Consider the following 115,343-nt stretch of genomic DNA (forward strand, 5'->3'; position numbering starts at 1 on the left):
ATGGTCGCGCGCAACCGCGTCTGGCTGGCCCGCCGCAACCTGCCCGCGCCGCTGGTCCCGGTCTACCTCGGCGTCTGGCTGCTGCTCACGCTGGCGCGCCGCCCTTCGGGCCCGGCGCTGCGGGCCTGGCTGGGCGGCTTCAAGGAGGGCTGGACCTCGGCCTGCGGGCCCAGGCGCCCCATGAAGTGGCGTACGGTGTGGCGCCTGACCCGACTGGGCCGACCTCCCGTCATCTGACAAGCTCGCATCTGAGAGCATGCGGACGAACCCCCGGCCCCAGGCTCCCGCCTTCGCCGATCAGGCTGCACTTTTGAAGACGAAAGTTCCTCTTGTGAGTGAGACAACGCATGACGGGCCGGTCGCGGTGACCGCGGCGCCGTCGCCCGACGACGGGCTCTCGCGGGCCGAGCTGGCCGCCAAGTACGGCCTGTCCGTCAGCGGAGCCCGCCCCGGCCTGTTCGAGTACGTCCGGCAGCTGTGGAGCCGGCGGCACTTCATCCTCGCCTTCTCCCAGGCGAAGCTCACCGCCCAGTACAGCCAGGCCAAGCTCGGCCAGGTCTGGCAGGTGGCGACGCCGCTGCTGAACGCGCTCGTCTACTACTTGATCTTCGGCCTCATCCTCGGCGCCAACCGGGGCATGGACCGGGAGGTCTACGTCCCCTTCCTGGTGACGGGTGTCTTCGTCTTCACCTTCACGCAGTCCTCCGTGATGGCGGGCGTCCGGGCCATCTCGGGCAACCTCGGCCTGGTGCGCGCCCTGCACTTCCCGCGCGCCTCGCTGCCGGTCTCCTTCGCGCTCCAGCAGCTCCAGCAGCTGCTGTTCTCGATGATCGTGCTCTTCATCGTGGCGTGCGCCTTCGGCAGCTACCCCGGCATGCGCTGGCTGCTGATCGTCCCGGCCCTCGTGCTCCAGTTCCTCTTCAACGTGGGCCTGGCGCTGATCATGGCGCGGGCCGGCTCGAAGACCCCCGACCTCGCCCAGCTCATGCCGTTCGTGATGCGTACGTGGATGTACGCGTCCGGCGTCATGTTCGCCATCCCGATCATGCTCAAGGACAAGCCGCAGTGGATCGCGGACGTCCTGCAGTGGAACCCCGCCGCCATCTACATGGACCTCATGCGCTTCGCGCTGATCGACGGCTACCCCAGCGGGTGGCTGCCGCCGCACGTCTGGGCGGTGGCCCTCGGCTGGGCCGTCCTCGTGGCGATCGGCGGCTTCATCTACTTCTGGAAGTCCGAGGAGCGCTACGGCCGTGGCTGATCTCGACAAGAAGACCGACGCGCGCGTCCCGACGGTCATCGCCGACGAATTGCACATCGTGTACCGCGTCAACGGCGCCAAGACCGGCAAGGGCAGCGCCACCTCCGCGCTGAGCCGCATACTCAAGCGCGGCGACGAGCGCGGGGTCCGCAAGGTGCACGCCGTGCGCGGCGTCTCCTTCACCTCCTACCGCGGCGAGGCGATCGGGCTGATCGGCTCGAACGGCTCCGGCAAGTCGACGCTGCTGCGGGCGATCGCCGGCCTGCTGCCCGCGGAGAAGGGCAAGGTCTACACCGACGGCCAGCCCTCGCTGCTGGGCGTGAACGCGGCCCTGATGAACGACCTGACGGGCGAGCGCAACGTCATCCTCGGCGGTCTCGCCATGGGCATGTCCCGTGAGGAGATCAAGGAGCGCTACCAGGACATCGTCGACTTCTCGGGCATCAACGAGAAGGGTGACTTCATCACCCTGCCGATGCGCACGTACTCGTCCGGCATGGCGGCGCGCCTGCGCTTCTCCATCGCGGCCGCCAAGGACCACGACGTCCTGATGATCGACGAGGCGCTGGCGACGGGTGACCGGTCGTTCCAGAAGCGCTCCGAGGCCCGCATCCGCGAGCTGCGCAAGGAGGCCGGCACGGTCTTCCTGGTCAGCCACAACAACAAGTCGATCCGGGACACCTGCGACCGCGTCCTGTGGCTGGAGCGCGGTGAACTGCGTATGGACGGTCCGACGGCCGAGGTACTGAAGGAGTACGAGAAGTTCACGGGCAAGTAACCGCCCGCCTTCCCTGCCGCGTCATAGGAGGCCCCACCGGAATCCACCGGTGGGGCCTCCGATATGCCTGTATCGGCCAACTATGCGGCCCCGGCCTCGGCGATCACGGTCAAGGGCGGGTCAACTTCCGTGCCCTTAAGGAATCTTGGCGGCGATCGGTGTGTTCTTGTGATGCGCAGAACACCCCGCCGCGGCGGCCATCGTTGTACAACGTAAGCTGTACCGGTGCTTATTCGCGGCAAGTAGGGCGATAATGCGCGATGTCCCGGCCCGATGGGGGAGGGCCGGTGGTGCGGACGGCCGGGCGGCGTGTCCGAAATAGGATGTATTGGGTCCGCAGTGTAGAACGGGAGATGTGACGGCAATGGCTACGGAAACTCTCCAGATCCACGAGGCTCTCGCCGTCGTCCCGGACGCGGACCGCGCCCGGTGAGCGCAGCTTCCCGTGAGCGCCCGGACTCCCCGCAGAGCCCGGCGAGCGCCACCCTCGACAAGGCAGCCGACGAGAACTTCCCGGTCGCCCCCTTCTTCCTGCCGCGCGCCTGGCGCGACGACCTGATGGCCGTCTACGGCTTCGCCCGCCTGGTCGACGACATCGGCGACGGCGACCTCGCCCCCGGTGGCGCCGACGCCCGGCTCCTGGGCGTGTCGCCCGAACGGGCCGACGACCGCCTCGCGCTGCTCGACGCCTTCGAGGCGGACCTGCGCCGGGTCTTCGACGCGACGCCCCACCACCCCCTGCTGCGCGCCCTGCAGCCCACCGTCCGGCGCCGCTCGCTCACCCCCGAACCGTTCCTCGGCCTGATCGAGGCCAACCGCCAGGACCAGCTCGTCACGCGCTACGAGACCTTCGACGACCTGCTCGCCTACTGCGAGCTGTCCGCCAACCCGGTCGGCCGCCTCGTCCTCGCCCTCACCGGCACCGCCACCCCCGAGCGCATCCGGCGCTCGGACGCGGTCTGCACGGGGCTCCAGATCGTCGAGCACCTGCAGGACGTCGCCGAGGACCTCGGACGGGACCGCGTGTACCTGCCCGCCGAAGACATGAAACAGTTCCACGTCCAGGAGTCGGATCTCGCCGCACCGTCCGCAGGCGCATCGGTGCGCGCCCTGGTCGCGTTCGAAGCGGAACGCGCCCTCCGGCTCCTGAATGAAGGCACCCCCCTGGTGGGTAGCGTCCACGGCAGGCTGAAGCTGTTGCTGGCCGGGTTCGTGGCCGGGGGGAAGGCGGCGGTGCACGCGATCACCGCCGCTTCGTACGACGTCCTTCCTGGACCGCCCAGACCCACCAAGCTCCAACTGCTGCGCGAGGTGGGAGCGACTCTGCGAGGAGAGGGGTGAGCAGAACCGTGGAGTCTGACCAGCAGACACCGGCACCGGTGCTCGCCGCATACAGCTACTGCGAGACCGTCACCGGCCACCAGGCCCGCAACTTCGCCTACGGCATCCGACTGCTGCCGACCGCGAAGCGGCGCGCCATGTCGGCGGTGTACGCGTTCTCGCGCCGCGTCGACGACATCGGCGACGGCACGCTGGCACCGGAGGTGAAGGCGCAGCGGCTCGACGAGACCCGGGCGCTGCTCGGCCGGGTCCGCGACGGCGAGGTCGACGAGGACGACACCGACCCGGTGGCCGTCGCGCTCGCGCACGCCGCGAACAGGTTCCCGATCCCGCTCGGCGGGCTCGACGAGCTGATCGATGGCGTCCTGATGGACCTGCGCGGTGAGACCTACGAGACCTGGGACGACCTGAAGGTGTACTGCCGGTGCGTCGCCGGCGCCATCGGGCGGGTCTCCCTGGGCGTGTTCGGCACCGAACCGGGGGCGCGCGGCGCCGAGCGCGCGCCCGAGTACGCCGACACGCTCGGGCTCGCGCTCCAGCTGACCAACATCCTGCGCGACGTCCGCGAGGACGCCGCCGACGGGCGCACCTACCTGCCCGCCGACGACCTGGCCAAGTTCGGCTGCTCGGACGGGTTCAACAGCTCCGTGCTGCCGGTCGGCTCCGACTTCGAGGGGCTCGTCCACTACGAAGTGCGTCGCGCCCGCGCCCTGTTCGCCGAGGGCTACCGGCTGCTGCCGCTGCTCGACCGGCGCTCCGGCGCCTGCGTCGCCGCGATGGCCGGAATCTACCGGCGGCTGCTCGACCGCATCGAGCGCGAACCGCAGGCGGTGCTCCGCGGCCGCGTCTCGCTGCCCGGCCACGAGAAGGCGTACGTCGCCGTGCGGGGCCTGTCCGGGCTCGACACCCGGACCGTCTCCCGGGCCGCGCTCAGGAGGCGCGCCTGATGGACAGTCCGGTGCTCGGTGTCGGCTCCGCCGCACAGGGGCGCGCAACCCTGCGGGGTGGCACGGCGTCCCTGCATGCGACGGCCTGCCGCGCGTCCGTCCCGTCCGGCACCGCTGCGGAACCCCGCCGCACGCCGGCCGAACGCCCCGGGGGCGGCACCGAGGGAGAGGGCGCATGAACACCGGCACCACGGCACCGCGGACGCGCGACGCGGACGACGGCGAAGCGCCGGCACCGCCCACCGCGGTGGTGGTCGGCGGCGGGCTGGCCGGCGTGACCGCGGCCCTCGCGCTCGCCGACGGCGGCATGGACGTGACGCTCCTCGAAGGGCGGCCCCGCCTGGGCGGCCTCGCCTTCTCCTTCAAGCGCGGCGACCTCACCGTCGACAACGGCCAGCACGTGTACCTGCGCTGCTGCGCCGCCTACCGCTGGTTCCTCGACCGCATCGACGCCACCGCGCTCGCACCCGTGCAGGAACGTCTCGACGTGCCGGTGCTCGACGCGGACCGCGACCGGCTCGGCCGGTTGCGGCGCAGCGCGCTGCCCGTGCCGCTGCATCTGGCCAGGAGCCTCGCCACCTACCCGCACCTCTCCCTCGCCGAGCGCGCGAGCGTCGGCCGGGCCGCCCTCGCCCTCAAAGGCCTCGACCTCGACGATCCCGCCCTCGACGAGCAGGACTTCGGCTCCTGGCTCGCGGCGCACGGCCAGTCGCCACGGGCCGTCGAGGCGCTGTGGGACCTGGTCGGCGTCGCGACCCTGAACGCGGTGGCGGGAGACTCCTCGCTGGCCCTCGCCGCCATGGTGTTCAAGACCGGACTCCTCTCCGACCCCGGCGCCGCCGACATCGGCTGGGCCCGGGTGCCCCTCGGTGAACTCCACGACACCCTCGCCCGCAAGGCGCTCGACGGCGCGGGCGTGCGCATCGGGCTCCGTACTCGCGTCACCTCCATCTCCCGTATGGAGAACGGCCGTTGGGGCGTCGAAGTTCCCGAAGGACCGGACACTTCGGGCCAGATCCTCGCCGCGGACACCGTGGTGCTCGCGGTCCCGCAGCGCGAGGCGCACGACCTGCTGCCCGAGGGCGCGCTCGACGACCCGGACCGGCTGCTGGCCATCGACACCGCGCCGATCCTGAACCTGCACGTCGTCTACGACCGCAAGGTCCTCAAGCGCCCCTTCTTCGCCGCGCTCGGCTCCCCGGTCCAGTGGGTCTTCGACCGCACCGACGCCTCCGGGCTGACCGAGGGCCAGTACCTGGCGGTGTCCCAGTCGGCCGCGCAGGACGAGATCGACGAGCCCGTCGCCGCCCTGCGCGCGCGCTACCTCCCGGAACTGGAGCGGCTGCTGCCCGCCGCGCGCGGCGCCACCGTGCACGACTTCTTCGTCACCCGGGAGCGGACGGCGACCTTCGCCCCCGCCCCGGGCGTCGGCGCGCTGCGGCCCACGAACCGCACCCGCGCCCCCGGCCTCTACCTGGCCGGCGCGTGGACCGCCACCGGGTGGCCCGCGACCATGGAAGGCGCCGTCCGCAGCGGAACCGGCGCCGCGGACGCGGCGCTCACCGCACTCGGCCGCCCGCGCGGCCACCTTTTCCGGGAGGCGACGTGAGTACCGCCCGCACCCCGGCAGCAACGCCGACATCGGTCAAACAAGGAGAGACTGTGCCACCTGTGCCCTCGGCCGGAACGGCCGCCGACGCGGTGGACGTGACCGCGCTTCTGGAGCGCGGCCGAACCCTGGCCACGCCCGTGCTCAAGGAGGCCGTGGGCCGCCTCGCGGCTCCCATGGACACCGTCGCCGCCTACCACTTCGGCTGGATCGACGCGCACGGCAACCCCGCCGACGGCGACGGCGGCAAGGCCGTGCGCCCGGCCCTCGCCGTGCTCTCCGCGCAGGCCGCGGGCGCCGCCCCCGAGGTCGGGGTGCCCGGCGCCGTCGCGGTCGAGCTCGTCCACAACTTCTCGCTGCTCCACGACGACCTGATGGACGGCGACGAGCAGCGCCGCCACCGCGACACCGTGTGGAAGGTGCACGGACCCGCGCAGGCCATCCTGGTCGGCGACGCGCTGTTCGCGCTGGCCAACGAGGTGCTCCTGGAGATCGCCTCGGTCGACGCGGGCCGCGCCACGCGCCGCCTGACCACCGCCAGCCGCGCCCTGATCGACGGTCAGGCGCAGGACATCTCCTACGAGCACCGCGAGCGCGTCAGCGTCGAGGAGTGCCTGGAGATGGAGGGCAACAAGACCGGCGCGCTGCTCGCCGTCGCCTCCTCCGTCGGCGCGGTCCTCGGCGGCGCCGACGACGCCACCGCCGACGCCCTGGAGACGTACGGCTACCACCTCGGCCTCGCCTTCCAGGCCGTCGACGACCTGCTGGGCATCTGGGGCGACCCCGAGTCCACCGGCAAGCAGACCTGGAGCGACCTGCGCCAGCGCAAGAAGTCCCTGCCGGTCGTCGCCGCGCTCGCCGCGGGCGGCCCGGCCTCCGAGCAACTCGGCGAACTGCTCGCCGCCGACGCGAAGAACAACGACTTCGACACCTTCTCCGAAGCGGAGTTCGCCGCCCGCGCCGCCCTCATCGAGGAGGCCGGCGGGCGCGCGTGGACCAGCGAGGAGGCGCGGCGCCAGCACACCGTCGCCCTCGAAGCCCTGGACTCCGTCCAGATGCCCGACCAGGTGCGCGCCCAGTTCGCGGCGCTCGCCGACTTTGTCGTCGTACGAAAGAGATGATCACTATCGGCCGCATATGACGCGCGTCGCCGGCCGGTGTCCCGCCAGGGCATCGGCCGACGGTTACCCAGCAGAGAAGAACCACTGCACGAAGGGATAGCCATGACAGCGACGACCGACGGAAGCACCGGAGCCGTGACTCCCGAGGCGACCTCGGCCACCACTGCCCCCCTGACCGACACGACCCCCGAGGCGGCCGGAACACCCAGCGCCGCCGGCCGAGCCATACAGCGCGCCACGGACTTCCTGCTCGCCCGGCAGGACGCCCAGGGCTGGTGGAAGGGCGATCTCGACACGAACGTGACGATGGACGCCGAGGACCTGCTGCTCCGCCAGTTCCTGGGCATCCGCGACCGGGCCACCACCGACGCCGCCGCCCTGTTCATCCGCGGGGAGCAGCGTGAGGACGGCACCTGGGCCACCTTCTACGGCGGCCCCGGCGACCTCTCCGCCACCATCGAGGCCTACGTCGCCCTGCGCCTCGCCGGGGACGCCCCCGACGCCCCGCACATGGCCCGCGCCTCCGCATGGGTCCGCGAGCGCGGCGGCATCGCCGCGAGCCGCGTCTTCACCCGGATCTGGCTGGCCCTGTTCGGCTGGTGGAAGTGGGACGACCTCCCCGAACTGCCTCCGGAACTCATCTACTTCCCGAAGTGGATGCCGCTCAACATCTACGACTTCGGCTGCTGGGCGCGGCAGACCATCGTGCCGCTCACCATCGTGTCCGCGAAGCGCCCGGTGCGCCCGGCACCGTTCCCGCTGGACGAGCTGCACACCGACCCGGGCGATCCCAACCCGGCCAGACCCCTGGCACCGGTGGCCAGTTGGGACGGCGCCTTCCAGCGGCTCGACAAGATCATGCACGGCTACCGCAAGGTCGCCCTCAAGCGGCTGCGGAAGTCCGCGATCAACACGGCCGCCCGCTGGATCATCGAGCGCCAGGAGAACGACGGCTGCTGGGGCGGGATCCAGCCGCCCGCCGTCTACTCCGTCATCGCCCTGCACCTGCTCGGGTACGACCTCCAGCACCCGGTGCTCAAGGCCGGGCTCGCCTCCCTGGACCGGTTCACCGTGTGGCGCGAGGACGGCGCCCGGATGATCGAGGCCTGCCAGTCCCCGGTCTGGGACACCTGCCTCGCGACCATCGCGCTGGCCGACGCCGGGGTCCCCGCCGACCACCCGAGCCTGCTCAAGGCCGCCACGTGGATGATGGACGAACAGATCGACCGGCCCGGCGACTGGTCCGTGCGCCGACCGCAACTGGCCTCCGGCGGCTGGGCGTTCGAGTTCGAGAACGACAACTACCCCGACATCGACGACACCGCCGAGGTCGTGCTCGCGCTGCGCCGGGTGGCCCACCCGGACCGGGCGCGGCTGGAGCGGGCCATCGAGCGCGGGGTGAGCTGGAGCGTCGGGATGCAGTCGAAGGACGGCGCGTGGGCCGCCTTCGACGTCGACAACACCAGCCCGTTCCCCAACCGGCTGCCGTTCTGCGACTTCGGCGAGGTCATCGACCCGCCCTCGGCCGACGTCACCGGGCACGTCGTGGAGATGCTCGCCGTCGAGGGCCGGGCGCACGACCCGCGGACCCGGCGCGGCATCGACTGGCTCCTCGCCGAACAGGAGGAGAGCGGCGCCTGGTTCGGCCGCTGGGGCGTCAACTACGTCTACGGCACCGGCTCGGTGGTGCCCGCGCTGACCGCGGCCGGGCTGCCCGTCTCGCATCCGGCGATCCGGCGCGCGGCCGACTGGCTCGCCTCCGTCCAGAACGAGGACGGCGGCTGGGGCGAGGACCTGCGTTCCTACCGCTACGAGGACTGGAAGGGCCACGGCGTCTCCACCGCCTCCCAGACCGCCTGGGCGCTGATGGCGCTGCTCGCGGCCGGCGAGCGGGACACCAAGGCCGTCGAGCGGGGGATCGAGTTCCTCGTCGGCACCCAGACCGAGGACGGCACCTGGGACGAGCCGTACTTCACCGGGACCGGCTTCCCCTGGGACTTCTCGATCAACTACCACCTGTACCGGCACGTCTTCCCGCTGACGGCGCTCGGCCGGTACGTCCACGGCGAGCCGTTCGCCGACCGGGCCGCCCTCGCGGCCGAGGGACGCTGATGACCCGGGACCCGGCGGCCGGGCCGCCGGCCACCGCACCGCTGCTCGTCGCCTGCGCGCTGGGCATCGAGCAGTTCGCCCTGCGCACCGGGAGCCGCGCCGGAGCCACCGCGCCGGTGACCGTGGTGCGTACGGGCATGGGCCCCAGAGCCGCCGAACGGGCCATGGCCCGCGCCCTCGCAGGCGGAGCGCTCGGCGACGCCGCCGTGGTCGCCACCGGCTTCTGTGCCGGGCTCGCGCCCGGCATGCACCCCGGCGACCTGGTCGTGGCCGAGGAGACCCGCGACGCGCACGGCCACACCCCCTGCGCGGGCACGGAGCTGTTGGTGAAAGAGCTGGTCAGGACGGTGCCGGGGCGGACCGTGCACACCGGCCCGCTCATCGGCTCCGACCATGTGATCCGCGGTCACGAGCGCGGCGACCTGCTCGCGACCGGGGCGATCGCCGTCGACATGGAGTCGGCGGCCACCCTGCGCGCCGCCACGGCGGCGGGCGGGTCCGGCGGCCGTCCGGTTGCGGCTGTCCGGGTGGTCGTCGACGCTCCAGAACATGAACTCGTCCGGATCGGCACGCTGCGCGGTGGAGTATCTGCTTTCCGCGTCCTGCGCGCCGTCCTGCCCGCATTTTTCGAATGGCACCGTTCTTTGCTGCTCCCTCGGAGGTGAGCCAAATGGTCATGCCGCTTCGTCAGTCCATCAAGGTTGCGACGTATCTCGCTGAACAGAAGATCCGCAGGCGGGACAAGTTCCCGCTCATTGTCGAACTGGAACCGCTTTTCGCCTGCAACCTGAAATGCGAGGGCTGCGGAAAGATCCAGCACCCGGCCGGCGTGCTCAAACAGCGCATGCCCGTCGCCCAGGCCGTGGGCGCCGTGCTGGAGTCGGGGGCGCCGATGGTGTCGATCGCCGGCGGTGAGCCGCTGATGCACCCTCAGATCGACGAGATCGTGCGGCAGTTGGTCGCGAAGAAGAAGTACGTCTTCCTGTGCACCAACGCGATGCTGCTGCGCAAGAAGATGGACAAGTTCACGCCGTCGCCGTTCTTCGCGTTCACCGTCCACATCGACGGCATGCGCGAGCGGCACGACGAGTCCGTCGCCAAGGAAGGCGTCTTCGACGAGGCCGTCGAGGCGATCAAGGAAGCCAAGAAGCGCGGCTTCCGGGTCACCACGAACTCGACCTTCTTCAACAACGACACCCCGCAGAACATCATCGAGGTGATGAACTACCTCAACGACGACCTCGCCGTCGACGAGATGATGATCTCGCCCGCGTACGCTTACGAGAAGGCCCCCGACCAGGAGCACTTCCTCGGCGTCACCCAGACCCGCGAGCTGTTCAAGAAGGCCTTCGCGGGCGGCAACCGGCGGCGCTGGCGGCTCAATCACTCGCCCCTGTTCCTCGACTTCCTGGAGGGCAAGGTCGACTTCCCGTGCACCGCGTGGGCCATCCCGAACTACTCCCTCTTCGGCTGGCAGAAGCCCTGCTACCTGATGAGCGACGGCTACGTGCCGACGTACCGGGAGCTGATCGAGAAGACCGACTGGGAGGCGTACGGCCGTGGCAAGGACCCGCGGTGCGCCAACTGCATGGCGCACTGCGGCTACGAGCCGACCGCGGTCCTCGCGACCATGGGCTCCCTCAAGGAGTCCCTGCGCGCGATGACCGAGACCGTCGCCGGGAACCGTGGGTGACGGTGCCATGAGTTCCGGAGAGCCCGTCTCACTGGGCCTCCCCGAGGTACCGGTCCGGCCCCTGGCCGCACGGCGCGAGAGCCGTCGCATCCAGGTCGGACCGGTGGCCGTGGGGGGCGGAGCACCGGTGTCCGTGCAGTCGATGACGACGACACGGACCGCCGACATCGGGGCCACGCTGCAGCAGATCGCCGAACTGACCGCCTCCGGCTGCCAGATCGTGCGGGTGGCGTGCCCCACGCAGGACGACGCGGACGCCCTGGCGACCATCGCCGAGAAGTCGCAGATCCCGGTGATCGCGGACATCCACTTCCAGCCGAAGTACGTGTTCGCGGCGATCGACGCCGGCTGTGCGGCGGTCCGCGTCAATCCGGGCAACATCAAGCAGTTCGACGACAAGGTCAAGGAGATCGCCGAGGCGGCCCGGGACCGCGGCACCCCGATCCGCATCGGGGTCAACGCCGGCTCGCTCGACCCCCGCCTGCTCCAGAAGTACGGCAGGGCGACCCCGGAGGCGCTCGTCGAGTCGGCCCTGTGGGAGGCGTCGCTCTTCGAGGAGCACGGGTTCCGCGACATCAAGATCTCGGTCAAGCACAACGACCCGGTCGTGATGGTCAACGCCTACCGGCAGCTCGCCGCCGCGTGCGACTACCCGCTGCACCTGGGCGTGACGGAGGCGGGCCCCGCCTTCCAGGGCACCATCAAGTCCGCGGTGGCCTTCGGCGCGCTGCTCTCCGAGGGCATCGGCGACACGATCCGCGTCTCCCTGTCCGCGCCGCCCGCCGAGGAGGTCAAGGTCGGCATCCAGATCCTGGAGTCGCTCGGCCTGCGGCAGCGGCGCCTGGAGATCGTCTCCTGCCCCTCCTGCGGCCGCGCCCAGGTCGACGTCTACAAGCTCGCCGACGAGGTGAGCGCGGGACTCGACGGCATGGAGGTGCCGCTGCGGGTGGCCGTCATGGGCTGTGTCGTGAACGGTCCGGGGGAGGCCCGCGAGGCCGACCTCGGTGTTGCCTCCGGCAACGGCAAGGGGCAGATCTTCGTCAAGGGCGAGGTCGTCAGGACGGTGCCCGAGTCGAAGATCGTGGAGACGCTGATCGACGAGGCGATGAAGATCGCCGAGCAGATGGAGAAGGACGGCGTCGCGTCGGGTGCGCCCGGCGTCACCGTGAGCTGAGTTTCTGAGGTTCGGACGGGAAGGGGGCTCGAGCGTGACGATTCTGGAGACCATCCGGGGGCCGCGCGACCTGAAGGCGCTGAGCGAGGAGGAGCTCGGCGAACTGGCCGGTGAGATCAGAGAGTTCCTGATCCACGCGGTCGCCAGGACCGGCGGACACCTCGGACCCAACCTGGGCGTGGTGGAACTCACCATCGCACTGCACCGGGTCTTCGAGTCACCCGTCGACCGGCTGGTCTGGGACACCGGCCACCAGAGCTACGTGCACAAGCTGCTGACAGGACGTCAGGACTTCTCCAAGCTGCGCGGCAAGGGCGGGCTCTCCGGCTACCCCTCGCGCGAGGAGTCCGAGCACGACATCGTGGAGAACAGCCACGCCTCCACGGCACTCGGCTGGGCCGACGGGCTCGCCAAGGCCCGGCAGGTGCAGGGGGAGCGCGGGCACGTGGTCGCCGTCATCGGGGACGGGGCGCTCACCGGCGGCATGGCCTGGGAGGCGCTGAACAACATCGCGGCCGCCGGGGACCAGCCGCTGATCATCGTCGTCAACGACAACGAGCGCTCCTACGCGCCGACCATCGGCGGCCTCGCCAACCACCTCGCCACCCTGCGCACGACCGACGGCTACGAGAAGGTGCTCGCCTGGGGCAAGGACGTCCTGCTGCGCACCCCTGTCGTCGGGCACACCGTCTACGAGTCCCTGCACGGCGCCAAGAAGGGCTTCAAGGACGCGTTCGCACCGCAGGGCATGTTCGAGGACCTCGGCCTGAAGTACGTCGGCCCGATCGACGGCCACGACGTAGGAGCGATGGAGTCCGCGCTGCGCCGGGCCAAGCGCTTCCACGGGCCCGTCCTCGTGCACTGCCTCACCGAGAAGGGACGCGGCTACGAACCCGCCCTCGCGGACGAGGCCGACCGCTTCCACACCGTGGGCGTGATGGACCCGCTGACCTGCGAGCCGCTCGCCCCCGCCGGCGCCCCCTCCTGGACCTCCGTCTTCGGGGACGAGATCGTCGCCGTCGCACGGGAACGCGAGGACGTCGTCGCCATCACCGCGGCCATGCTCCACCCGGTGGGCCTGACGAAGTTCGCCCAGGAGTTCCCGGACCGCGTCTGGGACGTCGGCATCGCCGAGCAGCACGCCGCCGTCTGCGCGGCGGGCCTCGCGACCGGCGGCCTGCACCCCGTCGTCGCCGTCTACGCGACCTTCCTCAACCGCGCCTTCGACCAGCTCCTGATGGACGTCGCACTGCACCGCTGCGGGGTGACGTTTGTGCTCGACCGGGCCGGCGTCACCGGCGTCGACGGCGCCTCGCACAACGGCATGTGGGACATGTCCGTCCTCCAGGTCGTGCCCGGCCTGCGGATCGCCGCGCCGCGCGACGCCGACCAGCTCCGGGCACAGCTCAGGGAGGCCGTCGCGGTGGACGACGCGCCGACCCTGCTGCGCTTCCCCAAGGAGTCCGTCGGCGCGCCGCTGCCGGCCCTCGACCGGATCGGCGGCATCGACGTCCTGCACCGCGCGGACGCGGCCCGGGTCCTGCTCGTCTCCGTCGGCGTGATGGCGCCCGTCTGCCTCCGGACCGCCGAACTCCTGGAGGCGCGGGGCGTCGCCTGCACGGTGGTCGACCCGCGGTGGGTGAAGCCGGTCGACCCGGACCTCGCGCCGCTGGCCGCCCGGCACGAACTCGTCGCCGTCGTCGAGGACAACAGCCGTGCCGCGGGCGTCGGTTCCGCGGTCGCGCTGGCCCTCGGCGAGGCCGAGGTCGACGTCCCCGTACGGCGGTTCGGGATCCCCGAGCAGTTCCTGGGGCACGCCAAACGGGCCGAGGTGCTCGCCGACATCGGCCTGACCCCGGTGGAGATCGCGGGCCGCATCAGCACGAGCCTCAACCTGAAAGCCAGCACATCCGAGAAGGCCGGCAAGGAGAACGACGTATGAGCAAGGAGTTCGACCTCGGCAGGCTGCTGGCCGAGCGCGGTGGCGAACGGTACGAGCTGCACACCAAGTACCTCAACCACCAGCTGCCGAAGATGCTCCACACCATCGGCTTCGACCGGGTGTACGAGCGGGCCGAGGGCGCGCACTTCTGGGACGCGGACGGCAACGACTACCTGGACATGCTCGCGGGCTTCGGCGTCATGGGCCTGGGGCGCCACCACCCCGTCGTCCGCAAGGCGCTGCACGACGTCCTGGACGCCTCGCTCGCCGACCTGACCCGGTTCGACTGCCAGCCGCTGCCGGGCCTGCTCGCCGAGAAGCTGCTCACGCACAGCCCGCACCTGGACCGGGTGTTCTTCGGCAACAGCGGGACGGAGGCGGTCGAGACCGCGCTGAAGTTCGCCCGCTACGCCACCGGCAGACCCCGCGTCCTCTACTGCGACCACGCCTTCCACGGCCTGACCACCGGCTCCCTGTCGGTCAACGGCGAGGACGGCTTCCGCGACGGGTTCGCGCCGCTGCTGCCCGACACGGCCGTGCCCCTCGGCGATCTCGACGCGCTGGCACGGGAGGTGAAGAAGGGCGACGTCGCGGGGCTCATCGTCGAGCCGATCCAGGGCAAGGGCGTGCACGAGGCACCGCCCGGCTATCTGCGTGCCGCGCAGGAACTCCTGCACCGGCACAAGGCGCTGCTGATCGCCGACGAGGTGCAGACCGGCCTCGGCCGCACCGGCGACTTCTACGCCTACCAGCACGAGGACGGCGTCGAACCCGACCTGGTCTGCGTGGCCAAGGCGCTCTCCGGCGGGTACGTGCCGGTCGGCGCGACGCTCGGCAAGGACTGGATCTTCAAGAAGGTCTACTCGTCCATGGACCGCGTCCTCGTCCACTCGGCGAGCTTCGGGGCCAACGCGCAGGCCATGGCGGCGGGCCTCGCGGTCCTCACGGTGATGGAGGACGAGGAGACCGTCGCGCACGCCCGGGTCATGGGCGAGCTCCTCGCGAGCCGCCTCACCGCGCTCGTCGACCGCTACGAGCTGCTGAGCGACGTCCGCGGGCGCGGCCTGATGATCGGCATCGAGTTCGGCCGGCCCAAGTCCCTGAAGCTGCGCAGCCGCTGGGCCATGCTGCAGGCCGCGCGCAAGGGCCTGTTCGCGCAGATGGTCGTGGTGCCGCTGCTCCAGAAGCACCGTATCCTCACCCAGGTCTCCGGCGACCACCTCGAAGTGATCAAGCTGATCCCGCCGCTCGTGGTGGACGAGGCCGACGTCGAGCGGTTCGTGGAGGCGTTCACGGCCGTGATGGACGAGGCGCACAGCGGGGGCGGGCTGATGTGGGACTTCGGCAGGACGCTGATCAAGCAGGCGGTCGCCAACCGCTGACCGGGCACGCCCGCTTTGCCTCTGAGGCAAGAAAATTGCCTGACAGGCAGGGCTCTGGTCTGATCGGGACCATGAGCCCTGCCCTCCCGGAGGAGACTCCGGTCCCCCCGGAGCTGCCCACCGTCGCCCCGCAGCTGCGCGCCCTGCGCCGCCGCGCGGCCCTCACCCTGGAGGCCGCGGCCCGCGCCGCGGGCCTGTCACCGGCCCACCTGTCCCGGCTGGAGACCGGGCAGCGCCAGCCGTCGCTGCCGATGCTGCTCGCGCTCGCCCGCATCTACGGTACGACCGTCTCCGAACTGCTGGGCGAGACCCCCGCCGACCGGGACGCCGTGGTGCGCTCCCGCGCCATGGAGGCGACCGAGGCCGGCGGCTGGACCTACTTCCAGGCGGGCTCCCCGGGCCGCGGCATGCAGGCGCTGCGCGTCCACGTGCCGTACGGGTCGCAGGGCGACATCGTCCGCGTCCACCCCGGCGAGGAGTGGCTCTACGTCCTCGAAGGACGGCTGCGCCTGCGCCTGGGGGACACGTCCTACCAGCTCGACCCCGGGGACAGCGCGCACTTCGACTCGCTCACCCCGCACCGGATCGCCGCCGCGGACCGGGCCGGGGCCGAGCTGCTTTTCGTCCACACCTTGTTGCAGACTCCGACGGCCGCGCTGTGTCTCGGCCCGGCGGCCGGCCCGGTCCGGGAGGTATGACCATGAGCGACGCCACCGAGCCCACCGCGGGGGAGCGGCCCGCCCGGCGGGACATCGAGGACAAGCTGCCGCGCGGCATCTGGGTGCGGGTCCTGGTGTACGTCTTCGCGGGACACGCCCTCGCGGCCTTCCTCTACATGCTCTTCGCGCTGGGCGGCGGGCAGTAGCCCGCCCTCAGACCAGGAGACGCTCGCGCAGCCGGTCCCGGTCGGCCGCGCCGAACCGCAGGCCGTCCTCGAAGTAGCGGTCCACGCTGCCCCAGGTCTGCTCGATGGTCTCGAAGGCCGCGTGCAGATAGGCGGCGCGGGCGTCGAAGAGGGGGCTGAGCAGCTCCATGATCTCGGGGGAGTAGGCGTCGCCCGCGGTGGCGCTGCGGCGCACCTTGTAGCGCCGGTGCGTGGCGTTGGACTCCAGGTAGTCCGCCTCGATGGCGTCGCGCTCCACGCCGACGGCGAGCAGCGTCACCGCGATCGACAGGCCCGCGCGGTCCTTGCCCGCCGCGCAGTGCATCAGGGCGGGCGTGCTGTCCTCGGCGAGGGCGTGCAGGACGCGGCTGTGCTCGGCGGTGCGCTGCGCGATGATCGAGCGGTACGACGTGATCATGCGGTTCGCCGCGCGGCCCTCGGCGAGCAGGGCACGCAGCTGGTCTATGTCGCCGTCGCGGACCATCTGCCAGAACTCGGCTCCGTCCGCCGGGTCGGACAGCGGCAGGTTCACGTTGCGCGTCCCGGGCAGCTCGACGTCGGCGCCCTCCAGGCGCTGGTCGGCGGCGTTGCGGAAGTCGAAGACGGTGTGTAGGCCGAGACCGGCGAGGAACGCGGCGTCCTCGGCGGTGGCGTGGGCGAGGTGACCGCTGCGGAAGAGCACACCCGCGCGCACGCGCCGGCCGTCCACGGTCGGCAGACCGCCCACGTCACGGAAGTTGCGCACTCCGGACAGCTCGGGCTCGGTGGACGGGGCGTGCTGGGTCACGGGGGCTCCTCCCGGTCGGGTCACCGGCGTCCCTCGCCGGCGAACGCGCTCCTGACGATACGACATGGATTCCCGGGGCAACCTTCTGTCCGTTTCAACCCTTTTATTACTAACTATCCATAAATCAAAGGGGATTAAGCGGTTCGCGTGAGCAGACTCATATCCGTGACCGTCCGTGGCGGCGGCCCTGAATTCCGGCGGCGGGAATTCCCAGAAGGTAAGGGCCTGGCAAAGCAGGGTTATCCACACAGCGTGACACGGGGAACTCCCAGACGATCAAGAAAGCGCCCCTGCCGGTGAATTCGACGGTTGTCGCCGTCCGATTCCTCTGCCTACTGTCGCCCTTCCATCCGGACGGAACGCCTAATCCTGCCGCCGCCCGGATTCCGGACCACGACCCGTGACGGCAGGAGCGGGGGACCCACAGGCAGTACGCCGCCGGAATTCCCCAAGCGGCTCGGGGTGAAGCCGGATCCCTCAGCGGAACCGGCCGGGCAGCTCCAGCCCGAACCCGACAGCTCACCTCGCAGGCGACGGAGAGGAAAAGCGCCATGCCCGCCAAGGGACAGCACCGCCGTTCGAAGACCCAGCGCATCGCCCGCGCCGCCGCCGTCGTCTCGGCCGGCGGGGCCGCGCTCGCCCTGCCGCTCATGGGCGCCACCGGCGCCCACGCGGCCACCGGCGACGCCGCCGCCAAGCCCACGACGTACACCGTCAAGGCCGGTGACACGCTCGTGAAGATCGCCGAGGCGCAGGACGTCGACGGTGGCTGGCAGAAGCTGTACGAGACCAACAAGAAGGTCGTCGGCTCCGACGCCGGTCTCATCAAGCCCGGCCAGAAGCTCACGCTGGAGGGCGCGGCCCCGGCCGCGGCTCCGGCCACCACGACGGACTCCACCGCCGCCACCGGGTCCGCCACGTCCGCCACGGGCTACGTGAAGCCCGTGGACGGCTCCATCGGCACGGCCTACCACGCCTCCGGCTCCTCGTGGTCGAGCGGCTACCACACCGGCACCGACTTCGTGGTCTCCACCGGCACCGCCGTCAAGGCCGTCGGCCCCGGCACCGTCGTCTCCGCCGGCTGGGACGGCAGCTACGGCAATGAGGTCGTCATCAAGCACGCCGACGGCGACTACTCGCAGTACGCCCACCTGTCCTCGCTCGGCGTCTCGGCCGGGCAGACCGTCACCGCCGGCCAGCAGATCGGCCTCTCCGGCGCCACCGGCAACGTCACGGGACCGCACCTGCACTTCGAGATCCGCACGACCCCCGACTACGGCTCCGACATCGACCCGGTGACGTACCTGCGCGACCACGGCGTCAGCATCTGAACCATGTGAGCCACCCGCACCACCCGCACCACCTGCATCACCCGCGCCCGTCCACGCACCGCGTGCGGCACGCGCGATCGACTCGGCGCCCGGGGTTATTCCCCGGGCGCCGAGTGCGTTTTCTCACCCCACGTCAACCCCTGGTTACGTTGGCGTAGGTCACACGCCGAGGTGAAAGATGTGTGGTCGTGGCAAACGAATCGAGATCATTCGGCAGCGGCACGATTCGGTCCTACGCGGCGGTGGGGGACAGCTTCACCGAAGGCGTCGGGGACCCCGGACCCGACGGCAGTTTCGTGGGGTGGGCGGACCGGCTCGCCGTCCTCCTGGACGACCGCGTCGCCGAGGACACCTTCCAGTACGCGAACCTCGCCGTGCGCGGCAAGCTCCTCGACCAGATCGTCGCGGACCAGGTCCCGCGGGCCGTCGAGCTCGCCCCCGACCTGGTGACCCTGGTCGCCGGCGGCAACGACATCATCCGGCCCGGCACCGACCCCGACGACGTGGCCGAACGCTTCGAGAAGGCCGTCGCGCGGCTCGCCGGGGCGTGCGGCACCGTCATGGTCGCCACCGGCTTCGACACCCGGGACGTCGCCGTGCTCAAGCATCTGCGCGGCAAGATCGCCACGTACAACATGCACGTGCGCGCGATCGCCGACCGCCACGGCTGCCCCGTGCTCGACCTGTGGTCCCTGCGCTCCGTGCAGGACCGCCGCGCCTGGGACGAGGACCGGCTCCACCTGTCCGCCGAGGGGCACACCCGGGTCGCGCTGCGCGCCGCGCAGGCGCTCGGCATCGAGGTGCCCGCCGACCCGGAGCAGGCCTGGCCGCTGCTGCCGCCGCGCGGCACGTTCGCGGTGCGGCGCGACGACATCCACTGGGCGCGGGAGTTCCTGGTGCCGTGGATCGGGCGCCGGCTGCGCGGGGAGTCCTCCGGGGACCGGGTGACGGCCAAGGGGTTCGTGGACCCGCACCTCATCAAGATGCACCTGGAGTCGGCGTCCTGATCCGCCCGTCCCCTCCTTCTCTGCCTCTTCTCGCCTCTCTCGCCCCTCTCCTCCCTCCCCTCCTTTGCTCCGACGGGTGTGCACACAGGTGCTAACGCGCTCATCGAGGTGACCGGGCGGAGTGGCGGCCGCCGTCGGCCGGGCGCGGGTGCTGGGATGTCGGCTGCCCGCCGCGTCGGCGGGCAGCCGACCGGGAAGGACCTCGATCCCATGTCTGTACGTCCCCGCCGCCGCGCCGCACTCGTCGGCGCCCTGTTCGCCCTCGTCCTGCCGGCGGTGCCGGCCGCCGCCGCCCAGGGGGCGCCGCACGTGGCCACCGCCACCACCGCGCCCCGGCCCGCGACCCTGACCGTGACCGGCGAGGGCCGGGCCAGTACCGCCCCCGACATGGCGACCGTGACCGCGGGCGTCGAGGCGAACGGGCCCACCGCGAAGGCCGCCCTCGCCACCCAGAACCGGACCGCGGACGCGCTGCTCGCCGCCGTGCGCAAGGCGGGCGTCGCCGACCGGGACGTCCGCACCGAGAACCTGTCGGCCTCCGCGGTCTACGAGAGCGGTCCCGAGCCGGGCGCGGCCACGCGGGTCGCCGGGTACCGGGCCACGCAGTCGTTCTCCGTGAAGGTCCGCGACCTGGAGCGGACGGGCGCCGTCATCCAGGCGATGGCCGACGCGGCGGGCGACGACATCCGCATCGACTCCGTCGTCTTCGACGTCGCCGACCCGAGCCGGCTGCGGTCCGCGGCCCGGGCGGCCGCGCACGCCGACGCCCACGCGAAGGCCGTCCAGTACGCCAAGGTGAGCGGGCACAAGCTCGGCCGCCTCGTCTCGCTCGAAGAGGCCCCGAGCGGACGGCCGCGCCCGGTGGCCGTTCCCGCGGCGGCCTTCGCGGCGACCGCGCAGAAGGTGCCGGTGGCGGCCGGGGAGATCGAGGACGAGGTCAGCGTGACGGCGGTGTACGAGCTGAACTGAGGCCCCGGCCGGGCCCGGTGCCGCGGCGCCGGGCCCGCACGGGCTCAGGGGCGGTGCGGCGCGCGGTCGAGGGGGCGGCACATAATGGAGCCCTGATCGATCAACGGGAGGCGCTGTGCCACGTTCCTTCAGTCCCGGTCTGCGCGCGTTGCAGCCTGCCGCGTTCGGCGCCGCGGCCACCGGCGCGCGGCTGGAGCGGATCCGACGGTCGCCGAACTTCGCCGACGGGCAGTTCCAGAACCCGGTCGGGGCCCGCACCCGGCCCGAGGGTTCCATGCTCGACTTCGCGAAGGTCTACTTCCGCAAGGAGGAGCGGGCCAGGCGCGCGCCCACGGGTACCGTCCCCGTCCACGCCACCACCCTCGCCGACCTGTCGAAGCCGTCCGCGAGCGGTCTGCGCATCACCTGGATGGGGCACTCCAGCGTGCTCGCGGAGATCGACGGGGTCCGGGTGCTCTTCGACCCGGTGTGGGGGGAGCGCTGCTCGCCGTTCGCCTTCGCGGGGCCCAAGCGGCTGCACCCCGCGCCGCTGCCCGTCGCGGCGCTCGGCCCGGTCGACGTGGTCGTCATCTCGCACGACCACTACGACCACCTCGACCTGCCCACGATCAAGGCGCTCGCCCGGACGGACACCGTCTTCGCCGTGCCGCTCGGCGTCGGCGCGCACCTGGAGCACTGGGGGGTGCCGGCCGACCGGCTGCGCGAGCTGGACTGGCACGAGTCGGCCGAGGTCGGCGGGGTGACGCTCACCGCGACGCCCGCCCGCCACTTCTGCGGCCGCGGCCTGCGCAACCCGCAGCACACCCTCTGGGCGTCCTGGGCCGTCACCGGCCCGGCGCACCGGATCTACCACAGCGGGGACACCGGCTACTTCCAGGGCTTCCAGGACATCGGCACGCAGTACGGCCCGTTCGACGTGACCATGATCCAGGTCGGGGCGTACGCGGAGTTCTGGCCCGACATCCACATGACCCCCGAGGAGGGTCTGCGCGCCCACCTCGACCTCCAGGGCGGGCAGCCGCACGGGGTCCTCATGCCGATCCACTGGGGCACGTTCAACCTGGCCCCGCACGCGTGGGCGGAGCCGGGGGAGTGGATGCGGGACGCGGCGGCCGCGGCGGACCAGCCGGCCGCCTTCCCCCGCCCCGGCGAGCCCTTCGAGCCGACGGCCCCCCTGCCGGACGAGCCGTGGTGGCGCCCGGTCTCCCACCCCCTCACCCACCCCTGGCGCCGCCCGCGCACCATCGAGGACGGCGCGGGGACGAGCAAGGGGGAGCTGGACCTGGCCGGGGAGCGGTGACACCGGCCGCGTCCTCGCACTGAAGACACCAGCGGGCGTCCTCGCGCTGACGACACCAGCGGCGGGGGCTCCGGCGCTGACAACACCCGCGGCGGGGCCGCGCCACTGACTGGGCGCGCGGCGCCCCGGACCGAGGTCGAGGCCGGGACGGTCGTCTCCTCCGGCGTGTCCGCGGCCTGCCCGGCGCCGCCGGCCGCCTGGCGTCGTCGCGTCGTACGGGCCTGGCCGTGGCCGTGGCCGTTGCCGTCCTCGTCACCGCCACCGGGGTCCGTGGTTCCGCCGCGGTTGCGCTGCTCGCTCCGTACTCGGCGTTGCCCGCGCCGTCGCCGCGACGGCGTTGGCCCCGCCGCCGCCGCGCAATCAGTCAACCGTTCGACGGCTCATACCAGAGCGGGACCTCGGCCGCCGGAGTTCGGCAACTGCCCGGCTCACTTACAAAGTTGCCGACTACGGTGAGTGCTCGCTGTGCGACGCCCGGTCGATCCCTTCGAGTCGCCCGGCCCCTTTCCGCACCCCGAGAGAACCGAGGACGAGGACGCCGTATGTCTCAGCTCCGCCAGCCGGCCGCCCGCGCAGACCGTCGCGAAGGCGGTCGGCACGGCAGGCCGACCGGGCGGGCCGCGCCGCGTCCGGCCGAGACCCACATACGGCCGCAGCTGCTGCGCCTGGCCGTGCTGCCGCCCACCGCGGTGGCGCTCAGCGCGTCCGCGGCCGTCCTGTTCGCCGTGCGCTCCACCGGTGCCCGGCCCGGCCTCGCCCTGTGGGGCGTGCTCGCCGGGGCCTGCTTCGTCACCGTCGCCGGCATCGTCATCGCGGCCGTCGCCGCCGACCGCGCCGCCGCCACGGTCCGCGACCGCGTCCTCGGCCTGCGCCGCACCACCGCCCGCGGCCAGGCCGAACTGCGCGGCCTCGTCGAGCAGTTGCGCAAGGGCGAGGGCCCGCCCCCGCGCCGCGCCCCGAAGCCGCCCGCGCCCGGCGCCGACGAACTCGACCGGCTCGCCGCCGATCTGACGCGGGCCCAGGACGTCGCCGTCACCGCCGTCGTCCAGGCCACCCAGCTCTCCGGCCAGGCAGGCAGCCGGCAGAAGGTCGAGGTCTTCGTGAACCTCGCCCGCCGCCTGCAGTCCCTGGTCCACCGCGAGATCTCCATCCTCGACGACCTGGAGAACGACGTCGAGGACCCCGACCTCCTCAAGGGCCTCTTCCACGTCGACCACCTCGCCACCCGCATCCGGCGGCACGCCGAGAACCTCGCGGTGCTCGGCGGCGCCGTCTCGCGGCGCCAGTGGAGCCACCCCGTCTCCATGACCGAGGTGATGCGCTCCGCCATCGCCGAGGTCGAGCAGTACGCGCGGGTCAAGCTCGTCCCGCCGATCGACGGAACCCTGCGCGGGCACGCCGTCGCCGACTGCATCCACCTGCTCGCCGAACTCGTCGAGAACGCCACCGTGTTCTCCGCCCCGCACACCCAGGTCCTGCTCCGCGCCGGCCTGGTGACCTCCGGCCTCGCCATCGAGGTCGAGGACCGCGGCCTCGGCATGCCGGTGGCCGAGCAGAACCGGATGAACGCGCTGCTCGCCGACCCCGACCAGGTCAACGTGGACAGCCTGTTGCAGGACGGCCGCATCGGCCTGTTCGTCGTGTCGCAGCTCGCCCGGCGGCACGGCATCACCGTACGGCTGCAGACCAACATCTACGGGGGCGTCCAGGCCGTCCTCGTACTGCCGCAGGAGCTGCTCGGCGCCGACCAGGCGCAGCGGGTTCCGCGGGTGCGCAGGGCCGCCGCCGCGGCCACCGCCGACAGCCTGCTCCCGCCGGGCGCGGCCGCCGCGAACGGGCGCAGCGCCCTCCCGCACCCGGTCGACGCGGGCGCCGGCGCGCCCTCCGCGGTCCTGCCCGCCCCGGCCTCCGCGACCCACCTCGCCGCCTCCGCATCCGCGCCGGCCCCATCCGCCCCCGACTCCGCGCCCGCCCCTGCCGCCCCCGCGACGGCCCCGGCGCCACCCCTCGCCTCCGCCCCGCTCAACGGCGGCATCACCGCGGTCCCGCGCCCGCGCGCCGAACCGGCCTCGCCGCAGCCACCCCAGCCCGCACCCGGGACGGACGCGGCCGAGCCGCGTCTCCAGCACCCGGCCGGTCCCGCGCCGCTCCCGCAGCGCCATGCGGGCGGCCCGCGCGCCACCCCCGCCGACGCCGTGCCCGGCATCCGCCCCGAGGACCGGCACAGCGCGGCCGAGCACCTGGCGGCCCCACCCGCCGCGGCGCACCCCACAGCCCCGTACGGCACGCTGCACGGCGCCGTGCGCGGCACGATGGAGCGCCCCCGGCTGCCCCGGCGCAGAGCCCAGGAACACCTCGCCCCGCAGCTGCGCGGCGGCCCCGCTCCGCGCCAGGACGACGAGCCGCCGGCCGGCCACGACCCCGGGCTCATGGCCGCGTTCCAGCGCGGCATCACACTCGCCGAAGCGGCCGAACCGCGCGAGCTGCCCGGGGCGCCGGACCCCGGGGGCGGCGCGAGCGGCAGCGCAGGATGACCGCTGCCCGGGCGGCCCCGTACCGCGCGGCGATAGCGGGCGGGCCCCGCCCCGCCCGCGCCCGTCCCCCCGACCAGCACCACACCGAGCAGACCGAGCAGTTGACAAGGAGTCGATCCCCCATGGCGAGCGATGTGCCGACGGGTCACGTGTCCGATCTCGACTGGCTGATGAGCGGCCTGGTCCAGCGCGTCCCCCACACGAACAGCGCCGTGCTGCTCTCCTGCGACGGTCTCGTCAAGTCCGTGCACGGACTCGACGCCGACAGCGCCGACCACATGGCGGCCCTCGCCTCCGGCCTCTACTCGCTCGGCCGCAGCGCCGGCGTGCGCTTCGGCGACGGCGGCGACGTACGGCAGGTGGTGGTGGAGCTGGACTCCACGCTGCTGTTCGTCTCCACCGCGGGTTCCGGCACCTGTCTCGCCGTCCTCGCCGGACGCGAGGCCGACGCCGCCGTGCTCGGCTACGAGATGGCGATGCTCGTCAAGAGCGTGCGTCCCTACCTGATGACCGCGCCCCGCCAGCCGTCGGCCGAGCCCACGGCGATGAGGAATTGAGGGTGTCGGCGCCGCAGGACGGGCCCTGGCTCGACGGTGCGGCGGGCCGGCTCGTGCGCCCGTACACGATCAGCGACGGGCGCACCCGCCCCAGCACGTCGCTGGACCTGCTCTCCCTGGTGATGGCCACGGGGGCGACCCCCCTCGGCTACCTGGGCCCCGAGCACGACCAGGCGCTCGACCTGTGCGCGCACCCCACGTCGGTCGCGGAGGTCGCCGGCCACCTCGGCCTCCCCGCGGCCGTCACCAAGGTCCTCCTCTCCGACCTCGTCGACTGCGGGGCCCTCACCACCAAGCCGCCCACGTTCCACGACAACCCCACTGACCGGTCCCTACTGGAGGCAGTGCTCGATGGACTACGACGACAGCTCTGAGGCCTTTCCCACCGCACTGAAGATCCTGGTGGCGGGCGGGTTCGGGGTCGGCAAGACGACGTTCGTCGGCGCGGTCAGCGAGATCGCCCCGCTCAGCACCGAAGAGCTGCTCACCACCGTCAGCGCCGCGACCGACAACCTCGACGGCATCGAGAACAAGGTCGAGACGACCGTCGCCATGGACTTCGGCCGCATCACCCTCGACCCCGACCACGTGCTGTACCTCTTCGGCACCCCGGGCCAGGAGCGGTTCTGGTTCATGTGGGACGAACTGTCCGAGGGCGCGCTCGGCGCGGTGATCCTCGCCGACACCCGCCGCCTGGAGGACTGCTTCGCCGCCGTCGACTTCTTCGAGGAGCGCGGCATGGGATTCATCGTGGCCGTCAACGAGTTCGACGGCGGCTACCGCTACGAACCCGAGGAGGTGCGCGCCGCCATCGACCTCGACCCCCAGGTGCCCGTGGTCCGCTGCGACGCGCGCATCTCCAGCTCCGGCATCCAGACCCTGCTGACGCTCGTCCGGCACCTGCTGGCCCACGCCGCCCCCGCGGCCTCCGGGTTCGGGGCGCACACGTGAGCGACGCCCGCCGGGGAACGGACGGATGACCTACGACGCGTCAGGGCGGCTGCTGCTCACCCCGGTCGACCGGGAGGCGTCCGAGCGGGGCCGCCGGCTGCGCGCCCTCGGTCTGGGACTGCGGCCGGAGCGGGTCTTCGACCTGTTCGCCGACCGGCTGGCCGGCGTCACCGGAGCGCCGTACGCCATGGTCAACTTCATCGACGAGAACCGGCAGTTCTTCGCCGGGCTGCACACGCCCGACGGCCGCCATCGCGGCGGCGACCTCGGCACGGCGGCGGCGGGCGCCGCCACGGGTGCGGGTGCGCGCTACCTGGCGCGCGACCACGGGTACTGCCCCCATGTCGTGGTGCGCCGCAAGGCACTCGTCCTGGAAGACGTGTGCGACTACCCGCGGTTCGCGGGCAACCCTGTCGTCGACGCCATAGGAATCCGCTCCTATCTGGGCGCGCCCCTGCTCGACGACCGCACGGGCCTCGCTCTCGGCACCGTATGCGTGGTGGACACGGCACCGCGCCCGTGGGGCAGAGCCGGGCTCGCCACGATCAAGGCGTCGGCCGGTGAGCTGATGGACGTGGTGCGCGCCCGCGGGCACCCCCCGGTGTGACCGAGGGCGCGGCCGTCCGCCGGGAGCCGTCAGGACCGTACGCGCGCCGCGCCTGTAGGAAAGCTGCGACGCCGCTTAAGAAATCCTCGATGGACCCGGGGCGCGGTCGTAGGGAAGAGTCCGGGGTGGCGGCCGATCCGCCGCCTCACCCTTCCACCCTTCCCGTGCCCGGGCGGCTTCGCCCTGTCCGGGTGCGCGACGACAGGAGCCGAGCCGTTGAAGGCGCTGGTCAAGGAGAAGACCGAACCGGGACTGTGGCTGACGGACGTGCCGGAGCCGGCCGTCGGCCCCGGTGACGTACTGATCAAGGTGCTGCGGACCGGGATCTGCGGCACCGACCTGCACATCCGGGCCTGGGACGGCTGGGCGCAGTCCGCCGTGAGCGCGCCGCTGGTCGTCGGCCACGAGTTCGTCGGCGAGGTCGTCGGCACCGGCCGGGACGTCACCGACATCCCCGTCGGCGCCACGGTCAGCGGCGAGGGCCACCTCGTCTGCGGCAAGTGCCGCAACTGCCTCGCCGGGCGGCGCCACCTGTGCCGGGCGACGGTCGGCCTCGGCGTGGGCCGCGACGGCGCGTTCGCCGAGTACGTCGCCCTGCCGGCGGCGAACGTGTGGGTGCACCGCGTCCCCGTGGACCTCGACGTCGCGGCGATCTTCGACCCGTTCGGCAACGCCGTGCACACCGCGCTGTCCTTCCCGCTCGTCGGCGAGGACGTCCTGATCACCGGCGCGGGCCCGATCGGCCTGATGGCGGCCGCCGTCGCCAAGCACGCGGGCGCCCGCAACGTGGTGATCACGGACGTCAGCGAGGAGCGGCTCGACCTCGCCCGCAAGATCGGCGTCAGCCTCGCCCTGAACGTCGCCGACGCGCCCATCGCCGAGGGCCAGCGCGTGCTCGGCCTGCGCGAGGGCTTCGACGTCGGCCTGGAGATGTCCGGCAACCCGGCCGCGATGCGCGACATGCTCGCCAACATGACGCACGGCGGGAAGATCGCCATGCTCGGCCTGCCGGCGCAGGAGTTCGCCGTCGACTGGGCCCGCATCGTCACCTCGATGATCACCGTCAAGGGCATCTACGGCCGCGAGATGTTCGAGACCTGGTACGCGATGTCGGTCCTCCTGGAAGGCGGGCTCGACCTCGCCCCGGTGATCACCGGCCGCTACGCGTACACCGACTTCGACGCCGCCTTCGACGACGCGGCGAGCGGCCACGGCGGCAAGGTCATCCTCGACTGGACCGCCTGACCTCTCCCACCCCTCAAGCCCCAAGGACTTCCGGCATGTTCGACAACGTACGCGACGAGTTCCAGGCCACCCTCGACGAGATCGTCGCCGCGGGCCTGCACAAGCCCGAGCGGGTCATCGGCACCCCGCAGTCCGCCACCGTGGACGTGACGGCGGGAGGCCGCCCCGGCGAGGTGCTGAACTTCTGCGCCAACAACTACCTCGGCCTCGCCGACCACCCCGAGGTCGTCGCGGCGGGCCACGCCGCCCTCGACCGCTGGGGCTACGGCATGGCCTCCGTCCGCTTCATCTGCGGTACGCAGGAGGTGCACAAGGAGCTGGAGGCGCGCCTCTCCGCGTTCCTCGGCCAGGAGGACACGATCCTCTACTCCTCCTGCTTCGACGCCAACGGCGGTGTCTTCGAGACCCTCCTCGGCCCCGAGGACGCGGTGATCTCCGACGCCCTCAACCACGCCTCGATCATCGACGGCATCCGGCTGAGCAAGGCCAGGCGCCTGCGGTACGCCAACCGCGACATGGCCGACCTCGAGGCCCAGCTCAAGGCGGCCGGCGACGCCCGGCGCAAGCTGATCGTCACCGACGGCGTCTTCTCCATGGACGGCTACGTGGCCCCGCTCGCCGACATCTGCGACCTGGCCGAGCGGTACGGCGCCATGGTCATGGTCGACGACTCGCACGCGGTCGGTTTCGTCGGCCCCGGCGGCCGCGGCACCCCGGAGCTGCACGGCGTCATGGACCGCGTCGACATCATCACCGGCACCCTCGGCAAGGCGCTCGGCGGTGCCTCCGGCGGCTACGTCGCGGCGCGCGCCGAGATCGTCGCGCTGCTGCGCCAGCGCTCGCGCCCCTACCTGTTCTCCAACAGCCTCGCCCCGGTCATCGCCGCCGCCTCCCTGAAGGTCCTCGACCTCCTGGAGTCCGCCGGTGAGCTGCGGGAGCGGCTGGCGGCCAACACGAAGCTGTTCCGCACGCGGATGACGGACGAGGGCTTCGACGTCCTGCCCGGCGACCACGCGATCGCGCCCGTCATGATCGGCGACGCGTCGGTGGCGGCCCGGATGGCCGAGCTGCTCCTGGAGCGCGGCGTCTACGTGATCGGGTTCTCCTACCCGGTCGTGCCGCAGGGCCAGGCCCGCATCCGCGTCCAGCTCTCCGCCGCGCACTCCACCGAGGACGTGGACCGCGCCGTCGACGCCTTCGTCGCGGCCCGCGCGGAGCTGGGCTGACGCGACCGCGGGGCCATGGCCGGTGACGGGTGGTCGGTCCCCGACCGCCGGCTGCCGGTAAGGACGGGTTCGGCGGCATTCGCACCCGGGGTGGGTGCCAATCCGGCCGGTGCGGGAGAATCGGCGGCATGATCGAAGCGCGGCGGCTGCACATCCTCCGTGCGGTGGCCGACCACCGCACGGTCACGGCGGCTGCCGCCGCGCTCTACCTCACCCCGTCCGCGGTCTCGCAGCAGCTGACCGCGCTGGAGCAGGAGACCGGCCACAAGCTGGTCGAGCGCGGCGCCCGCGGCGTCCGGCTCACCCCCGCGGGCGAGATCCTGCTCACCCACACGAACGCCGTCCTCGCCCGTCTGGAGCAGGCCGAGGCGGAGCTGGCCGCGTACAGCACGGGCGAGGCCGGCACGGTGACGCTCGCCTCGTTCGCCACCGGCATCGGCCTCGTCGTCGGACCGGCCCTGGCCCGCCTCGCCCGCACCGCGCCCGGCATCCGGGTCCGGGTCCAGGACGCGGAGGGCGACGCCAGCCTGCCGATGCTCCTGGACCGGCGCATCGACGTCGCGGTCGCCGTCGAGTACCGGGGCGCCCCCGGCGCCGACGACGACCGGATCACCCGGGTGCCTCTCTACGCGGAGCCCTTCGACGCGGTGCTGCCCGTCGCCCACCGGCTCGCCGCGGCCGAGCGGGTGCCGGTGGCCGACCTGGCGAAGGACACCTGGATGGGCCCCTACCCGGGCAACCCCTGCCACGACGTGGTCGTGCTGGCCTGCGAACACGCCGGATTCTCCCCGCAGTTCGAGCACTCGTCGGACGACTTCCGCGCGGTCGTCGCCCTCGCCTCGGCGGGCGCGGGGGTGGCGCTCGTGCCGCGTTCGGCCCTGGTCGGCATGGACCTCTCCGAGGTCGTCGTGCGGCCGATCGAAGGCGTCGCGCCCACCCGCAAGGTCTTCGCGGCCGTCCGGCACGGGGCCGAGGCCCATCCGCTGATCCGGCCGGTCCTGGACGCGCTCGGCGACGCGGCCCGAGACTGAGGGCGGGCGGACATCCGGCTCCTTGACCCAAACGTTTCATATCTGGGTTACCGTGCCGGATATGAGACGCGAGAGTGATGTGCCACCAAGAGAGCCCAGCACCACCGTCCAGACCGGACCCGACCCGGTCGACACCCGGCTCGGCGCCCGCCTCGCCGAACTCCGCGCCGAACAGGGCTGGTCCCTGGGCGACCTGGCGGACCGCAGCGGGGTGAGCCGGTCCACCCTCTCCCGCGCCGAACGCGCCGAGATCAGCCCGACCGCGGCCCTCCTCAACCGGCTCTGCGCCGTCTACGGGCACACCATGTCCCAGCTCCTGAGCGAGGTCGAGTCCGCCCCCGCCCAGGTGGTCCGCGCCCCGGAACAGACCGTGTGGCGCGACGACGCCAGCGGCTTCGTCCGGCGCTCGGTGTCGCCACCCCTGCCGGGCCTGCGCGCCGAAGTGGTCGAGGGGCGGCTCGAACCGTACGCCGACATCGCCTACGACCGGCCGCCCGTCCCCGGCCTGGAACAGCACATCTGGGTGCTCGACGGCCGCCTCGCGCTCACCGTGCAGGGCGTCCGGCACACCCTCACCACCGGTGACTGCCTGCGCTTCCGCGTCTGGGGCCCGACCCACTTCCACTGCCCGGGCCCCGAGGCCGTGCGCTACGCGCTGGTGGCGGTCCGCCCATGACGCCGCTCCCGGTCCGGCGCCTGACGGCCGACCAGTTCCCGGACCACGTCGACAAGTTGGGGGAACTGCTCGCCGACACCGTGCGCGGCGGCAACTCGCTCGGCTTCCTGCACGGGCTGACCGCGCGCGCCGCCGCCGACTGGTGGCACGCCCGCACCCCCGACGTGCGCCGCGGCACCCTCACCGTCTGGGCAGCCCTCGACGAGGCCTCGGGCCGCTGCGCGGGCACGGTCTCCCTCGCCCTCGGCGACCGGGACAACGGCCGGCACCGGGCCGAGGTGGTCAAGCTGATGGTGCACGGTTCCGCCCGCGGCCGGGGGCTCGGTCGCGCTCTGCTCGCCGCCGCGGAAGCGGGCGCCGCCGCCGCGGGACGCACCCTGCTCGTCCTCGACACCGAGACCGGCAGCCCCGCCGAGCGCCTCTACGCCGGCGCGGGCTGGACCCGGGCCGGGATCATCCCCGACTACGCGGCCGACCCGACCGGGACCCCACGGCCCACCACGCTGTTCTACAAGCGGCTCGGTCCGACCCGTCCGACCCGTCCGGCCGGTCGGCAGGTATGAGCGCGGACGGGGCAGGGGAAGTGCACAGGACCCGCACACCGCACCCGCGATCAGGAGCCGCACCATGACCGACCCCGCCTACACGACCAGCGCCCTCAGCACCGGCGACGGCGCGGCCGTGGCCACGTACACCTGGCTGCCCGACGGCGGCAGGCCCCGCGCCTTCGTCCAGATCGCCCACGGCGCCGCCGAGCACGCGCTGCGCTACGACCGCTTCGCCCGCCACCTCACCGCGCACGGCTACGGCGTCCTCGCCTCCGACCACCGCGGCCACGGCGCCACCGCGGTGACCACCGGCGGCTACGGCGTCACCGACGACGCGGAACCCGGCACCGTGGACGCCTGGCTCGCCGTCGTCGAGGACCTCAAGGCCATCGGCGACCAGGCGCGGGCGCTGTACCCGGACGTCCCGTTCGTACTGTTCGGCCACAGCCTCGGCTCACTGCTCGCGCGCGACTACGCCCAGCGGCACGCGGACGACCTGGTCGGCCTCATCCTGTCGGGCACCTTCCGCTCCCTGCCGGGCGCCGACAACGAAGGGTCCGTCGCCGCCCTGGAGGCGGAGATCGCCCGCTCCGGCCGGGCCGCGCCCTCCTCCTACGTCCCCGACCTCTTCGCCTCCTTCAACGACCCGTACCCGCACCGCACCGGCTTCGAATGGCTCTCCCGGGACGAGGCCGAGGTCGACGCGTACGTGGCCGACGAACGCTGCGGCTTCCCGTTCTCCGCGGGCCTCGCCCTGGACTGGGTCCGGGCCGTCCGCCGCATCAACGATCCCGCGAACCTCGCCCGCATCCCCGCCGACCTCCCCATCCACGTGGCGTCCGGCACGGAGGACCCCTGCAACCAGCGCATGACCCTGGTCCACGAACTCCTGGAGGACTTCCGCTACGCCGGTGTCACCGACCTGACCTGGCGCGGCTACGAGGGCGCGCGCCACGAGATCCTCAACGAGACCAACCGCGACGAGGTCCAGGCCGACCTCCTGGCCTGGCTGGACAAGCGCGTGCCGTGAACCGGCCCCGGGCGCGGTTGTCAGTGCCCTTGGCTACGGTTTCTGCCATGCCGGACGCCGAGGAAGTACGCGCCATCGCCCTGTCCCTGCCGGAGACGACGGAGAAGACCGCCTGGTCCATGCCGACCTTCCGGGTCGCGGGGAAGATGTTCGCCACGCTGCCCGAGGAGGAGACCTCGATCGCCGTGCGCTGCCCCAAGGAGGAGCGCGACGAACTGGTCCTCGCCGAGCCGCAGAAGTTCTGGATCGCCGCCCACGAGGCGTCCTTCGCGTGGGTCCGCGCCCGGCTCGCCGCGCTCGACGACACGGACGAACTGCGCGCGGTCCTCACCGACTCCTGGCGCCAGGCCGCCCCGCCCCGGCTGCTCGACGCCCACCCGGAGCTGGCGCAGGGGCCCACGGACTGAAAACTCCGTGGGCCCGCCGCGGCGCGCGTGGCATGATCCGTGCCCGTAGAGGCGGACGGGGCGGGCGGGGCGGGACGGAGTCGGGGCGGATGAGGCGGGGCGATGGTGCGGGGGCGCGCCTGGGCGGAGCGAAGCGGGGCGGTGGTGCGGGGGCACGCCTGGGCGGATCGCAGCAGGGCGATGGCGCGGGGCCGCGCCGAGGCCGGACGGAGCGGGGCAGGGGCAGCGATGCGGGGTCACGCCCAGGGCGGACGGAGCGGGGCAGGGGCAGCGATGCCGGGCCGCGCCCAGGGCGGACGGAGCGGGGCAGGGGCAGTGATGCCGGGTCACGCCCAGGGCGGACGGAGCGGGGCGGTGGTGCGGGATCGCGCCCAGGCCGGACCGGGCGGGGTGGCGGTGCCGGGCCGCGCCGGGGGAGCGTCTGGTCGCGGGAGTTCGGGCTGTTCTTCACGGCGCGGGCCGTCGCCAAGCTCGGCGACACCATGCTGCCCGTCGCGCTCGCCGCGGGCCTGCTCCAGTACGGGTACGGCGCGGGCGCCGTCGGCCTCGCGATGGCCGCGTCCGTCGGCTGCTTCGCCGGGCTCGTCATCTTCGGCGGCGTCGTCGCGGACCGCTGCGACACCCGGTGGCTGATGATCGGCGCCGACGCCGCCCGCCTGCTGACCCAGTCCCTCGCCGCCGTCATGTTCTTCTCCGGGCACGTCGTGCTCTGGCAGATCTGCGTCATCGGCGCCGTCAACGGCGCGGCCTCCGCTCTCTTCCAGCCCGGCGTCGCCAGCACCGTGCCCCGCCTCGCCGAGGACGTCCAGGCCGCCAACGGCGCGATCCGCGTCGCCGAGTCCGGCTCCCAGCTCGCGGGCCCCGCCGTGGCGGGCCTGCTCGTCGCGTTCGCCTCGCCGGGCCTCGTCTTCGCCGCACACGCCGGGACGTACGCGCTGAGCGCCCTGTGCCTGCTCCTCCTGCGCCTGCCCCCGCTGCCGCCGACGCCACCGGGCAGCGGCCCCTCCCACCAGCGCTTCCGCGCGGACCTCGTCCAGGGCTGGCGGGAGTTCCGCTCCCGGACCTGGCTCTGGGGCGTGATCGCCGTCTGGAGCGTCCTGATGATCGGCGCGACCGGCCCCGCCCTGCCCCTCATCGCGACGCAGGTCACCCAGGAGTACGGCCCGCGCGCCTACGGCCTGGTCAACTCGGCGCTCGGCGCGGGCACCGTCATCGGCGGCGTGATCGCCCTGCGGCTGCGCCCGCGCCACATGCTCCGGGCCGGCTCCCTGGCCCTGTTCGCCTACGCCCTGTTCCCGGCCGTGGTCGGTGCGGGGCTCGGCGTGCCCGGCATGATGGCGGGCTGCGCGGTCGCCGGGGCGGGCATGTCGTTCTGGGGCGTGATGTGGGCGACGAGCGTCCAGACCCAGGTCCCGCGCGACGTCCTCAACCGCATCCACGCCTACGACGTCGCGGGCTCCCTCGCCATGGCCCCGGTCGGCCAGGCGCTGGCGGGTCCCGCGGCCGACGCGTTCGGCACCCGCCACGTCCTGCTCGCCGGGGGAGTCGTGGCGGTCGCGTGCGCGGGGGCGCTGCTTGCCGTCCCGGCGATCCGCGGCCTCGTGCGGGCGGATCTGCCGCCGGTACGGGGCGTGTCCCTGGCGCTGCCGGAGCCGGGTGTGCCCGCGGTGCGCGGGGAGGGAGACGGCCCCGCGAGCCCTTAACCAGCGGCGCCCACGTTCAGGAAGCCGCTGATCCGCCGGCGTAGCGACGCGGGGTCGAGCCCGTGTGCGGCGACGTGCTCCTCGGGGTCGCCATAGCGCCGCAGCTCGCGGCGGCCCACGCCGAGTCCGAGCACGCGGTGCGGGAGATCGCAGAGCGCGTCGTTCGCGGCCGCCGCGGAAGTGCCCGCGAGATACGGCTCCACGAGCACGACATCGGCGGCGTCACCCGCGCCCACGGCACGGCGCAGGGCCACGGAGTCGAAGGGCCGCACCGTGGCGGCGTACAGCACGGTGACGTCGAGGCCGGCGGTCGCGGCCAGCACGTCGCCGAGCAGCGGCCCGACGGCGACGACCACCCCCCGCCGCCCCTCGCGCAGGGTCAGCAGCCGCTCACCGTCCACGGCGAACGGCTCCGGGTTTGCCTGCGTGGACAGCCGCACGTACACGCGCTCGTCACCGTCCCGCACGGCGTGCCGCAGCAGCGTCTCGGCCTCGTCGGGGTGCCCGGGCACGTGCACGGTCCAGCCGTCGAGCGTGTCGAGCAGGGCCACGTCGCCGGGCGCCATGTGCGTGAACCCGCCCGCCGACACGTCGTAGGACCCACCGGCGCTCACCAGGACCCCGCCCACGTCCTGATGCCCGAGATCCAGCTTGACCTGCTCGAAGGGCCGCTCCACGAGGAAGCTGGCGAAGGTGTGCATGACGGGGCGCATCCCGGCGAGCGCGAGCCCCGCACCCGCCCCGATGAGCAGTTGCTCCCGGATCCCGACGTTGATCACGCGGTGCGGATGGCGGCGCGCGGCGCCGGTGAAGGCGTCGCGCCCGATCTCGGCGAGAACGACCGCCACGCGGGAGTCCTCGTCCAGCAGCTGGGAGAGGACGGGGGCGAAACGGTCACGCATGGTGTCCATGGATCCTCCTACTTTTCTTGGGGCGAGATGACGGGCACGAACCGGCGACGACGTACGACGGGGGGCCTACGCCGTCGCCGCGGCGCGGGGACAACTTCAGCTGAGCCGCGGCTCGACGCGGGCGACGACGACGTGCGGTCGGCCCGGGTGCGGCGCGGTGAAGGCCTCGTACAGGGCGTCGTGGTCCCGGCCGTCCACGCTCAGGGTCGACCAGCCGGCGGCGTCGAAGCGGGCCGCGATGCCGCCCGCGCGGCCGTACGTGGCGGACAGGTTGTCGACCACGACGGTGTGCAGCCGGTCCAGGCCGACGGCTCCGGCGAACGCGACGGCCTCGTGGTTGCTGCCCTCGTCGAGTTCGGCGTCGCCGACCAGCACCCAGACGGCGGGCTCAGGCCGGCCCTGGGCACGCAGCCCCAGTGCCGTGCCCACCGCGATCGGCAGCCCGTGCCCCAACGACCCGCTGCCGATCTCCGCCCCCGGCACGAGCACCCGGTCCGGATGGAGCCCGAGCCGCGAGGCGAACGTCCCGAAGCCGTCCAGCCACTCGACCGGCACGAACCCCTTCGCGGCGAGCACCGCGTAGTACGCCATCGGCCCGTGCCCCTTCGACAGCAGGAACCGGTCCCGCCCCGGATCGTCGACCGTCTCGGGGCCGACCCGCAGCACCCTGTCGTAGAGCACCCACAGCACGTCGAGGGTGGAGGTGGCGGCGGGCCCGTGCTTCTCGTCGCCGGTCATGAGGCTCATCAGGCGGGGGAGGTCTTCGTAGCGGCGGGTGAGTCCGGGCCGGGGTCCTTGCGCTGTCGTCGTCATAGGGGCAGCGTGCGACCTCAAGCAAGCTTGAGGTCAAGCGCGCCCCGCGACCTCCCTCGGCCCCGGCCGCCCCCGCCACCCCGTAAGGGGTGCGCGACCACCGCCCCGAATGCGGTATGGTTTCGGTGCGCGTTCGGCCAGGGGAAAGCCCAGGTCAGCGGGTACCGGGACGTGGCGCAGCTTGGTAGCGCACTTGACTGGGGGTCAAGGGGTCGCAGGTTCAAATCCTGTCGTCCCGACAAGTTCGAACATCGAACGTCGCAGGTGAAGGGCCGTTTTCGAACGGCCCTTTTTCTGTTGCTCCCGTGCTCCCGTGCTCCCGTGCTCCCGTGCTCCCAGTGGGAGCACGGAGAGGGGGAGCGGGCTCTCGCTGTCCCCTTGTCCGTTTGCTCCCACTCGGGCCGATGCGCACATATTCGGTTTCTTGCACGCACGTTCACTTCGGTGTCCGTTTTGTTACCTGCGGCTCCTTGTCGATCGGGTGGCTTCTGGGGGTATGTGATTGCGCTCATGCCGCTGGTCACCCGTGCCTCCAGTGGGAGTGGGGTCGGGAGCGGCGGCCTCATATCCGCGAGCCGGGATATGGGGGCATGCGCATTCTTGACCCCATGTCCGATTCCGGTTGGGTGGTAGGCCGGTTTCTGGTGATGGCGGTTGCTGGATGCATGGAGATGTTGAGCGCAAGAGGCGAGAGGCTCGACGGTCCTCAGGGACGCGGTCCGTTGCGGGAGCGGGTTGACGTCTGGGCGCTGCCGCTGGGAGCTTCGCGCTGTCAGATGCGGAATGCCGACTGGAGCCGGGGGTAGGAGTGCTCGCCCGGTTGCGTCCGGGGGCGTCAGTTAAGACCTTGCGAGCTAAGGCGGCGTGACGGTCAGAGGCCGGAGTCGGCTGACGCACTCTTCACAATCTGCGATTCCCTCTTTACATTCAGTGAAAGTGACATGACATGTCCGGGATGGGACTCGGGCGTAGTCGAGAGTGGGGTGCGGTCCGGGGGTCCGTTCGAGTGCCGTCGGCCGCTTTTTTGTCCCAAGGGGGCGGCATGGCGGACCGAGCAGTTCGACGCGGCACGTATGAAGAAGCGGTGCGCGTGGCGGTCTCTGGTTTCGGGGCCGAAGTGACGCCCAAGCTCAGAGGCGGGGGGTGGAAGGAGGATCAGCTCCGTGGCCCGCTGGAGACTTTGATCAGGGGGGTTGGGCGACGGCTGGGGTTCACTGTCACGCTGGTCGGTGAAGTCCCACTCGTGGACCTGCGAGCCAGACCCGACTACGCGGTGCTGGTCGACGGAGCGCTCGTCGGTTACATAGAGTTGAAGGGGCCGGGACGAGGGGCAGATCCCTCCGCCTTCACCGGGGACAGCGCCGCCCAGTGGGAGAAGCTGCGGCTGCTTCCCAACGTCCTGTATTGCGACGGGGACGAGTTCGCGTTGTACCGCGGCGGTCAACTCTTCGGCAAACGTGCCGGAATGAAAGGCTCCGTCCTCAAGTCCGGCGCTCGGCTGGCGCCGGACGGAGCGGCTCTGTCCAGGGTGCTTCGTGACTTTCTCCTCTGGCAGCCCAAACCGCCGCGTAGCACCGCGCAGCTGGTTCGCTCTGTCGCTGGCCTGTGCCGTCTGCTCTGTGACGAGGTGGCCGAGTCGATGGTTCGGGAGAAGGCCGGCAGGCGCCGCCGGGTCTTCACTGAGATCGCCGAGGAATGGCGGCGCCTGCTCTTCCCTGAGACAACCGATGCTGAGTTCGTAGAGCAGTTCGGTCAGACCGTCGTGTTCGCCCTGCTGTTGGCAAGGGTCGAGGGCATCGCGTTCGAGGGCGAGTCGGTGCATGCGATTGCCACTAAGTTGGGCAAGCGGCACTCGTTGATGGGGAAGGCCCTGGATGTCCTCACCGAGGAGTCGGCGACCAGTGAGCTGTCGACGACGCTGGACACGCTGCTGCGGGTGGTGGGTGCAGTCGAGTGGAGCCGGCTTGATGACGGTTCCGGAGACTCCTATCTGCTGCTCTACGAAGACTTCCTGCAGATCTATGACCGTGAGCTGCGCGTCCGCACGGGCTCCTACTACACACCGCACGGTGTGGTCGAAGCTATGGTGCGCCTGACCGAGGCGATCCTGCAGCGGTCTTTCGGCATCGAGAGCGGGTTTGCGTCGCCGGAAGTAGTCGTGGTCGACCCCGCGATGGGGACGGGCACGTTTCTGTTGTCGATCCTCAGGCGGGCGGCCGCCACCATCACCGAGGAGGAAGGGCCTGGAGCGCTGGGTCCTCGACTTCGGCAACTGGTGGGTCAGCGACTCGTCGGCTTCGAGAGGCAAATCGGCCCGTACGCCGTGGCGGATCTGCGCATGCATGCGCTGTTGAAGGACCACGGTTCCGCGGCTCCGAGGCAAGGGCTGCGCCTCCTGGTGGCCGACACCCTCGACAACCCCAGGGGCGAGTTCAACTGGATCCCCCACACCTATCGCCCGCTCGCAGAATCGCGTCGTCAGGCCAACAAGGTCAAGCGGGACGAACGCGTCATGGTGGTCATCGGCAATCCGCCCCACGACGCCGTGACGCGCGGTGCCGGCAAATGGATTGAGGCAGGTGATCCGAACGTTGGTGAAAAACCACCGTTGGATGCCTTCCGGCTCGCGGGCAACGGAAGATACGAATCGAAGCTGACCAACCTCCATGTCTTTTTTTGGCGCTGGGGGACCTGGAAGGTTTTCGACGCGCATGATGACGCGCCGTTCGGTGTGGTCGCCTACATTACGCCCAAGGCCTGGCTGAAGGGCCGCGCATTCGCGGGAATGCGCCGCTACCTGAGGAGATCGGCCGATGAAGGATGGATCATCGATCTATCTCCCGAAGGCCAACGATCAGTCGTGGCGAACCGTCTCTTTCCCTCAGTGGCGCAGGAGTTGTGCATCGCGGTTTTCGTACGTCTGCGTGAAGGACACCGGGAGGACGGCGCTCGCGTGCACCACCTAAAGGTGCAGGGGCGCCGAGACGACAAGGCGGAGCGCCTACTCAACCTGACCCTCGATGATCCTGAGTGGCGCGACTGCGCACGGGGAGACACAGACCCCTTCCTTCCGGAAGGCGACGACCTATGGATGAGTGCGCCGCCGCTGACGGACCTCATGCCGTGGTCCTCGCGCGGAGTAACGCCGGGCCGGGTGTGGGTCTATGCGCCGGATGAGGCGACCCTCCGCAAGCGGTGGCGGATCTTCCTCAGCGCTCAACCTGCCGAGCGCAGGAGACTTCTCGGAGAGGCCAGGGACCGTACGATCGACAGCCGAGTCACACCGCTCGCCGGAACAACGGGTTACGACACCACTCCATTAAGACAGGAACAGCGGCCTCAGCCCCCTGCTGCCCGGATCGGTTATCGCTCCTTCGACCGGCAATGGGTCCTGCCGGATCACCGGCTCATGGTGGTCGCGCGCCCAGACCTCTGGCGGGTCCAGGGAGAACACCAGGTGTTCACCGTGGAGCAGAACGCGCACCCCGTCGTGGACGGGCCGGCTCTCGTGTTCAGCGCGCTGATCCCCGACATGCATTACTTCAACGGACGCAGTGGCTGCGTCCGTCCGCTCTATCGAGATGGATGGGCAGAGTGCCCCAACCTTGCTCCCGAGCTGCTTGACGCGGTTTCCCGACGGCTCGCCGTCCCGGTCACACCCGAAGACTTTCTGGCTTACATAGCCGGGGTGGTTTCCCACCCGGCCTACACGGATCGCTTTCGGGAGAACCTCGAAGACCCAGGCGTTAGGGTGCCGCTGACGGGAGATACCGCCCTGTGGGAACGTGCCGTTCGCCTCGGCCGCCGTGTGCTGTGGCTGCACACATACGGGGATCGCTTTTCCGATCAGGCAGAGGGTCGTACGCGTGAGGGGCTGAGGCTTTCGTCTGGCCGCCCTCGCTGTGTTGTTGAGATACCCGACACGGAGGCGGGCATGCCGCAGGCTCTCCGGTACGAGCCAGAAAATCAGCGCCTGTGGATCGGTTCTGGGTGTATCGAACCGGTACCGCCTTCGACCAGGGAATATCAAGTCTCCGGGATGAACGTCCTCGACAAGTGGTTCGGCTATCGCCGGAGAGAGCCAGCGGGAAAGCGCCGACTGGACCTCGATTTTGAGGTGGCTCGTCGGTGGTCTCCCGACTGGACAACTGAGTTGCTCACCTTGCTGAACATCCTTGGTCTGCTGGTGCAGCAAGAGCCGGCGCAGCGGGAACTGCTGGAGGCGGTCTGTTCCGGCCCTCTTATCTCCGTATCGGAACTGACGCAGGAGGGCGTTCTCCCAGTGCCACCGCGTGCACGAAAGCCCGTCAGGCCTGTCGGCTTGTGACTGTTCGCCCGCCGATGCGGGCGAACTTGGCTTCCGCCTGCTGCGGTTAGCCGCTAACGCGGTGAAGCCGTCACAACGCGACGGCCCGTACCCTGGCCCTGAGGTCCGACTTGTATAGCGGTAGTGGAACGGCGTCGAGTTGGCCGCTCATAGCGTTTCCGTAGGACGCCGGGCCGGGTGGCTCGTGAGGTTCCTGCCGCCGTTCCTGGTGGCTCATCGGGGGTGCCGCGGTTCCGGCGTCCGTCTACGCCCTGACTCAACAGAGGCCTGCCCCGGCCCGGTTGCTTCCCCGCTGTCCGAGGGGCCTTGACCCTTGATGTTGGACACACGAGACACTGGATCTAGAGGATCTGAGAACGGACATCGCGTTCGCGGGATCGATCATGCACACCGACCACGGAGCCCAGTACTTGAGCAGGGATTTTGCTGCAGCCTGCAGGTCAGCAGGGGGCCGACAGAGTATGAGCGCGGTCGGGTCCAGCGCGGACAACGCACTCGCCGAGTCCTTCAACGCGACCTTCAAACGCGAGACCCCGCAGGGCCGAAAGAGCCGGCCGACCGAGCGTGAGGCCCGACTCGAGGCGTTCAGATGGCTCCACCGCTACAACACCCGGCGTCGACACTCCCGCCTCGGACAGCAATCGCCCGACGCCTTCGAGAACACCTTCCACCCCACAGCTACTACGCTGTCACCAGCCGCATAACCCGTGTTCAGGATTCGGGGTCAAGGCCCCGGGGCGGTGCATGCGGCGTTGCCGGTGGCCCAGCCGACTGCCCCGACTGAGATGCGGAACCACTGGTTTCCTCGGCCAACTGACGCCTCCCCGCCCCGGCACTGAAGCTCCCTGCGACGCAGATCATTTCATTCGTGGCCGGGGTCATCCCGACCTCCGTCGGGATATTGCGAGCACCACCCCACCACAGGTCTGAACATCGAGCGTTGCATTGGCACGACCGGCGCCCTGACCGCTTTTACCGGAGCCGAATCTTCGGCACTCGCAACAGGTGCCGTTACGCCGCGGTGAACGTAGTAGCGTCTGTTGCCGTCGGCACGGGAACGACCTCCACGTACACCCCGCGTGCGGCGAGATCCCGTACCGTCTGGTGGAGCGTGATCTGCGAGAAGGCGAAGAGGGAGTCGGGGGTGACAGTCCTCCCCGACTTGTGCCGGACGGCGAGGACCAGCCGGCGGGGTGTGAAGTCGTCCGGCAGCTTGATTCTCCCGCCGCTGTCCTGGGTAACCCGGCGGATGAACTGGGCTCTGGCCTCGAACGAGTTGAGCAGGAGGTCGACGGCTACCTGGGCCTGCCCGAGGAGATGGCTGAAGGAGGCCGAGGACTCCGCTTGTTTGACGAGAATCAGAGTGCCGTCCGGCGTCAGCAGGTCGCAGATCTCGACGCGGTCGGTGCGTTTGAGGGGGTTGTTGATGAACTCGCCGTCCAGGAACAGCCAATCCGGCTGAGCCTTCACGACCGCCCGGTTGTAGGTCCGCTCGTTCGCGGCACCGGGCCAGGGCGGCAGGCCGTACACCGCGGCGTCGATGAAGATGCGCCGCAGGCCCTCGCGCACGGACTCGAGGTAGCCGACGCCCAGCTCGTACCACTCGCCGTCCAGAAGGCAGTACTTTCGTGAGCCGAGCGAGATGTCGGCCTGGATCCAGTCCAGGGCGTAAGTGGTCGCCAGAGGGGTGGAGTATCTGGGTGACGGGTCACGGTGAAGGGTCACCGTGCCGTCGCGCATGGCGGCGAGACGCGTGCCGGATCGGCGGATCCGGGCTCGGGTGAGGACGTAGCTCAGGTCGAAGGCGTCGGAAACGAAGGCGTCGGTGCTGCCGATGCGGGTCCGGTACGCGGTGGCTTCGGCGTACGCGCCGTGCAGGTCGAGGGGGACGGAGAACGAAATTCGTCCGTCAGGAGGAGCCCCGAGGAGACGGTCGAGGGCTGTATCGAGCGCGGCCCGGGTAAGGGCGTCGGTGACCGGGACGATGTGGTCGACGAATTCCAGTTCGGGATGCGGGCTGTCTCCTTGGCAGACCCGGGTGATGGTACGGAGATCCTCGACCAGGTCCGCCGGCTCGACGCCGAGGGGGAGTCGCAGGCCGACACCGCCCTGGGCGGTGCAGGCGCGGCCGTTCGCGTGGCGACTGCGGGTGAGCGGGACGTCGTCGAGGTGGCCGCCGAGGTGGCGGACCACTCGCGCCTGGTCACGGATGCCGAGTGCCGGAACTGAGGCGCCGGTGGGTACCAGGGAGATGTCGGTGCGAGGGCGGCCGAGTGCTTTGGTGACGGCGCCGCTGATGTGCCGGGGGTCGATCATCCGGATGGCGAATCGGAGGCCGAACCGTTTGTCCTTGAGAGCGTCGGGAACCAAGCGGTAACCGTTGCCGCAGGTCACGGCGTATACCTGGCCGTCGACGGCGAGAAGTAGCAGAGCGCCGGTACGGCGGACCGGCTCGAACACCGGGATTCCGGTGGTGCGGGCGTTCGGCGCGCACCAGGTGTCGGCCGGTTCCTCTTTGCCGTAGGTGAGGTAGACCGCCGGCACACCGAGGACCTCCGGCTGATGCAGCTCTGCTCCCAGTCGGTCGAGCTGTTCGTGGTCGAGGGCCTCGAACATGGCCTCCGGGGTGGGGGAGACCGTGCCGAGGCGGTAGATGGTGCGCACTGCGGTGTGGGCGGTCATGGGGATGTCTCCGAGCGGTGAGCGTTGAGCGCTGGCAGGGACACGGCGCGACTAGGCCGGACGACAGCTCGTCCGTACACGTTTACTTTGGCAATCCCCTGTGTACGTTGTCAACGCGAAACACGTGTTCTGTTTGCTGCGGCTCTGCGTGTACGGTGGGCTCATGACGGACCATGCCGTACCTGCCACCGGCCCCCTCGTCACTGGATCGGAGATCGCCAGGATCGCTGGGGTCACTCGCGCCGCCGTGTCCAACTGGCGTCGTCGCTACGAGGACTTCCCTGCCCCCTCGGGTGGCGCGGCGAGCAGCCCGCTCTTCGCACTGGCCGAAGTCCAGGCCTGGCTGGAGAAGCAGCGGAAGGGGCAGGACGTCTCGGTCGAGGTCCAGGTGTGGCAGGAGCTGCGGGCCGCCTACGGAGAAGACATGGTCGCGGGCCTCGCGGATGTGGCCGAACTGTTGTCGAAGGGGCATGGGCGACGGCCGTCGGGACTGCGCCTGCCGCGAGAGGTGGCGGAACGGGTTCGTACGCTCGCTGAAACCGATCGGCCTGTTGACGTCGTGAACGCACTGACCGAGCGCTTTGTCGACGCCGCCCGGCGTGCCGGATCGGATCAGTTGACATCGACCCGCCTTGCCCGCGCCGTACGCCACTTCGCCCCACCGCTTACGTCCGGAGCCACTGTCTTCGACCCTGCCTGCGGCATCGGACTGCTGCTCTTCTCCGTCGCGGACCAGGCTGACGTGCTCTGCCGTGGACAAGAAGCCGATGCCGACTGCGCGCGGCTTGCCAGACTGCGCGCCGCCCTGTCCTCGCTGCCTGACGCCCGGATCGAGGCGGGTGACTCGCTCCGGGACGACCGGTGGCCCGACCTCCGGGCCGAACTGGTGGTCTGCGATCCACCGGTGGGCGTCACCGGATGGGGCCGGGAGGAGCTCCTGCTCGATCCGCGCTGGGAACTCGGTACACCGTCCAAGGCAGAGGGCGAACTCGCCTGGCTGCAGCACGCCTACGCACACACTGCGCCGGGCGGGCACGTAGTGATCGTGCTGCCCGCCTCCGTCGCCTACCGCAAGGCCGGGCGAAGGATCAGGGCCGAACTGGTCCGCAGAGGCATTCTCACCCAGGTCGTCGCCCTGCCCCCGGGCACGGCGTCCTCACATGCTCTCCCCATCCACCTGTGGACTCTCCGACGCCCTGGGCAGGCCGACAGCCCCCGGACGACGGTGCGCCTGGTGGACCTCACCGCCAACGATCCCGACGCCGCCCTGGATCCGCGCGCCGAGCAGACCGTGGACGTCCCCTCGATCAGCCTCCTCGACGACGCGGTCGACCTCACCCCTGGCAGTCATCTCCAGGCCGGGCACCGCGACTACCCCGGCGAGTTCACGGCTCTCCGCGGCGATCTGGAGCAACAACTGCGCCGGCTGACCGCACTGCTGCCACAGCTCCGGCCCGGTGCCGGGGCGGGCTCGCTCGACGGCGCCACGGCAAGCGTCGCCGAACTCCTCCGTGCGGGCCTCGTGAGCTACGAAGGCCCGGAGCCCGTCTCGGCCAGCGACCAACTCGACACCGATTACCTGCGGGGCTTCCTGCGCAGCCCGGTCAACACCCGCCGTGCCACCAGCGCCTCCGGCACCTACCGGATGGAGGCCAAGGGCGCCAGGATTCCGCAGATGGCCGTTGAGGAACAGCGCCGCTACGGTGCCGCCTTCCGCGGCCTCGCCGAATTCGAGGAGACGATGCGGGCCGTGTCAGCGCTCAGCCGCCGGCTCGCCGACCTGGCCCGCGACGGGCTCTCCTCCGGCGCCCTGGCCCCGGAGGAGTGAGAGCAACCGGCGGCTCGGGAGCGCCGGAGCCGCCGGTTCACTCCTGAACCGGCAGGAACTCGCTCGCCTTCCCGCTCCAGCTCACGCTCAGCCCCTCGCGAGCCCTCGTACAGGCGACGAACAGCAGGCAACGCTCGCGCAGCAGATCGGCTTCGTGCTGCGGTGCGTCCGCCTCCAGCGGGGTGATCTCCCGGGCGAAGGGCACCGTTCCCGTCGTGACCCCGAGCACGGAGACCGCCCTGAACTCCAGCCCCTTCATGGCGTGCATGGTGGCCAGCCGGACCCCCGGCGTCTGCGCGGCGATCTGCCCCTTGACCCGCACCACCGGGATCCCGGCGTCCTTCAGCTTGGCCTCGGCCGCGTCCAGTGCCAAGTTGAACCGGGCGCACACCCCGATCTCGTGCGGTGCGAGCCCTTCACCGAGCCATGTCCGCACCCGGTCCACGAGCGCCGCGTACTCCTCCGCCTGTGTGGCGTACCCGCCGACCTCGGGGCGCCGGCCGCGCAGCAGCGAGCGGTAGCCGGCCAGGGAGTCGGTCCCCTCGCCTTCAAGCGCGTCCACGCTGACCGGGGCGAGCAACCGCGCCGACCAGACCAGGATCTCCTCGGTGGAGCGGTAGTTGAGGCGCAGGCGGAAGCTGCGTCCTGCGGTGGCGATGCCGAGCGATCCGAGCGTCACCCGGGAGTCGTAGATCCGCTGGTGCGGGTCGCCGGTGAGGAACAGATCGTCGGGGCCGGGCGCGACGGCGGCCCGGAGCACCCGCCACTGTGCGGGGTGCAGGTCCTGCGCCTCGTCCACCACCACATGGTCGTAAGGCGCCGGTCCTGCGGCGAGCAGGTCGGCCGCGCGGGCACAGACCCGCAGGTGCGTGGTGGCGCCGCGTTCCCGCAGCAGCTTCTCGAAACGCTCGACACCGCTCCATACGAGCCCGCGCCGTGCCGCTCCGAGGCCGGTGCCGCGTCCACGCCGGCTGGCCGCGAGGTAGCCGTCCAGATCGCGGATGTTCTGGCCGAGCACCACGTGACGGTACTCCTGAGCCAGGAAACGCGCCTGGAACGGCAGGTCCAGCTGTTTGACCACCTTTTCCCACAGCTGCCGCTGGTCACGGTCGCCCACCGGTTTCGGCGTGGAGCCGGTGTGCTGTCGCACCACGCCGTTGGCGTAGGCGTCGACGGTCGTGACATCGACCCGAGCGTGAAGGCGCTCGTCCTCTTCGAGAAGAAGCCCGAGCATGTCGCGCAGTCCGGCGGCCAGCGCGTTGGTGTACGTCGTCAGCAGGATGCGGCTCTCCGGTGACCGCCCGAGCAGGTGCTTCACACGGTGCAGCGCGGCCACCGTCTTCCCCGTCCCGGGGCCGCCGGTGACCTGTACCGGTCCGCCGTACGACGTGCGAAGGGCGACCCGCCGCTGGGACGGGTGCAGGAACACTCGCCAGGCAGCGAACGGCTTCGCCAGGACCTCCTCCAGCTCCTGCGGACCGGTGACGAGGCGGATCCGGGCCGTGGTGTTGCTGATGACCGTGGCGAGGTCCTCGACCGGCTCGGACGGTGCGTCCACCGGGCGGCGCACGGCCACCACATCCCGGTAGACCTCCTCCGGCGAGAAGCCCTCCGCAAGGTACTGCAGCACCTCCAGCTGGTCCTCGGGCAGCAGTGTCGCGAAGGCCTCCAGCTGTGCCTTGTCCGCCATCGAACGTGCGGCACGCAGCACCTGGGCGTCGATGCCCAGTTCGCGCAGGGTTCCGTCGGAGACGCCTGAGAAGAGCAGTTTCTGCGCCTTGCGGGACGCCGTTTCGTACAGCGGCGTCAGTTCGTCGAGTGCGACGGCGTCGCGTACCTCCAGGCCGCGGGTGGCGGTGTTCGCGCTGTACAGGCGCTTCGCCGCCCAGGTGTACGCGTCGTCGTGCGGCAGCACATGGACGAGGAGGAACAGATCACTGCCGTCGTCCGGAGCGAGGACCACACCGCGCCAGAAGTCGGTGATCCGGATGGTGCGCATCCGCCGGTCGCGGGCGTTCTCCACGGATTCCAGGTGCAGGCCCTTGTCGGCGTTGAGTTCGGCGACGGTGAGGGTCTGGAACTTGGCCATGGCCTTGCGCACGCCGGCTCTGACCGGCTTCTCCAGGGTGTCGTACCCGTCCCAGAAGCTCTGGGCGAAGGCGAGTCGGGGCATGGGCCGAGGGCCCCCTTTCGGTCGGTGTCAGTCGGTGAGCCCGGCAAGACGAGCGGCGAGTCTCCGGAACGTCCGCAGGAGCACCGCGGGTTCCGAGGTGAGGTCGAGGCTGTGCTGGAACAGCCGCAAGCTACCGGCACCGCGCACCTCGGTCGTCCGTTCGGGCAGGTGGCCCGCCGCGTACACCAGGTGCGCCTCGCGCAGGCCGAGCACGGTGGCGTAGGCGAGCGCCTGGTACAGGTCGGCATTCGGGTAGCCGTGGGACCGGTGGGACTTCTCGGTCTTGTACTTGGCGTCGACGACGGCGACGGGGGTGCGGCCGTCCGCGCCGTACACCACCAGGTCCGGTTTCATACGGACCTGGCCGCCAAGATCGAGAGTGTGTACATCCTGTAGCCGCGCCGTCAGGCCGTGTTCTCTCAGGGCCTCGCGCAGGGCGACCGTCACGAAGTCCTCGAAGAGCTGGTTCATGTCGAGGAGGAAACCGTCCAGGGCGAGCGGGCCGGTCCGGTGCTCCGGTGAGGTGCCACGCAGTACGGCCTCGGTGAGCCGCAGGGCGGGCTGGTAACGGGAGTTGAGACGGGACGGCTGCCAGAGTGGCAGTTTCTGGCCGCGGACGAGAAAAGCGGCGTCCGCGAGCCGGACCCTCTGATGGGCGAGACGGCGCCGCACCGGCCCCGGCACGGACGGCAGCCGCAGCAGCCGCTCCACTGCGGCGCGCAGGATGCGGTTCTCGGCGGTGTCGGCGGTGTACGCGTCATAGACGATCTCGACGGGCGGGGTGCGGCCGAAGTGCCGCCGGATCTGCTCGGCCTCCCGCAGCCGGCCCCGTACGACGAGGGCGGTCTCCGCCGTCTCCCGGTAGCCCTGGAGCACCCCCTGCCGCAGTGCGCCGTCGATCTGCCTCTCCACCGCGTACGCGAGAGCGGGCACCACGTCCTCGTGTGCACCGGTGCTGACCGTGCCCTCGCGGCTGTCGCGCCAGGCGCGGTCCGGGTCGAGGCTGTAGCCCAGCAGGAAGAACAGCCGTCTCACCGGCGTTTTCGGCGCGATCCGCAGGACCGTCCCACCCGGCAGCCGTACCGCACCGACCTGGCTGCCCGCACGCAGCCTCCAATGTCCGGGCTGCTCAGGATCCGGCGCGGCACTGTCGAGGAATCCCGACGCGACGAGGAACCGCCCGACGGCCGTGTCGAGCGGTACGGACAAGGCGGCGCCGTACTCCCGCAGCGCAATCTCGTCCGGGGTGCCCCCGTGCGCCGGGACCGTGCCTTGGGCGGCTTCGCCGCTCATGCCCGCCGGGTCCGCTCGCGCAGCGCTTCCAGACCGTATCGGGCGGCGATGTCGGTGCCCTCGCCGTAGTGGTGTTCCTCCAGCAGGGGAAGAATCTTGGTGCGCCAGGTCCGGTCGAGACCGCCCTCACGAAAGACACCGGGCTTCATCAGGTAGGACGGGCCGATGGCGAAGTCGGGGTCGTCTATCGCGGCGTTGAGGGCGTCGAGCAGGCGGGCGGGCTCGGGGTCCTTGCTCTCGCGCTGCAGCCAGCGGGCGAGCAGGCCGGCGGTGGGCTCCACCCGCGGGGAGAGCTCCACGAACGCGAAACGACGCCGCATCGCCGCGTCGACCAGCGCGATCGACCGGTCCGCGGTGTTCATGGTGCCGATCACGTACAGGTTCGGCGGCAGCCCGAAGTCGTCCCCGGAGTACGTCAGGCGCACCGAGCGCTCGCGGTACTCCAGGAGGAAGTACAGCTCGCCGAAGACCTTCGCCAGATTGGCCCGGTTGATCTCGTCGATGATGAGGAAGTGCGGTACGTGCCGATTGCCCTTGAGCGAGGCGGTGTCGGCCAGCTCCCGCAGCGGTCCCGCCGTCAGCCGGAAGGCGACCTCCCGCGTCTCGGGATCCTCGACCGGCCGGAAGCCCTCGAAGAAGTCCTCGTACGCGTACGACGGATGGAACTGGACGATCTTGACCTGCTCCGGGCCGCCGCCGAAGTACTCGGCCAGTTGCAGTGCCAGGTACGTCTTTCCGGTGCCGGGCGGTCCGTAGAGGACCATCTGCCGCTCATCGAGCAGCAGCTCACGCAGTTCATCGAGGAAGGACCGGTCGTGGACGAGCAGCTTCCGGGCGAACTCGTCGGTGACCTCGGGGAACGCCAGAACGCGCTGCTCGAAGGAGTCCAGGACCTGCCCCGCCTCCTCCGGCGCGGTCCCCGGGTCGCCGGTGAGCGCGGTGAGCTGTTCCAGGACGGAGGTCAGGTCGACCACGTCGTGCTGGGCGGACAGCTTCTGCTGCACCTCCTCCGGCAGTTCCTCGTACGGATGTGCCGTCTCCTGCCAAGCCACCGCGCGCCGCAGATTGGAGAGCCCGCCGGGGGAGTCCGACTGCATCAGATCTCCGGTGACCCGCCCGAGGTGGAGCAGGCCGTCGCTGAGGGTGGCGACGATGTCCCCGACCCGCATCTGGGTGAAGAAGGCGTGCAGTTCGTCGACGAGGCCGCGCTTTTGGTGGTACGTCGCCGAGCCCTCGTAGCCCTCCTCGACGAAGCGGCGCAGCACGCTCTTGGTCGGGTCGGGCTCGTCCACCCGCGGCAGGTGCGCGGCGTCGAGCGAGACGACACCCTCCTTCAGCCAGAGCTGACGGACCAGGTTGTGGCCGGAGACGTTGTTCCCGCGCACCAGCCAGGCCTTCTGCGGGGCGCGCCAGCTCTGCGGCAGGTAGTCGCCGAGGCGGTGCCCGTCCTCGGTGCCGCGCCAGGTGCCGGGGCCGGTGGCTCCGTAGCCGAGCACCAGGGTGGCCGCGGCGGACGGTGAGTTGCACTCGATGTCACGGGCCGCGGTCCAGGTGCCGGGGCGCGGCCCGTCGGCCAGCGTCCCGTTCTCCCGCAGTTCTGCGCGGCGTCGGCGTGCGTAGTCGCTCAGCCCAGGCCAGTCCTCCGCCGACACCGCCGACCCGGCGGTCACCAGGAACTTGTGCGATCCGTTGTCACCGAGCTCGGCGAGCAGGAAGCCACGGGCCTCCCCGGCGCCCTTGGGCAAGGTGATCCGGAAGTCCGGGAAGCCGGGGAGACGGTCAGGGAGCTGCGGCATGGGACCTTCCGGGCGTGTGCGGTCGGGTAGGCGTTCATGGAGTGCGTTCAGCCTACGAGTTGACGCTGTCAATCGGTGTGTGCGGTGAGCGTCGTGCTCACCGCACTTTCTACGGCTACCGGCGTTCGGGGAACACCTGGGCGCTGTCCCGGTGCTTGCGTGCCGTCGGGGCGGGCGCCTGTGAGTGGCCGGCGAGGTCGTTCAGCTTCACGTGCAGGGCGTCCTGGGCGGCGTAGTCCCCGTGCGAGGCTGCGGCGCGCAGCTCGTCCCACGCGGTCAGGACGGATTGGCGTACGGACTCCGGGAACCGGCCGTGTTCGGCGTCGTGGGCCGCGAGCATGGACCGCCAGGTGGCGGTGTCGATCTGCCGCCACAGGCCGCGGGCGTTCTCCGTCGTGGTCCGCATCGCGGGCAGATCCATCCGCTCCCGTGCGGCGTCCAGGGCACGCCGTGCGTCGGCCAGGTCTCCGGCCAGCGGAACCATTCCCAGCTCCCGGCCGCGGGACGCGCCGATGGCCGCCATCGCCGTCAAGCTGCGGGCGTTCCGGCACGTCTCCACCGTGTCGCGGGCCTCGTCCAGGAACCCGTCGAGGGACCGGCCGAAGGGTTCACCGCGCACGGCCGAGGTGAGCTGCTCGGTCAGTTCCGTGAAGGTGTCGCGCTCCGCGGCCTTGAGCTCGCCGCCGAAATGGGCGACGTGGGTACGGACTTCGTCGAGCAGCTGCGCCGCATCGCGGCCGATCCCGTCGGCGACGGCGCTGCGGCGCAGCCGTGCTCCCTCTTCCTTGCCCTCGCCGACGCGGTAGGCGAGGTGCACTGTGCGGTTCTCGTCCATCCGTGCCCGGAGGACGAGCCGCTCCGCGCCGCCGGAGCCGCTGTCGAGGGGCTGCGTGTGCTGTCCGCAGAACTCGTTGCGGGCGTGGGACTTGACGTGCGGCCCTTCGACGAACCGGAAGGTGAGCGCGGTCGCGCCGTCCCGCCGGACCTGGAGGTCCTCGATGTTCCGCCAGTCGGTCGGGTACGGCGTTCCGGCGGGGAAGACGACCGCGACGGTGCCGTCGTCGAGAGCGAGGCCCAGGTGCTGGGCGGTGACCTGTTCCGGCTGGTCGGTGTGGAACAGCGCGTCGCAGGCCGAACAAGCCGTAAGACCGGTGGCGTTGACCATCCCGCATTGCGGGCACTTCAGGCCGCCCGCGTCCAGCGGGTGGTCGCAGTCCTGGCACACGGTGGACGAGGTGGAGTTCTCCCGGGAGCCGCAGTGCGGGCATTCCGCGCGCGCCGCGACGGGAGCGGAGGCCCGCACCCCGGAGAGGTCACCGGCACAGACCGGGCAGCTCGTTGTCCCCTCGGCGGCGGGCACATGGCAGTCGGGGCAGTCGATCGTCGCTGTGCCGAGCAGTGAGGTGCCGCAGTCCGGGCAGGCGCTCTCGGGCAGCGGAATTTCGGTGGTCAGGCACGACTCGGAGGGGCAGGCGAGGTGGGAGACGAGCCCGGCCTCGATGCCCGCGCCCAGCGCGACGGCGGCCATGGGGTCGGTTCCGCTGCTCACCTTCTCCTCGCCGAACAGTTCGCAGAGGAGGCGGCGGACCAGAGGGATACGGGTCGAGCCGCCGACGAGCAGGACCTTGTCGATGTCCTCCGGCGTCCTTGACGTCTCGCGCAGCACCCCACGGGTGAGCTCCAGGGTGCGGTCGATGTCCGCCTTGATCAGTTCCTCGAAGTCGGCGCGCGTGATTTTGCCCGTCCACGAGCCGCCGTTCTTGCCCAGCGGAGCGAGGATGACCTCCGACACGGGGACGTCCGAGAGTTCTATCTTGGTGCGTTCGGCTGCGGCGCGGATGCGTGCCGCGTCGCCGGTCCCGGAGAGGTCGCGGTCGCCGAGCCGCTCCTCGGTGAGCATCCGGTAGAGCGCGGAGTCGAAGTCCGCCCCGCCGAGCGTCTTGTCCCCGCCAAGGCGGAACACCTCGAAGTACCCGGGCCCGGTGATCAGCAAGGACACGTCGAAGGTGCCGCCACCGAGGTCGTAGACGAGTACCGAGCACATGTCGTCGTCGTCCTGGACGAGGCGCTGCACACCGAAGGCGTGGGCCGCCGCGGTCGGCTCGGGCAGAATCCGTACGACGGTGAAGCCCGCCAGTTCCCCGGCCTCCCGCACCGCCGCGTACTGCGGTTCGGCGAAATACGCCGGGACGGTGATCACGGCCCGCCGGAAAGGTTCGCCGGCGGTGTTCTCGGCGTCCGTGCGCAGGCGGCGCAGCAAAATCGCCGAGATTTGCACGGGCGACAGCCAGTGTGCGCCGAGCCGGATCTCGACTCCGCCGTCCGCGGATTCCCGTACAGACGGCGCGTCGGCGGGCCGCTCGTCGAGGAGCCGCTGTACGTCGTCGTCCGCGTGGCGGCGCCCGATCAACCGCTTCACCTCGGTGATCACGGAGCCGGGCAGCGCGTCGCGCACGCCGAGCGCCTCGCTGCCCACCAGGAGGGACCCGTCGGCGTCGACGCCGACGGCGGAGGGCGTGGCCTGCTCGCCGTGGCGGTTCGGGAGGAGGACCGGCATGCCGCCGTCCATCCAGACGGTGACGGAGTTGGTGGTGCCGAGATCGATTCCGAGCGTGCGGTACGGCATGGCGTGCCCTTCGGGCTGTGTGGACGGTCAGGGGTGTGCGGCGCGTGCTCAGCGGCGGCGCTTGGAGGACTTACGGGACAGCGGCTTCCGGCGCCGGGCGCGGTTCGTGCGGCGCGGCTGCTTTCGGCTCGCGCGTGTGGTTCCGCCGTCGTCCGGTTGTCCGTCGGGCGAGGGCTGTGCTGCCGGTTCGGGGGCGGGCGCTGGTCCGTGCACGGCGAGGACGACGTCGGCGGGGCGCAGGCAGTCGGTTCCGCGGCGGAAGCCGGTGACGGTTTCCCTTAGGACCGTGCCCTCGGGAGCGGACGGGTGCGGTTCGGCGCTCATCGCCCGAGTTTCCACCGGGTCCGGAATCTTTCCCACCAGGTCCATGGGATGGACATCGTGACGGGCGAGTTCGGCGCGGAGCATCTGGTGGGCAGCGACCGTCTGCTCGTGCACGGCGGAGGCCGCGAGCGCTCCGGTACGGCCTGCCCCGGATCGTCCGAGCGGTGCGGAGCGGCGCACCGTGTCGGCGAGAAGATCGTCGAGTGACAGCAGCGCGCCGAGCAGGCCGGTCAGCCGGGCTTCGGCGTCGTCGCGTTTGCGGGCGAGGGCCGCTACACGGACGCGCAGCTTGCTCAGCTCGTCGGCGCCGGGCGGAGGAGTGGTCACTTCGGTGCGGGACCTTTCGACGAGGCGGTGGTCGACGGGGTGAGGGGCGGGGTGAGCAGTTCGCTGAGGAGCGCGTCGTCCGGGGTGCGTGCCGCGTTCTGGGCGGCCTTGAGCGCGCGTTCGCGGTCGGTGTCCCGGTCGCGGCGGGCTCGGGAGATCGCCCCGCTCGCCGCCCTCGCGAGGTTGCCCTGGCTGATGCCCGGCCGGGCATCCGGGAGGAGCTCGAACACGGTGGGGCCGAAGAAGGGCATTGCTGTGCGGGAGTGTGCGCTCACAAGGTCTCCTGGGTGTACGGCTCGTCGTCCTGGTCCGGCGGCGGGACGGAACGGGCGAAGAGCCCGGGAAACGGGTCTGCTGCGAAGGGCAGGGCGATCTGTTGCTCGCTCTCCATCCGCAGCGCGGCCGCGGTGCGTTCATCGCGTACGGCACCGGCAGGATCGCCCTTGGCACGGCGGTCGCGGGCGCGCCGGTGATGCGCGACGGCGACGAGTTGGTCGTACTCCGGGCAGCGGCCAGGGGTGATCAGCAGCCCGGCCTGCAAGGTGATGAGGTCGGACAGGTGGCCGGTGTCGACCAGTTCGGCGGCGAACGGCAGGACGGTGTCCAGTGCCTGCCGCTCGGCCTCCGCTCCGGTGAGCCGGGCGAAGGTCGCGGCGGCGGCGAGCAGCATGGGCACCTGCCGGGCGTAGTCGCGGGGCCGGGCTTTGAGAAGCCGGACGGCCCTGTCGCACAGGACGTGGGCGACGTCACCGTCGTGGGCGCGTCTTCCCCACTCCTCCCAGGAGGGATGCACCTCCTCCAGCTGCCGCATGGCCCGGCGGGCCTCACCCTTGTTTTCGGCGAGCGCCTTCTCCACGACCCGTTCCGTCATCCGGTCGCGGTACCACGGGTACACGTCGCGCAGTTCGTCGGCCGGTTTCTTCGCGCGGAACATGCGGTGCAGAAGTTCTCCGACCCGCCGCAGGCCGGGCTGCCTGCCCGGCACGGTTCCGGTGATGACTGCGGCGATCTCGGTGAGCTCAAGGGCGTCCAGTGCGTCCCGTGCCGCCCGGTCGCCGGGAAGGACGCACAGGGCCCGCTGGAAACGTGCACGGCCCTCATCTCTGTTCTTTCGCCGCAGCGCCTCCGTGCCCTGCCGGACCAGGACGGCAGCCAACTCCGTGGCGAGGGCTCTGTCTTCGGGAGCGAGCGCGTGCGCGGTCGTCAGCCAGTGGATGCGCTCGACGGGCGAGGCCCGCTGATAGCCGTTGCCGTTCCGGCCCGCGCTGAGTCCGGCCTTGCGGACCATCTCGTGGTGCCAGCGGTCGAGTTCGAAGCCGAGGCGGACGGCCGTGGTGAGGTCGTCGAGGGTGCCCTGCCACTCGCCTTTTTCGTACTGCTCTTGGGCGTTGGTGGCCAAGGCCTGAGCGAGGTACGGCGCACATGCCTTGTGGGTGTCAGGGTCCGCCTGCCAGGTGGCGGGTCCGCCATGACGGCGGGTGTACGCGGCGAGCAGGGAGCGGTGTTCGCCGAACTCCTCCAGCTGCCTGGCGGCCATGTCCACGGTGACGGGGGTGCGGCCGGTCACGGGCCGGCCGCCGAACAGCAGACCCAGGCACGGGGGAGTGGTGTCGGGTGTGGGAGGCGGCCAGGTGTCGACGGAGCACCAGCAGAACTGGTCCTCGTTGCACATGCCGAAGCAGTCCTCCATGCGCAGGTAGGCGCGCGAGCCTCGGACGAGCTCGCCGTTGTTCTCAGACTCCTCGACGTCCCAGACGGTCTCCCAGGCATCAAGTGCGTCGTGGCCGTCTCGTTCGTCGATCGAGCGGAGTGCCGTACGGATTCGGTCAGCCAGCCTGTCGCATGCGGACAGCCAGTCCTCGATGTGGAGAGGGGCGCCGCGCCGGGCGGTGATCAGGTTCTCGAAGCCGAGCGTGTCCTCTTCGTCGAGCAGCAGGCGCCAGACGGCGATGGCGAAGACCGCGTGTGCCGGATCGGCCGTCTCGCTGTCCGCGAGCGATCGCAGAGTGCCGATCGCGAGGGCGTGCACCACGGCGGTGCGGCGGTTCCCGGACGGGTCCGGGATGGCGTCCAGGACCTCGCCCATCGCCCCCTGGCGTGCCGCCTGCCACACCAGCCGCCACAGCGCGTGCGCCGGGCAGCAGAGGCAGGGTGACTCGCTGGACGCGGCGCCCGGAGCGTCGAGCACGGTGCGGACGTCGCAGTCGCAGCCGTCGTCACAGGGTTGGTCCTCGCCGCTCGCGGGCGGTGTGCCGCCGAACACCGCGAGCCAGCGGTGGACCGCCTCGGGCCAGTTGCCCGCGCGCTCGGCGAGCAGGGCGCGCAGCGCTTCGTAGGAGTCTTGGTCGCTGTCGGGGAGGCCGGGGCGGGCCGTGGACATGCGGTCGAGGAGGTTGAGCGTGTACGCATACTTTCCCGCGCCGTAAGCGTGTTCCGCCTGTCTGAGCATGCGGGTGGCGTCGGTGGTGTTCAAGAAGGTCCCCCATGTGCACGTGGTGCGTGGTTGACCTTATGGGGCGTGTGTTGGCGTGGTCAACGGACCGTTAGATATCGGACGCTGTGGCTAGTTCCGCCCGTACGGTCTTGCCGCCTGGCGGGCGTGGCACGGTCTCCCAGCGGTCGGCGAGCAGTGAAACGAGGGTCAGGCCCCGGCCGCCGGTGGGGAGGGTGTGGTGGTGGGTCACATGGCCCTCGCCGGGGACTTGGGGGAGGCGGTCGCCTTGGGCGTCGGAGACTTCGATGAGGAGGCGGCCGGGACGCGTCAGCGGGGTGTAGCGCAGGACGAGTTCGAAGTCGCGGCCGGGGGCGTGGCCGTGCAGGACGGCGTTGGCGGCGAGTTCGGCGACGATGAGTTCGGCACGTTCCGTGACGTCCGGCGGGAGGCGCCACGTGTGGAGTTCGGTGACGGCGAGGAGCCGGGCGAGGCGGGCGCCGCGGCGAGTGGATGACAGCGTTTGCCTGAACGTCAGGATGGAGCAGTTGAGTTGGGGTGCGGTGGGGTTCATGGGGTCAGCGTGGCCCCCACGGGCGTGGGGTGGGGAGAGGCGTGGCCCGTACGGTGGGTCACCGTACGGGCACATGGGGTGGACAGTACGGGACGTACGCCGTCACTCTGAGTGCGTGTGATCGTGCGGGCGAAAGGGGCGGCGGATGACCAGCGTCGGAGAAGGTGCCGGAGCGCTTATTGAGGGGGAGGGCGAGCGGGAACCGCATCCGTCGGACAGTCTCAGGACGTTCGGGGCGGTCGTCCAGGCGCTGCGCGAGCACGCCGGGCTCAGCCGGACGGAGTTCGGTGAGCGAGTGCGGTTCTCGAAGCACACCGTGGAGTCGGTGGAGTTGGGGCGGCGGATGCCGGACGAGTCGTTCGTGGAGCTCGGGGAAGAGGCGACGGGGAACACGGGGGCGTTGCGGAGGTCGGCGCGGTATCTGTCGCGGGGAGAGGTGGGGTTGGCGGCTTGGTTCCGGGAGTGGGCCAGGCTGGAGCGGACGGCGGTGAGTCTGTGTACGTACGAGTGCAGGCTGGTGCCGGGGTTGTTGCAGTCGGAGGCGTATGCGCGGGCGGTGTTCGACAACAGCATTCCGCTGCTGACGGATGAGCAGCTGGAGGCGCAGCTCGCTGCGCGGATGGCGCGGCAGGCGATGTTGCGAGAGCGGCCTACCGTGCCGTTCGGGTTCATCGTGGAGGAGTCGGTGTTGCGGCGGAAGTTGGGTGGGCCCGAGGTGCAGGCGAGCATGTTGGACTACGTGCTGGAGCTCACAGAGCCACGCAATGTGACGTTGCAAGTGGTTCCCACGGCGGCGGAGTTCCACGGTTGCCTGGACGGGCCGGTGCAGATCCTGGAGACGCCGGACAATCGGAGGCTTGGATACTCGGAAGGGCAGCAGAATGGGAGGTTGATCTCGGACCCGAAAGAGGTGGCGCTCCTCTGTCTGCGCTATGACACACTGCGCTCGCAGGCCCTGAACCCCAAGGAATCCAGGGATCTGCTGGAGCGACTCCGAGGAGATCTATAGCTATGAGTAGCGACATGACAGGGCTTGCCTGGTTCAAGTCCAGCTACAGCGGGACTCAGGGTGACAGCTGCGTGGAGGTCGCGATCGCCGAACAGGCCGTCTACGTACGAGACTCCAAGGACCTGGTGCGTCCCACCTTCGCGGTGGGTCGCGAAGGGTGGGGCCGGTTCGTGCGGTTCGCGTCGGAACGCTGATACGCCGAGGGGCGCCGTCCGCTGTGTAGCGGGCGGCGCCCCTCGTGTTGTCTGGGCGTCAGGCGTCTTGTCGGGCTGGGTGGCGCGGGCCCTGGCCCGGGGGCGGGGTGAGCGTCGACTGGTAGGTGCCAGAGTCGCCCTCGTCGAGCGGGGTCTCCAGGGTGAGGCCGGCGGCGGCCATGCGGTCGTATTCGGCGAGGATCAGCTCCTTGGTGCGGTAGGTGCCGTGGGCCGCTTCGTCCTTGCGCTTCACGATGGGGAAGGTGTCGAGGATGTACGACACGTCGTCGCGGGTGATGCCGTAGAGGTGGAAGAAGAGGGCGTCGAGTTCGGCGCGGATGATGGCGCGACGGTCTTGGTCCCAGTGGAAGGGGGCGCCTGTGTCGCCGAGGGCAGAGGCGAACGGGGCCATTTCATGAGCGTTGTAGGTGAGTTCGAGGAGGCGCGAAGTGATGAAGGAGGCATGGGGTGCAAGCTGCGTGGGCGATGCGACTGGAAGCTGGCGGGCCGTGAAGTACTTGAGATGGGTGCCTCCGACCTTCTGACGGGCGGTGAAGTCCAGGACAAAGGAGGAGAGAGTCGCGACCAGTCCTGATACCGGCTCGGCCTGGGGCAGCATGAGCAGAGTTCCGTCGGGGGCAGCGGTGCGCGGGAAGACGAAGTTGATCATTGTCCGCTCGTCCGTAGCCCGGCAGATGTCACGCCAGCCCAGAAGCCATTCACGATCCCAGCCCTTGTTACTTAGACGTGATGCCACGCCGTCAACCGCGATTTCGTGTCCCTGCTTGTCGGTGACGCCGGTCTTGATGTCCACTTCGCTCACCCAGTAGCGGGGGCGGGCCACGAATTCGGGGTTCTGCTTCTCGGTGAGGGCCAGGTCGCGGGTATCGCCCTCGCCCGTGTACGTCGCCCAGCGATGGTCGTAGTGGTGGAGCATCTTCGCTTCGTACAGCGGCAGAAGCCGCTCCTCTCCGCGGACCAACAGGTTCCCATGCAGGTGCCAGCCGCCCGCATGCATCGACCCGACAGTTTCACCGTTGGCGACGGAGGGACGGAAGAGGTGAGAGTCGTGGGACATGTGGAACATAGCCATAAAAGACACATCCCACGGGTTCCCGTTCGCCTTATCGGATTCCTTGAGGAGTACCGGAACTCGGCGGTAGATGCCGAGGTTGATCTCGGCGTCGCGGCGCGAGCGGAAGACCGGGCAGGTACCGGTGTTGGGGTTGAGGAGGGTGATCTCCTCGGGGGTGAGGGCGAAGACCTTGTCAGGCGCTTCTAGCTCCGCCGGGTCGTGGGCGAAGAAAGCGAATCGGGCGGCTGGCTCGCGCAGCGAACGTCCGGTGAGGGATAGTACGCAGAACTTGAACGACCGATGTACGCTCGGAAAGAGCGGCTGTGCATTCTCGAAGTCGAACAGGGCCGAAAGTGCCCCCGCACACACCAGGTCCTTAAAGAAGTACTGCGTCCTTGCATCTGTCGCGATGCCCGTCGGTACGATGACACCGGTGCGCCCCAGGCCACCCGTCAGAATACGATCGGCCTCGGCGAACAGCGCGTACAGGTTGAGATTTCCCTGCCCCGTCAGAGGATAGCGCCCGGAGATACGCAGGAAGTGGCTCTCGCCATACACCCTGCGTTTGCCAGCTTCGTAATCGTTGAACAGCCCAACGGTGTCGGGGTCGCCCCCCAGCGCCTGAATCTTCTTCTTCCGGGCCGCCGTGTTGTTGGTCGCCGCAATGTCCGGCGCTCGTACGGCAAAGAACTCCGTCTCAGGGAAGTTGACGCTGTCCCACGGCGGATTCCCCACCACCACGTCGAACCCGCCGGCCCACCCCGTCGCCGGATCGACACCCGCCCCCGACTCCGGGACCGAGAACACCTCTGGGAACTCCAGGTGCCAGTGGAAGAACCGGTACTGCTCGCTCAGTTCGAGCACTTCCGCCAGCGTCGCGTCGTTCACCGCCGACGTGTCCTCGGCAAGCAGGTTCCGTACAACATCGTGCGTCGGCGCCTCCGGCGCTCCCGTCCGCTTCGGCCAGACGAAGGCGGCGCACCACGCGTCCGCCGTCTCACGGTCCCGCGTGTACGCGGCGGAGGTCACGTACGCCTGATACGCCGCCTCCTGAGCATGAACCTCACCCAGATCGTCGGCCGGAGCATTAGTAATCCGGCTCAGCTGTGCCGCGAGCCGCGCATTGCTCGGCACCGTGACCTCGGACTCGGCGAACAAGTCGCCCTGGCCACTGCGCTGCGCCTTGTTGCGCTTCTTGAGGGCAGCCGCGTACTTCTTGTCGTCGCCCTCGATCGCGTCGAAAGCCTCGTCGGGTACCCCGCCCGCAAGAAGCGATGGCGTCGTGCCAAGCAGCGCGTTGCCGTGCCGCACATGCGCGTCCAGGAACCCCAGCGCCTTCCCCGGCTCCATCGCCTCAAGCCACAGCGAAACCTTCGCCAGCTCCACGGCCATCGGGTTGAGGTCCACGCCGTAGATGCACCGCGCCACAACCTCCCGCAGCGCATGCCGCACCGCGTCCACCGTCGGCTCCGGGTTGCGCTCGCGCACCGCCGCGACCCGCTTGGCGATCCGCCGGGCCGAAGCGACCAGGAAGTGCCCGGAACCGCACGCCGGGTCGCAGACCGTGAGCCCGAGCAGCTCCTCGACGATGTCGTCCGCCGCATCCGGGCGCCCGCCCGCCGACGCCCGCTGCTCCCCGCGCTTGACCGCGTCATCGATGACCGGGTCGAGAGTCGTGTCGAGGAGGCACTCGATGAGCGACGACGGGGTGTAGTAACTACCCGTCGTCTTACGGCTGTTGCCCGCAACCTCGACCAGCTCGAACGACCGGTCCGTCGCCGAGTGCTTCGGCTCCAGTTCGAGGAGGGACTCATACACCGAGCCCAGCTCCTCCGCGTCGAGGTGCCGGTAGTCGACGGCCCGCCAGCGCCGCGCCCCCGGGTCGTGGACCTGGGCCAGGTACCCGACGGCCTTCAGCAGCGCCTCGTTGGACAGCTTCAGCCCTTCCAGCGGCGCATCCGCCTCCGTACGGGAGAACAACCCACCGAGGCCGGGCAGCCCCAGTTCAGGCCGCCCGCCCTCCGTACCCAGCGCATCCAAGACAAGCCGCAGTGCCTCGTACTGGTCGCCGTGCGCGGTGCCCTGGCGACGCCGGGCCCGCCTGCGCAGCCGGTCCGAGGAGAAGTACTTCGCGTACGCGTCCTTGGCGGCCTCGTCCGCCGCCGGGTCGAGAAGCGCGTCCCGGTCCTCCGCGACGAAGACGAAGAGCAGCCGGTACACAAGTCTGAGCAGCGCGGCCTGCAACGCCTTGGGGTCGGTGTCCTCGCGCAGCCGCCCATTCTCCGGGTGCCGCAGGAAACCCGTACCAAGCACGGTCAACGCCTGCTGAACACCGAGCCGCAGCTGGTCCAGCGCACGCGCACCGGAGGTGACCGCCTCGGTGCGCCACTTCTCCAGCCAGCACCCGGCCGCCGTCGCGCCCTCCGCCACCTCGAATCGCGACGCGTGCAGCACGCAGTACAAGAGCACGAACTCGCTGAACAGCTCACCGTCGAAGATCGCCTCCAGGTCGAACTCGACGTACGCGGCCGTCGCGAACGACGACGAGTCGCGCAGCAGCCGCAGCCTCCGCCCGTTCGTGAGCACCGCCCACAGGTGGGCCTCTGTCCGGTTGAGGCAGTCCTGGACCAGGGACTGCGGCGGCACCTGCCCCGGCGCCGGGCGCTTGTCCGGCTCCTGATTCCAGGGGATCAGGTGGAGCAACGCGGGGCCGTGCCGGTGCGAGATGCGGAATCGGGTCTCCGCGTCGGAGTCGGCGCGGATTCCCTCGGGGCCGACCTCCGTCAGCGCTCCGAAGTCCAGCTTGCGGAACAGCTGGGAGAGCCAGTCGGAGGAGGCCCGGCCCGTCGGGTCTGCGGCGGGCGCACCGGTCACCGGGTCGGAGGGGAGCGCCGCGCGCAGTTCGCGCCAGAGCGGCTTGAGGTACTCCCAGGCCCGCTCGGCCTCGTCGCGGACGGCGACCGAGCCCGGAAGGCCGTAGTCGGCGGACTTGGTGCCCGGCAGGTTCCGTGCCTCGGCGATGCGGACGAGCATGTCGCCGGGTAGCAGCCCGCCGACGGTGGTGACGGCGGTGAACACCGGTGCGGTGCGGGTGGCGGCGGACATCAGGCTTCGGCTCCGGTCACGGTAGAGACGGAAGAAGGAGAAGAAGGAGAAGAAGAGGGAGTGGCCGGCTGCTGCGGCAGATACACGTACACGCCCAGGACGTCGGCGGGCTCCTGCGGTACGACCTTCAAGCCCCGGACGATCTCGTCGCCGGCCTTGCGGACCCGCCGGTGCGAGGCGTCGAGGTCGGCGGCGAGTTCGACACCGTACTCGGTGATGTGGTCGCGCAGTTCGGGCAGTCCGTCCAGGGTGCGGGTGATCTGGTTGCGGGCCAGCTGCTCGTGGGTGTTCGTGGCGGCCCGCGCCCCGAGGAGCGCCGCCGCCGCATCGTCGTCGAGCCAGCGGGCCCGGGCGGGCAGGCCCTCGAAGGCGAGCAACCGGGCGTCCTCGGCGACGATCTGCCGCTCCCCGTTGCGCGACGGCAGCGTCAGATGGAACCGGTAGCGCACAAGCAGCAGCGTGGTGCGGATGGTGACCGCGTCCGTCGTCACGACACCGCAGCGGCGGGCCGGGCGCGGGCCCGGCGTGTTCGCGTCGAGGGCCGAGTCGAGGACGTACGAGGCGAGCGCGCCGACCGCCGGATCGGTGCGGACCAGGGCAGCCTCGCCGCGCCCGATCGCCGGGCTGGTGCGGAACGGGATCTCCCGGTCCTCCTCCACGATCCGCCCGCCGAGCACCGCCGCGAGCCCGTCGCGCACACCGGCAGGGGTGCCACCGACCTGAGCGGCGAAATCGCCGGAGCCGTCGCGGGGATCTCGGACCTGGGCCTCCAGGTCGCGCAACGCCTCCAGGACGAAACTGCGGACCTCCTCGGAGCCGCCGAGCGCGGCCCGTACGGCCAGGACCTCGCGGGCCACCTCCTCCGGGTGGATCGCGCGCTGCGCGTACTTTGAACGGGACGTCCGCTCGCGCTCGGCGGCCGAGTTCCACTCCCGTTCCATCCGGTCGAAGGACTCCTGGTGTCCGTCGAACTCGAAGAGGCTTTCCTGGGTGCCCTGCCTGCCGTGCAGGAGCAGCCATTCGACCACCGCGTCGGTGACACCGGAGGCCGTCTCGTCGGGGACGGAGACCGAGATGCCGAGGTCCTTCTTGATCTGCCGGTGCTTGGCGAAGAGGACTTCGAGGACCTTGCCGTCGATGCCGTTGTCCTCACCGAACATGGTGATCACCCGGACCTGGTCGCGCTTCTGCCCGTACCGGTCGACGCGCCCCTCGCGCTGGTCGTGCCGGGTCGGGTTCCACGCCAGGTCGTAGTGGATCACCGCGTCGAAGGAATGCTGGAGGTTGACGCCCTCGGAGAGACAGTCCGTGGCGATCAGGACACGGCGCACGGCCGGGTCGTCGGCGTCCTCGGCGGCCAGCTTCTCGATGCGCTCCAGGCGTTGCTGCGGGGAGAGCGTGCCGGTGACGGACGCGATCCGCGTCTTCGCCCCCAGCTTCTTGTCCAGCTGCGTCTCCAGGTACTCGGCTGTGGGGATGTAGCGGCAGAAGACGATAGGGCTGTAGCCGTCCGCGATCAGCGACTTCAGGTGTTTGGTCAGGGCCTTGAGCTTGGTGTCGGACGCCGGTCCGTACAACTCGGCTGCCCGCACGGCGAGTTCACGCAGTAGTGGGTCGCCCTGTTCGCTTTCCGCCGCGCCCGGCACGACGTCCATGCCCTCAAGGCGGTCACTGTCGGAGGAGTCACGGGTCAGCGGGGCGCCGAGGGCGTCCGCCTCGACGGCGGTGCGTGCGGCGGCGGATTCGGAGCGGGTCTCCAGGGTGCGGGCTGCGGCCGCGGGCGAGGACACCATCGAGCGGAGCAGCGCGATCACCGACCACCAGGCGATCCGGGCCTCCCGCTTGCCCTGGAGCCCGGCGGTTTCCACTCGGTCTCGGGCGTAGGCGATGGCGTCGTCGAGCAGCGCCCGGTAGGCGGGGGCCAGCTTGTACGGCTCGTCCTTGGTCCACCGGTCGGAGGGGAACGCGGTCCGCTCGGCGAGAGAGTCGTCGGCGAGCCCGTCCTCCTTGGTGAGGTACTGGCGCACGTCGGCGCGCTTGCGGGCGACGAAGTGCTCGGCGAGACGGGCCCGGCCTGCCGGGCTCTCCAGATCGACCGTGGTTAGGTCGGGACGGACCAGACCGAGCAGATTGCGGAACGCGGACTCCTTGCCGGAGTGCGGGGTGGCCGTGAGCAGCAGCAGATGCCGGTTCTCGTCCGCGGCGACACGCCGAAGGAGCTCGTAGCGCAGCTGACTGGTCGCCGAGGTGGCCGGGCCCTGCGCGTCGTCGGCCGCGACACAGGTGTGTGCCTCGTCCACCACCACAAGGTCCGGACAGTGCCGTACGAAGTCCTCGCGGTGCCGCGTCGACTTGATGAAGTCCGTCGAGATGATGGTGAACGGGTGCCGGTCGAAGAGGGATTGCCCCAGCTCCAGGCCGCGCTCCAGACGCGTCACGGTGGAGGCGAGGACCAGCTCGGCGTCGATGCCGAACTTCTCCCGCAGCTCCCCCTGCCACTGCTCGGCGAGCGCGGGCGAACACAGCACCGCGAGACGGCTCGCCTCACCTTGCGCGAGGAGCTCCTTGACGATCAGACCGGCCTCGACGGTCTTGCCGATGCCGACGTCGTCCGAGATGAGCAGCCGCACCGTGCGCTGCCGCAGCGCCATGAGCAGCGGCACCAGTTGGTAGGCGCGCGGCTCCACGGCGATCGACGCCAGGGCGCGGAACGGCCCGGCCCCGGAACGGAAACCGATCCGCAGCGCGGTCCGCAGCAGACCCGCCGCCCGCTGGTCACCCAGGTCGGCCGGGCTCGGCGCCGCGAACTGCGCGGGCCGCACCTCCTCGAAGGCGGGAAACACCGCCGCGATGTCGTCCTCGCCGCCGCCCAGCGGGCGCAGTACCAGCATGCCGGAGGCGCTCTCGGGGAGCACCACCCATTCCCGGCCGCGGGCGGTCACCAGCGAACCGGCCGTGTACGTGGGGCTCATGGGTCTCTCGGTTCCTTCGGAATCGTCGTGATGGAGAACGTACGCGGGGTCAACGCGTCCGGAAATACATCGCGTTGTCGTCCGCGACGGCGTCCCAGTCGGAGCCCGCCTCGAAGCGCAGGACGTCCCAGCCGACCTCCTCCAGTCGGTCGCCGGCGTCGCGGTCCCGGGTGGAGTCGGCGGTCTGGCCGGGAAGGTCGACGAAGACCGCGAGATTGGCGCCGTCCATACGGAACACCAGATCCGGCTTGGCGGCGGCGTTCGGCACCAGGACGTCGACCTCGTCCGGCAGCCGGTAGCCCTTGGCCTTCAGCCACCCGAGGAGATCACCCGACGCGATCAGGGCACCGAGGTCGGCCTCCAGCGGAGTGGGGACGGCGGGGACTTCGGTCCCGGTCCCGGCGAACGGCGCCAGTCGGCGGAACTGCTCGCTTCGCGACTCGCCCCGGTCCTCGCGTTCGGTGAGCGAGTCCGCGAGGCGCAGCAGCACGGGGCGGGCCGCATGGCGGCTCAACTGGCGGTGGTGGGTCTGGTTGCCGTACGTCAGAAGGCAGGCGTAGCAGCCGCGGGCGCACTCCTCGCCGCCCTCGGGGCCGCCCAGGTCGTCGCCGGCGTCCGGGTCGAAGTGGCAGATCTCCAGGGCGGTGCGGGCCGCCTTCGCCAGCGCCTTGCGCTCCTGCCGCAGCCTGCGCAGCACACCGGCTCCGCCCTCCGCGGCCTCGGTGAAGAGCAACCGGCGGCGCGGACCCTCGGGCGGCGGCAGGAGCTCGGCCGTCAACTCGGAGTCCTCCAGCTCGAAGGCCGCCTCGATGCCCCGCTCCAGGGCATACAGGACGGAGAACGCGACCGGCTCCGGCAGCGGCTCGTCCAGCGTCGCCACCAGAATGTTCCGCCGGTCCTCCACGTACGGCAGGACCCGCTTCTTGCGGCGCTTCTCGTTGCCGTCCTCGTCGACCACCGGCATTCCGGTGCCCTCCACGGCGTCCGCCGCAGCCCGGTCGTTGAGCCAGCGGCCGTCTCCCAGGTCCAGCCAGTAGCCGTCCTGCACGTCCTCCTTGTCGCGGACCCGGCCCAGGTTGGTGATCCGGACCGTCGCCGAGTCACCGTAGTCGAGAGCGAGGACGGCGGCGCCCTCGGCGTCCGTCACCTGCGAGGTGAGGCGGCCCTTGCGGACCCCGTGGTCCTGGAAGGCGTACGAGGTCTCCAGGCGGAAACCGGCCCGGCGCCTCTCCTCCTCGTCGGAGGAGATCCGCTCGCGCGGCGTGGTGTACACGGTGTGCAGATGGATCAGGCCGGTGCGCTTCTCGGTCAGTTCCGTCCCGCACATCGCGCAGCGGTCGAGGCCAGGGCGGACCGGGTGGTGGTAGCCGCAGGAGTCGCAGCGGCGCGCCTCCGCCGTCGCCAGGTCGCCGGAGGCGTCCGGCGGCAGCTGGATCCGGGTCACCTGGTAGCGGGCGCCCTCGTGGTAGATCAGCTCACCCGGACCGAACTCGCGGATCGCCAGGAACCGCGGTCGCTGCAGATAGTCGCCGTCGGCGTTGCGCCGGTTGCCCGAGCGCGGGATGTAGGCGGCCAGCGGCAGGCGCGGGAAGCTGTAGCCGGGCAGGAAGCCCTCGGAGGCCAGATAGCGGTACGGATTGAAGTCGCTCATCACCGACTTGCTGTCGGTGGAGCGGTTGAGCAGCAGATTGGTCTGCGTCTCGGCCTCCCGACGGCGAGTGCGGGCGCGGCCCTGCTCGCCCTGGCTGAGAGTGTGGTCCACCACGCGCTTGTTCTGCTCGTACTGGTCGAGGACGGCGGCCCGGAACAGGTCACGCCAGCGGTCGAAGGACGCGTCGAACTTGGCCGGGGCCTGCTCGATACAGTCCTCGATCCACTCGTCGTACCACCAGGTGGTGTCCTGGAAGTCGGAGAGCAGGGGGGTCAGCACGGCATGCGCGGCGGCGACCGCGCGGCGCCGGGCCTCCTCGTCGAGCGACTTGTCACGGATGTGCGTGTGCAGCGGCAGCGCCATCCGTGGATCGGGCCGGTCCTCGCTCTGCGGGTCGTAGGCCACATCGACGACGTCCGGAACGGCCGTACCGAGCTTCATCCCGGTCTCCGCCAGCCAGATGCCCTGAATGTGAGAGCGGACCAGGTCCTCGTTGGCCAGATCGAGGCGGGGCGGCGAGACCTGGCCGGAGACCATCGCTTTTGAGTGGCGGAAGTAGTGCTGGTCGTGGCTGTTGCCCGTCGCACAGTACGTAGTCACCAGCGCGGGCTGTCCCGAACGGCCCGCACGGCCGGAACGCTGCGCGTAATTCGCCGGAGTCGGTGGCACGTTGCGCATCATCACCGCGTTGAGCGAGGAGATGTCGACCCCCAGCTCCATCGTCGGCGAGCAGTACAGCAGCGGCAGGTCGGCCGTGCGGAACTCCTCCTCGCGCAGCAGCCGGTCCTCCGGCGGGACCTGCGCGGTGTGCTCGCGGGCGAAGAGCCCCGACAGCTCGGCCGCCGCGTCGCGGTACAGGTCGCGGAAGAAGGGGTTGACGCGCGGCCCCTCGCCGTGACTGTAGGTGCGGGTCAGGGGATCGATCGCGCCCGTCTCACCGGTTCCCGCCCGCCACACCACCGCGGCGGCCGACACCCGGTACCCCTTGCGCTTCTCCGTCGCACGACGACGGAATCCCGGCCCCGACTGCTCCGGTGTCGCCTCCACCTCACGCACCAGATCGGCGTCGCGGAGCACGGTGAGCAGGTCCTCGATCACCCCCTGCACGTCATCCAGGTGCGCGTCGCGCAGCGCGGGCACGTTCCGACGCAGGTACTTGCCGAACTTCCCGCGCGGTGAGAGGAACAGAGCGGTGCGCTCCATGCCGGGCCGGGAACCGTGCGGGTAGGCCGTACCGACATTCGGCTTGTCACTGTCGCCGAGCACCCAGGGCCCGGTCAGCCGCTCCTCGCTGGCACCCTTGAGCGCGTCGAAGTCGTCCCGGAAGTACTGCACATCGATGGCGAGGCCCCGGCGCAGATAGTCCAGTAGGGTGCGGGCGATCTCGTCACGCAGCTCCGCGTCGATTTCACGGAGCACCGGATGCGCCCGCTCCCAGCGCTCGGCGCGGGCGGCCACCCAGTCCAGGTCCTCGTAGTCGATGCGCAACAGACCCGTCTGCTCCAGGTTGGGCATCGTGATCCGCCAGCCGCGCTCCAGATCGCGGTACAGGCGGTAGCCCACGACGTCCCGGAAGGTCTTCGTCGCCCGGCGCTCCATGGACGGCGGCTGGTCGGCGACACCGGTGTACTCGCGCGGCGAAAGCCCCATCACCTCCGTCACCGCCAGCGTCAGGTCGTCGTGGCGCAACCCCTCCTCACCGGCGCGCACCGCTGCCGCGTACAGCGCCCCGCGCAACTGAGTGACCTGCGCGAAGTCATTGAAGTGGCCGGCCTGCAGCGAGGCGTCCTGACGGTTGTCGACGAAGGTGAGGAGCTTGCGGGCCTCCTTGTCCAGGCTCTTCTCCGGCACCGCGCGCAGCGACTTGAGGATGGAGGCCGAGATCAGGGACGTGGCCGAGGAGCGGCCCTCCTGGTCGAGCGTCGCCAGTTTGGCGAAGTCGCGGCCGCGGGTCTGCTCGTACGACACCTGGCAGTGCACACAGAACAGGAAGGGCGCCGGGACGAACGCCGCCTCCAGGCCCTCGCCGCTCTCCGCTCCGAGGGGGTCCACGACGACGTGCTTGGGCACCCGCTCCCGGTAGGTCTTCTTCACCACCGTCGAACCGTTCGCGTCCGGCTCCAGCCAGGATTCCGGCAGCCGCCGGTCGTCCACGGCCCGCTGCGGATCGGCGGGCCACACGTAGTCCTCGCCCGGCACGCCGACGTACAGATACCCCTCGCCCTTGCGCCCGCCGGAGGCCGAGGTGTCGCGCCGTGGTTCGTAGCGGAACACACCGTCGCGGCCCTCGGCACGCCACACGGTGAGGTACTCCTGGCCGCACTCACGGCAGAAAGCCAGCGGGTACAGCGGCATGCCTCCGCTGCCCGGCTTCTCCAACTGGAAGGTGCGGGTCAGTGGGCGGGTGAGCGGGTTCTCCAGGGTCGTGTACACGGTGTCGCCCTTGGAGAGGAACTGGTGCAGCCGGAAGGCGAAGAGGGGCCGCTCGGTCACCGGGTGCTTCGCCTGCGAACCGGCCTCCAGGGTGGCGCGGATCGCCGCCCGGACCTGCTCGGCGGGGACGCCGGACTCCGCGGCCAGTTCCTCGGCGGCCGACTCGATCGTCCACGGTGCGCAGCGACGCAGCCGCCCGGTGACCGGCTCCTCCTCAAGCCCGAACCGGGACTCCACCCAGCGCGCGAGGGGGTCCTGGGAGAGCGCCTCGTAGGCGCGGGGCGCCGCGGGCATCCGCAGCCGCTCGGCGGGCACCGCTTCCGGCGCCTGGCCGGTGGCCCGTACCAGCGTCTCGCCGATCACCCGGGTGGGGAGCACCGTGGTGCCGAAGAGCCGGCCCGCGACCCGGGCGACCTCCCGCCGCTGGTCCTCCCACGTGCCTTCGGTGGACATGGTCGCCGAGGTGCCGATGCACTGCAGAGTCTCCGCTGCGCGGCAAGCCTCGCGGACCCGGCGGATCAGCAGCGCGACATCGGCGCCCTGACGACCTCGGTAGGTGTGCAGCTCGTCGAAGACGAGGAACTGCAGACCTTGGGCGTTGCGGATCAGACCGTCGCGGTCGTCCGGCCGGGTGAGCATCAGCTCCAGCATCACGTAGTTGGTGAGCAGGATGTCCGGAGGGCTCTTGCGCAGTTCCTTGCGCCGCTCCTCGTCCTCCTGACCCGTGTACCGGGCGAAGGTCACCGGCTCACGCCCCTCACCGAAGCCGTGCCGCAGGTACTTCTCCAGCTCCTTCAGCTGCGAATTTGCCAGCGCGTTCATCGGGTAGACGACGATCGCCCGTACCCGGCGAGGGGCCCCAGGCCCGGCCGCGTCGCGTTCCTTCAACACCCGGTCCACGATCGGCACGATGTAGGAGAGCGACTTGCCCGAACCCGTGCCGGTGGTGAGTACGTACGAGTCGCCCGCCTGCGCGGCCTCGACCGCTTCGCGCTGATGGCGGTGGAAGGTGAGCGGCCGGCCGTCAGGGCGACGGGCGTCCTCCTTCTTGCCGGCCTGGAAGATCTCGGCACAGCGGGGATGCAGTATTCCGTCCCGGACCAGATCGGTTACTTGGCCGCCGTCGGCGAAGAACGGGTTCAGTGAGAGCCAGGGATCGGGCCACTGCGACTTCGAGGCCAGATCGTCGTCGATGAAGTTCTCGATCCGGGCGTCGCGGATGACGGTGGCGCTGCGGGTGAAGTTCTCATACTCGTGGATCAGTTGCGCATGGATGCCGAAGACGTCCATGGTCTCCGGGAGGCGGGGCGCACGGCGTGGCACCGGGGTCGGCTGCACGGGGGCGGGCCGGGCGATCTCGGTACGGAGCCGGGCCACCGGGTCCATCGCCGTCCACTCCGGGGCGAGCAGGTCGACCGTCGGGTCGGTGGCGAGCGCGTGCGGGATCAGCGCCTCGCGGACCAGCGTCGCGTTCTCCGGCCGGTTCTCCGCCTCCTTCTCCAGGAGCCGGGAGACCAGCCGGACAAGGGCCGGCGGCAGATCGGGCCGGACGATGGTCAGCCGCGGCGGCGGGTCGTACTGGTGCTGCACCGACAACTCGTAGGCGGTTCGTGCGGAGAACGGGGGACGGCCGATCAGCATTTCGTAGAGGACACAGCCGAGTGCGTAGAGATCGGCCGCGGCGGAGACCGGTTCGGCGCGGAACTGCTCCGGCGCCATGTAGCGGGCCGTGCCGACGCTCACTCCGGTGCTGGTCAGCCGCGTCTGGTCGGGGTCGTCGACGATCGAACCCATGCCGAAGTCGAGGATCTTCACGGTGCCGTCGCGCAGCAGCATCGCGTTGGCCGGCTTCAGGTCGCGGTGGACGACGCCCGCTGTGTGCGCGGCGGCCAGACCGGACGCGATCTGCGCGCCGATCGCCGCGACCCAGGAGACCGGGAGCTGCGGCTCCTCGTCCATCAGCAGTCCCAGGGTGTGACCGTCGAGCAGCTCCATCGCCAGATAGGGGAGGCCGCTGGCGCCCGGTCCGGCATCGACGCCACCGGCGATCAAGTGGGTGAGGTTGGGGTGCCCCTGCGAGAGCATGCGCATGATCTTCACCTCGCGGTGGAAGCGCTGCGTCTCCTTGTTGCTCTCCGCCGTGTCGACCATCAGGCCGGTGCGGTTGCGCAGCACCGTCTTCACCGCCACCTCGCGGTGCGCCGAACCAGGTGTGGCCTGTTCGTCCACGGCCCGGTGTACCTCGCCCATGTTGCCCCGGCCGAGGTCGCCGGTGATCCGGAACCGTCCACCGACCTGCTCAAGGCTCACTGCTGCTCCCCGTCTCGCGTGCGTTGTGGTCGAAGGTGAGTATCTCGCAGCGAGTGTACACCGATCTAGCCCAAGCTAGACGTTTACTTCCGTTGACGACGTCAACATAGTCTCAGTGCTGAAGGTGACACTGCGGACGAAGGGGTAGTTGCGGCGCTCGGACCAACGCGAGGAGAGGGGTGAGTGCGTGGTGCACCGGAAGGCTTGCAGGCGATGGCGAAACTCCCCGCCGAGCTGCGGCGCTCGGCGGTCGGAGGGGTGGTGCCGGAAGCGGCTTTCCGAGCCCAGGTGCGTGTGCTGGGGCTCGATGGACGGGAGCAGGCCCGGCTCCGTGCGGAGCTGAAGAAGATGGGGCTGCCAGTCCGGCAGAGAGTGGTGCATATCGAAGACGACCCTCCGGTCGGGCGCAAGGTTGTACAGGGAAGTGAAGTAAATGTGTGCGCGGGGGAAACGGTGGCCTAGGGGGACGCCGTGGTGGGGGATCCGCTCGCGCGCTATCAGGACACAGCGGGGTATGTGACGGCGCGTGCGCTGGACGGGGTGGCCCCGGCTGTGCGGCCTCACTCCGCGAGAGACGGCGGAATTGCGGCGCGCGGTGCGGCTACGGGACGGGGGAGCGACGGGCGTCGCGGCGCAGAGTGCGCGGCCCGAGCACATGGTCGGCACACGGGCGAACGAATCCAGTGCCGCCCCCGTCACGAACACGGTGGCCGCTCCTGCCGTTACCGCCGCCATGCGAAAGGCGAAGCCCGATGACGTCCCCGTTCCCGCAGGGACGGTCCCGGTCTCTGCCGCGTCCGCCCCGGTGGAGCCGGTGCGGCCTGGTGACACCCTCGGTGCCGCGGTATCGGCCGCGTACGCCGTCATCGACGAGGACCGTTTCAAAAAGGCTACGGCGGCATCCTGCTGAAGGCCGAGGAAGAGGTTGGCCTCGCCGTGCTGGTGCGCGGCGGTCCCCATCTCATCGGGCAGGAGCCGGGCGCGAAGGAAGTGGCGAGCCAGGAGCGCAACCACACCAGGGTCCGTGCCCAGCATTGTCTGCTCCTCCACAACCATCGGCTGGTGCACAAGGTGGCCCAGCCCTACCAGGGGCAGGGACTCGACTACGAGGATCTGATCCAGCACGGCATGCTGGGGCTGATGAGGGCCGTCGTGAAGTTCGACGCCTCCAAGGGGGGCAAGTTCTCGACGTACGCAACGTGGTGGATTCGTCAGGCGATCACCCGATCGATCGCCGACAAGGGAACCCTCATCCGTGTCCCCGTGCACATGCACGAGCAGGCACGGAAGGTGGCGAACGCCGAACGCACCCTGATCGGCCCGGGGAGGGGAGCCTGCGGCACCAGTCGACTTCGAGATGCCGAAGCACGGCGGCGGACACCGAAGCCGGTCTCAATCCATCCGTACCGGCTTTCAAGCCATTCAGCGGCCCACCCTCGCGCGACCGTCGGGCGGCCCCGCTGTCAGCGGTTGAAGAGCCACCTTGGCCGCGGTCCGACGGGGCACCCAAGTTCCACGCGTACACCCCTGAAGCTTCATGACGGTGCAACTAGATGCGGCATGACTGCGTGTTGTCCTACGGTGCTGGATGGTGGCCTGCTGACGCACGTGCATGCGGAGGTTGTGGTGGGCCACAGAGCAGGGACGGCACTCGCCGAGCGCATCGCCGAGTGCAGGAGCGGGGCAGGAGACCCGCGCAAGATGGTCGGGGAGTTGCGACGCGCGGTGCTACTGGTCCCGCTCGACGACGGCGGACTGCGGACGGGGCACCTGGGTGGGGTGCGATAGATCTTCGCGTTCACTTGTGAGGAGGCGCTCGCCCGGTTCGCGCGTACGCGAGGAGATACGCGACAAGCCGCGAGTACACGGAGTTGCTCGGGGCCCGCTTGCTCGATGAAGTCGTGCCCGCCATGGCGGAGCCGGAATCGCTGTCGACGTAGCCGATGAGGACGGTGCCATGCTCTTCCCGCCTGTCCTCGGGATCGTGCCGGAGTCCGCTGCGGTGGACATGGAGCCCGACAACGCGGCGGGGCGAGCTGATGGCCGGTGACGCCGCGGATCTGCACGTCGACCCGGACAGCGTTCGTCGCATCACCACCGGGCTGGGCGCGGCCATCGGTGTGCTGGGCGAGGTGGGTGATGCCACCGGATCCGTCATGGGCAAGGAGTTCTCACAACTGGCGATGACCGGCATGGAGGCCGGTCATCACGGTCTGTCCGTGGACTTCGAGGACGCTTGCGAGCGCTGGGAGTGGGGCGTGCGCGCCCTGATCCAGGACGCCAACACGATCGCGGCGAAGTTAGGCCTCGCGGCCGGACTGGTGTGGGAGGAGGACAGGTACGTCGAGACCACCTTCAAGTACGGCCTGAACGCTCTTGCGGGCGGCAACCCGGACGCGACGGAGGAAGAACTCGCCAGACAGAGCTGGGGAGACGTGGCCACACCTGACTGGCTCGATCCCGACTACAGCGGGAAATCCTTTGAGAACGCGGGGGACGAGGCGTTGCAGACGTGGAAGGACACCGGGCGGTCGCTGCTGACCGAGGGCAAGGGCGGCATGCAGTCCGACATGCTCAACGACCTGCTCGGCGTAGACCAGAAACAGTTCGACGAGGCCGTGGACGACACCTTCGGGCCATCACCCGAAGAACGGGCGAGGCGGGCACAGCAGGGCGACGGTGACGGACAAACTAGTCGTGGGCATCGGCGATGTGGTCAGGGACATCACGCCGGACTCGGTCGAGCACGCGGTCGAGGAGGGCGTCGAATGGGCCGGCAACCGTGTGGAGGATGCTGGCAAGTGGACCGGCTGACCGGTTCGACGAAATCGGTTGAGAATCAGGCGCCGACTGGGTGCGTGAGAAATCGCGTTCGGTGGCCAACCGCATGGGCGCGGAAGTCGACGAGATGGACCTCGGGCAGACCGAGGACAAATCCAAGAAACCGGACGCGGCAGCCGACAAGCTCGCCGAAAAGCTGGGCGGAGAATCTCGGATGAAGTTCGAGAACGACCCGACGGGCCGGGAGTTCGACGCGATCAGCGACGACTACGTGGCCCAGACGAAGCCCGAGGGAATGCAGATGGGCAGCGCCTTCCGCAACCAGGCCAAGGCGACGTTCGAACGGGCGATAGAGTCCGGTCGCACCCCGTATTTCCACTTCGAGGGCGAACCGACTCCGGAGGTTCTCAACAAGCTCAAGGACTACGGTCGGCGCTATGGCATCGAGCCCGTCATCGACATCAGCCCCTTGTGACGGGCCGGAAGGAAGCGAAAGAGGATCATGTACGAGTTTCACGGCTGGTTCGGCATCGCGGAGTCACCGGAGGAAGCCGATACCGGAACTCTGGACGAGGGCCTCGCCGCACTGCGAGCGAGGATCGAGGCGATCGACTGGTCCACAGGAGAGGCAGCTCTGCGTGCCCACAACGGGGAGTGGTTCGTGCGTGTGGACGGACTGGCCAACCGCAGGCGCGACGAGGCCGAGGAACTCGACACTCTGGTCATCTTCATCGCGGAGCGCTTTCCCGGTGCATGGGGTCTTTTGTACGAGCGCTCGGACGACCTTCCTGTGCCGCCGGGGCCCAGCGCGTTCAGGGTGCGGGTACTGGCTCGCGGCGAGGTGACGATGCGACTTGACCCATTTCTGTCACCGACCCGGCCGCTCATCGAGGACTGACTGTGGCGGTGTGACGTGGATCGGCAGCGGTGGGCGGGGTGGCCGCAGTCCCGCCTGGGTGGACAGGCCAGGCCGCTCTACGGCGCCGAACGCACCCGGTCCCTCTCAGATGTCGGGATCGGGCGGCTCGCTTCGAGGAAAGCGGCGGTCGCGTCTCTCAGCTGTCGCTCCCCATGAGCTTCGCGCGCGATGAGGTTGCGCCAGTCGGTCCCCCAATTGAGCACGTTGCGCAATTCGGCGAGGTGGTCGTCGGACAACGCGCGGACCTCGGAAAGGATCTCTTCCAACTCCGCCCGCACGTCGAACCTGGCCCAGTCGTCCATCTCACCCCAACTCTCCAACAACTCGCATGATCGGAAAGCGCACCAGTGGCGTGAGACGGTGCAGGTCTCTGCGTTGCCATCGCAGTCACCGTCGAGACCTGGACACCAGTGCTCCTCCAGCGCGGACAGTGCTGAGCGCATGACAGCTCTGCGCAGCGCCTGGCGTTCCGTCCGCACAGCGCACCGGAACAGCTCCTCACCGGCTGCCGCTGTGCCGGGCGAGCACCAGAATCGCACCGAGTCGGAGGCTGTCCGTACCGCGCCGAAGGCTTCATCCAGCGCGGACGCGCGCGCTCCGGCTTCGAGGGACGGCAGCTTTCTGACCACCTCGGCGAAGGCGTGGGCGGACGTCGCCAGCTCGTGGCAGGCGATCACTCCCCGCGCGCCGCGATCCATTGCGGTCTGGGCCCGCAGCGCCTCGCGCGCAGCCCGCTCGCCGCGAATCGCGATGTACACCAGCACTGGAAACGATGCATAAGTGGCGACGCTTCCCAGCAAGGCGCCCAGCCCTCCCACATCCACACCGATCATCCTGCCGCACATGAACCGCCGGGAAGTACTGCTTTGACGAACGCACCGACAGCTGGTGGTGACAGTCGACGCCCCGAGACTCGGACGGGACCACGATGTCGGTGCAGCGACCGTGTTTGGTGTCGGGAGTGCGGTGGGCGCGTCTTCCTACCGCAACTCCCCTCCCGCACTGGTGATTTCGCCGATGGCCGCAGAGCCGCACCGCATCACCCTGGTCGGACCACGTACCCGCACCCCCCGCCAGGAGGCCCCCATGGGATTCACCCCGCGTCGCTCCCCGCGCCGGTTGTTCGGCGTGCTCGCCGCCGGTGCCGTCGCGCTCACGCTCTTCTCCTCGGCCACGACGGCCGGTGCCGCCGACGCCCCGGTCGCCGCCGCGCGGACCACGGCCGCGGAGGCGACCGCCGCGCAGCCGCTGTCCACCAGCACCCCGGTCGTCTTCGTCCACGGCTACACCGGCAACGCCTCGAACTGGGTCACCGCCATGAGCGTGTTCCGGGCCAACGGCTGGTCCAGCTCCAACCTCTTCGCCTACGAGTACAACTCGTACGGCAACAACGTCACCAACGCGCAGGGACTCGCCAGTTACGTCAACACCGTGAAGGCGCGGACCGGCGCGAGCAAGGTCGCAATCGTCAACCACTCGATGGGCGGGCTGGTCAGCCAGTACTACCTGAAGGTGCTGGGCGGCAACAGCAGCGTCAGCCACCTCGCCTCGATCGCCGGCGCCAACCACGGCACCACGTACGCCGGCGCGTGCCTGGTCTACACGACCTGCCAGCAGATGTACCCGGGCTCGTCGTTCATCGCCCAGATCTCCGCCGGCGACGAGACGCCCGGCTCCACCAAGTACGCCACCTGGTACTCGGCGTGCGACGGCATCATCATCCCCTACACGAGCACCCGGCTCACCGGGGCGACCAACAACAACGTGGCCTGCCAGACCCACATCGGGTACCTGACGGACGCCGTCGTCCTCGGTCAGATCGCCCGCTTCGTGGCCTCCTGACCGACAGGCCGTTCACCCTTCCCGACCACCGGCCCGACGGGGGTGCGCCCGCTCCTGGAAGTGCGGTCTGATTTCCGGGAGCGGGCCCGTGGCACGCGTTCCAGCTCTACCGCACCAGACAAGGCCGCTTCGCGTCGAACTCCCACCCCGGCACCAGGTACCGCATGCCCGCCGCGTCGTCGCGGGCGTCCAGGGCCTTGGTGCGGTAGAGGTCGTGGGCGGCGAGGAGGCGGTCCATGTCGAGCTGGATGCCGAGGCCGGGGGCGTCGGGGACGGCGATCTCGCCGTCGACGATGCGCGGCGGGGCCACCGTGAGCTGTTCCAGGCCCTCCTGCCAGATCCAGTGCGTGTCCAGGGCGTTGTAGTCGCCGGGGGCCGCGGCTCCGCAGTGGGTGACCATGGCCAGGGAGATGTCGAAGTGGTTGTTGGAGTGGCAGCCCCAGGTCAGCCCCATCGCGTTGCACAGCTGGGCCACCCGCACCGAACCCCGCATGGTCCAGAAGTGCGGGTCGGCGAGGGGGATGGAGACAGACTGGAGCGCGAGGGCGTGGGTGAGCTGGCGCCAGTCGGTGGCGATCATGTTGGTCGCCGTGGGCAGGCCGGTGGCGCGGCGGAACTCGGCGAGCACCTCGCGCCCGGAGTAGCCGCCCTCGGCCCCGCACGGGTCCTCCGCGTAGGCGAGGGTCCCGGTCAGCGGCGCGCAGAGTTCGACGGCCTCGGCGAGCGACCAGGCGCCGTTGGGGTCAAGGGTGACGCGGGCCTGCGGGAAGCGCTCCTTGAGCGCGCGGACCGCCTTGACCTCCTCCTCGCCCGCCAGCACCCCGCCCTTGAGCTTGAAGTCCCGGAACCCGTACAGATCGTACGTGGCCTCGGCCTGGCGGACGATCGCCTCGGGGGTGAGGGCCTCCTCGTGGCGGATGCGGTACCAGTCGACGGCCGCGTCCGGGGCCCGGACGTACTCCAGGTCCGTACGGTCCGGGTCGCCGACGTAGAAGAGGTAGCCCAGTACGCGGACGGTGTCGCGCTGCTGGCCGTCGCCGAGCAGGGCGGCGACCGGCACGTCGAGGTGCTGGCCGAGCAGGTCCAGGAGCGCCGACTCGACGGCGGTGACGGCGTGCACGGTGGTGCGCAGGTCGAAGGTCTGCGCACCGCGGCCGCCGGAGTCGCGGTCGGCGAAGCGGTGCTGTATCTCGCGCAGGACGCGCTGGTAGTCGCCCACCTTCGCGCCGACCACGAGGGACTCGGCGTCCCGCAGGGTTTGGGTGATCTTCTCGCCGCCGGGCACCTCGCCGAGGCCGGTGCGGCCCTCGGAGTCGGTCAGGACCACGATGTTGCGGGTGAAGTAGGGGCCGTGGGCGCCGGAGAGGTTCAGTTCCATGCAGTCGCGGCCCGCCACGGGGTAGACGGCGAGCGCGGTGACGGTGGGCTGGTTCGTACGCATGATCCGGTCGGTTTCCTTCTGGCGGCGTGCGGGCGGGCGGATGCGGAGGGCGGGCGAAGGGGTGAAGGGGCAGAGGGGCAGGGGGCAGGGGTGCGGGGCGCCGGGGCGGGTGTCAGAGTCCGAGCGTAGTGATCGCCCACTCGCCGATGAGGACGCCGCCGAGTCCGAGGACGGCGAGGACCGTGGTGTAGGTGGTACGGACCTTGATCGCCTGGGTGACCGAGAGGTTGAAGTACTCCTTGAACAGCCAGAACCCGGGGTCGTTCACGTGGGAGAAGGCGATCGAGCCGCAGGAGACGGCGAGCACCATCATCTCGGGGCTGACGCCGCTGCCGGCGAGCAGCGGGAGCACCACTCCGGAGGCGGTGACGACGGCGACGGTGGCCGACCCGAGGGCGACCCGCAGGATCACCGCGATGAGCCAGGCCAGGACGAGGGGCGAGATGGACCAGGAGTGGGTGACGTCCTTGATGTAGTCGGCGGTGCCGCCTTCGACGAGGACGTTCTTGAAGGCGCCGCCCGCGCCGATGACCAGCAGGATCATCGCCATGGCCTGGGCCGCGGAGGTGCACGAGGAGGTGACGTCGGCGAGACTGCGGCCGATCCGCGGGCCGAACGCCCAGACCGCCACGAGCAGCGTCAGCAGCAGCGCGATCGGCGCCGAGCCGAGGAACGCGACGGTGTGCAGGAGGGGGCTCTCGCCGGAGACCGTCATGTCGACCACCGCGGCACCGGCGATGAGCACGACGGGGAAGAGCGCCACCGACAGCGACCAGCCGAGGCCCGGCATCTCCTCGTCGGTGAACTCGCGTTCGGTCACCAGGCCGGCGGGGATGGCGGGGTCCATCGCCTTCACGAAGGGCAGCCGCGGCCACAGCAGCGCGATGAACGCGCCGACCGGGATCGCGATGAACAGGCCGTAGAACAGGGTCAGTCCGACGGAGGCGTGGAACGTCGCGGCGACGGCGGTGGGGCCGGGGTGCGGCGGCAGGAAGCTGTGCATCGTGGAGAGAGCGATCGACATCGGCAGCCCGACCCACAGCAGCTTCGCGCCGGTGACCCGGACCAGGGTGAAGGCGATCGGCACGATGATGATGAAGGCGACCTCGTAGAACATGGTGACGCCGATGAGCATCGACGTGACCACCATGGCGACCTGGACCCCGCGGGGTCCGAAGGCGTCGAGGAGCCTGCCGGCTATCCGCTGGGCCGCGCCGGAGTCGCCCATCACGCGGCCGACCATCGCGCCGAGCCCGATGGTGAGCATGGTGTCGCCGATCTGGCCGCCGATGCCCTCCGCGAGGACGTCCGAGATGTCCGCCACCGGGATGCCCTGCACGACGGCGACGCCGACCGCCACGAGCAACAGGGCCGCGAAGCCGTTCAGTTTCAGCCTGGTCATGAGCAACAGCAGAACCAGAACACTGATCCCGACGACGACGAGTGGCATGTCAGCTCCCCTTTGAACTGTGGACCGGAGCAGCCGGCCCTGGGCCGGGACCCGGCGGTGGGGCGCGCGGCCCGGGGCGGCGCGCGGGGCCCTACGGCGCTGCGCCGCGGGCGGGCCGAACCGCGGAACGGGTGGCTGAGTTGACCGTAGAGAGGGTTGCGATGCACGTCTAAGTCGAATTTTGTTGGCTGTCATACCTTGCCGGTATGACGTCCACCCGCCTCGGTCCGTCGCCGAGGAGTAAGAGGCGCCGCAAGCGGCCACATTGATGCGCTTCGGGTATCACCGAATCCAAAACTGGTGTTGGACGTGAATCGTCGACGTCCGTAGCGTCGCTCATGCGGGACGGCGGCCCGCCGACGGCCGCGACGCCGTTACCTCCGCCCGGCCCGGCACGGGCGGCAGGCCAGAACCCCGCCGCACCGCACCACCGTCCGCACCGCCCCCGCCCCACCCGACTCCCAGGAGTGCCGCGATGACGTCCTTCTCTCCCGCAGAACTCGGCCGCCGGATCGGCTCCGGCCTGCTGTCCTTCCCGGTGACCCACTTCCGCGCCGACCTGTCCTTCGACGAGGAGGCCTACCGCGAACACGTCGCCCGGCTCTCCAAGTACGACGTCGGCGGCCTCTTCGCCGCGGGCGGCACGGGCGAGTTCTTCTCCCTCACGCCCACCGAGGTCGAGCGGGTCGTCACCGCGGCGGCCGACAGCGCCCCCGAGGCCACCCCGATCCTCGCCCCGGCGGGTTACGGCACCGCCACCGCGGTCGAGTTCGCCGCCGCGGCCGAACGCGCCGGCGCCGACGGCATCCTGCTCTTCCCGCCCTACCTCACCGAAGCGAGTCAGGAAGGCCTCGCCCAGCACGTCGAGGCGGTCTGCCGCGCCACCTCCCTCGGCGTCGTCATCTACAGCCGCGCCAACGCCGTCTACGGCGCCGACACCGTCGCCCGCCTCGCGGAGAGCTGCCCCAACCTGATCGGGTACAAGGACGGCGTCGGCGACATCGACACCGTCACCCGCATCCACGCCCGCCTCGGCGACCGGCTCACCTACATCGGCGGCCTGCCCACCGCGGAGACCTACGCCCTGCCCTATCTCCAGCTGGGCGTGACGACGTACTCGTCGGCCATCTTCAACTTCCTGCCGGAGTTCGCCCTGGCCTTCTACGCGGCCGTGCGCGAGCAGCGCCAGGCCGATGTCACCGCGATGCTCTCGGACTTCGTCCTGCCCTACACCGAACTCCGTGACCGGCGGGCGGGCTACGCGGTCAGCATCGTCAAGGCGGGGCTCACCGTGACCGGCCACGACGCCGGACCGGTCCGGCCGCCGCTCACCGACCTGACCGCCCCCGAGCGCGAGACGCTGTCGGCCCTCGTCGCTGGCGTGTCCGGCGCCTGAGCCGCGCGCCCGGACACCGCACCACGCAGCGGGTGTGCACCCGGGCGGCCTGCTCCGAGCGGTGTCCCCACGCTCACCTCGGGGCGCCCGAGCCGGTGCGCGGTGTCGGCGCGAGCAGTTCGGCCAGGCCGTGGCGGGTGGCGGCGAGGACGACGCGGTCGCTGGGGCGCAGCACATAGCCCGGATGGAGGTTCCAGACCAGGCCCGTGGACGTGGCGGGGGCGTCCTCCTCCCGGGACGCCGCGAGGTCGGGCCTGCGCTCGCCCGGCGCCGACGAGTCGATGGCGAGCACCCGCCAGGCGCCCGGCCGGAACGTCTCGGCGACGGTACGCCCCTCCAACTGCGGGTGCCCGGCGACGTCCAGGGCGGCGAACAGCAGCACCTTGCGTTCGACGGGGATCGCCCCCAGGATCTGCCGCCCCATCATCGCCCCGGCGAACGAGGGCGCGGCCAGCGTGGTGACGCTGCGGCTGCGGGTCAGGGCGCGCGGGTGGGCGGCGCGCAGGGTGCGGTAGACGGCGGTGGCGAACGCGTCGTCGAACAGGCGCAGCGAGACCCGCAGGTCCGGCTTGATGGAGCGCGCGTACAGCGCGGCTTCCAGGTTCGTGGTGTCGTGGCTGGTGAGGGCCAGCAGGGCGTGCGCGCGGTGGATCTTGGCGGCTTCCAGGACGCCTTCGTCGCGTACGTCGCCGATGAGGGTCGGCACCCGCAGGCGGCGGGCGAGCGGGATGCCGCGGGCGTCCGGATTCTCCTCGACGCACACCACGGGGATGCCGAGTTCGTGCAGCCGGGCCAGGACGCGGCTGCCGATCTTGCCGAGCCCGAGCAGGACGACGTGCCCGGACAGGCCGCGCGGCGGGCGGCGCAGCGCGGAGGCGGTGCGGAAGGTGCCGAACGCCTCCAGGGCCGCGGCGAGCAGGACGGGCAGGAGCAGCAACCCGGCGAGGCCGGTGAGCAGTTGCAGGATCTGGCGGGCGAGCGGCTCGCCGAGCGCGGGGTCGTCGATGGCGAAGAGGTCGAGCAGGGTGAGGTACGCGGCGCCCAGCGGGTGCCGCTCGGTCGTGGCCCAGGTGGCGAGGGCGAGCCCGAGGACGCAGAGCACGAGACCGGCGAGCGACCAGCGCAGGCGGCGCGAGAAGAGCGAGCGCAGGGGCAGGCCGCGGCCGACGAGACGCTGGGGCGGGGTGCGCGGCCCCGCGGGCGTGACCGTGTCCAGGACAACCGTGCCCCGGCCGGTCGCCGCGGTGACGGTGGCGTCGTCCGGCAGCAGCAGGGGCCCTTCCTGCCCCGACGCGTCCGAACCCTCCGCCCCCGCCGGGTCGTTGTACGTGGCGGACAGCAGGGCGAGCGTGCACAGACCCGGGTCGGCGACCTCGCCGAGGCCCGGCGGCGTGCGCTCCGCCGCTCGCAGCAGCAGCCCGTCGGCCTGGACGACCTTGCTGGTGCCCGCGACGGCGGTGGCGGCGAGGGCGGGCGCGGCGGTGTCCGCGTCGGACAGCACGGTGGTGGAGGTGTCGAGCGCGTCGGGGTCGAGCCCCGGCTGCGCCAACGCGGCGGCCTGGTCGAGGAGTTGGGCGAGGTGCTGGCCGAGCCTGCGGTCGTAGAGGCGGATCACGAGGCGCAGCCGCGGGTTGAGGCGGCGGGCGGCGAGGGCGGCACGGATGTTGGTCTCGTCGTCGTCGTGGACGAGGGCCAGCGCGTCGGCCCGCGCCACGCCCGCCTCGGTGAGCGTCTCCTCGTCGAGCACCGGCGCCTCCATGACCCGCGGGGCGGTGCCGGCGAGCGAGTCGGCGGCGGCCGGGGCGGCCCGGTTCATGGCGGCCTGCACCCGGGTGATCAGCGCGGCGGCGCGGATCCGGCCGCCGGTGCCCGGCCGCTCCTCGGCGGCGGGGCGTACGGCCGGGACGACGATGGTGACCTGGGTGCGGTACAGGCCGCGCAGTTCGGCGGCGAGCCGTTCGGCCAGGGCGTCGTCACCACAGACGATCATGTGACCGGGCAGGGCGGGGTGGGGGGCCTGGCGGGGAAGTGACACGGGGGACATGGTGCGGGTTCGCGGCGGCGGCGTCCAGCACGGACCGTCCGGCGGCCCCGCGGCGCGATCGCCGCCAAGGACGTGGCCGCCGCGGTGGCGGAGGTCGCCACGGGCTCCCCGCTCGACGGCGTCCGCAACATCGGAGGCCCTGAGGTCTTCACCCTCGACGAGCTGGACCGGTTCACCCTGTCCCGCAAGGGCGACCCGCGCACTGTCGTCACCGACCCCACGGCGGGGATGTTCGCCGCCGTGGAGGGCGATGTGCTCACCGACAAGAGCGCGCACCTCGCCACCACCCGCTCCACCGACTGGCTGGCCTGAGGGCCGCCGCGCCGCATCCCGCCGCGCCGCATCCCGCCGCGCCGCATCCCGCCGGGCCGGCTCCCTGGCCCGGCCCGGCCCCGCGGCGGTCAGTCGAAGCGCAGGCCGCCGGTCCGCTCCCGCTTGAACTCGAAGAAGTCCGGGTGCCCGGCGAGGGTGCGCACGGCGTCGAAGAGCCGGGCCGCCTCCTCGCCCCGCGGAATGCTGTTGAGGACAGGGCCGAAGAAGGCGGTGCCGTCGATGTGCAGGGTGGGCGTGCCGACGTAGCCGTCCGAGGCCGGGTCCCGGCCCGCGTCGTGGCTGCGCCGCAACGCGTCGTCGTGGTCGGCGGAACCGGCCGCGTCCGCCAGCTCCGCGGGCAGCCCGAGCTGGGCCAGCGCGGCGGCGGCGACCGCGTCGAAGTCGTCCTGGCCGTCCCGGTGGATGCGGGTGCCCAGGGCGGTGTAGAGCTCGCGCAGCACGCCGGGGGAGTGCCGCTCCGCCGCGACGGCGACGCGGACCAGGCCCAGCGAGCGGTCGACGAGATCGCGGTACCAGTCGGGCAGTTCGTTGCCGTCGTTGTGCAGGTAAAGGCTCATGACGTGGAAGCGGACATCGAGGTCGCGCAGGGGTTCCACCTCCAGGATCCAGCGGGAGGTGATCCAGGCGAACGGGCACGCGGGGTCGAAGTAGTAGTCGACGCGGGTCGTGGTCATGGGCTCCAACCTAGGCAGCCGATGGCCCGCGATCCCGGGCCAATCCGCGCTGCGCGCATTGGGCCACCCTGGAGGCGGCCGCGCCTCGCGCCCCGGCGGCCGCCGGGGCGCGAGGCTGCGGAGCCGGAGCAGGCCCGCCCTGCCTCAGCAGCTGCCGTCCGACACCTGGAGCCCCTTCCCGGCGCCCGCCGTCCTGGCGACGATCGACGGCACGCAGCTCGCCTTGTCGAGCGTGTAGGCGTACGGGATCGAGACGCTGGTCGTGGACTTCATCTCGGGGCCCGCCGGGTAGTTCTCGTCCCCGGCCTCGGACCACGTCACGTTGTCCAGGACGTTGCCGCTGGTCTGCCAGGTCCCCTTGGCGTCGGTGTAGAAGGTGCCCAGGACGTCCTTGGAGTCCTTGAAGTGGTTGTTCTCGACCTTGGCCCTGGCGCCGGCGCGGGAGTTGATGCCGGACTCGTTCAGGTGCACGTACGCGTTGTTGTAGATGTGCGCCGTGCCGCCGCGCAGCAGGGGCGCGCGCGAGTCGAGGTTCTCGTACAGGTTGTGGTGGAAGGTGACGTTGCCGTTGGACAGGTCGCTCTCGCTGGAGCCGATCAGGCCGCCGCGGCCGGAGTTGCGCAGCGTGCTGTACGACAGGGTCACGTACTGGGTGTTGTTCTTCATGTCGAAGAGGCCGTCGAAGCCCTCGGACTCGCCGCCGGAAGCCGCCAGGGAGACGTGGTCCACCCAGACGTTGCGGACGTCCTTCTCCATGCCGATGGCGTCGCCGCCGTTGGAGGTGGGGGAGCCGGACTTCTTGACGTTCCTGACCGTCACGTTCTGGATGACGATGTTGTGCGACTCGCGGATGTGGATGCCCAGTTGGTCGAAGACGGCGCCGCTGCCGACGCCGACGAGCGTGACGTTCGCGATCTGCTTCAGCTCGATCACCCCGGCGGCGGTGTTGCAGCTGTCGCCGGAGACCTTGGCCGTGTTGCCGTGGTTGATCGTGCCCTCGACCTGGATCGTGATCGGGGTGTCGTCGGCGGCCCGCCCGCACAGGGCCTGGTGGATCTGGGTGCCCGTGGTGGCGCGGACGGTCTGCCCGCCCGCGCCGCCCGTCGTCCCGCCGTTCTGGCTCGCGTAGCCGGTGGCCGCCGCGGCGGCCGCGGACGCCTGCGGCACCGACAGCGCCGCACCGAGTCCGGCGGCGAGGGCCCCCGCGGTCAGTGTCGCGGACAGGCGCAGCGCCATGGGTCGTCTCATCCTGGTCTCCCCAGCTCGTCGTCGCGTACCGGCGGGGGCTGGTCCAGCCCCGGGCCGGGTCCGCGGAGTCCCCGCGGACACGACCTAGTGGTCGCGGCGGCGCGCGGGGTTGCCGGGTCAGTGCGTCACGCGGTGACCTTCGCCAGGAACGTCGCGACGTTCGCCAGGGTCCGCTCGACCTTCTCCTCGGTCGTGAGCGTCTCGTGCAGCCGCGAACCCTGCCCTGCGTCCTTCTTGCCCCGCACGTACAGGGAGCAGGCGAGGTCGCTGCACATGTACGCGCCTACGGAGTTGCCCTGCTTGCCGGCCTTGCCCGCCTTGGGGGCGACCATCAGGGAGACGCCGCCGGTGTGGGTGGTCACGCACATCGAACACATGCTGCGCCGGGTCTGCGAGGCGGCGGAGTGCGAGGAGCGCAGCACGACGCCCTGGAGGCGCCCGTCGACCTCGGCCACCAGATACGCGCGGTCGGGGGCCTGAGGGTCCCGCCAGCCGAAGAAGTCCAGGTCGTCCCAGGGGCGCTCGGCCAGATCGCGCGGCACGTTCATCCGCGTCGCCTCGCCCTTGGTGCAGTTCACGAAAGAGGAACGGATGTCCCGCTCGGTCAGTGGCCTCATAACGGTGAGGCTAATTTGCCTAAAGGTTTTAGGCAAATGCATAATGGTTACGGGTCGACTGGGAGGTCATACGGTGATGGTGCGAGTGGGACTGAACGCGGAGCGCCTGGCGCGGGCGGGTGCGGAGCTGGCCGACGAGGTGGGCTTCGAGCACGTCACCGTCTCGGCGCTGGCCCGCCGGTTCGACGTCAAGGTCGCGAGCCTGTACTCGCACGTCAAGAACTCGCACGACCTCAAGACCCGGATCGCCCTGGTCGCCCTGGCCGAGCTGGCCGACCGGGCCGCCGAGGCGCTGGCCGGACGGTCCGGCAAGGACGCCCTGACGGCGCTGGGGAACGTGTACCGGGACTACGCCCGCGAGCACCCGGGCCGGTACGCCGCGACCCAGTTCCGCCTCGACCCCGAGTCGGCGCTCGCCAGTGACGGGCCCCGGCACTCCCGGATGACGCGCGCCCTGCTGCGCGGCTACGACCTGACCGAACCGGACCAGACCCACGCCGTCCGCCTCCTCGGCAGCGTCTTCCACGGCTACGTGAGCCTGGAGCTGAGCGGCGGCTTCAGCCACAGCGCCCCCGACTCGGGCGAGACGTGGGCCCGCACGCTGGAAGTGCTGGACGCGCTGTTGCGGAACTGGCCGGGGCAGAGCGCGCCGCCCACCGATCGATCGACAGGCTGAGGTCATGACCACCGAACACCCCTGGATCACCACGCCGCTCACCCCCGAGCTGCTGCGCGGCGCCCTTGAAGTCGAGCGCACCGAGCGCGGCCTGCTCCCGCACCGGCTGCCCGCCCGGGCCCGCGCCCAGAACACCGACGGGCAGCTCGCCATGGTGGAGGCCCAGCCCTCCGGCGTACGGCTCGCGCTGCGCACCCGCGCGCGCGTCATCGAGCTCGACACCCTGCCGACCAAGCGCGCCTACGCGGGCCTGCCGGGCACCCCGGACGGGACGTACGACCTGCTGGTCGACGGGCGGCTCGTCCGGCAGGGGAGTGTGACCGGCGGCGACACCCTGACCATCGACATGGCCACCGGCGGCTTCGAGCGCACCCCGGGCCCGCCCGGCACCCTGCGCTTCGCCGATCTGCCGGACACCATGAAGGACATCGAGATCTGGCTCCCGCACGACGAGACCACCGAGCTGCTCGCGCTGCGCACCGACGCGCCCGTCGAGCCCGCCGCGAACCACGGCCGCCCGGTCTGGCTGCACCACGGCAGCTCCATCAGCCACGGCTCGAACGCCGCGAGCCCCACCGCCATCTGGCCCGCCCGCGCCGCGGCCCTGGGCGGCGCCGACCTGATCAACCTCGGGTTCGGCGGCAGCGCCATGCTGGACCCCTTCACCGCGCGCGCCATCCGCGACACCCCCGCCGACCTGATCAGCGTCAAGATCGGGATCAACCTCGTCAACTACGACGGCATGCGGCTGCGGCTCTTCGGCCCGGCGGTGCACGGCTTCCTCGACACCATCAGGGAGGGGCACCCGGGCACGCCGCTGCTCGTCGTCTCGCCGATCCTGTGCCCCATCCACGAGGACACCCCGGGCCCCGCCGCCCCCGACATGCAACTGCTCGCCGACACCGGTCAGCTCAAGTTCCGCGCCATGGGCGACCCCGCCGAGCGCGCCCAGGGCAAGCTCACCCTGAACGTCGTCCGCGCCGAGCTGGCCCGGATCGTGGCCCGGCGCGCCACCGACGACCCGCACCTGCACCACCTCGACGGCCGCGAGCTGTACGGCGAGGCCGACGCCGCCGAGCTGCCGCTGCCCGACGACATCCACCCCGACGCGGCCGCCCACCGGCGGATCGGCGACCGCTTCGCCGACCTCGCCTTCGGCGCCGGCGGTCCGTTCGCCGGGGCCGGGCGCCGACCCTCCGGAGCTGGGGCGGGGGCGCCGGAGCGCCGCTGAGCGGGCGGGTTAGCATATGAGCGCCGCCTAGCTCGAAAGAGACGCACGTGACTGTCAATGACGACTCGTTCACCAATTGGAAGCACCGCGAGGAGACCGCGGAGTCGATGATCCCGATCATCGGGAAGCTGCACCGGGAGCGGGACGTGAACGTCCTGCTGCACAGCCGCTCCTTGGTGAACAAGTCGGTGGTCAGCATTCTCAAGACCCACCGATTCGCCCGGCAGATAGCCGGCGCCGAGCTCTCGGTCACCGAGACGATGCCGTTCCTGCGCGCGCTCAGCATGCTCGATCTGGGCCCCTCCCAGATCGACATCGGCATGCTCGCCGCGACCTACCGCACCGACGAACGCGGCCTCGGCATCGAGGAGTTCACCGCGGAGGCCGTCGCGGGCGCCATGGGGGCCGCCAAGGTCGAGCGCGGCGCCGGACGCGACGTCGTGCTGTACGGCTTCGGCCGCATCGGCCGTCTCGTCGCCCGGCTGCTCATCGAAAAGGCCGGCTCCGGCAACGGGCTGCGGCTGCGCGCCGTCGTCGTGCGCGGCGGCGGCGAGCGGGCCGGCGAGGACATCGTCAAGCGGGCCTCGCTGCTGCGGCGCGACTCCATCCACGGCCAGTTCCAGGGCACGATCACCGTCGACGAGGCGAACAGCACCATCGTCGCCAACGGCAACGCCATCAAGGTGATCTACGCGAACGACCCGTCCGAGATCGACTACACCGCGTACGGCCTCAACGACGCGATCCTGATCGACAACACCGGCAAGTGGCGCGACCGCGAGGGCCTCTCCCAGCACCTGCGCCCCGGCATCGACAAGGTCGTCCTGACCGCCCCCGGCAAGGGCGACGTGCCCAACATCGTGCACGGCGTCAACCATGACACGATCAAGCCGGACGAGCAGATCCTGTCCTGCGCCTCCTGCACCACGAACGCGATCGTGCCGCCGCTGAAGGCGATGGCCGACGAGTACGGGGTGCTGCGCGGACACGTCGAGACCGTCCACTCCTTCACCAACGACCAGAACCTGCTGGACAATTACCACAAGGCCGACCGCCGCGGCCGCTCCGCGCCGCTCAACATGGTCATCACGGAGACCGGCGCCGCCTCGGCCGTCGCCAAGGCGCTGCCCGACCTGAAGGCGCCCATCACCGGCAGCTCGATCCGGGTCCCGGTCCCCGACGTCTCCATCGCCATCCTCAGCCTGCGCCTGGGCCGCGAAGCCACCCGTGAGGAGGTCCTCGACCACCTGCGCGACGTGTCGCTGAACTCCTCGCTCAAGCGCCAGATCGACTTCATCAGCGCGCCCGACGCCGTCTCCAGCGACTTCATCGGCTCCCGGCACGCCTCGATCGTCGACGCGGGCGCCACCAAGGTCGACGGCGACAACGCGATCCTCTACCTCTGGTACGACAACGAGTTCGGCTACTCGTGCCAGGTGATCCGGGTCGTCCAGCACGTCTCCGGGGTGGAGTACCCGACCTTCCCGGTCCCCGTCCCGGCCGTCTGACACCCTGTCACCGGCCGGACAGGCTCCGACCAGGGCCGTCCGGGGCCGTCCGCGCCAGGTGCGCGGGCGGCCCCTACGGCGTTCTGTGTTCGTCGTGAGCCCGTCGTGAGCCCGTCGTGGGCCCGTCGTGGCCCCGTCGTGGCATTCGCCACCTTGACCAGGTGATCTCCCACGGCGCAGGATGTGGGTATGTTCACGCATCGCGTCCACGCATTCGGATCGGCCACCGCGCCGGACCGATGTGGTTGCGCGCGCAGCGGCTTGTAGCGGACCCCGTCCCTCGTCGCTTCTTCCCCGTACGTCGCCCCACCCACCCGTCGGCCGGTGCCGTGGGCCGCGGACGTACGGCTCCCCCTCGCGGTCCCCGTGACCGCGAACCACCGCGCGCCCACCGGAGAGTCCCCATGTCCGTGACGGAAGTCCCGCCCTCGACCACCCCGGCCCCGACCACCCCGCTGCGCCCCGCCCGCATCCCCGACGACGGCCTCTACGAGGGGCGCCGGCTGCTGCGCCGCACCCCCGACGGCTGGCGGGAACGCCCCTACGAACACCTCGAGATCGTCCCGCAGGCCGCCACCATCGGCGCCGAGATCCGCGGGGTCGACCTCACCCGCCCGCTGTCCGGCGCGCTGCGCGAGGAGGTGCACCGGGCCCTGCTGGAGTGGAAGGTGCTCTTCTTCCGCGGCCAGCACCCGAGCAGCGCGCAGCAGCGCGCGTTCGCCCGCACCTGGGGGGAGTTGGAGACCAACCCGCTCCTGGAGCGCGGCGACAGCGAGGAGGTGGTGCGCTTCGACAAGGGCGCCGGCGTCCCGCCCTCCTTCGAGAACGTCTGGCACACCGACGTCACCTTCCGCGAACGCCCGGCCATGGGCGCGGTGCTGCACCTGCGCGAGGTGCCGCCGTCCGGCGGCGACACCATGTGGGCCGACATGGCGGCCGCCTACGACAACCTGCCGCCCGGCGTCCGGGAGCGGATCGACGACGCCGTCGCCGAGCACGACTTCCTGCCCGGATTCCGCCGGTTCTACGGCCCCGAGAAGCTCGCCGGGCTGCAGGACGCGTTCCCGCCGGTGACCCACCCGGTGGTGCGCCGCCACCCGGAGACGGGGCGCCGCATGCTCTTCGTCAACACGTCGTTCACCACCCGGATCGTGGGCATGGAGCGGGCCGAGAGCGACCGGCTGCTGCGCCTGCTGTTCCAGCAGGCGCACGTGCCCGAGTTCCAGGTGCGGTTCCGCTGGCAGGCCGGTGACGTCGCCTTCTGGGACAACCGCGCCACGCAGCACTACGCGGTGGCGGACTACGGCGACGCCCGCCGGGTCGCGGAGCGCGTCGCCATCGCGGGGGACCGCCCGTACTGACGCCGCGGCGCGTGGGGGCCCCGGCCGGTAGTTGCCGGGGCCCCCACGTGCGGTGCGCGGCTCAGCCCACCGCGGCGATCGAGCGGCCCGCCCACGCGGGCGGCGCCTCCGACAGGTCGCGCAGGCGCGCGCGGACGGCGTCCGGGAACGGGGCGGCCCGGCCCGCCTGCCGGTCGACGTGCACGGCCAGCAGCTCGGTCGTCGCCACCGGCGCGGCGTCGGGGCCGGGCCCGGCCGCCTCGTCCGCGACCACGTACATCTCGTGCGTGAACCGGGCCTTCTTCTCCGCGGCGCCCAACACGCGGGTCCGGATGGCCAGCTGGGCCCCCTCGGGCACGTCACGCAGGTACCGGATGTGGGCCTCCACCGTGTAGAGCGAGCAGCCCGACGCCTCGCGGTAGCCGGAGTCCAGGCCCGTCTCGATCATCAGGGCGTCCGTGGCGTGCCCGAAGGCCAGGACGTAGAAGGCCTCGCTCATATGGCCGTTGTAGTCGATCCACTCGGGGCGGACCGTGCGGTGCAGCAGCGCAAGGCCCGTCATCGCGCGCCTCCCAGCCGGCCCGTCGCCCGCAGGACGTCGATGACGCCCTGGTCGCGCCTGGCCACCAGCTCGGCGATGGTGCGGCCGTCCGCCGCCTCGTCACACCCGGCGACCACCGCGTCGTACAACTCCCGGTCCAGCTCCGGTGCTTCGAGCCGGGTCCAGGGGGCCTTCAGGGACGGGCCGAAGTGGTCCAGCATGTGCGCCATGCCGCCCTCGCCGCCCGCGAGCGCGAAGGTCAGCATCGGGCCCATGACCGCCCAGCGCAGCCCGGGGCCCTCGGTGATCGAGGCGTCGATGTCCCGTACCGTCGCCTCGCCGTTGGCGACCATGTGCAACGCCTCGCGCCACAGCGCTTCCTGGAGCCGGTTCGCGATGAAGCCCGGCACCTCGCGGTCCATGGTGATGACGGACTTGCCCGCGACCTCGTAGAACCGGGACGCCCAGGCGGTGGCCGCGCCGTCGGTGCGGGTGCCGCCCGCGACCTCGACGAGCGGGATCAGGTACGGCGGGTTGAACGGGTGTCCGACGACGAGTCGTGCCGGGTCCCCGGCCGTCGTCTGCATGTCCGTCATCGGGTACCCGGACGTCGACGAGGCGATGACGGTGCCGGGCGGGGTGGCCGCGGCGAGCCGGGCCAGCAGGTCCTGCTTGAGGTCGAGCTTCTCCGGGGCGCTCTCTTGCACGAACTGGGCGCCGGCCACGGCGTCCTCCAGCGTCGCGGTCACGGTGAGACGGTCGCGGGAAGCACCCGGGGCGAGGCCCAGGGACGTGAGGGCGGGCCAGGCCGCGTCGACCAGGCGGCGCAGCCTCGCCTCGGCGTCGGGCGCCGGGTCCCACGCCGTCACGTCGTAGCCGCGGGCCAGGAAGTGGGCGACCCAGCCGCCGCCGATGACACCGGCGCCGACGCAGGCGACCCGGCGGACGGACTCGGGGGAGACGGCGGGGGTGAAGGCGGGCGCGGGAGTGGGGGCGGGGGAGGTCATCAGCGGTTCGCCTTCCGCAGTCCGAGCAGCTCGCGGGCGTCGTCCGGGGTCGCGACGCGGGCGCCGACCGACTCGGTGATGGTGACGGCCCGCTCGACGAGCTGGGCGTTGGTCGCCTTGTTGCCCTTGCCGAGGTACAGGTTGTCCTCCAGGCCCACCCGGACGTGTCCGCCCAGCAGGATCGACTGCGCCACCCACGGCATCTGCATGCGGCCGAGCGAGAAGCTCGCCCAACGGGCGCCTTCGGGCAGCATGTTGACCATCGACTGGAGGACGCCGGGGTCGGCCGGAGCACCCCACGGGATGCCCATGCAGAGCTGGAAGACGGTCGGGTCGTCGAGCAGTCCCTCGGCGAGCAGTTGCTTGGCGAACCACAGCTGGCCGGTGTCGAAGATCTCCAACTCGGGCCGCACACCCAGCTCCTGGATGCGGCGGGCGCCCGCGCGGAGCATGTCCGGCGTGGAGACGTAGAGGTTCGAGCCGTCCCCGAAGTTCAGGGAGCCGCAGTCGAGCGTGCAGATGTCGGGGAGCAACTCCTCGACGTGCGGGAGGCGTTCGAGACCACCGACCAGATCGGTGCCGGGCAGCCGGGTCAGCGGCTCGTCCGGGTCGATGACGAGGTCGCCGCCCATGCCGGCGGTGAGGTTGATGACGACGTCGGTGCCGGTCTCCTTGACCCGCTCGACGACCTCCCGGTACAGCTTCGGATCGCGCGAGGGCGCGCCGGACTCCGGGTCGCGGACGTGGATGTGGACGACGGCGGCGCCGGCCTCCGCGGCCTGCACCGCGCTGCGGGCTATCTGCTCCGGCGTCACGGGGACGTGCGGACTCTTGCGCACGGTGTCCCCGGCGCCGGTCAGGGCGCAGGTGATGATGACGTTCTCGGTGATGGGCACGGATGTCCTCCCGGAGTTCGGCCCCTCGCGCGGCGGCGGAGCCCCGCGGGCGTCGCGCGAAGAGGGTGTGGGGGTGTGGGGGTAGGGGGAAGCGGTGAGGTTCTTGTCGTCCCTGGTCGCAGCAGGCGTCAGGCGGCGAGCAGCGCGGTGCGTACGTGAGCGGCCAGCGCCGTGCGCATGGCGTCGGCGTCGGTGCCCGAGGCCAGCACCTGGGTGGCCAGGCCGTCGATGAGCGCCGTCAGCGTCAGCGCCTGCGCCCGCGGGTCGGCGCCCGCGCGGAACACGCCCTGCGCGACGCCTCTGCGGACCACGTCGGCCACGGTCTCCCGCCACTGCCGGTAGTACTCGGCGTGCAGCCGCCCCACCGTGGTGGAGCGCGCCGCCTCGGCCCACAGGTCGAGCCAGACCGCCCACTGGCGGCGCTGCTGCTCGGTGCGGGGTGTCTGCAGGTCGATGAGCTGGTCCAGTTCCGCGACCGCGTCGTCCGCCGTGGCGAGGCGGGCGGCGCGGCGAGCGGTGTCCTCGTCCATGCACCAGCGCACCGCGGCCTCCAACAGGTCGGCGCGGCCCGGGAAGTGGTAGTGGATCGCGGCGGAGCTGGTGGCGCAGGCGCGGGCGATGTCGGCGACCCGCACCGCGTGGAAACCGTGTTCGGCGATCAGCCGGACCGTCTCGCGGACGATCTGCAGCGGCCGCCCGCCCTCGACCGGCGCGACGGCGGACGGCACCTGCTCCGGCGGCCGGGCCCCGAGCAGCCGCCCCACGTCGACCCGCCCCTCGGCGGCGATCCGCGCTAGCTCGGCGACCGTGAACCGGCGGGTGCCGCTCAGCGACCGCGAGAGTTTGGAGGGGTCCATGACGATGCGGCGCGCGAACTCGCGCTGGCTGACCCCCGCGGCCGCGATGACCTCGCGGACGCGGGCGGCGGTGTCGGCGCCCTGGGCGCCGGAGACGTCGTCGGTTTCCACGGGGCCCGACCCTAACCACGTATTGAGAAGAACTCAACACAGCGACCGGACGTGCTGGTGAATTGCCTGTTCACTGCGGTATTGCGTTGCTGACTTTCGCATCAGTCAGATGCGCAACAGAGGCCCCGCTGGACCCGGCGCTGCCCTCTTGTCGCCGTCATCGCGGCGATCTAGTGTGCAGCGCACACAAGCGCTTTCTGCCAGCCTTTGGAGGCGTCCTCGCATGACCGCCGGTCGAACACTGAAGGCCTGTACCGCCGCCGCCCTGCTGCTCGCCGCGTCCGTCGGGGCGGCGCCGGCCGTCACCGCGGACCCCGCCGCCCGCCCCCGCCCGCTGCCCGCCGTCTCGCCGGCCCCGCAGCACCTCGCCCGCGCGGGCGCCGACCTGCCGCTGCCGGGCCGCGCCGAACTCGTCGTGGGCGCCGCCACCGACCCCGCCGCCCGCACGCTGGTCACCGAAGTGCTCAAGGACCACGGCGTGCGCCGCCTCGACGTCCGCACCGAGGCCTCCGGCCGCGCTGCGCTGACCGTCCTGCTCGGCCCCGCCGACCGCCCCGACCTCGCCCGCGCCCTGCGCGGCACCGCCGTCCCCGACCACGCCGAGGGGTACGCGCTGCGCGCCGCCCGCGGCACCCTCGCGCTCGGCGGCACGGACGCCGCCGGGCAGTTCTACGCGGCCCAGACCCTGCGGCAGCTCGCCACCGGGCACGCCGTCGCGGGCGCCTCCGTCAGCGACTTCCCGTCGATGGGCCTGCGCGGCAGCATCGAGGGGTTCTACGGCCCGCCCTGGACCACCGAAGAGCGCCTCGACCAGATGGACTTCCTCGGCGAGGTCAAGTCCAACACATACGTCTACGCACCCAAGGACGACCCGTACCACCGCGACAAGTGGCGCGACCCCTACCCCGCCGACAAGCTCACGGAGCTCGGGGCACTGGTCGAGCGGGCCGGCGCCAACCACGTCTGGTTCACCTTCGCCGTCTCGCCCGGCGGCTCCATCTGCTACTCCGACCCCGCCGACGTCACGGCGCTCACCGCCAAACTCCGGTCCCTGTACGACCTCGGCGTGCGCTCCTTCTCCGTCCCGCTCGACGACATCAGCTACACGAAGTGGAACTGCGCGGCCGACCAGGCGGCCTTCGGCGACCCGGGCCGCGGCCCCGCCGCGAAGGCGCAGGTCGGCCTCCTCAACGCCCTGCAGCGGGACTTCGTCGCCACCCATGACGGCACCCACCCGCTCCAGACGGTGCCCACCGAGTACGGCGACCTCACCGACTCCGCGTACAAGCAGGAGATCCGCGGCCACCTCGACCCGGCCGTCGAAGTGATGTGGACCGGCACCGACGTCGTACCGCCGCAGATCACCACCGCCCAGGCGCAGCAGGCCTCCCAGCTGTTCGGCCGCAAGGTGTTCGTCTGGGACAACTACCCCGTCAACGACTTCGGGCAGACCGCAGGACGGCTGCTCCTCGCCCCCTACGACAAGCGCGAGCCGGGCCTCTCCGACCACCTCAGCGGCCTCGTCTCCAACCCCATGAACCAGGAGGCGGCCAGCAAACTCGCCGTCTTCACCATGTCCGACTTCTCGTGGAACGACCGCGGCTACGACCGCGCCCGCTCCGCCCGGCAGTCCGCCCTGCACCTCGCGGGCGGCGACGCGCACCTCGCGGACGCGGTGCAGGTCTTCGTCGACCTGAACCACATGGCGCCCACCTTCGGAACGACCCCGTGGCAGCCGCAGTCGCCGGTCCTGGCGGGCGAGTTGGACGCGTTCTGGACCAGGTACGCGACCGACCCCGCCGCCGCGGTGCGGGCCTTCGCGCCGACCGCCCGGACGCTCGTGCGGACCCCGGCCGTGCTGCGCGCGGACCTTCCCGACCAGCTGTTCCTGCACGACGCCGACCGCTGGCTGACCGCCACCGAGCACTGGGGCGAGGCCCTGCGCCAGGGTCTCGTGGCGCTGCGCGCGCTCGGCGCCCATGACGCACAGGGCGCCGCCGCCGCGCGCGCGGCGATGGACACCGCCGCCGACACCGCCGCGCACATCACCGTCGACCCGGCCGAACACCACCAGCTCGGGCCCGTGAAGATCGCCGACCCCTACCTCCAGGACTTCGTCACGAAGGTCGGCGCAAAGGTCGACGCCTCCTGAACGCCGCACCCGGCACAGGAGCGGTGGCCCCGCACCGCTCCGCCCGCAACCCGCGACCGGCGTACCCGCCATCCCCCGAATGGCTTACGGTGTGGCGGGTGGACAGTCAGGGGAAGCGGGCGGTTCGGCTGCGCCTGACCGGGGCCGCCGGTGCCGCTCTCGTGTCGGGCGTGGCGGGCTCGTGGGCGTACGCGCGTGCGGGCGCGTCCGCGAGCGAGCTGGTGCGCGATCTCGCGGTCGGCTGGGCGTTCGTGGTCGCCGGGACGGCGGCCTGGCGGCGCAGACCCGCCAACCACACCGGGCGCCTCATGGTGCTCTGCGGCATCACCTGGTTCTTCGGCAACCTCCAAGGCACCGCCGTCCCCGCGCTGTTCACGTTCGGCGCCTGGTGGGAGGCGCTGAACATGGCCGTGCTGTCGCACCTCATCCTCTCCTTCCCCGAAGGACGCCTCACCACGGTCCTCACCCGCCGCCTGACCCAGTGCGCGTACGGTCTCGTCGCCGTCGGCGGTCTGCTGCGGACCCTGCTCTTCGACCCGGCGACCGACACCGGAGCCACCTACCTCGACTGCGACGCCTGCGGCCCCAACCTGATCTACGTCCCCGCCTGGCACGGCATGTTCGACACCTTCGACGCCGTGTACCACGCGGCGGGCTGGGCGCTCTCCGTGGTGGCCGCGGGCGCGATCGTGCTGCGCTGGCGGCACGCGTCGGCCGCGCGCAGACGGGCGCTGCTGCCCGCCTGGATCGGCATCGGCGTCGCCGTCGTCTTCCTGATGTGGGACATGCTCTTCTACGTCGTCCCGTGGTTCGGCGAGGTCGGCTCGCTCAGCGAACAGGCCGTGTACCTCTTCGCCGACCTCGCCCAGGTCGGCGTCCCGTTCGCCTTCCTCTTCGGGCTGCTCCGCATGCGCCTGCAGCGGGCCGAGGTCAGCGGCCTCGTCATCGACGTCGGCACCGACCCCGATCCGTCCCGGGTCCGCGAGGCGCTGGTGCGCGTCCTCGGCGACCCCACGCTGCGGCTCGGCCTCTGGCGCGAGGAGCGCCGCGCCTACGTCGACGGGGCCGGCCGCGAGGTCGGCACCGAGGGGGCCGGGCGGACCCCGGTCCGCGCCGCCGACGGCCGCCCGCTGGCCCTGCTCCACCACGACCCGGCGCTCCTGGAGGACCCCGAGCTGCTCCAGTCCGTCGCCGCGGCGCTGCGGCTCGCCCTGGAGAACGTCTGGTTGCGCACCCGCGCCAAGGACGTCGCCACCCGCATCGTGCAGGCCGCCGACGCCGAACGCGGCAGGCTCGAACGGAACCTGCACGACGGGGCGCAGGCCCGCCTCGTCTTCGCCCTCATGGCGGTCCGCCGGGTGCAGCGGGGCCTCGCCGGCCACGCGGACGAGCGGGTGCGCGCGGCGGCGGACGAGGCCGAGTCGAGCCTGCGCCTGGCCATCGCCGAGCTGCGCGGCATCGCCCAGGGCATCCATCCGGCGGTGCTCACCCGGGAGGGGCTCGGTCCCGCGCTGGCCGCGCTGGCGCGGGAGGCCGCGCTGCCGGTCGTCGTCGCGGCCGAGACCCGCCGCTACGACTCGCTGGTGGAGACCACGGCCTACTTCACCGTCTGCGAGGCGCTCTCGAACGCGGCCAAGCACGCGGAGGCGCGCGCCGTCAGCGTCTCGGCCCGTCACCAGGACGGCCGGCTCGTCGTCGAGACCGTCGACGACGGGGTGGGCGGCGCCGACACCACCCGCGGCACGGGACTGCGCGGCCTCGCCGACCGGCTCGCCGCCGTCGACGGCGTCCTGCACATACACAGTCCCGCCGGCGGCGGGACCCGGATCAGGGCGGAGCTTCCGTGCGGGTGATCGTGGCCGAGGACTCGGCGCTGCTGCGGCAGGGCATCGTGCGGCTCCTCACCGACGAGGGCATCGAGGTGGCGGCCGAGTGCGCGGACACCGGGCCGCTGCTCGCGCTGGTCGCCCGGCACGCGCCGGACGCCGTCCTCCTCGACATCCGGATGCCGCCCACCCATACCGACGAGGGTCTGGTCGCGGCGGCCGCGATCCGCGCCGCCCACCCGGACACCGGCGTCCTGCTGCTGTCCCAGTACGTGGAGACGTCGGCCACCGTGCAGGCACTGGCCGAGCGGCCGGAGGGCTTCGGCTACCTCCTCAAGGAACGCGTCGCCGACATCGACGAACTGCACGGCGCGCTGAAGCGGGTGGCCGCGGGCGAGACCGTGCTCGATCCCCTGGTGGTGGCCCGGCTGATGGCGGCGCCGCGGGCGGCGGGCCCGCTGGACGAGCTGACCGGCCGGGAGCGCGACGTGCTGACGCTGATGGCCGAGGGCCGCTCGAACGAGGCCATCGCGCAGCGCCTGGTCATCGGCGGCAAGACCGTCGAGACGCACGTGCGCAACATCTTCGGCAAGCTGCGCCTCGAACCCGACCTGCTGGAGCACCGGCGGGTCATGGCCGTACTCACGTACCTGCGCGGCTGAGCTTCGCGCGGTCCGCGCAAGAGGTTCCGGCTGTCCGCTCCGGAGACGACGTCGTCCCCCCGTTTTCCCCCGTGGTCCCCCGTACATCGTCTGCGGAGCGGTGCCGGACCCCCAATGTAGGCGGGGCCCGCGGGCGGGACATCAGGGTCAGCCCTGAGATGTGGAACCGCGCCCACCTCTTCGATCACGGCATGTCCCCATTTGATCACCGTCCGGGCGCCGGGTGATTTCCCCCTGAGCCTCTTCCCAGCCGCCGTGGGGCAGGTCTATAGTCCAAAACTAGCAGTGCTAATTAACCGCTGGCCCTGGAGCTGACCGTGCGCCCCGTCCACTTCGCCGCCGCCCGCCGCACCCCGATCGGGAAGCTGCGCGGCGCCCTGTCCGGCATCCGCCCCGACGACCTGGCGGCGACGGTCGTGCGGGGCCTGCTGGCGGACGTGCCCGCCCTCGACCCGGCCCGCGTCGACGACGTCTACTGGGGCGCCGCCAACCAGGCGGGCGAGGACAACCGGAACGTCGCGCGCATGGCCGCCCTCCTCGGGGGTCTGCCCGACTCGGTGCCCGGCGCGACCGTCAACCGGCTCTGCGCCTCCGGCATGGAGGCCGTCACCACCGCGGCGCGCACCATCGCCGCGGGCGAGGCCGAGATCGTGCTCGCCGGCGGCTCCGAGTCCATGAGCCGCGCCCCCTTCGTCCTGCCCCGCCCGGACGAGGCGCTGCCGCACACGATGCCGACGTACGACACCCGCCTGGGCTGGCGCCTGGTCAACCCCGAGATGCAGAAGCTGCACGGCGTCCTCGCCATGGGGGAGACCGCCGAGGAGGTCGCGGACCGGTACGGGATCGCGCGCGAGCGGCAGGACGCGTTCGCGCTCCGCAGCCACCAGCGGGCCGCCGCCGCCCGCGCGGAAGGCCTCTTCGACGCCGAACTCCTCCCGGTCACCCGGCCCGACGGGGTCGTCGTCGACGCCGACGAGTCGATCCGCCCCGACACGTCCCTGGACAAGCTCGGCGGCCTCAGGCCCGTCTTCCGTCCGGACGGCACCGTCACCGCGGGCAACGCCTCACCCATGAACGACGGCGCCGCCGGCCTGCTCCTCGTCTCCGAAGAGGCCCTGAACGACCTGGGACTGCGCTCCCTGGGACGGTACGTGGCCGGGGCCTCGGCCGGCGTCCACCCCGACGTCATGGGCATCGGCCCGGTACCCGCCACGCGCAAGGCGCTCGCCCGCGTCGGCTGGTCCCTCGACACCGTCGAGGAGGCCGAGTTCAACGAGGCCTTCGCCGCCCAGGCGCTCGCCTGCGTCGACGGCCTCGGCATCGACCCCGGCCTCGTCAACCCGACCGGCGGCGCCATCGCCCTCGGCCACCCCCTCGGCTGCTCCGGCGCCCGCATCCTCACCACCCTGCTCCACCGGCTGCGCCGCACCGGCGCCGCCCGGGGGCTCGCGACCATGTGCGTCGGGGTCGGCCAGGGCAGCGCCGTGCTCGTCGAGCGCGCCTGAACACCGGACCGCAGCCGCACCAGCAGTTCAGTACCGAACGGAGCACCACCCCCCATGGCAACCCTCTCCCTCGCCGCGATCCTCGCCGAGTCCGCCCGCCGCCGCCCCGACAAGGTCGGCCTCGTGGAGGGCGAACTGCGCCTCACCTTCGCGCAGTTGTGGCTCCAGGCCCGCAAGCAGGCCGCGGCCCTGACCGGCCTCGGCGTCCGCCCGGGGGACCGGGTCGCCCTGATGGCACCCAACACGGCCGAGTTCCCGCGCGCCTACTACGCGACGCTCACCGCGGGCGGGGTCGTCGTCCCCGTCCACCTGCTCCTGTCGGCCGAAGAGGTGCGGCACGTCCTCCAGGACAGCGGCGCGACGCTGCTGCTGTGCCACCCGGCGCAGGCCGAGACCGGCGCGGCCGCCGCGCGGGCCGCGGGCGTGCGGATGGTGACCCTGGGCGCCGGGGGCGAGCTGGAACGGCTCACCGCGGACAGCGCACCGCTGCCGGCCTACGTCACCCGCGAGGCCGACGACCCGGCCGTCGTCTTCTACACCAGCGGCACCACCGGCGTCCCCAAGGGCGCCGAACTGAGCCACTTCAACCTCGTGATGAACGCGACGGTCAGCGCCTTCGACGCCAACGGCGTCCACGCCGACGACGTCGCGCTCGGCGCCCTGCCGCTCTTCCACGCGTTCGGCCAGACCGTCTCGATGAACGCGACCTGGCGCGCGGGCGCGACGCTCGTCCTGCTGCCCCGCTTCCACGCGGCCCGCGCGCTCGACCTGATGGTCGCCGAGAACGTCAACACCTTCCACGGCGTCCCGACCATGTACGTCAACCTGCTGGCGGCGGCGCCCGGCGCCGAGAAGCTGCCGCGGCTCACCCTCTGCGTCTCGGGTGGCGCCTCGCTGCCCGTCGCGGTCCTGGAAGGCTTCGAGCAGACCTTCGGCGCCACGGTCTACGAGGGCTACGGCCTCTCGGAGACCTCCCCGGCGGCCGCCGCCAACCAGCCCGTGTTCGGCGCCCGCCCCGGCACCATCGGCCAGCCCCTGTGGGGCGTCGACGTGGAGATCGCGCGCGCCGAGGTCGAGGACCGCGTCGATCTGCTGCCCGCGGGCGAGCTCGGCGAGGTCGTCGTGCGCGGCCACTGCGTCTTCACCGGCTACCTGGGCCGCCCCGAGGCGACCGCGGAGGCCCTGGTCGACGGCTGGTTCCGCACCGGGGACCTCGGCACCAAGGACGCGGACGGCTATCTGCGCATCGTCGACCGCAAGAAGGACATCATCATCCGCGGCGGCTACAACGTGTACCCGCGCGAGGTCGAGGAGGTCCTCATGCGCCACCCCGGCGTGGGCAACGCGGCGGTCATCGGCCTGCCCGACGCCGTGCACGGCGAGGAGGTCTGCGCGGTGATCGTCCCCAAGCCCGGCACGGACCTGGACGCGGCCGCCCTCACCGCCTGGTCCAAGGAGCACCTCGGCAAGCACAAGTACCCGCGCCGCGTCGAGTTCACGGACCAGCTGCCGCTCGGCCCCAGCATGAAGATCCTCAAGCGCGAGCTGCGGACCACGTACGCGCGACAGCCGTAGCGCGTATCACCATGCGGCGGCGCTGACGCGGCGCGGACCCGTGGGTCTACCATCGGCCCGCCATGCACGACACTTTCGGGATCACCGCGTGGGCGTTCGCCGCGCTGGCCGCCGCCGCCCTGCTGGTGGGCTTCTCCAAGACCGCCGTCAGCGGCGCCAACACCGTCAGCCTCGCCGTCTTCGCCGCGGTCCTGCCCGCCCGCGCCTCCACCGGCGTCCTGCTGCCGATCCTCATCCTCGGCGACGTTCTCGCCGTCCTCACCTACCGGCGCCACGCCCACTGGCCCACGCTGTGGCGGCTGTTCCCGGCGGTCGCCGGGGGAGTGGTGCTCGGCACGGTCTTCCTCGCCTACGCGGGCGACGGAGCCGTCCGGTCCTCCATCGGCGCGATCCTGCTGCTGATGGCCGGCGTCACCCTCTGGCGGCGCCGCCGCGGCGAGTCCCCCGAGGCGGCGCGGACGGCGACGCGCACCGCCCGGGTCAAAGCGGGCTCCTACGGAGTGCTCGGCGGCTTCACCACCATGGTGGCCAACGCGGGCGGCCCCGTGATGTCGCTGTACCTGCTCTCCGCGGGCTTCCGGAAGCTGGGCTTCCTCGGCACGTCCGCGTGGTTCTTCCTCATCGTGAACTCCGCGAAAGTGCCGTTCAGCGTGGGCCTCGGCCTCATCGACGGCCACTCGCTGCTGCTCGACGCCGCCCTCGTCGCCTTCGTCGTACCCGGCGCACTGCTCGGCAGATGGGCGGTGAACCGCATCGACCAGCTGCTGTTCGAGCGCCTCGTCATCGCCGCCACGGTCCTCGGCGGCCTGCAACTCCTGCTCCGCTGAGCGAGGACGCTTCGGGTCACGTAGGACTGAGCGTGCGGTCCGAGCCCGGCTGGTGCGGCAGCCCCTGCTCCAGGTCCTCCGCGAGCAGCCGCTTCGCGATCGTGTCGACCGCCGCCCGCAGGTCCTCGCCCGCCGGCCGACCGAGGTCGGCCTCGACCTTCCCGGCCAGCCACTCGCCCCACGCGTGGTTGATGACCGCGGCCTCCCGGTGCCCCGCCTCCGTGTGCGAGAAGTACGTGCCGGTCCGCGACAGATAGCCCTCGTCGACCATCCGCTGGAAGACCGGCACCAGGACCTCCGGCGGCAGCATCCGGCGCGCCGCGATCATGCCGAGGCTCGCGTGCCCGACCATCCGCGTGAAGAACTCCACCTGCATCACCGCCCACGCCCCGGCGATGTCGAGCCGGGTGTCGGACTCGTCGAGGATGCGCCGCGCGGTGCGCAGGTCGGTGGATTTCACGATGGAGCCGACGGTCCGCTGCAACAGGTGCGAGGGGTCCCCGGTGGTGGGCTGCGCGAAGCCCTCGCCCATGTCCGAGGAGCCCATCCGCGCGCTGTCCCGCAGCTGCACCTGCTTGAGGAAGAGCGCCACGACGAACCCGATCAGCGCCACCGGCACCGTGCACAGGAAGACCGTGTGCAGCGAGTCCGCGTACGCCGTCACGATCGGCGCCCGCGCCTCGGGCGGCAGCGCGTGCAGGCCCCCCGGATTCTGCGCCGCCTTCGTGAGCGTCGCCGGGTCGATCCCCGTACCGGCCCGGGCGGCCCGCGCCACCCCGTCGGAGAGGTTCGGCTTCAGGGTGTTGGCGTAGATCGTCCCGAAGACGGCCGTCCCGAAGGAGCTGCCGAGGGTACGGAAGAACGTGACGCCCGACGTCGCCGTGCCCAGGTCCGCGTAGTCCACGGTGTTCTGCACGGCGATCGTCAGCACCTGCATGCACAGGCCGATGCCGACGCCGAGCACGAACATGTAGACCGACTCCAGCCAGACCCCGGAGTGGTTGTCCATCAGGGACAGCAGGAACAGGCCGAGCGCCATCACGAGGGAGCCGACGATCGGGAAGAGGCGGTACTTGCCCGTCTTGCTCACCACGTTGCCGGAGAAGATCGACGCGATCAGCAGGCCGATCACCATCGGCAGCGTCCGCACGCCCGAGATCGTGGCCGAGTCCCCGTCCACGTACTGCAGGTACGTCGGCAGGAACGTCATCGCGCCCAGCATCGCGAAGCCCACGACGAAGCTGAGGACGGAGCAGGCCGTGAAGACGGGGTTGGCGAAGAGCCGCATCGGCAGCATCGGCTCGGCCGCGCGCGACTCCACCCAGCAGAACAGGCCGAGCGCGACGACCCCGCCCGCGAAGAGGCCGATGATGACGCCCGAGCCCCACGCGTACTCGTTGCCGCCCCAGCTGGTCGCGAGGATCAGGGCGCTCGCCCCGACCGCGACCAGCGCGATGCCCAGATAGTCGATGACCGGCCGGGTCGCCGACTTCACCACCGGGATGGTGCGGGCCGCGGCGATCACCACGATGATCGCGATCGGCACGTTGACGTAGAAGGCCCAGCGCCAGGTCAGGTGGTCCGTGAAGAGACCGCCGAGGAGCGGCCCGATGACGGTGGCGACCCCGAAGACGGCGCCGATCGCCCCCTGGTACTTGCCGCGCTCGCGCAGCGGGATCACGTCCGCGATCAGGGCCATCGCGGTCACCATCAGGCCGCCCGCGCCGATGCCCTGCATCGCCCGCCAGGCGATCAGCAGCGTCATGTTGCCCGCGAGGCCGCACAGGAACGAGCCCGTGATGAAGACGATCGCCGAGACCTGGAAGACCACCTTGCGTCCGAACAGGTCACCGAACTTGCCGACGAGCACCGTGGCCACGGTCTCCGCCAGCAGATACGCCGTCACCACCCACGACATGTGCGCCGCGCCGCCCAGGTCCGAGACGATCGTGGGCAGGGCCGTGCCGACGATCGTCTGGTCGAGGGCGGCCAGCAGCATGCCCAGCATGATCGTGACGAAGACGACGTTGCGGCGGCGCTTGTCCAGGACCGGCGGGGCCTGGGCCTCTGCGGCGGGCTGCGGGGTATCGGTGACTGTCACTGTTGCAGGGTCGCCCTTGGGGGTGGGCGGCGCATGCGGGTGGGGCCGGATCGGTGACGTGCCGGGTGCGGGTCGTATGCCGTGGTCCGCGCCCCTCAGCGGGCTGAGCGCAGTCTCGGGGCCGAGGCCGTCGCGGTGATCCGCTCGCCCTGGTCCACCCGGGTCGCCAGGGTCCGGGCCCAGTGGGCGATGCCTGCCGGGTCCAGGCCGCCGGGGGCCTCGCCCGTCCACGCCGCCAGGCCGTCCGCCCCGCGGCGCAGCAGGCGGGCGCCGCCCGTCGCGTTCCCCCGGGCGGCGTGCGTGAGGCCCACCGCCGTCTGGGCCAGCGCCCGCCACAGGGCACGCTCGGCGTCCGGCCCCGACTTCCAGGCGTCCTCGAAGACCTCGTGCGCGTGGAACGGGCGGCCCGCGTCCAGCAGCTCCTGCGCCTCGTCGACGGTCCGTGCCGGGGTGCGCACGACCCCCTCGGGCTGGCGGTCGACACCCGGCGAACCGTAGGGGAGGGGACGGCCGAGACCGTCGCGGGGGCGGGCGTTGCGCGCCCGTCCCTCCTCGTCGCGGTCCCGGTCACCGCTGTGCGAAGTGCTCATGCGGCCGATTCTCGCGCATGTCGGCCGACGGCCGCGGAATCGGTTTCAAACCACCCGTGAGCTTGGGGTATTGTTCTGTCTGTCGCCGCCGGACGGGACTCACGCGAGGCAGCCGACATCGGGACGTGGCGCAGCTTGGTAGCGCACTTGACTGGGGGTCAAGGGGTCGCAGGTTCAAATCCTGTCGTCCCGACTTTACGAAGTCGTGGAGTGTGGGGCCGTCGCGGAGAGATCCGCGGCGGCCCCACAGTCGTCCCCGGCCCCGGACCGGTCTACCGCGGATGCGCCGCCCGCCACGCCGCCATCGACGCGTCCCATTCGTCCCCCGACAGCGCGGTCAGCGACGCCGGGAACAGGCCGTCCTCCTCCTTGGCGATGTGCCGGTGCAGCTCCCGCACCGCCTCGGTGAACGCGCGTACGCCGTCCGGCTCCGTCAGGTCCAACGCGGGCAGCAGCGCGTCCAGTTCGCGGTGCTCCGTCTCCAGCGCCGCGATGTACGGCGCGTACTCGGGGTCCTCGCGCATCACCCGGAACAGGCCCTCCTCCTCCCCGCGCCAGTGCGCCGTCAGCTCCCCGGCCATCGCCTCGACGAGGGCGCGGGCCCGCTGCGGGTCGCCGGCCTCCAGCGCGCGCAGCGCGTCGCCCGCGGCGTCGGTGACCCGCTCGTGCTCGGCGATGAACTCCTTGATGAGCGGGATGTCCCGGCAGCCGCAGTAGTGACACATGACGTCAGTGATACGTCAGTCCCGGGGAGAGTTCGTGGAGGTCACCGGCGTGTGGCGGCCCCCATGAGAGCATGCGTGTAAGTGACACCTGATCGGACGGCGCCCGCTGTTCCTGGTCAACCTCGCCGGATACAGCGTCAGTTCGCTGCTCGGCGCCTTCGCCCCGGACCTGACGTCCCTGGTCGTGCTGCGCGTCGTCGCCGGGCTCTTCCTGGGCGCGGAACTCCCGCTCGTCGACACGTACGTCAGCGAACTGCTGCCCGGCGCGGTCCGCGGCCGGTTCGTCGCGCTCGCCTACACCCTCGGGTTCTGCGGGGCGCCCGTCGCGGCGCTGCTCGGCGGGCGGCTCGTCGCTGGGCGGGACCTGCTGATCGACGGCTGGCGGTGGCTGCTGGTCCTCGGCGGGGCCGGTGCGGCCCTCGTCTGGGTGCTGCGGCGCTCGCTGCCCGAGTCGCCGCGCTGGCTGAGCACCCAGGGCCGGCACGCCGAGGCGGACCGGATCGTCGCCGGGGTGGAACGCGCGGCCGGGCCGGCTTCCCAGGCCCTGCCGGCGCCGCAGCGCCCCGACGGCGCACCGGAGCCGGCCGCGGCGGCCGCACCCGTGCGGGACCTCTTCCGGCCGCCGCACCGGCGCACCACCGTGATGCTCTGGATCTTCCAGGTGCTCCAGACCGTCGGCTACTACGGCTTCGGCTCGCTCGCGCCGCTCGTCCTGATGGCCAAGGGCCACGACGTCGTGGACTCCCTGACGTACACCGCGCTGAGCTTCCTCGGCTACCCGGTCGGCTCGGCCGTCTCGGTGCTGTTCATCGAGCGGATCGAGCGCCGGACGCTGATCATCGCGTCGGCCGCGGCGATCGCCGTGTGCGGGCTCGCCTTCGGCACCGCCGCCTCCTCGGCGGCCATCGTCACGGCGGGCATCCTCATGACGCTCACCCAGAACGTCTTCTCGAACGCCTTCCACGTCTACCAGGCCGAACTCTTCCCCACCGCGCTGCGCGGCAGCGCCGTCGGGATCGCCTACTCGCTGTCCCGGCTGACCGGCGGCGTCCTGCCCTTCGTGGGCGTGGCCGTCCTGGACGCGTTCGGCCCGACGGGGCTGTTCGCCGGGTGCGCCGCCCTGATGGCGCTGCTCTGCGTGGACGTGGCGGTGTACGGGCCGCGCACCACGGGGCGGGCGCTGGAGAGCGTGCGGGAGCCGGCCGCCGGGTGACGCCGAAAAGCCGGTGCGGGCCCGGCCCGGGCCGGTTAGCCTCACGCGGTGACCAGCAGCGTGCGCAAGTACCACCCCGGCGAGGCCGACATCGACGCGACCCTCGTGCGGGCGCTGGTCGACGCGCAGTTCCCGCGGTGGTCCGGGCTGCCGCTGCGCCACGTCGACGCGCACGGCACGTCGAACGTCCTGTTCCGGCTGGGCGAGGCGTACGTCGTGCGGCTGCCGCGCGTCAGCGGCGCGGCGCCCGACCTGGCGACCGAGCGCCGCTGGCTGCCGTTCCTGGCGGCGCGGCTGCCCGTCGCCGTACCGGAGTGCGTCGCCGAGGGCAGGCCCGGGCACGGCTTCCCGTACCCGTGGGCCGTCCACCGCTGGCTGCCCGGCGCGATCCCGGTCGTCGGAGAGCTGGAGCGGCCGGGGGCACTGGCCGAGGACCTGGCCGGGTTCGTCACCGCCCTGCGCGGCATCGACACGCGGGGCGCCCCGGCCGCCTACCGGGGCCGGGACCCGCTCGCCGCACGGGACGGCGACACCCGCGCGGTGCTGAGCCGCCTCGCGGGCGTGCTCGACGCGGGCGCCGCCCGCGCCGTCTGGGACGCCGCCGTGCGCACGCCCCGCGGCCCGCTCCCGGACGTCTGGCTCCACGCCGATCTGGAGCCCGGCAACCTCCTCGTCGACGCGGGCCGCCTCAGCGCCGTCATCGACTTCGCGTGCATGGGCACCGGCGACCCGGCCGTCGACCTCCTCGCCGCCTGGTACGTCCTGGACGCCCCGGCCCGCAAGGTCTTCCGGGCCGCCGCCGCGCCCGACGCCGACACCTGGGCGCGCGGCCGGGGCTGGGCCCTGACCGTCGCGGCCCACGAGCTCGCGTACTACCAGGAGTCGAACCCGTTCATGGCGCGGACTGCCGCGCGGACGATCGACGCGGTGCTCGCCGAGAGCGGCGACTGACGCCCGCCCCTACACCGGGGGCGTGATCGCCGGGGTGTCCAGCGCGTCCCGCTGGTGCGGTATGACGATCGGCGTGCTGCCCTGCGCCAGGGCCACCGTCCGGGTCGGCGCGGGGATGCGGATGCCCTCGTCACGGAAGCGCCGGTGCAGCCGCTTGATGAACTCGTGCTTGATCCGGTACTGGTCGCTGAACTCGCCGACGCCGAGGATCACCGTGAAGCCGATCCGCGAATCGCCGAAGGTGTGGAAGCGCACGGCCGGCTCGTGCTCGGGCATCGCTCCCTCCACGTCCCGCATGGTCTCCGTGACGACCTCGACGGTCACGCGCTCGACGTGCTCCAGATCGCTGTCGTAGCCCACCCCCGCCTGCACGAGCAGGGTCATGTCCTGCTCGGGACGGCTGAAGTTGGTCATGTTCGTGCCGGAGAGCTGGGTGTTCGGGATGATCACCAGGTTGTTGGAGAGCTGACGCACCACGGTGTTGCGCCAGTTGATGTCGACGACGTAGCCCTCCTCGCCGCTGGACAACCGGATGTAGTCACCGGGCTGCACCGTCTTGGAGGCGAGGATGTGCACGCCCGCGAAGAGGTTGGCGAGGGTGTCCTGCAACGCGAGCGCCACCGCGAGGCCGCCCACGCCCAGCGCGGTCAGCAGGGGCGCTATCGAGATGCCGAGCGTCTGCAGGACGACCAGGAACCCCATCGCGAGGACCACGACCCGGGTGATGTTCACGAAGATCGTCGCCGACCCGGCCACCGCGGCGCGGGACTGCGCGACCGCCCGGACCAGGCCGGTGATCACGCGGGCCGCGGTGAGCGTGGCCGCGAGGATGACGAACGCGGTCAGCGCCATGTTCACGGTGTGGCCGGTGCGGGCCGTCAGCGGCAGCGCCTCGGCCGCCACCGCCGCGCCCGCGGCCACCGCGGCCCAGGGCACGAGGGTGCGCACCGCGTCCACCAGGACGTCGTCGCCGCCCCAGCGGGTGCGGCTGGCCCGCTCGCCGAGCCAGCGCAGGACGATCCGCAGCAGCAGCCCGGCCATCAGCCCCGCGATGAGGGCGACGCCCGCGATGATCAGGTCGTGGAGTTCGAGCCCGCGGGTCATCGGACACCTCCCGCGTGCTCCGCTGGAAAGACAACCGGACGGTCCGGATGGTGATGAGTCGTCACATGCACCTGCTCGGTGGGGAACGGGAAACCGGCGTGGCCGCCAAGGCGATGCACGCCGACCTATTTTGCCGCATGCCAAGCGGCCCCGTGGCCACGATGGTTCCCCTTCGACCTCCTGGTTCCCGCCAGGTCGCCCCGGCTACCCCACGCTCACCGCCCGTCCCACCCGCGCCGACGCGTACGCCGCAGCCACCACCCGCAGTGCTCGCACACCCGCCTCGCCGTCCGTCACACCGACCGGCCCGGCGCCGTCCCCGTGGAGGAACGCGCGCAGCATCAGCGCGTCCAGGTCGGCTCCGTAGGGGAGTTCGATCCCGGCGCGCGACGTCTCGCTGAAGCCGTGCACCTTCTGGTCGAAGGCGTCCATCTCCAGGGTGGCCCGCTCACCGATCACCTGCATCGCCAGGCCGCCCCACGCCGGGTGGTGCGGGGGCTGGCTCCAGCTGCAGTCGATCGTGGCCACGGCGCCGTTCGCGTACGTGAGCGTGAGCAGGCCCGCCGTCTCGACCGGGACGTCGCCCTCGTACAGGACGTTGTTGGTCTGCGCGTAGACGGAGGTCACCGGGGCGCCCTCGAAGAGGTCGTCGAGCAGGTCCGCGATGTGCACCGTGTGGTCCGTCAGGGCGCCCCCGCCCGCGAGCGCGGGATCGGTGAACCAACGGCGCCGCGCGCCGGGCATGTAGCCGTTGTTGGCGCCCGCCACCGCGAGCACCGCGCCCGTCGTGCCCGCGCGCACCGCCTCCCGCACCGCGAGATACGCGGGGCTGAACCGCACCGGGTGCGCCACCGCGAGCCGCACCCCCGCCGCCCGGCACGCCGCCACCATCGCCGCGCCGTCCTCGGGCGTGGTGGCGAGCGGCTTCTCGCAGAGCACGTCCACGCCGTGCGCGGCGGCCAGTTCGACCAGCGGCCGGTGCCGGGCGTTCTCCGAGCACACCACCACCTTGTCCGGCCCCCACGCGAACAACTCCTCGTAGCTGTCCACGTGTCCGACGCCCAGCTGGGCCGCGAAGTCCCGACCGCGGACCTCGTCGGGCGCCGCCGGATCGGTCCCGGGGTCGGCCGTCAGGACCTCGACCCCGTCCATGGCGGCGAGCAGCCGCACGAATCCGGCCGCGTGGACGTGCGCGAACGACAGCACTCCGACCTTCATGGTCCTCACAGCCCGGCCTCCTCGGTCGGCTCCACGTCGACGGCCTGCGCGGTACGGGCGGACTCGGCGGCCGCGGCCGCGATCCGGACCGCCTCGACGCCGTCGCGCGCCGAGACCCGGGGCGCGGGGCCGCCGGCGACGGCCGCCGCGAACTCCCGCAGCTCCGTCAGGTACGGGCTCTCCGTCATCGGGCTGCCCGGGATGCCCTCGCCGGGCGCCCGCACGCCCTGGGCCAGGATCCGGAAGCCGGGGTGGGCGGTCGAGTCGTGCTCCAGGACGCCGCCGGGCCCCGCCACCCGGTACGTGGTGCGGAACGGCAGGTCCGGCAGGCCCCAGACCCCCAGGACGTGGCTCAGGGCGCCCGACGCGTGCGTGAGCACGGCGGTGCCCGTCGCCACGGCGCCGTCGGCCGCGCCCGGCTCCTGCGCGCCGCGCACCTGCGCGTGGACGCGGACCACCTCGCCCGCGAGCAGCCGCGCGAAATCGAGGTCGTGGATCATCTGGTCGACCAGGATGCCGCCGGACAGCGCGGGGTCGCTGAACCACGGCGCCCACGCCGGGTAGCGGCCGGAGCGGGTGAACCGCAGGACGGCCGGAGCGCCGACGCGGCCCGCCGCGACGGACCGGGCGAGCGCCGCGTAGGCGGGGAAGTAGCGCACGACGTGCGCCGGGAACAGCAGCACGCCCGCGCGCTCGGCCGCGTCCGCCATCTCCTGTGCCTCGTCGACGGTGAGCGCGAGCGGCTTCTCGCAGACGACGTGCCGGCCCGCGGCGACCGCGTCGAGCACGAGGTGCCGGTGGGTGAAGGTCGGGGTGCACACGTCCACGACCGAGCTGCGGTCCAGCAGCTCGGCGAGGCTCTGCACGGCGCTCACGCCGAACGCGGCGTACTGGTCGGCCAGTTGCTGCGCGTGGCCGTCGGTGGACAGGATCGTGACGCGTGCGCCCAGCTCCGTCCAGGCGGGCAGATGGGCGCGCGCGATACCTCCGGCGCCGATCAGACCCACGTCGAGGCGTGCCATGGAAGTCCCTTCCTGCGAGGGGCGTAGGGGAGTAGTGCGTGTGAGGGGTGCGGTACGGGCTCTCAGCCCTGGGTGCGCCACTGGGCGATGTCGGGCGGGAGTCTCAGTGCGGGGCACGCGGCCGCGCGGGGGCCGGTCTGTGCGGGAGGGCGGCCTCCACCGCGTCCAGGGCGTGCCGCACCGCCCCCAGCGCGACGCCCTCGCGGCCGAGGGTGCTGACCGCGATCCGCGGCACGTGCAGGGTCAGGGGACGCAGGTGCTCGGTGAGCAGCGGCCCGAGCGGTGCGCCGACGGGCGCCAACGCGCCGGACAGCACGAGCAGTTCGGGATCGAGGGCGAGGACGAGCGCAGCGATGCCGGGAGCCGCCTTGGCCAGGTACCGGTCGAGGACGCCGAGCGCCTCCGCGTCGCCGTCGCGCACGGCCCGGGCGAGCGCGTCGGACCCGGACTCGCCCGCGCGCCGCTGCCCGTCCCAGTCCAGCGCCCGCGCCGCCGCCTCCAGGCCCAGCTGCGGCAGGATGCCCAGCTCGCCCGCGCCGCCGCGCCGCCCCCGGTGCAGCCGGCCGTCGATCATCAGGCCGCAGGAGATGCGCCGCCCCACGAGCACGCACGCCACGTCGTCGGCGAGGACCGCGGCGCCCCGCCAGTGCTCGGCCAGCACGGCGAGGTTCACGTCGTTCTCCACCAGGATCCGGCAGGACAGGTCCTCCGCGAGCCGGCGCCCCAGATCCAGATCGGTCCACTCCGGTACCACCACCGAGACGATCCGCCCGGTGTCGTCGACCATGCCCGGCACGCCGACGCCCACCGACCAGACGTCGTCGGGGCCGAGCCTCTGGTCCGTGAGGAAGCGGCGCAGCCGACCGCGCAGCAGCGCGACCCGCTCGGCCCCCGTCGAACGGGCCGGAAGCTCCTCGCGGTGCCGCGCGACGACCTCGCCGTCGAGCCGGGCAAGGAGCAGCACCAGCTTCTCGCGCCCGATGTCCACCCCGACCACGTGCCCGGCCTCGGCCCGGAACCGGACCCGTCGCGCGGGCCGCCCCGGCGCCCGCCCGGCCGCCGGGGCGTCGGCGTCCGCGATCCACCCCTGCGCCGCCAGCTCCTCGACGAGCACCTCGACCGTGGGCCGCGAGAGCCCCGTCGACGTGGCGAGCGCGCTCACCGTCTGCGGGCTCTCCCGGCGCAACGCCCGGAGCACGACAGCGGTGTTGAGGCCGCGCAGCGCCGTCAGGTCGTGCCCGCGTACGCCGTGGTGCACCGCCATGGCCCGCCCGCCTCCGCCCACCGGTCGGTCGATTGCGCAGGACTGTTGCACAACCACGGAGGCTTGGGAAGCACACTTGCACGGACATTTCGCAGAACTCCTGCGTATCGGCGCGGCCTTGATGTGCCGACGCGGCCCGGAAACCGTCACACGTCCCCCATTGACGCCTCTTCGGCGCCGCACTGAGGGTGGAGGGCATGACGCAACTGTCCGAGCACCTGCGCCAGGCCACCCCCGTCGTCGCGCAGCGCGGGGAAGGCGTCCACCTCTACGGCATCGACGGCCGCCGCTATCTGGACTTCACCGCCGGGATCGGGGTCACCAGCACCGGCCACTGCCATCCCCGCGTCGTCGCCGCCGCGCAGGAACAGGTCGGCACCCTGATCCACGGCCAGTACACGACCGTCCTGCACGAGCCGCTGCGGCGCCTCGTGGACAAGCTCGGCGACGTACTGCCCGCGGGGCTCGACAGCCTGTTCTTCGTGAACTCCGGCAGCGAGGCCGTCGAGGCGGCGATGCGGCTGGCCCGGCAGGCCACCGGCAGGCCCAACATCGTGGTCGCGCACGGCGGTTTCCACGGCCGGACCGTGGCGGCGGCCTCGCTGACCACGTCCGGCACCAAGATCCGCACCGGCTTCGCCCCCCTGATGGCGGGGGCGGCCATCACCCCCTTCCCGAACGCCTACCACTACGGCTGGGACGAGGAGACGGCCACGCGGTTCGCGCTGCGGGAGTTCGACCACCTGCTCCAGACCGTCACCGACCCGGACGACACGGCGGCGATCCTGGTCGAGCCGGTCCTCGGCGAGGGCGGCTACGTCCCCGCCAACGCCGCCTTCCTGCAGGGGCTCCGCGAACGCGCCGACCGCCACGGCATCCTCCTCGTCCTCGACGAGGTCCAGACCGGCGTCGGCCGCACCGGCCGCTTCTGGGGCCACGACCACTTCGACGTCAGGCCCGACGTCCTGATCACCGCCAAGGGGCTGGCCAGCGGGTTCCCGCTGTCGGGCATCGCGGCTCCGGCCGCCCTCATGCACAAGGCCAGGCCCGGCTCCCAGGGCGGCACGTACGGCGGCAACGCGGTGGCGTGCGCGGCGGCCTGTGCCACGCTCGACGTCATCGCGGAAGAGGGCCTGGTGGCCAATGCGGCGGCGATGGGCGCGCGGCTGCGCTCCGGTCTGGAGGACGTCGCGGCGAAGACCCCGGCGATCGGCGACGTGCGCGGCCTCGGCCTGATGCTGGCCAGCGAGTTCACCACCCCGTCCGGCGACCCGGACCCGGCGACCGCGCTCCGCGCCCAGCAGGCGGCGGCGGACGAGGGCCTCCTCCTCCTGACCTGCGGCCCCTGGGCCAACGTGGTCCGCATGATCCCGGCCCTGGTGGTGACGGAACCCCAGATCACCGAGGCCCTACGAATCTGGCACGCAGCGGTGACGACAGCGTCCACGTCCCTTTGAGCGCCGGCCCCGACCCCGGACAGTTCGTCGGCTGCCCCGCCGGTGGGGGTTGGTCGCGCCGTTCCCCGCGCCCCTGGAGCATGCGGCCTCGCCTCAGCTCCACGGGCCGCTGAGATGACGCACGCAGTGCGCATCTCGGGGTCGCGGGGAGCGGCGCGAGAAGCCCCCACCGGACTCGCGGACGAACGACTGCCCCTCGGGGGCGCGGGGAACCGCGCATCCCACCCCGACGAACCCGCACCCTCATCCGGCCCCCATGGAGCCCCCATGCCGAACCCCGACCCCGCCCTGCTCAAAGCGACCCCGAAGCAACTCCACATCCAAGGAACCTGGAAGAACGCGACAGCGAACCGCACGATGCAGGTCGACAACCCCGCCACCAACACCCCCCTGTGCACCGTCGCGGACGCCACCCCCCAAGACGCCCAGGCAGCCCTCACCGCGGCCCGGGCCGCCCAGCGGACCTGGGCCGCCACACCCCCACGCACCCGCTCGGAGATCCTCCACCGCGCCCACGAACTCACCCGCGCCCGCACCGAGGACCTCGCCCTCCTCATGACCCTGGAGATGGGCAAACCCCTCGCGGAGGCCCGCGGCGAGGTCACGTACGCCGCCGAGTTCCTCCGCTGGTTCGCGGAGGAGGCCGTCCGGATCGACGGCGGCTACGCCACCAGCCCCGACGGCCGCAACCGCCACCTCGTGCTGCGCCAGCCGGTCGGCCCCTGCCTGCTCATCACGCCCTGGAACTTCCCGCTCGCGATGGCGGCCCGCAAGATCGGCCCGGCCGCCGCCGCGGGCTGCACCATGGTCCTCAAACCTGCCCCGCAGACCCCGCTGTCCAGCCTCGCCCTGACCGGCATCCTCGCCGAGGCGGGCCTGCCGCCGGGCGTCCTGAACACGGTCACGACCAGCGACGCCGCCGGCCTCGTCGAACCCCTGCTGCGCGGCGGCGGCATCCGCAAACTGTCCTTCACCGGCTCCACCGAGGTGGGCCGGACCCTGCTCGCCCAGTGCGCCGACACCGTCGTACGGACCTCGCTCGAACTCGGCGGCAACGCCCCGTTCCTCGTCTTCGGCGACGCCGACCTCGACGCGGCCGTGGACGGCGCCATGATCGCCAAGATGCGCAACATGGGGGAGGCCTGCACCGCGGCCAACCGGATCTACGTGCACCGTTCGGTCGCCGACGAGTTCGCGACCCGGCTGACCGCACGGATGTCGACCCTCACCGTC

Annotated in this window: 87 protein-coding genes, 2 tRNA genes, 5 pseudogenes and 1 riboswitch (2 of these 95 cut by a window edge); of the genes and pseudogenes, 61 read left to right on the plus strand and 33 right to left on the minus strand. The window is 71.5% G+C overall.

Annotation, left to right across the window (positions count from 1 at the left end; genetic code table 11):
• The 15 genes from ACIBW6_RS00910 to ACIBW6_RS00980 form a co-directional block, all read left to right on the plus strand.
• A protein-coding gene (locus tag ACIBW6_RS00910; RefSeq protein ID WP_399056361.1) for a glycosyltransferase family 2 protein crosses the window boundary here: on the plus strand, window positions 1–237 show its 3' end. It extends 609 nt beyond the left edge of the window; only the last 237 of its 846 coding nucleotides appear in the window; the start codon falls outside the window, past its left edge; the stop codon is at window positions 235–237.
• Window positions 238–331: 94 nt separating this feature from the next.
• The gene (locus ACIBW6_RS00915; RefSeq protein ID WP_399055116.1) at window positions 332–1,261 is read left to right on the plus strand and encodes an ABC transporter permease; all 930 of its coding nucleotides are present in this window, start codon (window positions 332–334) and stop codon (window positions 1,259–1,261) included.
• A complete protein-coding gene (locus tag ACIBW6_RS00920) occupies window positions 1,254–2,039 on the plus strand; it encodes an ABC transporter ATP-binding protein (RefSeq protein WP_399055118.1) in 786 nt (261 codons plus the stop codon). The genes ACIBW6_RS00915 and ACIBW6_RS00920 overlap by 8 nt, the downstream gene beginning before the upstream one ends.
• 429 nt (window positions 2,040–2,468) lie before the next feature.
• On the plus strand, window positions 2,469–3,380 hold the full coding sequence (hpnC, locus tag ACIBW6_RS00925) for a squalene synthase HpnC (RefSeq protein ID WP_399055120.1): 912 nt from the start codon (window positions 2,469–2,471) through the stop codon (window positions 3,378–3,380).
• On the plus strand, window positions 3,377–4,327 hold the full coding sequence (gene hpnD / locus ACIBW6_RS00930) for a presqualene diphosphate synthase HpnD (protein ID WP_399055122.1): 951 nt from the start codon (window positions 3,377–3,379) through the stop codon (window positions 4,325–4,327). The genes hpnC and hpnD overlap by 4 nt, the downstream gene beginning before the upstream one ends.
• 175 nt (window positions 4,328–4,502) lie before the next feature.
• A complete protein-coding gene (gene hpnE / locus ACIBW6_RS00935) occupies window positions 4,503–5,936 on the plus strand; it encodes a hydroxysqualene dehydroxylase HpnE (RefSeq protein ID WP_399055124.1) in 1,434 nt (477 codons plus the stop codon).
• Window positions 5,937–5,998: 62 nt separating this feature from the next.
• On the plus strand, window positions 5,999–7,057 hold the full coding sequence (locus ACIBW6_RS00940; protein WP_399056363.1) for a polyprenyl synthetase family protein: 1,059 nt from the start codon (window positions 5,999–6,001) through the stop codon (window positions 7,055–7,057).
• Between the two features lie 102 nt (window positions 7,058–7,159).
• Entirely contained in the window at window positions 7,160–9,169 is a 2,010-nt protein-coding gene (gene shc / locus ACIBW6_RS00945) for a squalene--hopene cyclase (protein WP_399055126.1), read from the plus strand.
• Window positions 9,169–9,834, plus strand: a complete 666-nt coding sequence (locus ACIBW6_RS00950; RefSeq protein WP_399055129.1) for a 1-hydroxy-2-methyl-2-butenyl 4-diphosphate reductase — start codon at window positions 9,169–9,171, stop codon at window positions 9,832–9,834. The genes shc and ACIBW6_RS00950 overlap by 1 nt, the downstream gene beginning before the upstream one ends.
• A 5-nt stretch (window positions 9,835–9,839) precedes the next feature.
• Window positions 9,840–10,862 carry an adenosyl-hopene transferase HpnH gene (gene hpnH, locus ACIBW6_RS00955; protein WP_399055131.1) on the plus strand — a complete coding sequence of 341 codons (1,023 nt, stop codon included), beginning with the start codon at window positions 9,840–9,842 and terminating at the stop codon, window positions 10,860–10,862.
• Window positions 10,863–10,869: 7 nt separating this feature from the next.
• Window positions 10,870–12,036, plus strand: coding sequence for a flavodoxin-dependent (E)-4-hydroxy-3-methylbut-2-enyl-diphosphate synthase (ispG, locus tag ACIBW6_RS00960; protein WP_399055133.1), 1,167 nt, complete (start codon window positions 10,870–10,872; stop codon window positions 12,034–12,036).
• 34 nt (window positions 12,037–12,070) lie between these two features.
• Window positions 12,071–13,978: a 1-deoxy-D-xylulose-5-phosphate synthase gene (dxs, locus tag ACIBW6_RS00965; protein WP_399055135.1), complete on the plus strand. Its 1,908-nt coding sequence runs from the start codon at window positions 12,071–12,073 to the stop codon at window positions 13,976–13,978.
• Window positions 13,975–15,360 carry an aspartate aminotransferase family protein gene (locus ACIBW6_RS00970; protein WP_399055137.1) on the plus strand — a complete coding sequence of 462 codons (1,386 nt, stop codon included), beginning with the start codon at window positions 13,975–13,977 and terminating at the stop codon, window positions 15,358–15,360. The genes dxs and ACIBW6_RS00970 overlap by 4 nt, the downstream gene beginning before the upstream one ends.
• Before the next feature lie 71 nt (window positions 15,361–15,431).
• The gene (locus ACIBW6_RS00975; protein WP_399055139.1) at window positions 15,432–16,058 is read left to right on the plus strand and encodes a helix-turn-helix domain-containing protein; all 627 of its coding nucleotides are present in this window, start codon (window positions 15,432–15,434) and stop codon (window positions 16,056–16,058) included.
• 2 nt (window positions 16,059–16,060) lie between these two features.
• Window positions 16,061–16,225, plus strand: a complete 165-nt coding sequence (locus tag ACIBW6_RS00980; RefSeq protein ID WP_399055141.1) for a DUF6126 family protein — start codon at window positions 16,061–16,063, stop codon at window positions 16,223–16,225.
• Window positions 16,226–16,232: 7 nt separating this feature from the next.
• Here ACIBW6_RS00980 and ACIBW6_RS00985 read toward each other — a convergent pair whose 3' ends face one another.
• The gene (locus ACIBW6_RS00985) at window positions 16,233–17,030 is read right to left on the minus strand and encodes a tyrosine-protein phosphatase (RefSeq protein ID WP_399055143.1); all 798 of its coding nucleotides are present in this window, start codon (window positions 17,028–17,030) and stop codon (window positions 16,233–16,235) included.
• 350 nt (window positions 17,031–17,380) lie between these two features.
• Window positions 17,381–17,576, plus strand: a riboswitch (cyclic di-AMP (ydaO/yuaA leader).
• 5 nt (window positions 17,577–17,581) lie between these two features.
• Between ACIBW6_RS00985 and ACIBW6_RS00990 the strand changes: the two genes are divergently transcribed.
• The 17 genes from ACIBW6_RS00990 to ACIBW6_RS01070 all read left to right on the plus strand — a co-directional run bounded on the left by ACIBW6_RS00990 (window position 17,582) and on the right by ACIBW6_RS01070 (window position 34,152).
• A complete protein-coding gene (locus ACIBW6_RS00990; RefSeq protein ID WP_399055145.1) occupies window positions 17,582–18,361 on the plus strand; it encodes a peptidoglycan DD-metalloendopeptidase family protein in 780 nt (259 codons plus the stop codon).
• A gap of 188 nt (window positions 18,362–18,549) precedes the next feature.
• Complete coding sequence (locus tag ACIBW6_RS00995; RefSeq protein ID WP_399055147.1) at window positions 18,550–19,368, plus strand: SGNH/GDSL hydrolase family protein; 819 nt, start codon at window positions 18,550–18,552, stop codon at window positions 19,366–19,368.
• Between the two features lie 210 nt (window positions 19,369–19,578).
• Entirely contained in the window at window positions 19,579–20,337 is a 759-nt protein-coding gene (locus ACIBW6_RS01000) for an SIMPL domain-containing protein (protein WP_399055149.1), read from the plus strand.
• Between the two features lie 115 nt (window positions 20,338–20,452).
• Window positions 20,453–21,637 carry an MBL fold metallo-hydrolase gene (locus ACIBW6_RS01005; RefSeq protein ID WP_399055151.1) on the plus strand — a complete coding sequence of 395 codons (1,185 nt, stop codon included), beginning with the start codon at window positions 20,453–20,455 and terminating at the stop codon, window positions 21,635–21,637.
• A 542-nt stretch (window positions 21,638–22,179) separates the two neighbouring features.
• The gene (locus ACIBW6_RS01010; protein ID WP_399055154.1) at window positions 22,180–24,171 is read left to right on the plus strand and encodes a sensor histidine kinase; all 1,992 of its coding nucleotides are present in this window, start codon (window positions 22,180–22,182) and stop codon (window positions 24,169–24,171) included.
• Between the two features lie 122 nt (window positions 24,172–24,293).
• Window positions 24,294–24,728 carry a roadblock/LC7 domain-containing protein gene (locus tag ACIBW6_RS01015; RefSeq protein ID WP_399055156.1) on the plus strand — a complete coding sequence of 145 codons (435 nt, stop codon included), beginning with the start codon at window positions 24,294–24,296 and terminating at the stop codon, window positions 24,726–24,728.
• A gap of 2 nt (window positions 24,729–24,730) precedes the next feature.
• A complete protein-coding gene (locus ACIBW6_RS01020) occupies window positions 24,731–25,102 on the plus strand; it encodes a DUF742 domain-containing protein (RefSeq protein WP_399055158.1) in 372 nt (123 codons plus the stop codon).
• Window positions 25,080–25,679 carry a GTP-binding protein gene (locus ACIBW6_RS01025; protein ID WP_399055160.1) on the plus strand — a complete coding sequence of 200 codons (600 nt, stop codon included), beginning with the start codon at window positions 25,080–25,082 and terminating at the stop codon, window positions 25,677–25,679. The genes ACIBW6_RS01020 and ACIBW6_RS01025 overlap by 23 nt, the downstream gene beginning before the upstream one ends.
• Before the next feature lie 25 nt (window positions 25,680–25,704).
• On the plus strand, window positions 25,705–26,286 hold the full coding sequence (locus tag ACIBW6_RS01030; protein ID WP_399055162.1) for a GAF domain-containing protein: 582 nt from the start codon (window positions 25,705–25,707) through the stop codon (window positions 26,284–26,286).
• A gap of 216 nt (window positions 26,287–26,502) precedes the next feature.
• Window positions 26,503–27,531, plus strand: coding sequence for an L-threonine 3-dehydrogenase (gene tdh / locus ACIBW6_RS01035; RefSeq protein ID WP_399055164.1), 1,029 nt, complete (start codon window positions 26,503–26,505; stop codon window positions 27,529–27,531).
• Window positions 27,532–27,566: 35 nt separating this feature from the next.
• Entirely contained in the window at window positions 27,567–28,757 is a 1,191-nt protein-coding gene (locus ACIBW6_RS01040; RefSeq protein ID WP_399055166.1) for a glycine C-acetyltransferase, read from the plus strand.
• A gap of 128 nt (window positions 28,758–28,885) precedes the next feature.
• On the plus strand, window positions 28,886–29,788 hold the full coding sequence (locus ACIBW6_RS01045; protein WP_399055168.1) for a LysR family transcriptional regulator: 903 nt from the start codon (window positions 28,886–28,888) through the stop codon (window positions 29,786–29,788).
• Window positions 29,789–29,849: 61 nt separating this feature from the next.
• Window positions 29,850–30,464, plus strand: a complete 615-nt coding sequence (locus ACIBW6_RS01050) for a helix-turn-helix domain-containing protein (protein ID WP_399055170.1) — start codon at window positions 29,850–29,852, stop codon at window positions 30,462–30,464.
• A complete protein-coding gene (locus ACIBW6_RS01055) occupies window positions 30,461–31,027 on the plus strand; it encodes a GNAT family N-acetyltransferase (RefSeq protein WP_399055172.1) in 567 nt (188 codons plus the stop codon). The genes ACIBW6_RS01050 and ACIBW6_RS01055 overlap by 4 nt, the downstream gene beginning before the upstream one ends.
• A gap of 64 nt (window positions 31,028–31,091) precedes the next feature.
• Window positions 31,092–32,042 (plus strand): alpha/beta fold hydrolase, encoded by a 951-nt coding sequence (locus tag ACIBW6_RS01060; RefSeq protein WP_399055174.1) that lies wholly within the window; start codon window positions 31,092–31,094, stop codon window positions 32,040–32,042.
• A 47-nt stretch (window positions 32,043–32,089) separates the two neighbouring features.
• The gene (locus ACIBW6_RS01065) at window positions 32,090–32,449 is read left to right on the plus strand and encodes an MmcQ/YjbR family DNA-binding protein (protein WP_399055176.1); all 360 of its coding nucleotides are present in this window, start codon (window positions 32,090–32,092) and stop codon (window positions 32,447–32,449) included.
• A gap of 440 nt (window positions 32,450–32,889) precedes the next feature.
• The gene (locus ACIBW6_RS01070) at window positions 32,890–34,152 is read left to right on the plus strand and encodes an MFS transporter (protein ID WP_399056365.1); all 1,263 of its coding nucleotides are present in this window, start codon (window positions 32,890–32,892) and stop codon (window positions 34,150–34,152) included.
• On the opposite strand, the gene ACIBW6_RS01075 is transcribed toward ACIBW6_RS01070, so the two are convergent.
• Window positions 34,149–35,063, minus strand: a complete 915-nt coding sequence (locus ACIBW6_RS01075) for a transketolase family protein (protein WP_399055178.1) — start codon at window positions 35,061–35,063, stop codon at window positions 34,149–34,151. The two genes, ACIBW6_RS01070 and ACIBW6_RS01075, sit on opposite strands and share 4 nt — an antisense overlap.
• A gap of 96 nt (window positions 35,064–35,159) precedes the next feature.
• On the minus strand, window positions 35,160–35,876 hold the full coding sequence (locus ACIBW6_RS01080; protein WP_399055180.1) for a transketolase: 717 nt from the start codon (window positions 35,874–35,876) through the stop codon (window positions 35,160–35,162).
• Between the two features lie 165 nt (window positions 35,877–36,041).
• Between ACIBW6_RS01080 and ACIBW6_RS01085 the strand changes: the two genes are divergently transcribed.
• The 3 genes from ACIBW6_RS01085 (at window position 36,042) to ACIBW6_RS01095 (ending at window position 40,907) form a co-directional block, all read left to right on the plus strand.
• Window positions 36,042–36,115, plus strand: a tRNA-Pro gene (locus ACIBW6_RS01085).
• Between the two features lie 803 nt (window positions 36,116–36,918).
• Complete coding sequence (locus tag ACIBW6_RS01090) at window positions 36,919–40,203, plus strand: type ISP restriction/modification enzyme (protein ID WP_399055182.1); 3,285 nt, start codon at window positions 36,919–36,921, stop codon at window positions 40,201–40,203.
• Between the two features lie 461 nt (window positions 40,204–40,664).
• On the plus strand, window positions 40,665–40,907 hold the full coding sequence (locus ACIBW6_RS01095) for an integrase core domain-containing protein (protein WP_399056367.1): 243 nt from the start codon (window positions 40,665–40,667) through the stop codon (window positions 40,905–40,907).
• Between the two features lie 307 nt (window positions 40,908–41,214).
• Here ACIBW6_RS01095 and ACIBW6_RS01100 read toward each other — a convergent pair whose 3' ends face one another.
• Window positions 41,215–42,885, minus strand: a complete 1,671-nt coding sequence (locus ACIBW6_RS01100) for a TIGR04141 family sporadically distributed protein (RefSeq protein ID WP_399055184.1) — start codon at window positions 42,883–42,885, stop codon at window positions 41,215–41,217.
• A gap of 163 nt (window positions 42,886–43,048) precedes the next feature.
• Between ACIBW6_RS01100 and ACIBW6_RS01105 the strand changes: the two genes are divergently transcribed.
• Window positions 43,049–44,713, plus strand: coding sequence for an N-6 DNA methylase (locus ACIBW6_RS01105; RefSeq protein WP_399055186.1), 1,665 nt, complete (start codon window positions 43,049–43,051; stop codon window positions 44,711–44,713).
• 37 nt (window positions 44,714–44,750) lie between these two features.
• Here the strand turns inward: ACIBW6_RS01105 and ACIBW6_RS01110 are convergent, their stop codons facing one another.
• The 8 genes from ACIBW6_RS01110 to ACIBW6_RS01145 all read right to left on the minus strand — a co-directional run bounded on the left by ACIBW6_RS01110 (window position 44,751) and on the right by ACIBW6_RS01145 (window position 56,257).
• Window positions 44,751–46,886, minus strand: a complete 2,136-nt coding sequence (locus ACIBW6_RS01110; protein WP_399055188.1) for a UvrD-helicase domain-containing protein — start codon at window positions 46,884–46,886, stop codon at window positions 44,751–44,753.
• 27 nt (window positions 46,887–46,913) lie between these two features.
• Window positions 46,914–48,179 carry an McrC family protein gene (locus ACIBW6_RS01115; RefSeq protein WP_399055190.1) on the minus strand — a complete coding sequence of 422 codons (1,266 nt, stop codon included), beginning with the start codon at window positions 48,177–48,179 and terminating at the stop codon, window positions 46,914–46,916.
• Window positions 48,176–49,975 carry a DUF4357 domain-containing protein gene (locus ACIBW6_RS01120; RefSeq protein WP_399055192.1) on the minus strand — a complete coding sequence of 600 codons (1,800 nt, stop codon included), beginning with the start codon at window positions 49,973–49,975 and terminating at the stop codon, window positions 48,176–48,178. The genes ACIBW6_RS01115 and ACIBW6_RS01120 overlap by 4 nt, the downstream gene beginning before the upstream one ends.
• Before the next feature lie 115 nt (window positions 49,976–50,090).
• The gene (locus ACIBW6_RS01125) at window positions 50,091–52,601 is read right to left on the minus strand and encodes an Hsp70 family protein (protein WP_399055195.1); all 2,511 of its coding nucleotides are present in this window, start codon (window positions 52,599–52,601) and stop codon (window positions 50,091–50,093) included.
• 48 nt (window positions 52,602–52,649) lie between these two features.
• A complete protein-coding gene (grpE, locus tag ACIBW6_RS01130; protein WP_399055197.1) occupies window positions 52,650–53,252 on the minus strand; it encodes a nucleotide exchange factor GrpE in 603 nt (200 codons plus the stop codon).
• The gene (locus ACIBW6_RS01135) at window positions 53,249–53,527 is read right to left on the minus strand and encodes a hypothetical protein (RefSeq protein ID WP_399055199.1); all 279 of its coding nucleotides are present in this window, start codon (window positions 53,525–53,527) and stop codon (window positions 53,249–53,251) included. Before ACIBW6_RS01135 ends, grpE begins: the two co-directional genes overlap by 4 nt.
• A complete protein-coding gene (locus ACIBW6_RS01140; RefSeq protein ID WP_399055201.1) occupies window positions 53,524–55,725 on the minus strand; it encodes a hypothetical protein in 2,202 nt (733 codons plus the stop codon). Before ACIBW6_RS01140 ends, ACIBW6_RS01135 begins: the two co-directional genes overlap by 4 nt.
• Window positions 55,726–55,795: 70 nt before the next feature.
• Window positions 55,796–56,257 (minus strand): ATP-binding protein, encoded by a 462-nt coding sequence (locus ACIBW6_RS01145; protein WP_399055203.1) that lies wholly within the window; start codon window positions 56,255–56,257, stop codon window positions 55,796–55,798.
• 145 nt (window positions 56,258–56,402) lie between these two features.
• On the opposite strand from ACIBW6_RS01145, the gene ACIBW6_RS01150 reads away from it, so the two are divergent.
• Window positions 56,403–57,266 (plus strand): Scr1 family TA system antitoxin-like transcriptional regulator, encoded by an 864-nt coding sequence (locus tag ACIBW6_RS01150; RefSeq protein ID WP_399055204.1) that lies wholly within the window; start codon window positions 56,403–56,405, stop codon window positions 57,264–57,266.
• A 2-nt stretch (window positions 57,267–57,268) separates the two neighbouring features.
• On the plus strand, window positions 57,269–57,460 hold the full coding sequence (locus tag ACIBW6_RS01155; RefSeq protein WP_399055206.1) for a DUF397 domain-containing protein: 192 nt from the start codon (window positions 57,269–57,271) through the stop codon (window positions 57,458–57,460).
• A 58-nt stretch (window positions 57,461–57,518) separates the two neighbouring features.
• On the opposite strand, the gene ACIBW6_RS01160 is transcribed toward ACIBW6_RS01155, so the two are convergent.
• The 3 genes from ACIBW6_RS01160 to ACIBW6_RS01170 are packed head-to-tail and all read right to left on the minus strand — an operon-like array spanning window position 57,519 to window position 70,946.
• The gene (locus tag ACIBW6_RS01160) at window positions 57,519–61,640 is read right to left on the minus strand and encodes an Eco57I restriction-modification methylase domain-containing protein (RefSeq protein WP_399055208.1); all 4,122 of its coding nucleotides are present in this window, start codon (window positions 61,638–61,640) and stop codon (window positions 57,519–57,521) included.
• On the minus strand, window positions 61,640–64,612 hold the full coding sequence (locus ACIBW6_RS01165; RefSeq protein WP_399055210.1) for a DEAD/DEAH box helicase: 2,973 nt from the start codon (window positions 64,610–64,612) through the stop codon (window positions 61,640–61,642). Before ACIBW6_RS01165 ends, ACIBW6_RS01160 begins: the two co-directional genes overlap by 1 nt.
• A gap of 49 nt (window positions 64,613–64,661) precedes the next feature.
• The gene (locus ACIBW6_RS01170; RefSeq protein WP_399056369.1) at window positions 64,662–70,946 is read right to left on the minus strand and encodes a protein kinase; all 6,285 of its coding nucleotides are present in this window, start codon (window positions 70,944–70,946) and stop codon (window positions 64,662–64,664) included.
• Between the two features lie 996 nt (window positions 70,947–71,942).
• Between ACIBW6_RS01170 and ACIBW6_RS01175 the strand changes: the two genes are divergently transcribed.
• The 5 genes and pseudogenes from ACIBW6_RS01175 (at window position 71,943) to ACIBW6_RS01195 (ending at window position 74,685) form a co-directional block, all read left to right on the plus strand.
• On the plus strand, window positions 71,943–72,794 hold the full coding sequence (locus tag ACIBW6_RS01175) for a sigma-70 family RNA polymerase sigma factor (protein ID WP_399055212.1): 852 nt from the start codon (window positions 71,943–71,945) through the stop codon (window positions 72,792–72,794).
• Between the two features lie 251 nt (window positions 72,795–73,045).
• Window positions 73,046–73,687: pseudogene (locus tag ACIBW6_RS01180) on the plus strand (hypothetical protein); the annotation flags it as partial.
• A gap of 16 nt (window positions 73,688–73,703) precedes the next feature.
• A pseudogene (locus tag ACIBW6_RS01185) lies at window positions 73,704–73,947 on the plus strand (putative T7SS-secreted protein); the annotation flags it as partial.
• 51 nt (window positions 73,948–73,998) lie between these two features.
• Window positions 73,999–74,262: pseudogene (locus ACIBW6_RS01190) on the plus strand (restriction endonuclease fold toxin); the annotation flags it as partial.
• Between the two features lie 27 nt (window positions 74,263–74,289).
• Window positions 74,290–74,685 (plus strand): Imm7 family immunity protein, encoded by a 396-nt coding sequence (locus ACIBW6_RS01195; RefSeq protein WP_399055214.1) that lies wholly within the window; start codon window positions 74,290–74,292, stop codon window positions 74,683–74,685.
• A 77-nt stretch (window positions 74,686–74,762) separates the two neighbouring features.
• Here ACIBW6_RS01195 and ACIBW6_RS01200 read toward each other — a convergent pair whose 3' ends face one another.
• The gene (locus tag ACIBW6_RS01200; RefSeq protein ID WP_399055216.1) at window positions 74,763–75,539 is read right to left on the minus strand and encodes a hypothetical protein; all 777 of its coding nucleotides are present in this window, start codon (window positions 75,537–75,539) and stop codon (window positions 74,763–74,765) included.
• A 253-nt stretch (window positions 75,540–75,792) separates the two neighbouring features.
• Here ACIBW6_RS01200 and ACIBW6_RS01205 point away from each other — a divergent pair, with 253 nt between their 5' ends.
• A complete protein-coding gene (locus tag ACIBW6_RS01205; protein WP_399055218.1) occupies window positions 75,793–76,548 on the plus strand; it encodes an esterase/lipase family protein in 756 nt (251 codons plus the stop codon).
• A 106-nt stretch (window positions 76,549–76,654) separates the two neighbouring features.
• Here ACIBW6_RS01205 and ACIBW6_RS01210 read toward each other — a convergent pair whose 3' ends face one another.
• Together ACIBW6_RS01210 and ACIBW6_RS01215 are read right to left on the minus strand one after the other, a co-directional pair.
• A complete protein-coding gene (locus ACIBW6_RS01210; RefSeq protein WP_399055220.1) occupies window positions 76,655–77,989 on the minus strand; it encodes an enolase C-terminal domain-like protein in 1,335 nt (444 codons plus the stop codon).
• Between the two features lie 112 nt (window positions 77,990–78,101).
• On the minus strand, window positions 78,102–79,439 hold the full coding sequence (locus ACIBW6_RS01215; protein ID WP_399055222.1) for a gluconate:H+ symporter: 1,338 nt from the start codon (window positions 79,437–79,439) through the stop codon (window positions 78,102–78,104).
• 475 nt (window positions 79,440–79,914) lie between these two features.
• Here ACIBW6_RS01215 and kdgD point away from each other — a divergent pair, with 475 nt between their 5' ends.
• Window positions 79,915–80,835: a 5-dehydro-4-deoxyglucarate dehydratase gene (gene kdgD, locus ACIBW6_RS01220; RefSeq protein ID WP_399055224.1), complete on the plus strand. Its 921-nt coding sequence runs from the start codon at window positions 79,915–79,917 to the stop codon at window positions 80,833–80,835.
• 73 nt (window positions 80,836–80,908) lie between these two features.
• Here kdgD and ACIBW6_RS01225 read toward each other — a convergent pair whose 3' ends face one another.
• A complete protein-coding gene (locus ACIBW6_RS01225; protein ID WP_399056371.1) occupies window positions 80,909–82,825 on the minus strand; it encodes an NAD-binding protein in 1,917 nt (638 codons plus the stop codon).
• An 81-nt stretch (window positions 82,826–82,906) separates the two neighbouring features.
• On the opposite strand from ACIBW6_RS01225, the pseudogene ACIBW6_RS01230 reads away from it, so the two are divergent.
• A pseudogene (locus ACIBW6_RS01230) lies at window positions 82,907–83,191 on the plus strand (LysR family transcriptional regulator); the annotation flags it as partial.
• An 89-nt stretch (window positions 83,192–83,280) separates the two neighbouring features.
• On the opposite strand, the gene ACIBW6_RS01235 reads toward ACIBW6_RS01230, so the two are convergent.
• From ACIBW6_RS01235 to ACIBW6_RS01245, 3 genes and pseudogenes are all read right to left on the minus strand, one after another.
• Window positions 83,281–83,886, minus strand: coding sequence for a DsbA family protein (locus tag ACIBW6_RS01235; protein WP_399055226.1), 606 nt, complete (start codon window positions 83,884–83,886; stop codon window positions 83,281–83,283).
• 147 nt (window positions 83,887–84,033) lie between these two features.
• Window positions 84,034–85,134, minus strand: a pseudogene (locus ACIBW6_RS01240) (polysaccharide lyase family 1 protein); the annotation flags it as partial.
• A gap of 125 nt (window positions 85,135–85,259) precedes the next feature.
• Window positions 85,260–85,751: an FBP domain-containing protein gene (locus ACIBW6_RS01245; protein WP_399055228.1), complete on the minus strand. Its 492-nt coding sequence runs from the start codon at window positions 85,749–85,751 to the stop codon at window positions 85,260–85,262.
• A gap of 76 nt (window positions 85,752–85,827) precedes the next feature.
• Between ACIBW6_RS01245 and ACIBW6_RS01250 the strand changes: the two genes are divergently transcribed.
• The 4 genes from ACIBW6_RS01250 to ACIBW6_RS01265 all read left to right on the plus strand — a co-directional run bounded on the left by ACIBW6_RS01250 (window position 85,828) and on the right by ACIBW6_RS01265 (window position 90,527).
• On the plus strand, window positions 85,828–86,427 hold the full coding sequence (locus ACIBW6_RS01250) for a TetR/AcrR family transcriptional regulator (protein WP_399055230.1): 600 nt from the start codon (window positions 85,828–85,830) through the stop codon (window positions 86,425–86,427).
• Window positions 86,428–86,431: 4 nt separating this feature from the next.
• A complete protein-coding gene (locus ACIBW6_RS01255) occupies window positions 86,432–87,658 on the plus strand; it encodes a GDSL-type esterase/lipase family protein (protein ID WP_399055232.1) in 1,227 nt (408 codons plus the stop codon).
• Window positions 87,659–87,705: 47 nt separating this feature from the next.
• The gene (locus ACIBW6_RS01260) at window positions 87,706–89,166 is read left to right on the plus strand and encodes a glyceraldehyde-3-phosphate dehydrogenase (RefSeq protein WP_399055234.1); all 1,461 of its coding nucleotides are present in this window, start codon (window positions 87,706–87,708) and stop codon (window positions 89,164–89,166) included.
• A gap of 404 nt (window positions 89,167–89,570) precedes the next feature.
• Window positions 89,571–90,527 (plus strand): TauD/TfdA dioxygenase family protein, encoded by a 957-nt coding sequence (locus ACIBW6_RS01265; protein ID WP_399055236.1) that lies wholly within the window; start codon window positions 89,571–89,573, stop codon window positions 90,525–90,527.
• 61 nt (window positions 90,528–90,588) lie between these two features.
• Here the strand turns inward: ACIBW6_RS01265 and ACIBW6_RS01270 are convergent, their stop codons facing one another.
• The 4 genes from ACIBW6_RS01270 to ACIBW6_RS01285 all read right to left on the minus strand — a co-directional run bounded on the left by ACIBW6_RS01270 (window position 90,589) and on the right by ACIBW6_RS01285 (window position 93,918).
• Window positions 90,589–91,068 carry a thioesterase family protein gene (locus tag ACIBW6_RS01270; protein ID WP_399055238.1) on the minus strand — a complete coding sequence of 160 codons (480 nt, stop codon included), beginning with the start codon at window positions 91,066–91,068 and terminating at the stop codon, window positions 90,589–90,591.
• A complete protein-coding gene (locus ACIBW6_RS01275; RefSeq protein WP_399055241.1) occupies window positions 91,065–92,054 on the minus strand; it encodes a 3-hydroxyacyl-CoA dehydrogenase NAD-binding domain-containing protein in 990 nt (329 codons plus the stop codon). Before ACIBW6_RS01275 ends, ACIBW6_RS01270 begins: the two co-directional genes overlap by 4 nt.
• A complete protein-coding gene (locus ACIBW6_RS01280; protein ID WP_399055243.1) occupies window positions 92,054–92,950 on the minus strand; it encodes a 3-keto-5-aminohexanoate cleavage protein in 897 nt (298 codons plus the stop codon). Before ACIBW6_RS01280 ends, ACIBW6_RS01275 begins: the two co-directional genes overlap by 1 nt.
• Window positions 92,951–93,078: 128 nt before the next feature.
• Window positions 93,079–93,918, minus strand: a complete 840-nt coding sequence (locus tag ACIBW6_RS01285) for a TetR family transcriptional regulator C-terminal domain-containing protein (RefSeq protein ID WP_399055245.1) — start codon at window positions 93,916–93,918, stop codon at window positions 93,079–93,081.
• A 223-nt stretch (window positions 93,919–94,141) separates the two neighbouring features.
• Between ACIBW6_RS01285 and ACIBW6_RS01290 the strand changes: the two genes are divergently transcribed.
• The 6 genes from ACIBW6_RS01290 to ACIBW6_RS01315 all read left to right on the plus strand — a co-directional run bounded on the left by ACIBW6_RS01290 (window position 94,142) and on the right by ACIBW6_RS01315 (window position 102,465).
• Entirely contained in the window at window positions 94,142–96,070 is a 1,929-nt protein-coding gene (locus ACIBW6_RS01290; protein ID WP_399055247.1) for a beta-N-acetylglucosaminidase domain-containing protein, read from the plus strand.
• Between the two features lie 98 nt (window positions 96,071–96,168).
• Window positions 96,169–97,923, plus strand: a complete 1,755-nt coding sequence (locus ACIBW6_RS01295) for a sensor histidine kinase (protein WP_399055249.1) — start codon at window positions 96,169–96,171, stop codon at window positions 97,921–97,923.
• Window positions 97,920–98,558 (plus strand): response regulator, encoded by a 639-nt coding sequence (locus ACIBW6_RS01300; RefSeq protein ID WP_399056373.1) that lies wholly within the window; start codon window positions 97,920–97,922, stop codon window positions 98,556–98,558. Before ACIBW6_RS01295 ends, ACIBW6_RS01300 begins: the two co-directional genes overlap by 4 nt.
• 317 nt (window positions 98,559–98,875) lie before the next feature.
• Window positions 98,876–100,063: a thiolase family protein gene (locus ACIBW6_RS01305; protein ID WP_399055251.1), complete on the plus strand. Its 1,188-nt coding sequence runs from the start codon at window positions 98,876–98,878 to the stop codon at window positions 100,061–100,063.
• Window positions 100,064–100,117: 54 nt separating this feature from the next.
• Window positions 100,118–101,638: a long-chain fatty acid--CoA ligase gene (locus tag ACIBW6_RS01310; RefSeq protein WP_399055253.1), complete on the plus strand. Its 1,521-nt coding sequence runs from the start codon at window positions 100,118–100,120 to the stop codon at window positions 101,636–101,638.
• Window positions 101,639–101,700: 62 nt separating this feature from the next.
• A complete protein-coding gene (locus tag ACIBW6_RS01315) occupies window positions 101,701–102,465 on the plus strand; it encodes a sulfite exporter TauE/SafE family protein (RefSeq protein WP_399055255.1) in 765 nt (254 codons plus the stop codon).
• Between the two features lie 16 nt (window positions 102,466–102,481).
• On the opposite strand, the gene ACIBW6_RS01320 is transcribed toward ACIBW6_RS01315, so the two are convergent.
• On the minus strand, window positions 102,482–104,566 hold the full coding sequence (locus ACIBW6_RS01320) for an MDR family MFS transporter (RefSeq protein ID WP_399055257.1): 2,085 nt from the start codon (window positions 104,564–104,566) through the stop codon (window positions 102,482–102,484).
• A gap of 95 nt (window positions 104,567–104,661) precedes the next feature.
• The gene (locus ACIBW6_RS01325) at window positions 104,662–105,156 is read right to left on the minus strand and encodes a DUF309 domain-containing protein (protein ID WP_399055259.1); all 495 of its coding nucleotides are present in this window, start codon (window positions 105,154–105,156) and stop codon (window positions 104,662–104,664) included.
• 119 nt (window positions 105,157–105,275) lie between these two features.
• Here ACIBW6_RS01325 and ACIBW6_RS01330 point away from each other — a divergent pair.
• A tRNA-Pro gene (locus tag ACIBW6_RS01330) sits at window positions 105,276–105,349 on the plus strand.
• Between the two features lie 79 nt (window positions 105,350–105,428).
• Here ACIBW6_RS01330 and ACIBW6_RS01335 read toward each other — a convergent pair.
• Window positions 105,429–105,881, minus strand: a complete 453-nt coding sequence (locus ACIBW6_RS01335) for a hemerythrin domain-containing protein (protein ID WP_399055261.1) — start codon at window positions 105,879–105,881, stop codon at window positions 105,429–105,431.
• 91 nt (window positions 105,882–105,972) lie between these two features.
• Between ACIBW6_RS01335 and ACIBW6_RS01340 the strand changes: the two genes are divergently transcribed.
• Together ACIBW6_RS01340 and ACIBW6_RS01345 are read left to right on the plus strand one after the other, a co-directional pair.
• Entirely contained in the window at window positions 105,973–107,094 is a 1,122-nt protein-coding gene (locus tag ACIBW6_RS01340; protein ID WP_399056375.1) for an MFS transporter, read from the plus strand.
• Between the two features lie 48 nt (window positions 107,095–107,142).
• Window positions 107,143–108,045 carry an aminoglycoside phosphotransferase family protein gene (locus ACIBW6_RS01345; protein WP_399055263.1) on the plus strand — a complete coding sequence of 301 codons (903 nt, stop codon included), beginning with the start codon at window positions 107,143–107,145 and terminating at the stop codon, window positions 108,043–108,045.
• A gap of 9 nt (window positions 108,046–108,054) precedes the next feature.
• Here ACIBW6_RS01345 and ACIBW6_RS01350 read toward each other — a convergent pair whose 3' ends face one another.
• The 4 genes from ACIBW6_RS01350 to ACIBW6_RS01365 all read right to left on the minus strand — a co-directional run bounded on the left by ACIBW6_RS01350 (window position 108,055) and on the right by ACIBW6_RS01365 (window position 112,653).
• On the minus strand, window positions 108,055–109,149 hold the full coding sequence (locus ACIBW6_RS01350; RefSeq protein ID WP_399055265.1) for a mechanosensitive ion channel family protein: 1,095 nt from the start codon (window positions 109,147–109,149) through the stop codon (window positions 108,055–108,057).
• Between the two features lie 204 nt (window positions 109,150–109,353).
• Window positions 109,354–110,367 carry a Gfo/Idh/MocA family protein gene (locus tag ACIBW6_RS01355; protein ID WP_399056377.1) on the minus strand — a complete coding sequence of 338 codons (1,014 nt, stop codon included), beginning with the start codon at window positions 110,365–110,367 and terminating at the stop codon, window positions 109,354–109,356.
• A 5-nt stretch (window positions 110,368–110,372) separates the two neighbouring features.
• Window positions 110,373–111,389 (minus strand): Gfo/Idh/MocA family protein, encoded by a 1,017-nt coding sequence (locus tag ACIBW6_RS01360; RefSeq protein ID WP_399055267.1) that lies wholly within the window; start codon window positions 111,387–111,389, stop codon window positions 110,373–110,375.
• A 103-nt stretch (window positions 111,390–111,492) separates the two neighbouring features.
• Window positions 111,493–112,653 carry an ROK family transcriptional regulator gene (locus ACIBW6_RS01365; protein ID WP_399055269.1) on the minus strand — a complete coding sequence of 387 codons (1,161 nt, stop codon included), beginning with the start codon at window positions 112,651–112,653 and terminating at the stop codon, window positions 111,493–111,495.
• A gap of 197 nt (window positions 112,654–112,850) precedes the next feature.
• Here ACIBW6_RS01365 and ACIBW6_RS01370 point away from each other — a divergent pair, with 197 nt between their 5' ends.
• Both ACIBW6_RS01370 and ACIBW6_RS01375 read left to right on the plus strand, forming a co-directional pair.
• The gene (locus ACIBW6_RS01370; RefSeq protein WP_399055271.1) at window positions 112,851–114,110 is read left to right on the plus strand and encodes an aspartate aminotransferase family protein; all 1,260 of its coding nucleotides are present in this window, start codon (window positions 112,851–112,853) and stop codon (window positions 114,108–114,110) included.
• Between the two features lie 267 nt (window positions 114,111–114,377).
• Window positions 114,378–115,343: the 5' portion of an NAD-dependent succinate-semialdehyde dehydrogenase gene (locus ACIBW6_RS01375; RefSeq protein WP_399055273.1), read on the plus strand. 501 nt of this gene lie beyond the right edge of the window; only the first 966 of its 1,467 coding nucleotides appear in the window; its start codon is at window positions 114,378–114,380; its stop codon lies beyond the right edge, outside the window.

The sequence above is a fragment of the Streptomyces sp. NPDC049813 genome, assembly GCF_044465085.1.
Classification (GTDB): Bacteria; Actinomycetota; Actinomycetes; order Streptomycetales; family Streptomycetaceae; genus Streptomyces.

Excerpts from the sequence above, each read along its gene's own strand:
- ACIBW6_RS01235 (WP_399055226.1), bottom strand. The coding sequence starts at position 83,886 with ATGACCACGACCCGCGTCGACTACTACTTCGACCCCGCGTGCCCGTTC.
- ACIBW6_RS01045 (WP_399055168.1), top strand. The coding sequence starts at position 28,886 with ATGATCGAAGCGCGGCGGCTGCACATCCTCCGTGCGGTGGCCGACCAC.
- ACIBW6_RS01350 (WP_399055265.1), bottom strand. The coding sequence starts at position 109,149 with ATGACCCGCGGGCTCGAACTCCACGACCTGATCATCGCGGGCGTCGCC.
- ACIBW6_RS01215 (WP_399055222.1), bottom strand. The coding sequence starts at position 79,439 with ATGCCACTCGTCGTCGTCGGGATCAGTGTTCTGGTTCTGCTGTTGCTC.
- ACIBW6_RS00975 (WP_399055139.1), top strand. The coding sequence starts at position 15,432 with ATGAGCCCTGCCCTCCCGGAGGAGACTCCGGTCCCCCCGGAGCTGCCC.
- ACIBW6_RS01310 (WP_399055253.1), top strand. The coding sequence starts at position 100,118 with ATGGCAACCCTCTCCCTCGCCGCGATCCTCGCCGAGTCCGCCCGCCGC.
- ACIBW6_RS01290 (WP_399055247.1), top strand. The coding sequence starts at position 94,142 with ATGACCGCCGGTCGAACACTGAAGGCCTGTACCGCCGCCGCCCTGCTG.
- kdgD (WP_399055224.1), top strand. The coding sequence starts at position 79,915 with ATGACGTCCTTCTCTCCCGCAGAACTCGGCCGCCGGATCGGCTCCGGC.
- ACIBW6_RS01335 (WP_399055261.1), bottom strand. The coding sequence starts at position 105,881 with ATGTGTCACTACTGCGGCTGCCGGGACATCCCGCTCATCAAGGAGTTC.
- ACIBW6_RS01105 (WP_399055186.1), top strand. The coding sequence starts at position 43,049 with ATGACGGACCATGCCGTACCTGCCACCGGCCCCCTCGTCACTGGATCG.
- ACIBW6_RS01030 (WP_399055162.1), top strand. The coding sequence starts at position 25,705 with ATGACCTACGACGCGTCAGGGCGGCTGCTGCTCACCCCGGTCGACCGG.
- ispG (WP_399055133.1), top strand. The coding sequence starts at position 10,870 with ATGAGTTCCGGAGAGCCCGTCTCACTGGGCCTCCCCGAGGTACCGGTC.
- ACIBW6_RS01090 (WP_399055182.1), top strand. The coding sequence starts at position 36,919 with ATGGCGGACCGAGCAGTTCGACGCGGCACGTATGAAGAAGCGGTGCGC.
- ACIBW6_RS01195 (WP_399055214.1), top strand. The coding sequence starts at position 74,290 with ATGTACGAGTTTCACGGCTGGTTCGGCATCGCGGAGTCACCGGAGGAA.
- ACIBW6_RS01165 (WP_399055210.1), bottom strand. The coding sequence starts at position 64,612 with ATGAGCCCCACGTACACGGCCGGTTCGCTGGTGACCGCCCGCGGCCGG.
- ACIBW6_RS01325 (WP_399055259.1), bottom strand. The coding sequence starts at position 105,156 with ATGAGCACTTCGCACAGCGGTGACCGGGACCGCGACGAGGAGGGACGG.
- ACIBW6_RS01080 (WP_399055180.1), bottom strand. The coding sequence starts at position 35,876 with ATGACGACGACAGCGCAAGGACCCCGGCCCGGACTCACCCGCCGCTAC.
- ACIBW6_RS01110 (WP_399055188.1), bottom strand. The coding sequence starts at position 46,886 with ATGCCCCGACTCGCCTTCGCCCAGAGCTTCTGGGACGGGTACGACACC.
- shc (WP_399055126.1), top strand. The coding sequence starts at position 7,160 with ATGACAGCGACGACCGACGGAAGCACCGGAGCCGTGACTCCCGAGGCG.
- ACIBW6_RS01360 (WP_399055267.1), bottom strand. The coding sequence starts at position 111,389 with ATGGCACGCCTCGACGTGGGTCTGATCGGCGCCGGAGGTATCGCGCGC.
- ACIBW6_RS01155 (WP_399055206.1), top strand. The coding sequence starts at position 57,269 with ATGAGTAGCGACATGACAGGGCTTGCCTGGTTCAAGTCCAGCTACAGC.
- ACIBW6_RS01265 (WP_399055236.1), top strand. The coding sequence starts at position 89,571 with ATGTCCGTGACGGAAGTCCCGCCCTCGACCACCCCGGCCCCGACCACC.
- ACIBW6_RS01025 (WP_399055160.1), top strand. The coding sequence starts at position 25,080 with ATGGACTACGACGACAGCTCTGAGGCCTTTCCCACCGCACTGAAGATC.
- ACIBW6_RS00950 (WP_399055129.1), top strand. The coding sequence starts at position 9,169 with ATGACCCGGGACCCGGCGGCCGGGCCGCCGGCCACCGCACCGCTGCTC.
- ACIBW6_RS01355 (WP_399056377.1), bottom strand. The coding sequence starts at position 110,367 with ATGAAGGTCGGAGTGCTGTCGTTCGCGCACGTCCACGCGGCCGGATTC.
- ACIBW6_RS01160 (WP_399055208.1), bottom strand. The coding sequence starts at position 61,640 with ATGTCCGCCGCCACCCGCACCGCACCGGTGTTCACCGCCGTCACCACC.
- hpnE (WP_399055124.1), top strand. The coding sequence starts at position 4,503 with ATGAACACCGGCACCACGGCACCGCGGACGCGCGACGCGGACGACGGC.
- ACIBW6_RS01255 (WP_399055232.1), top strand. The coding sequence starts at position 86,432 with ATGACCACCGAACACCCCTGGATCACCACGCCGCTCACCCCCGAGCTG.
- ACIBW6_RS01115 (WP_399055190.1), bottom strand. The coding sequence starts at position 48,179 with ATGAGCGGCGAAGCCGCCCAAGGCACGGTCCCGGCGCACGGGGGCACC.
- ACIBW6_RS01170 (WP_399056369.1), bottom strand. The coding sequence starts at position 70,946 with ATGGGCGAGGTACACCGGGCCGTGGACGAACAGGCCACACCTGGTTCG.
- ACIBW6_RS01270 (WP_399055238.1), bottom strand. The coding sequence starts at position 91,068 with ATGACGGGCCTTGCGCTGCTGCACCGCACGGTCCGCCCCGAGTGGATC.
- ACIBW6_RS01125 (WP_399055195.1), bottom strand. The coding sequence starts at position 52,601 with ATGCCGTACCGCACGCTCGGAATCGATCTCGGCACCACCAACTCCGTC.
- ACIBW6_RS00970 (WP_399055137.1), top strand. The coding sequence starts at position 13,975 with ATGAGCAAGGAGTTCGACCTCGGCAGGCTGCTGGCCGAGCGCGGTGGC.
- ACIBW6_RS01040 (WP_399055166.1), top strand. The coding sequence starts at position 27,567 with ATGTTCGACAACGTACGCGACGAGTTCCAGGCCACCCTCGACGAGATC.
- ACIBW6_RS01225 (WP_399056371.1), bottom strand. The coding sequence starts at position 82,825 with ATGATCGTCTGTGGTGACGACGCCCTGGCCGAACGGCTCGCCGCCGAA.
- ACIBW6_RS01145 (WP_399055203.1), bottom strand. The coding sequence starts at position 56,257 with ATGAACCCCACCGCACCCCAACTCAACTGCTCCATCCTGACGTTCAGG.
- ACIBW6_RS01065 (WP_399055176.1), top strand. The coding sequence starts at position 32,090 with ATGCCGGACGCCGAGGAAGTACGCGCCATCGCCCTGTCCCTGCCGGAG.
- ACIBW6_RS01250 (WP_399055230.1), top strand. The coding sequence starts at position 85,828 with ATGGTGCGAGTGGGACTGAACGCGGAGCGCCTGGCGCGGGCGGGTGCG.
- ACIBW6_RS01095 (WP_399056367.1), top strand. The coding sequence starts at position 40,665 with ATGAGCGCGGTCGGGTCCAGCGCGGACAACGCACTCGCCGAGTCCTTC.
- ACIBW6_RS01075 (WP_399055178.1), bottom strand. The coding sequence starts at position 35,063 with ATGGACACCATGCGTGACCGTTTCGCCCCCGTCCTCTCCCAGCTGCTG.
- ACIBW6_RS00990 (WP_399055145.1), top strand. The coding sequence starts at position 17,582 with ATGCCCGCCAAGGGACAGCACCGCCGTTCGAAGACCCAGCGCATCGCC.
- ACIBW6_RS01210 (WP_399055220.1), bottom strand. The coding sequence starts at position 77,989 with ATGCGTACGAACCAGCCCACCGTCACCGCGCTCGCCGTCTACCCCGTG.
- hpnH (WP_399055131.1), top strand. The coding sequence starts at position 9,840 with ATGGTCATGCCGCTTCGTCAGTCCATCAAGGTTGCGACGTATCTCGCT.
- ACIBW6_RS01200 (WP_399055216.1), bottom strand. The coding sequence starts at position 75,539 with ATGATCGGTGTGGATGTGGGAGGGCTGGGCGCCTTGCTGGGAAGCGTC.
- ACIBW6_RS01150 (WP_399055204.1), top strand. The coding sequence starts at position 56,403 with ATGACCAGCGTCGGAGAAGGTGCCGGAGCGCTTATTGAGGGGGAGGGC.
- ACIBW6_RS01315 (WP_399055255.1), top strand. The coding sequence starts at position 101,701 with ATGCACGACACTTTCGGGATCACCGCGTGGGCGTTCGCCGCGCTGGCC.
- ACIBW6_RS01100 (WP_399055184.1), bottom strand. The coding sequence starts at position 42,885 with ATGACCGCCCACACCGCAGTGCGCACCATCTACCGCCTCGGCACGGTC.
- ACIBW6_RS01060 (WP_399055174.1), top strand. The coding sequence starts at position 31,092 with ATGACCGACCCCGCCTACACGACCAGCGCCCTCAGCACCGGCGACGGC.
- ACIBW6_RS01205 (WP_399055218.1), top strand. The coding sequence starts at position 75,793 with ATGGGATTCACCCCGCGTCGCTCCCCGCGCCGGTTGTTCGGCGTGCTC.
- ACIBW6_RS01010 (WP_399055154.1), top strand. The coding sequence starts at position 22,180 with ATGTCTCAGCTCCGCCAGCCGGCCGCCCGCGCAGACCGTCGCGAAGGC.
- ACIBW6_RS01055 (WP_399055172.1), top strand. The coding sequence starts at position 30,461 with ATGACGCCGCTCCCGGTCCGGCGCCTGACGGCCGACCAGTTCCCGGAC.
- ACIBW6_RS01370 (WP_399055271.1), top strand. The coding sequence starts at position 112,851 with ATGACGCAACTGTCCGAGCACCTGCGCCAGGCCACCCCCGTCGTCGCG.
- ACIBW6_RS01245 (WP_399055228.1), bottom strand. The coding sequence starts at position 85,751 with ATGAGGCCACTGACCGAGCGGGACATCCGTTCCTCTTTCGTGAACTGC.
- ACIBW6_RS00980 (WP_399055141.1), top strand. The coding sequence starts at position 16,061 with ATGAGCGACGCCACCGAGCCCACCGCGGGGGAGCGGCCCGCCCGGCGG.
- ACIBW6_RS01365 (WP_399055269.1), bottom strand. The coding sequence starts at position 112,653 with ATGGCGGTGCACCACGGCGTACGCGGGCACGACCTGACGGCGCTGCGC.
- ACIBW6_RS01000 (WP_399055149.1), top strand. The coding sequence starts at position 19,579 with ATGTCTGTACGTCCCCGCCGCCGCGCCGCACTCGTCGGCGCCCTGTTC.
- ACIBW6_RS01275 (WP_399055241.1), bottom strand. The coding sequence starts at position 92,054 with ATGACCTCCCCCGCCCCCACTCCCGCGCCCGCCTTCACCCCCGCCGTC.
- ACIBW6_RS01050 (WP_399055170.1), top strand. The coding sequence starts at position 29,850 with ATGAGACGCGAGAGTGATGTGCCACCAAGAGAGCCCAGCACCACCGTC.
- ACIBW6_RS01120 (WP_399055192.1), bottom strand. The coding sequence starts at position 49,975 with ATGCCGCAGCTCCCTGACCGTCTCCCCGGCTTCCCGGACTTCCGGATC.
- ACIBW6_RS01015 (WP_399055156.1), top strand. The coding sequence starts at position 24,294 with ATGGCGAGCGATGTGCCGACGGGTCACGTGTCCGATCTCGACTGGCTG.